At 63.4% G+C, this 109,785-nt stretch carries 118 protein-coding genes and 1 pseudogene (2 of these 119 running past the window's edge); 67 read left to right on the top strand and 52 right to left on the bottom strand.

The annotated features are described in order from the left end of the window. A protein-coding gene (locus tag LB554_RS17420) for a methylated-DNA--[protein]-cysteine S-methyltransferase (RefSeq protein WP_224585836.1) crosses the window boundary here: on the top strand, window positions 1–156 show its final stretch. The gene continues 414 nt to the left of window position 1, outside the view; the window shows 156 of its 570 coding nt (coding positions 415–570); its start codon lies off the left edge, out of view; its stop codon occupies window positions 154–156. Window positions 157–179: 23 nt separating this feature from the next. Here LB554_RS17420 and LB554_RS17415 read toward each other — a convergent pair whose 3' ends face one another. Continuing rightward, window positions 180–506: a hypothetical protein gene (locus LB554_RS17415; RefSeq protein ID WP_224585834.1), complete on the bottom strand. Its 327-nt coding sequence runs from the start codon at window positions 504–506 to the stop codon at window positions 180–182. 275 nt (window positions 507–781) lie between these two features. On the opposite strand from LB554_RS17415, the gene LB554_RS17410 reads away from it, so the two are divergent. Further along, window positions 782–994 carry a cold-shock protein gene (locus tag LB554_RS17410; RefSeq protein ID WP_015316174.1) on the top strand — a complete coding sequence of 71 codons (213 nt, stop codon included), beginning with the start codon at window positions 782–784 and terminating at the stop codon, window positions 992–994. Window positions 995–1,243: 249 nt separating this feature from the next. On the opposite strand, the gene LB554_RS17405 is transcribed toward LB554_RS17410, so the two are convergent. The 3 genes from LB554_RS17405 to LB554_RS17395 all read right to left on the bottom strand — a co-directional run bounded on the left by LB554_RS17405 (window position 1,244) and on the right by LB554_RS17395 (window position 3,683). Next, window positions 1,244–1,852, bottom strand: coding sequence for a glutathione S-transferase family protein (locus tag LB554_RS17405; protein ID WP_224585832.1), 609 nt, complete (start codon window positions 1,850–1,852; stop codon window positions 1,244–1,246). Window positions 1,853–1,935: 83 nt separating this feature from the next. Further along, window positions 1,936–2,790 (bottom strand): EAL domain-containing protein, encoded by an 855-nt coding sequence (locus LB554_RS17400; RefSeq protein ID WP_224585830.1) that lies wholly within the window; start codon window positions 2,788–2,790, stop codon window positions 1,936–1,938. Next, the gene (locus LB554_RS17395) at window positions 2,787–3,683 is read right to left on the bottom strand and encodes an EAL domain-containing protein (protein ID WP_224585828.1); all 897 of its coding nucleotides are present in this window, start codon (window positions 3,681–3,683) and stop codon (window positions 2,787–2,789) included. Before LB554_RS17395 ends, LB554_RS17400 begins: the two co-directional genes overlap by 4 nt. A gap of 216 nt (window positions 3,684–3,899) precedes the next feature. Here LB554_RS17395 and LB554_RS17390 point away from each other — a divergent pair, with 216 nt between their 5' ends. After that, window positions 3,900–5,102, top strand: coding sequence for a pyridoxal phosphate-dependent aminotransferase (locus LB554_RS17390; RefSeq protein WP_224529284.1), 1,203 nt, complete (start codon window positions 3,900–3,902; stop codon window positions 5,100–5,102). Between the two features lie 70 nt (window positions 5,103–5,172). On the opposite strand, the gene LB554_RS17385 is transcribed toward LB554_RS17390, so the two are convergent. After that, window positions 5,173–5,568, bottom strand: coding sequence for a cupin domain-containing protein (locus tag LB554_RS17385; protein ID WP_140617749.1), 396 nt, complete (start codon window positions 5,566–5,568; stop codon window positions 5,173–5,175). Between the two features lie 234 nt (window positions 5,569–5,802). On the opposite strand from LB554_RS17385, the gene LB554_RS17380 reads away from it, so the two are divergent. From LB554_RS17380 to LB554_RS17370, 3 genes are all read left to right on the top strand, one after another. Beyond that, window positions 5,803–7,332, top strand: coding sequence for a putative bifunctional diguanylate cyclase/phosphodiesterase (locus tag LB554_RS17380; protein ID WP_224585826.1), 1,530 nt, complete (start codon window positions 5,803–5,805; stop codon window positions 7,330–7,332). Window positions 7,333–7,522: 190 nt separating this feature from the next. Further along, complete coding sequence (locus LB554_RS17375) at window positions 7,523–9,574, top strand: elongation factor G (protein WP_015316167.1); 2,052 nt, start codon at window positions 7,523–7,525, stop codon at window positions 9,572–9,574. 742 nt (window positions 9,575–10,316) lie between these two features. Then, window positions 10,317–10,814, top strand: a complete 498-nt coding sequence (locus tag LB554_RS17370; protein ID WP_140664957.1) for a methyltransferase family protein — start codon at window positions 10,317–10,319, stop codon at window positions 10,812–10,814. A gap of 6 nt (window positions 10,815–10,820) precedes the next feature. Here the strand turns inward: LB554_RS17370 and LB554_RS17365 are convergent, their stop codons facing one another. Both LB554_RS17365 and trxB read right to left on the bottom strand, forming a co-directional pair. Next, window positions 10,821–11,717, bottom strand: a complete 897-nt coding sequence (locus LB554_RS17365) for a LysR family transcriptional regulator (RefSeq protein ID WP_023770205.1) — start codon at window positions 11,715–11,717, stop codon at window positions 10,821–10,823. Between the two features lie 89 nt (window positions 11,718–11,806). Then, the gene (gene trxB, locus LB554_RS17360) at window positions 11,807–12,781 is read right to left on the bottom strand and encodes a thioredoxin-disulfide reductase (protein WP_224585824.1); all 975 of its coding nucleotides are present in this window, start codon (window positions 12,779–12,781) and stop codon (window positions 11,807–11,809) included. Window positions 12,782–13,045: 264 nt separating this feature from the next. Here trxB and LB554_RS17355 point away from each other — a divergent pair, with 264 nt between their 5' ends. Next, window positions 13,046–13,525 carry an Lrp/AsnC family transcriptional regulator gene (locus LB554_RS17355; protein ID WP_023770207.1) on the top strand — a complete coding sequence of 160 codons (480 nt, stop codon included), beginning with the start codon at window positions 13,046–13,048 and terminating at the stop codon, window positions 13,523–13,525. A gap of 239 nt (window positions 13,526–13,764) precedes the next feature. Beyond that, a complete protein-coding gene (locus tag LB554_RS17350; RefSeq protein ID WP_015316162.1) occupies window positions 13,765–14,559 on the top strand; it encodes a glycosyltransferase family 2 protein in 795 nt (264 codons plus the stop codon). Between the two features lie 3 nt (window positions 14,560–14,562). Here LB554_RS17350 and gmhB read toward each other — a convergent pair whose 3' ends face one another. From gmhB to LB554_RS17320, 5 genes are all read right to left on the bottom strand, one after another. Next, window positions 14,563–15,201 carry a D-glycero-beta-D-manno-heptose 1,7-bisphosphate 7-phosphatase gene (gene gmhB, locus LB554_RS17345; protein WP_015316161.1) on the bottom strand — a complete coding sequence of 213 codons (639 nt, stop codon included), beginning with the start codon at window positions 15,199–15,201 and terminating at the stop codon, window positions 14,563–14,565. Next, on the bottom strand, window positions 15,194–15,766 hold the full coding sequence (locus LB554_RS17340; RefSeq protein ID WP_224585822.1) for an SIS domain-containing protein: 573 nt from the start codon (window positions 15,764–15,766) through the stop codon (window positions 15,194–15,196). Before LB554_RS17340 ends, gmhB begins: the two co-directional genes overlap by 8 nt. A gap of 8 nt (window positions 15,767–15,774) precedes the next feature. Continuing rightward, window positions 15,775–17,268 carry a D-glycero-beta-D-manno-heptose-7-phosphate kinase gene (gene rfaE1 / locus LB554_RS17335; protein ID WP_224585820.1) on the bottom strand — a complete coding sequence of 498 codons (1,494 nt, stop codon included), beginning with the start codon at window positions 17,266–17,268 and terminating at the stop codon, window positions 15,775–15,777. A gap of 136 nt (window positions 17,269–17,404) precedes the next feature. Then, complete coding sequence (locus LB554_RS17330) at window positions 17,405–18,037, bottom strand: LysE family translocator (RefSeq protein WP_224585818.1); 633 nt, start codon at window positions 18,035–18,037, stop codon at window positions 17,405–17,407. A gap of 447 nt (window positions 18,038–18,484) precedes the next feature. Beyond that, window positions 18,485–18,721 carry a type II toxin-antitoxin system Phd/YefM family antitoxin gene (locus tag LB554_RS17320; protein WP_224585816.1) on the bottom strand — a complete coding sequence of 79 codons (237 nt, stop codon included), beginning with the start codon at window positions 18,719–18,721 and terminating at the stop codon, window positions 18,485–18,487. A 143-nt stretch (window positions 18,722–18,864) separates the two neighbouring features. Between LB554_RS17320 and rfaD the strand changes: the two genes are divergently transcribed. Genes rfaD through waaC form a run of 3 tightly spaced genes read left to right on the top strand, consistent with a single transcriptional unit; the run spans window position 18,865 to window position 21,772 of the window. After that, on the top strand, window positions 18,865–19,815 hold the full coding sequence (gene rfaD / locus LB554_RS17315) for an ADP-glyceromanno-heptose 6-epimerase (RefSeq protein ID WP_224585814.1): 951 nt from the start codon (window positions 18,865–18,867) through the stop codon (window positions 19,813–19,815). Continuing rightward, complete coding sequence (waaF, locus tag LB554_RS17310) at window positions 19,788–20,795, top strand: lipopolysaccharide heptosyltransferase II (RefSeq protein ID WP_224585812.1); 1,008 nt, start codon at window positions 19,788–19,790, stop codon at window positions 20,793–20,795. The genes rfaD and waaF overlap by 28 nt, the downstream gene beginning before the upstream one ends. Further along, window positions 20,792–21,772, top strand: a complete 981-nt coding sequence (waaC, locus tag LB554_RS17305; RefSeq protein ID WP_224585810.1) for a lipopolysaccharide heptosyltransferase I — start codon at window positions 20,792–20,794, stop codon at window positions 21,770–21,772. Before waaF ends, waaC begins: the two co-directional genes overlap by 4 nt. A gap of 118 nt (window positions 21,773–21,890) precedes the next feature. Here the strand turns inward: waaC and greA are convergent, their stop codons facing one another. Together greA and LB554_RS17295 are read right to left on the bottom strand one after the other, a co-directional pair. Then, a complete protein-coding gene (gene greA, locus LB554_RS17300; protein ID WP_015316152.1) occupies window positions 21,891–22,364 on the bottom strand; it encodes a transcription elongation factor GreA in 474 nt (157 codons plus the stop codon). Between the two features lie 269 nt (window positions 22,365–22,633). Continuing rightward, entirely contained in the window at window positions 22,634–23,173 is a 540-nt protein-coding gene (locus LB554_RS17295) for a tetratricopeptide repeat protein (protein WP_224585809.1), read from the bottom strand. A gap of 141 nt (window positions 23,174–23,314) precedes the next feature. Here LB554_RS17295 and LB554_RS17290 point away from each other — a divergent pair, with 141 nt between their 5' ends. The 4 genes from LB554_RS17290 (at window position 23,315) to LB554_RS17275 (ending at window position 26,375) form a co-directional block, all read left to right on the top strand. Beyond that, the gene (locus LB554_RS17290; protein WP_140664934.1) at window positions 23,315–23,740 is read left to right on the top strand and encodes a DUF3775 domain-containing protein; all 426 of its coding nucleotides are present in this window, start codon (window positions 23,315–23,317) and stop codon (window positions 23,738–23,740) included. Between the two features lie 116 nt (window positions 23,741–23,856). Next, complete coding sequence (locus tag LB554_RS29620; RefSeq protein WP_411962634.1) at window positions 23,857–24,984, top strand: extensin family protein; 1,128 nt, start codon at window positions 23,857–23,859, stop codon at window positions 24,982–24,984. Window positions 24,985–25,158: 174 nt separating this feature from the next. Further along, window positions 25,159–25,410: a hypothetical protein gene (locus LB554_RS17280; protein ID WP_224585805.1), complete on the top strand. Its 252-nt coding sequence runs from the start codon at window positions 25,159–25,161 to the stop codon at window positions 25,408–25,410. 146 nt (window positions 25,411–25,556) lie between these two features. Then, a complete protein-coding gene (locus LB554_RS17275) occupies window positions 25,557–26,375 on the top strand; it encodes an extensin family protein (protein WP_224585803.1) in 819 nt (272 codons plus the stop codon). Between the two features lie 7 nt (window positions 26,376–26,382). Here the strand turns inward: LB554_RS17275 and LB554_RS17270 are convergent, their stop codons facing one another. Further along, a complete protein-coding gene (locus LB554_RS17270; protein WP_015316147.1) occupies window positions 26,383–27,093 on the bottom strand; it encodes a gamma-glutamylcyclotransferase in 711 nt (236 codons plus the stop codon). Window positions 27,094–27,245: 152 nt separating this feature from the next. On the opposite strand from LB554_RS17270, the gene LB554_RS17265 reads away from it, so the two are divergent. After that, window positions 27,246–27,911: an LssY C-terminal domain-containing protein gene (locus tag LB554_RS17265; RefSeq protein ID WP_224585801.1), complete on the top strand. Its 666-nt coding sequence runs from the start codon at window positions 27,246–27,248 to the stop codon at window positions 27,909–27,911. A gap of 7 nt (window positions 27,912–27,918) precedes the next feature. Here the strand turns inward: LB554_RS17265 and LB554_RS17260 are convergent, their stop codons facing one another. Further along, window positions 27,919–28,107 carry a zinc-binding dehydrogenase gene (locus LB554_RS17260; RefSeq protein WP_224585798.1) on the bottom strand — a complete coding sequence of 63 codons (189 nt, stop codon included), beginning with the start codon at window positions 28,105–28,107 and terminating at the stop codon, window positions 27,919–27,921. Window positions 28,108–28,166: 59 nt separating this feature from the next. Between LB554_RS17260 and LB554_RS17255 the strand changes: the two genes are divergently transcribed. Beyond that, window positions 28,167–29,477 carry a hemolysin family protein gene (locus tag LB554_RS17255; RefSeq protein ID WP_015316146.1) on the top strand — a complete coding sequence of 437 codons (1,311 nt, stop codon included), beginning with the start codon at window positions 28,167–28,169 and terminating at the stop codon, window positions 29,475–29,477. 65 nt (window positions 29,478–29,542) lie between these two features. On the opposite strand, the gene LB554_RS17250 is transcribed toward LB554_RS17255, so the two are convergent. From LB554_RS17250 to LB554_RS17230, 5 genes and pseudogenes are all read right to left on the bottom strand, one after another. Next, window positions 29,543–30,862: an HlyD family type I secretion periplasmic adaptor subunit gene (locus tag LB554_RS17250; protein WP_224585796.1), complete on the bottom strand. Its 1,320-nt coding sequence runs from the start codon at window positions 30,860–30,862 to the stop codon at window positions 29,543–29,545. A gap of 1 nt (window position 30,863) precedes the next feature. Beyond that, window positions 30,864–32,600 (bottom strand): type I secretion system permease/ATPase, encoded by a 1,737-nt coding sequence (locus LB554_RS17245; protein WP_140823240.1) that lies wholly within the window; start codon window positions 32,598–32,600, stop codon window positions 30,864–30,866. Window positions 32,601–32,634: 34 nt separating this feature from the next. Next, window positions 32,635–34,116 carry a family 16 glycosylhydrolase gene (locus tag LB554_RS17240; protein WP_224585794.1) on the bottom strand — a complete coding sequence of 494 codons (1,482 nt, stop codon included), beginning with the start codon at window positions 34,114–34,116 and terminating at the stop codon, window positions 32,635–32,637. A gap of 323 nt (window positions 34,117–34,439) precedes the next feature. Then, on the bottom strand, window positions 34,440–35,366 hold the full coding sequence (locus tag LB554_RS17235) for a DMT family transporter (RefSeq protein WP_140617724.1): 927 nt from the start codon (window positions 35,364–35,366) through the stop codon (window positions 34,440–34,442). 437 nt (window positions 35,367–35,803) lie between these two features. Then, window positions 35,804–35,969: pseudogene (locus tag LB554_RS17230) on the bottom strand (CadC-family transcriptional regulator); the annotation flags it as partial. Window positions 35,970–36,043: 74 nt separating this feature from the next. Between LB554_RS17230 and LB554_RS17225 the strand changes: the two are divergent. Next, window positions 36,044–36,565 (top strand): hypothetical protein, encoded by a 522-nt coding sequence (locus LB554_RS17225; RefSeq protein WP_224585791.1) that lies wholly within the window; start codon window positions 36,044–36,046, stop codon window positions 36,563–36,565. Between the two features lie 333 nt (window positions 36,566–36,898). Here LB554_RS17225 and LB554_RS17220 read toward each other — a convergent pair whose 3' ends face one another. Beyond that, window positions 36,899–37,504 carry an NADPH-dependent FMN reductase gene (locus LB554_RS17220; protein WP_140617723.1) on the bottom strand — a complete coding sequence of 202 codons (606 nt, stop codon included), beginning with the start codon at window positions 37,502–37,504 and terminating at the stop codon, window positions 36,899–36,901. A gap of 90 nt (window positions 37,505–37,594) precedes the next feature. Between LB554_RS17220 and LB554_RS17215 the strand changes: the two genes are divergently transcribed. Next, window positions 37,595–37,963, top strand: coding sequence for a winged helix-turn-helix transcriptional regulator (locus tag LB554_RS17215; protein ID WP_023770230.1), 369 nt, complete (start codon window positions 37,595–37,597; stop codon window positions 37,961–37,963). Between the two features lie 474 nt (window positions 37,964–38,437). On the opposite strand, the gene LB554_RS17210 is transcribed toward LB554_RS17215, so the two are convergent. After that, complete coding sequence (locus LB554_RS17210) at window positions 38,438–38,833, bottom strand: acyl-CoA thioesterase (protein WP_013893544.1); 396 nt, start codon at window positions 38,831–38,833, stop codon at window positions 38,438–38,440. A 202-nt stretch (window positions 38,834–39,035) separates the two neighbouring features. Then, window positions 39,036–39,977: a phosphoribosylaminoimidazolesuccinocarboxamide synthase gene (locus LB554_RS17205; RefSeq protein ID WP_140617722.1), complete on the bottom strand. Its 942-nt coding sequence runs from the start codon at window positions 39,975–39,977 to the stop codon at window positions 39,036–39,038. Window positions 39,978–40,234: 257 nt separating this feature from the next. Between LB554_RS17205 and LB554_RS17200 the strand changes: the two genes are divergently transcribed. Genes LB554_RS17200 through LB554_RS17190 form a run of 3 tightly spaced genes read left to right on the top strand, consistent with a single transcriptional unit; the run spans window position 40,235 to window position 43,976 of the window. Beyond that, window positions 40,235–41,851, top strand: coding sequence for a GMC family oxidoreductase (locus tag LB554_RS17200; RefSeq protein WP_224585903.1), 1,617 nt, complete (start codon window positions 40,235–40,237; stop codon window positions 41,849–41,851). Continuing rightward, window positions 41,848–43,062, top strand: coding sequence for a mandelate racemase/muconate lactonizing enzyme family protein (locus tag LB554_RS17195; protein WP_015316135.1), 1,215 nt, complete (start codon window positions 41,848–41,850; stop codon window positions 43,060–43,062). The genes LB554_RS17200 and LB554_RS17195 overlap by 4 nt, the downstream gene beginning before the upstream one ends. Then, window positions 43,059–43,976: an NAD(P)-dependent oxidoreductase gene (locus tag LB554_RS17190; protein ID WP_224585789.1), complete on the top strand. Its 918-nt coding sequence runs from the start codon at window positions 43,059–43,061 to the stop codon at window positions 43,974–43,976. The genes LB554_RS17195 and LB554_RS17190 overlap by 4 nt, the downstream gene beginning before the upstream one ends. A 343-nt stretch (window positions 43,977–44,319) precedes the next feature. Here the strand turns inward: LB554_RS17190 and LB554_RS17185 are convergent, their stop codons facing one another. Beyond that, window positions 44,320–45,258 (bottom strand): diacylglycerol/lipid kinase family protein, encoded by a 939-nt coding sequence (locus tag LB554_RS17185; protein WP_224585787.1) that lies wholly within the window; start codon window positions 45,256–45,258, stop codon window positions 44,320–44,322. A gap of 884 nt (window positions 45,259–46,142) precedes the next feature. Here LB554_RS17185 and LB554_RS17180 point away from each other — a divergent pair. The 3 genes from LB554_RS17180 (at window position 46,143) to LB554_RS17170 (ending at window position 48,398) form a co-directional block, all read left to right on the top strand. Beyond that, the gene (locus tag LB554_RS17180) at window positions 46,143–46,577 is read left to right on the top strand and encodes a hypothetical protein (RefSeq protein ID WP_224585785.1); all 435 of its coding nucleotides are present in this window, start codon (window positions 46,143–46,145) and stop codon (window positions 46,575–46,577) included. Window positions 46,578–46,583: 6 nt separating this feature from the next. Beyond that, window positions 46,584–47,714, top strand: coding sequence for a hypothetical protein (locus LB554_RS17175; protein ID WP_224585782.1), 1,131 nt, complete (start codon window positions 46,584–46,586; stop codon window positions 47,712–47,714). Window positions 47,715–47,876: 162 nt separating this feature from the next. Then, the gene (locus LB554_RS17170; RefSeq protein ID WP_224585780.1) at window positions 47,877–48,398 is read left to right on the top strand and encodes a hypothetical protein; all 522 of its coding nucleotides are present in this window, start codon (window positions 47,877–47,879) and stop codon (window positions 48,396–48,398) included. A gap of 21 nt (window positions 48,399–48,419) precedes the next feature. Here the strand turns inward: LB554_RS17170 and LB554_RS17165 are convergent, their stop codons facing one another. Both LB554_RS17165 and LB554_RS17160 read right to left on the bottom strand, forming a co-directional pair. After that, window positions 48,420–50,042: an FAD-binding oxidoreductase gene (locus LB554_RS17165; protein ID WP_224585778.1), complete on the bottom strand. Its 1,623-nt coding sequence runs from the start codon at window positions 50,040–50,042 to the stop codon at window positions 48,420–48,422. Window positions 50,043–50,222: 180 nt separating this feature from the next. Further along, window positions 50,223–50,465: a DUF1344 domain-containing protein gene (locus LB554_RS17160; protein WP_015316128.1), complete on the bottom strand. Its 243-nt coding sequence runs from the start codon at window positions 50,463–50,465 to the stop codon at window positions 50,223–50,225. A gap of 437 nt (window positions 50,466–50,902) precedes the next feature. On the opposite strand from LB554_RS17160, the gene LB554_RS17155 reads away from it, so the two are divergent. After that, complete coding sequence (locus LB554_RS17155; protein WP_015316127.1) at window positions 50,903–51,400, top strand: YegJ family protein; 498 nt, start codon at window positions 50,903–50,905, stop codon at window positions 51,398–51,400. Between the two features lie 17 nt (window positions 51,401–51,417). Here LB554_RS17155 and LB554_RS17150 read toward each other — a convergent pair whose 3' ends face one another. Both LB554_RS17150 and LB554_RS17145 read right to left on the bottom strand, forming a co-directional pair. Continuing rightward, on the bottom strand, window positions 51,418–52,377 hold the full coding sequence (locus LB554_RS17150; protein WP_140721749.1) for a DUF3137 domain-containing protein: 960 nt from the start codon (window positions 52,375–52,377) through the stop codon (window positions 51,418–51,420). A gap of 95 nt (window positions 52,378–52,472) precedes the next feature. Further along, a complete protein-coding gene (locus LB554_RS17145) occupies window positions 52,473–53,546 on the bottom strand; it encodes a CapA family protein (protein ID WP_224585776.1) in 1,074 nt (357 codons plus the stop codon). A 144-nt stretch (window positions 53,547–53,690) separates the two neighbouring features. On the opposite strand from LB554_RS17145, the gene LB554_RS17140 reads away from it, so the two are divergent. From LB554_RS17140 to LB554_RS17105, 8 genes are all read left to right on the top strand, one after another. Continuing rightward, window positions 53,691–54,947: a hypothetical protein gene (locus LB554_RS17140; protein WP_224585774.1), complete on the top strand. Its 1,257-nt coding sequence runs from the start codon at window positions 53,691–53,693 to the stop codon at window positions 54,945–54,947. Window positions 54,948–55,468: 521 nt separating this feature from the next. After that, window positions 55,469–57,067, top strand: a complete 1,599-nt coding sequence (locus LB554_RS17135) for a DUF2778 domain-containing protein (RefSeq protein WP_224585766.1) — start codon at window positions 55,469–55,471, stop codon at window positions 57,065–57,067. A gap of 117 nt (window positions 57,068–57,184) precedes the next feature. Continuing rightward, entirely contained in the window at window positions 57,185–60,349 is a 3,165-nt protein-coding gene (uvrB, locus tag LB554_RS17130) for an excinuclease ABC subunit UvrB (RefSeq protein WP_140721741.1), read from the top strand. A gap of 131 nt (window positions 60,350–60,480) precedes the next feature. Next, window positions 60,481–61,386 carry a DMT family transporter gene (locus LB554_RS17125; protein ID WP_224585764.1) on the top strand — a complete coding sequence of 302 codons (906 nt, stop codon included), beginning with the start codon at window positions 60,481–60,483 and terminating at the stop codon, window positions 61,384–61,386. A gap of 247 nt (window positions 61,387–61,633) precedes the next feature. Next, window positions 61,634–63,160, top strand: coding sequence for an ABC-F family ATP-binding cassette domain-containing protein (locus LB554_RS17120; RefSeq protein ID WP_140721738.1), 1,527 nt, complete (start codon window positions 61,634–61,636; stop codon window positions 63,158–63,160). A gap of 78 nt (window positions 63,161–63,238) precedes the next feature. Next, complete coding sequence (locus tag LB554_RS17115; RefSeq protein ID WP_140721735.1) at window positions 63,239–63,517, top strand: type II toxin-antitoxin system RelE/ParE family toxin; 279 nt, start codon at window positions 63,239–63,241, stop codon at window positions 63,515–63,517. Between the two features lie 27 nt (window positions 63,518–63,544). Then, entirely contained in the window at window positions 63,545–63,853 is a 309-nt protein-coding gene (locus tag LB554_RS17110) for a HigA family addiction module antitoxin (protein ID WP_015316118.1), read from the top strand. A 32-nt stretch (window positions 63,854–63,885) separates the two neighbouring features. Then, window positions 63,886–64,143: a hypothetical protein gene (locus LB554_RS17105; protein ID WP_015316117.1), complete on the top strand. Its 258-nt coding sequence runs from the start codon at window positions 63,886–63,888 to the stop codon at window positions 64,141–64,143. 28 nt (window positions 64,144–64,171) lie between these two features. Here LB554_RS17105 and LB554_RS17100 read toward each other — a convergent pair whose 3' ends face one another. Next, window positions 64,172–64,786 (bottom strand): glutathione S-transferase, encoded by a 615-nt coding sequence (locus tag LB554_RS17100; RefSeq protein WP_015316116.1) that lies wholly within the window; start codon window positions 64,784–64,786, stop codon window positions 64,172–64,174. A 220-nt stretch (window positions 64,787–65,006) separates the two neighbouring features. Between LB554_RS17100 and LB554_RS17095 the strand changes: the two genes are divergently transcribed. Both LB554_RS17095 and LB554_RS17090 read left to right on the top strand, forming a co-directional pair. Then, window positions 65,007–65,423: a VOC family protein gene (locus LB554_RS17095; protein WP_140823225.1), complete on the top strand. Its 417-nt coding sequence runs from the start codon at window positions 65,007–65,009 to the stop codon at window positions 65,421–65,423. Between the two features lie 98 nt (window positions 65,424–65,521). After that, window positions 65,522–65,875: a DUF1428 domain-containing protein gene (locus LB554_RS17090; RefSeq protein WP_140617709.1), complete on the top strand. Its 354-nt coding sequence runs from the start codon at window positions 65,522–65,524 to the stop codon at window positions 65,873–65,875. A 46-nt stretch (window positions 65,876–65,921) separates the two neighbouring features. Here the strand turns inward: LB554_RS17090 and LB554_RS17085 are convergent, their stop codons facing one another. Continuing rightward, a complete protein-coding gene (locus LB554_RS17085) occupies window positions 65,922–67,556 on the bottom strand; it encodes a tetratricopeptide repeat-containing sulfotransferase family protein (protein WP_411962633.1) in 1,635 nt (544 codons plus the stop codon). A gap of 213 nt (window positions 67,557–67,769) precedes the next feature. Between LB554_RS17085 and LB554_RS17080 the strand changes: the two genes are divergently transcribed. The 4 genes from LB554_RS17080 (at window position 67,770) to LB554_RS17065 (ending at window position 69,457) form a co-directional block, all read left to right on the top strand. Then, window positions 67,770–68,000 carry a hypothetical protein gene (locus LB554_RS17080; protein ID WP_224585759.1) on the top strand — a complete coding sequence of 77 codons (231 nt, stop codon included), beginning with the start codon at window positions 67,770–67,772 and terminating at the stop codon, window positions 67,998–68,000. A 245-nt stretch (window positions 68,001–68,245) separates the two neighbouring features. Further along, the gene (locus LB554_RS17075) at window positions 68,246–68,515 is read left to right on the top strand and encodes a hypothetical protein (protein ID WP_224585757.1); all 270 of its coding nucleotides are present in this window, start codon (window positions 68,246–68,248) and stop codon (window positions 68,513–68,515) included. Then, window positions 68,512–68,760, top strand: coding sequence for a hypothetical protein (locus tag LB554_RS17070; protein WP_015316110.1), 249 nt, complete (start codon window positions 68,512–68,514; stop codon window positions 68,758–68,760). The genes LB554_RS17075 and LB554_RS17070 overlap by 4 nt, the downstream gene beginning before the upstream one ends. 79 nt (window positions 68,761–68,839) lie before the next feature. After that, window positions 68,840–69,457 (top strand): flavodoxin family protein, encoded by a 618-nt coding sequence (locus LB554_RS17065; protein WP_140823223.1) that lies wholly within the window; start codon window positions 68,840–68,842, stop codon window positions 69,455–69,457. Between the two features lie 33 nt (window positions 69,458–69,490). On the opposite strand, the gene LB554_RS17060 is transcribed toward LB554_RS17065, so the two are convergent. After that, window positions 69,491–69,901 (bottom strand): Kazal-type serine protease inhibitor domain-containing protein, encoded by a 411-nt coding sequence (locus LB554_RS17060; protein WP_140793447.1) that lies wholly within the window; start codon window positions 69,899–69,901, stop codon window positions 69,491–69,493. A gap of 584 nt (window positions 69,902–70,485) precedes the next feature. Here LB554_RS17060 and LB554_RS17055 point away from each other — a divergent pair. The 3 genes from LB554_RS17055 to LB554_RS17045 all read left to right on the top strand — a co-directional run bounded on the left by LB554_RS17055 (window position 70,486) and on the right by LB554_RS17045 (window position 71,850). Further along, a complete protein-coding gene (locus tag LB554_RS17055; RefSeq protein ID WP_006202520.1) occupies window positions 70,486–70,698 on the top strand; it encodes a cold-shock protein in 213 nt (70 codons plus the stop codon). Window positions 70,699–71,016: 318 nt separating this feature from the next. Further along, entirely contained in the window at window positions 71,017–71,229 is a 213-nt protein-coding gene (locus LB554_RS17050) for a cold-shock protein (protein WP_008877668.1), read from the top strand. 186 nt (window positions 71,230–71,415) lie between these two features. Continuing rightward, window positions 71,416–71,850: a BA14K family protein gene (locus tag LB554_RS17045; RefSeq protein ID WP_224585755.1), complete on the top strand. Its 435-nt coding sequence runs from the start codon at window positions 71,416–71,418 to the stop codon at window positions 71,848–71,850. 94 nt (window positions 71,851–71,944) lie between these two features. Here LB554_RS17045 and LB554_RS17040 read toward each other — a convergent pair whose 3' ends face one another. From LB554_RS17040 to LB554_RS17030, 3 genes are all read right to left on the bottom strand, one after another. Next, window positions 71,945–72,583: an MBL fold metallo-hydrolase gene (locus LB554_RS17040; RefSeq protein WP_224585753.1), complete on the bottom strand. Its 639-nt coding sequence runs from the start codon at window positions 72,581–72,583 to the stop codon at window positions 71,945–71,947. Between the two features lie 136 nt (window positions 72,584–72,719). Beyond that, complete coding sequence (locus tag LB554_RS17035) at window positions 72,720–73,037, bottom strand: hypothetical protein (RefSeq protein WP_015316105.1); 318 nt, start codon at window positions 73,035–73,037, stop codon at window positions 72,720–72,722. A gap of 145 nt (window positions 73,038–73,182) precedes the next feature. Beyond that, on the bottom strand, window positions 73,183–74,076 hold the full coding sequence (locus LB554_RS17030; protein ID WP_140617704.1) for a branched-chain amino acid aminotransferase: 894 nt from the start codon (window positions 74,074–74,076) through the stop codon (window positions 73,183–73,185). Between the two features lie 259 nt (window positions 74,077–74,335). Here LB554_RS17030 and LB554_RS17025 point away from each other — a divergent pair, with 259 nt between their 5' ends. The 4 genes from LB554_RS17025 to LB554_RS17010 all read left to right on the top strand — a co-directional run bounded on the left by LB554_RS17025 (window position 74,336) and on the right by LB554_RS17010 (window position 78,410). Next, entirely contained in the window at window positions 74,336–74,869 is a 534-nt protein-coding gene (locus LB554_RS17025) for a MarR family winged helix-turn-helix transcriptional regulator (protein ID WP_015316103.1), read from the top strand. Next, window positions 74,856–75,575 carry a response regulator gene (locus LB554_RS17020; RefSeq protein WP_023770265.1) on the top strand — a complete coding sequence of 240 codons (720 nt, stop codon included), beginning with the start codon at window positions 74,856–74,858 and terminating at the stop codon, window positions 75,573–75,575. The genes LB554_RS17025 and LB554_RS17020 overlap by 14 nt, the downstream gene beginning before the upstream one ends. Before the next feature lie 146 nt (window positions 75,576–75,721). Beyond that, complete coding sequence (locus tag LB554_RS17015; RefSeq protein WP_224585751.1) at window positions 75,722–77,137, top strand: ATP-binding protein; 1,416 nt, start codon at window positions 75,722–75,724, stop codon at window positions 77,135–77,137. A gap of 250 nt (window positions 77,138–77,387) precedes the next feature. Then, window positions 77,388–78,410, top strand: a complete 1,023-nt coding sequence (locus LB554_RS17010; protein ID WP_224585749.1) for a glycosyltransferase family 4 protein — start codon at window positions 77,388–77,390, stop codon at window positions 78,408–78,410. Between the two features lie 60 nt (window positions 78,411–78,470). Here LB554_RS17010 and LB554_RS17005 read toward each other — a convergent pair whose 3' ends face one another. The 3 genes from LB554_RS17005 to LB554_RS16995 all read right to left on the bottom strand — a co-directional run bounded on the left by LB554_RS17005 (window position 78,471) and on the right by LB554_RS16995 (window position 79,968). Further along, complete coding sequence (locus LB554_RS17005; RefSeq protein WP_015316099.1) at window positions 78,471–78,830, bottom strand: tRNA-binding protein; 360 nt, start codon at window positions 78,828–78,830, stop codon at window positions 78,471–78,473. Between the two features lie 15 nt (window positions 78,831–78,845). Continuing rightward, window positions 78,846–79,346, bottom strand: a complete 501-nt coding sequence (locus LB554_RS17000; RefSeq protein WP_224585747.1) for a YbjN domain-containing protein — start codon at window positions 79,344–79,346, stop codon at window positions 78,846–78,848. Between the two features lie 319 nt (window positions 79,347–79,665). After that, window positions 79,666–79,968: an accessory factor UbiK family protein gene (locus tag LB554_RS16995; RefSeq protein WP_015316097.1), complete on the bottom strand. Its 303-nt coding sequence runs from the start codon at window positions 79,966–79,968 to the stop codon at window positions 79,666–79,668. A gap of 223 nt (window positions 79,969–80,191) precedes the next feature. On the opposite strand from LB554_RS16995, the gene LB554_RS16990 reads away from it, so the two are divergent. The 7 genes from LB554_RS16990 (at window position 80,192) to LB554_RS16960 (ending at window position 86,344) form a co-directional block, all read left to right on the top strand. Next, on the top strand, window positions 80,192–80,434 hold the full coding sequence (locus LB554_RS16990) for a BrnA antitoxin family protein (RefSeq protein WP_140617702.1): 243 nt from the start codon (window positions 80,192–80,194) through the stop codon (window positions 80,432–80,434). Window positions 80,435–80,579: 145 nt separating this feature from the next. Beyond that, complete coding sequence (gene lgt, locus LB554_RS16985; protein WP_140713642.1) at window positions 80,580–81,440, top strand: prolipoprotein diacylglyceryl transferase; 861 nt, start codon at window positions 80,580–80,582, stop codon at window positions 81,438–81,440. After that, window positions 81,437–82,525 carry a class I SAM-dependent methyltransferase gene (locus LB554_RS16980; protein WP_140713640.1) on the top strand — a complete coding sequence of 363 codons (1,089 nt, stop codon included), beginning with the start codon at window positions 81,437–81,439 and terminating at the stop codon, window positions 82,523–82,525. The genes lgt and LB554_RS16980 overlap by 4 nt, the downstream gene beginning before the upstream one ends. A 103-nt stretch (window positions 82,526–82,628) precedes the next feature. Then, complete coding sequence (gene pgeF / locus LB554_RS16975) at window positions 82,629–83,423, top strand: peptidoglycan editing factor PgeF (RefSeq protein ID WP_224585744.1); 795 nt, start codon at window positions 82,629–82,631, stop codon at window positions 83,421–83,423. Next, on the top strand, window positions 83,423–84,574 hold the full coding sequence (locus LB554_RS16970) for a M24 family metallopeptidase (protein ID WP_015316092.1): 1,152 nt from the start codon (window positions 83,423–83,425) through the stop codon (window positions 84,572–84,574). Before pgeF ends, LB554_RS16970 begins: the two co-directional genes overlap by 1 nt. Before the next feature lie 43 nt (window positions 84,575–84,617). Beyond that, on the top strand, window positions 84,618–85,253 hold the full coding sequence (locus LB554_RS16965) for a hypothetical protein (RefSeq protein ID WP_140617698.1): 636 nt from the start codon (window positions 84,618–84,620) through the stop codon (window positions 85,251–85,253). Between the two features lie 155 nt (window positions 85,254–85,408). After that, complete coding sequence (locus tag LB554_RS16960; protein ID WP_015316090.1) at window positions 85,409–86,344, top strand: ribose-phosphate pyrophosphokinase; 936 nt, start codon at window positions 85,409–85,411, stop codon at window positions 86,342–86,344. A gap of 79 nt (window positions 86,345–86,423) precedes the next feature. Here LB554_RS16960 and LB554_RS16955 read toward each other — a convergent pair whose 3' ends face one another. Next, window positions 86,424–87,320, bottom strand: coding sequence for an AraC family transcriptional regulator (locus tag LB554_RS16955; RefSeq protein ID WP_224585742.1), 897 nt, complete (start codon window positions 87,318–87,320; stop codon window positions 86,424–86,426). A gap of 139 nt (window positions 87,321–87,459) precedes the next feature. On the opposite strand from LB554_RS16955, the gene LB554_RS16950 reads away from it, so the two are divergent. Further along, window positions 87,460–88,701: an MFS transporter gene (locus LB554_RS16950; RefSeq protein ID WP_015316088.1), complete on the top strand. Its 1,242-nt coding sequence runs from the start codon at window positions 87,460–87,462 to the stop codon at window positions 88,699–88,701. Window positions 88,702–88,768: 67 nt separating this feature from the next. Here the strand turns inward: LB554_RS16950 and LB554_RS16945 are convergent, their stop codons facing one another. Beyond that, entirely contained in the window at window positions 88,769–89,626 is an 858-nt protein-coding gene (locus LB554_RS16945; RefSeq protein ID WP_224585740.1) for an alpha/beta fold hydrolase, read from the bottom strand. A 151-nt stretch (window positions 89,627–89,777) separates the two neighbouring features. Between LB554_RS16945 and LB554_RS16940 the strand changes: the two genes are divergently transcribed. The 6 genes from LB554_RS16940 to LB554_RS16915 all read left to right on the top strand — a co-directional run bounded on the left by LB554_RS16940 (window position 89,778) and on the right by LB554_RS16915 (window position 93,807). Further along, the gene (locus LB554_RS16940) at window positions 89,778–90,206 is read left to right on the top strand and encodes a MarR family winged helix-turn-helix transcriptional regulator (RefSeq protein WP_140617695.1); all 429 of its coding nucleotides are present in this window, start codon (window positions 89,778–89,780) and stop codon (window positions 90,204–90,206) included. A gap of 236 nt (window positions 90,207–90,442) precedes the next feature. Continuing rightward, window positions 90,443–91,084, top strand: coding sequence for a 50S ribosomal protein L25/general stress protein Ctc (locus tag LB554_RS16935; RefSeq protein WP_015316085.1), 642 nt, complete (start codon window positions 90,443–90,445; stop codon window positions 91,082–91,084). Between the two features lie 24 nt (window positions 91,085–91,108). Beyond that, window positions 91,109–91,849 carry an aminoacyl-tRNA hydrolase gene (gene pth / locus LB554_RS16930; protein ID WP_140617694.1) on the top strand — a complete coding sequence of 247 codons (741 nt, stop codon included), beginning with the start codon at window positions 91,109–91,111 and terminating at the stop codon, window positions 91,847–91,849. 96 nt (window positions 91,850–91,945) lie between these two features. Then, window positions 91,946–93,049, top strand: a complete 1,104-nt coding sequence (ychF, locus tag LB554_RS16925) for a redox-regulated ATPase YchF (RefSeq protein WP_015316083.1) — start codon at window positions 91,946–91,948, stop codon at window positions 93,047–93,049. A 172-nt stretch (window positions 93,050–93,221) separates the two neighbouring features. Then, complete coding sequence (locus LB554_RS16920; protein WP_141906198.1) at window positions 93,222–93,428, top strand: type II toxin-antitoxin system RelE family toxin; 207 nt, start codon at window positions 93,222–93,224, stop codon at window positions 93,426–93,428. A 4-nt stretch (window positions 93,429–93,432) separates the two neighbouring features. Then, entirely contained in the window at window positions 93,433–93,807 is a 375-nt protein-coding gene (locus tag LB554_RS16915; protein ID WP_141906199.1) for a helix-turn-helix domain-containing protein, read from the top strand. Window positions 93,808–93,922: 115 nt separating this feature from the next. Here LB554_RS16915 and guaD read toward each other — a convergent pair whose 3' ends face one another. Continuing rightward, window positions 93,923–95,290: a guanine deaminase gene (gene guaD / locus LB554_RS16910; RefSeq protein ID WP_224585738.1), complete on the bottom strand. Its 1,368-nt coding sequence runs from the start codon at window positions 95,288–95,290 to the stop codon at window positions 93,923–93,925. A gap of 136 nt (window positions 95,291–95,426) precedes the next feature. Between guaD and LB554_RS16905 the strand changes: the two genes are divergently transcribed. From LB554_RS16905 to LB554_RS16895, 3 genes are all read left to right on the top strand, one after another. Further along, window positions 95,427–96,761, top strand: a complete 1,335-nt coding sequence (locus tag LB554_RS16905) for a uracil-xanthine permease family protein (RefSeq protein WP_015316080.1) — start codon at window positions 95,427–95,429, stop codon at window positions 96,759–96,761. Window positions 96,762–96,913: 152 nt separating this feature from the next. Beyond that, the gene (locus LB554_RS16900) at window positions 96,914–97,381 is read left to right on the top strand and encodes a MaoC family dehydratase (RefSeq protein ID WP_140617690.1); all 468 of its coding nucleotides are present in this window, start codon (window positions 96,914–96,916) and stop codon (window positions 97,379–97,381) included. Continuing rightward, window positions 97,378–97,836 carry a MaoC family dehydratase gene (locus LB554_RS16895; RefSeq protein ID WP_015316078.1) on the top strand — a complete coding sequence of 153 codons (459 nt, stop codon included), beginning with the start codon at window positions 97,378–97,380 and terminating at the stop codon, window positions 97,834–97,836. Before LB554_RS16900 ends, LB554_RS16895 begins: the two co-directional genes overlap by 4 nt. Before the next feature lie 158 nt (window positions 97,837–97,994). Here LB554_RS16895 and LB554_RS16890 read toward each other — a convergent pair whose 3' ends face one another. From LB554_RS16890 to petA, 5 genes are all read right to left on the bottom strand, one after another. Continuing rightward, entirely contained in the window at window positions 97,995–98,540 is a 546-nt protein-coding gene (locus LB554_RS16890; protein ID WP_015316077.1) for an adenine phosphoribosyltransferase, read from the bottom strand. 230 nt (window positions 98,541–98,770) lie between these two features. Further along, window positions 98,771–99,466: an acid phosphatase gene (locus LB554_RS16885; protein WP_224585736.1), complete on the bottom strand. Its 696-nt coding sequence runs from the start codon at window positions 99,464–99,466 to the stop codon at window positions 98,771–98,773. Between the two features lie 283 nt (window positions 99,467–99,749). Next, complete coding sequence (locus LB554_RS16880) at window positions 99,750–100,622, bottom strand: cytochrome c1 (RefSeq protein WP_140617688.1); 873 nt, start codon at window positions 100,620–100,622, stop codon at window positions 99,750–99,752. 27 nt (window positions 100,623–100,649) lie between these two features. After that, the gene (locus tag LB554_RS16875) at window positions 100,650–101,951 is read right to left on the bottom strand and encodes a cytochrome b (protein WP_015316074.1); all 1,302 of its coding nucleotides are present in this window, start codon (window positions 101,949–101,951) and stop codon (window positions 100,650–100,652) included. A gap of 16 nt (window positions 101,952–101,967) precedes the next feature. Continuing rightward, window positions 101,968–102,528, bottom strand: a complete 561-nt coding sequence (petA, locus tag LB554_RS16870; RefSeq protein ID WP_015316073.1) for a ubiquinol-cytochrome c reductase iron-sulfur subunit — start codon at window positions 102,526–102,528, stop codon at window positions 101,968–101,970. A gap of 315 nt (window positions 102,529–102,843) precedes the next feature. Here petA and LB554_RS16865 point away from each other — a divergent pair, with 315 nt between their 5' ends. Then, window positions 102,844–103,188, top strand: coding sequence for a cupin domain-containing protein (locus LB554_RS16865; protein WP_224585734.1), 345 nt, complete (start codon window positions 102,844–102,846; stop codon window positions 103,186–103,188). Between the two features lie 17 nt (window positions 103,189–103,205). Here LB554_RS16865 and LB554_RS16860 read toward each other — a convergent pair whose 3' ends face one another. Genes LB554_RS16860 through LB554_RS16840 form a run of 5 tightly spaced genes read right to left on the bottom strand, consistent with a single transcriptional unit; the run spans window position 103,206 to window position 108,346 of the window. Continuing rightward, complete coding sequence (locus LB554_RS16860) at window positions 103,206–103,517, bottom strand: DUF6665 family protein (protein WP_015316071.1); 312 nt, start codon at window positions 103,515–103,517, stop codon at window positions 103,206–103,208. 1 nt (window position 103,518) lies between these two features. Beyond that, the gene (locus LB554_RS16855; RefSeq protein ID WP_224585732.1) at window positions 103,519–104,010 is read right to left on the bottom strand and encodes a GNAT family N-acetyltransferase; all 492 of its coding nucleotides are present in this window, start codon (window positions 104,008–104,010) and stop codon (window positions 103,519–103,521) included. Between the two features lie 4 nt (window positions 104,011–104,014). Beyond that, window positions 104,015–105,898 carry an ABC transporter ATP-binding protein gene (locus tag LB554_RS16850; protein WP_224585730.1) on the bottom strand — a complete coding sequence of 628 codons (1,884 nt, stop codon included), beginning with the start codon at window positions 105,896–105,898 and terminating at the stop codon, window positions 104,015–104,017. A gap of 10 nt (window positions 105,899–105,908) precedes the next feature. After that, window positions 105,909–107,795 carry an ABC transporter ATP-binding protein gene (locus tag LB554_RS16845; RefSeq protein WP_224585728.1) on the bottom strand — a complete coding sequence of 629 codons (1,887 nt, stop codon included), beginning with the start codon at window positions 107,793–107,795 and terminating at the stop codon, window positions 105,909–105,911. 29 nt (window positions 107,796–107,824) lie between these two features. Next, a complete protein-coding gene (locus tag LB554_RS16840; RefSeq protein ID WP_224585726.1) occupies window positions 107,825–108,346 on the bottom strand; it encodes a hypothetical protein in 522 nt (173 codons plus the stop codon). A gap of 284 nt (window positions 108,347–108,630) precedes the next feature. On the opposite strand from LB554_RS16840, the gene LB554_RS16835 reads away from it, so the two are divergent. Both LB554_RS16835 and soxR read left to right on the top strand, forming a co-directional pair. Further along, window positions 108,631–109,089: a tRNA (cytidine(34)-2'-O)-methyltransferase gene (locus LB554_RS16835; RefSeq protein ID WP_140713621.1), complete on the top strand. Its 459-nt coding sequence runs from the start codon at window positions 108,631–108,633 to the stop codon at window positions 109,087–109,089. Between the two features lie 130 nt (window positions 109,090–109,219). Then, a complete protein-coding gene (gene soxR, locus LB554_RS16830) occupies window positions 109,220–109,666 on the top strand; it encodes a redox-sensitive transcriptional activator SoxR (RefSeq protein WP_140617680.1) in 447 nt (148 codons plus the stop codon). On the opposite strand, the gene LB554_RS16825 is transcribed toward soxR, so the two are convergent. Continuing rightward, window positions 109,663–109,785 carry the end of a hypothetical protein gene (locus tag LB554_RS16825; protein WP_023770299.1) on the bottom strand. 135 nt of this gene lie beyond the right edge of the window, so only the last 123 of its 258 coding nucleotides appear in the window; its start codon lies beyond the right edge, outside the window — the gene reads right to left on this strand; the stop codon is at window positions 109,663–109,665. The genes soxR and LB554_RS16825 overlap by 4 nt on opposite strands.

The raw sequence follows: 109,785 nt of genomic DNA, 5'->3' as shown, positions 1-109,785 counted from the left end.
CCGCTGGTCATCCCGTGCCACCGCATCCTTGCCGCCGGCGGCAAGATCGGCGGCTTCTCGGCGCCCGGCGGCTCGACCACCAAGGAAAAGATGCTGGCCATGGAAGGCGTGCATGTCGGCCCGCCGCCGCCGGCGCAGGTGTCCTTCGGCTTTTGAGAGCAGTAAGCCGCTCCCGGGTGCTAATGGCGCCGGATGAATCGATGCCTGAAATGCTCATTGTCCGGCCGCTTGCAGTTGTACACCGGGCAGGACTTGGTGTCGGCGCTCGGCACATAGGCGCGTGTCCGCACCTCGCCCATGGTGCAGAACTGCTGGCTCTGCACATAGCGGTCATAGAGCGGCAGCCCCGGCACCCGGTTCGACTGATAGCGAAGGATAACCGCACCTTGGCGCGCGATCGTCGACTGGACCTTGCCGCAGCTCAGACGTGTGGGGTCGTAGCGCGAGATGGCCTGCGCCTGGGCGGCCAGCAGCGTGAGGCAGGCGGCAAGCAGGATGGTTTTCATGGTCGCTCTCCCCTCGATCCGCCGCCCGGGACGGCACGATCTTGCGCCACGGTTTCACCAGATTGGGGCGGTCGTTGGGCGGCCCCGGATCACGACGTTTTCACGCAGTCTTGTTTTTTGTGCGAAAGCAGCCTATATCAGCCCCATTGATATTTCGGCCGATCGATCCGGGCCTCGCGATCTTCGCGTTTGCTGACGTCTATCTCCAAAATCTCGATGCACACCGGCTGGACTTCGGTCCGGTCATACCAAAGCAAATGTGAAGGACTATTTTTATGGCAACTGGAACGGTCAAGTGGTTCAACGCCACCAAGGGTTTCGGCTTCATCCAGCCTGACAGCGGCGGCGCGGACGTTTTCGTCCACATCTCGGCTGTCGAGCGCGCTGGACTGTCGACCCTGGTCGAAGGCCAGAAGATCAACTTCGAGATCGAGCAGGACCGCCGCACCGGCAAGTCGTCCGCTGGTTCTCTGAGCAAGGCAGCCTGATTTTGAAAATGGCGCGCGCCGGACGAGAGTTCGGGGCGCGCGGCAAGTCACGGATGTACTGACGGTCGCGCGAGAAGCGCGCCGGAGCGGAAAGACCCGACAAGCTGGAACAGCAGATAGCTGCCAGCCCGGACCGGACGCTCCCAATCAGGCTACCGAAATGGGAAGGCGGGATTTATCCCGCCTTTTTATTTGTCTGGGGTTCAGAGATCACGCTGTGTTGCCGCTTTCGCCAATCACCTGCGTCGCCTACCCCACCCACTCGATCGGCACATGCCCCGGGTCCGCCTCCACGCGGCCGAGCCAGGCGACCACCGCCGGATAGGCGTCGAGCTGGAAGCCGCCCTGCTCCGCCGTGTGGGTATAGGCATAGAGCGCGATGTCGGCGATGCTGAATGTGCGGCCGGCGAAGAAGGCGTTGTTTTCGAGATATGTGTTCATGACGCCGAGCGCCTTGTTGCCGCGCTCCAGCGTCGCCGCCAGCCGCTCCGGCGTGGCATCCGCTGCGCGTTCCGGAAAGGTCAGCAGCGCCTTGCGCACGGCGATATAGGGCTCGTGGCTGTATTGTTCGAAGAACAGCCACTGATAAGCGAGCCCGCGCTCATATTTGTCCGCGGGCAGCAAGCGTGTGCCTTCGGCGAGATAGAGCAGGATGGCGTTGGATTCTGCCAGCCGCCGGCCGTCGTCCAGTTCCAGCAGTGGCACCATGGCGTTCGGGTTCTTGGCGACGAAATCGGCCTTGCGCGTATCGCCGGTATGCGAACTCACCTCGACGGTGGTGAAGGCCAGGCCGAGCTTGGCCATCAGCAAACGCGGCTTGTAGCAATTGCCGCTATCGATCATGCTGTAAAGTATCATCATGGTTCCCCGGAGCGCTGCTTCTGCGAGCGGATTATCGCAGCGGCGCCATCCTCAACCAATGATTTGTTTTGGCGCGACCATCAGCGCCGCTTATGCAATGGCACGACCTTGTTGTCGAAGCCCAGCAGCGCATCGACGGCAAGCGGCTCTTCGTTGAAGATGGTGCCGGCCAGCGCCGGACGCCCGAGAAGAAAGCCCTGCAGCAAATCGACCCCGCCTTCGAGCGCGACACGCAAATGGGTGGGCTGCTCGATGCCCTCGACCAGCACCTTGGCACCGCGATCGTGGAGGCTGGACACCAGCGGGCGGAAGAAGCGTTCCGCGGCGGCGTGGCGGCAGAATTCCGCGAACCAGCCGCCATCGATCTTGACGATGTCGGGCTGAAGCAGGCTCACCCGCTCCACGGTCGAGTGGCCGGTGCCGAAATCGTCAATGGCGATGCGGATGCCGTCGCGCCGCATTTCACGCACCAGTCTGGCCAGCAGCGCATAGTCCGCCGCCTGCTCGGTGATTTCACACACGAGCATTGCCGGAGCCAGGCCAAGTTCGTCGAGGTGCCGGCTCATCAGCCGGATCTCGGCCAGCGCCCGTCCAGCATGGTCGTTGACCAGGGGATTGTAATTGAAGAACAGGTCGAGCCCGTCGACCCCGATATTGTGGAAATTCCTCAGATGCAGCACCCGGCACATTGTTTCGACGTACAGCCGCTCCGGAGCCGCGACGCTGTCGAAGAACACCCGCGGCGACACCGGCCGGCCGGCGCGGTGCGGTTCGATCAGGCCCTCGACGGCCACGGGATGCAAGCTGCCGCCGCGCGGGGCGTAGATCGGCTGGTAGGCGCTGCGCAGGCGGAAGTCGCCATGGATGCCACATTCGATGCCGATCTCGTCGACGAAGATCGCATCGCCGACGGTGCGCCGCCGCTCGACGCTCATGGCGCCACCTTGCGCCCGAAAGCTTTTGCGGGCCTCCCGGCGCGCGGCGCGACGGTGGCGGGAGCGGACGCATGGCTCAGGGGAGGAACCGGCTCGGGACTGCCCTGGCCGAAAGCGCGGAAACTCGTCGGCGCCAGTTCTGGGCGGGCCAGCACATAGCCCTGGACCATCGAGGCGCCCGATCGTTCCGCCAGCTCCAGTTGCCAGCCTTCCTCGATACCTTCGAACACGGTGCGGATGCCCTGGTCCTCGAAGCTCCTCACCATGGATGTCAGCAGCGCGAAACCGGCGCCCGATTCCATCAGTTGCGTGATCCAGTGCGCATCGAACTTGACGATGTCGGGGCGCAATTCCTTGACGCGGGTGATGTCGGAATCGTCGGCGCCATAGTCGTCGACGGCAATCCGGAAGCCGTTGGCCCTGAGCGCGGCGACGAAGCCGTGCAGGGTTTCCTGCGATGCCGATCTCTGCTCCGTCACCTCGCAAACGACGCGGCCCGGATCGATGCCGGCTTCGTGCAGCACCAGCCGCATGTCACGCAAGGCACTGTCGGCGACAGCGCGCTCGGTGAACACCGACGGGTCGAAATTGATGAAGATCGACGCCTCTCGCGGCAGGCAGGCGCCGGCATTGAGCAGATGCAGCGTCCTGGTCAGCGCCTCGACATGCAGACGGTCGGCCGCCGGACAGGTCGAAAAAAAGCTCATCGGCGATTGCGGCTCGCCGTCGCGAAACGGACGGATCAGCCCTTCGAAGGCGGCAACCGAAAGCTTGCCCTCGTTGAAGGCAAAGATCGGCTGAAAAGCGCTTTGCAGCGTATAAATGCCCCAGACACCACTCGAGGTGCCGTCATCATGACGGGTGATATGGGCAAGTCCGATGCTGCGCGACAAAGGTTCCTCGCTCCGCGACCTGGCGGAATTGAACCGCGATCCTGCCATGCAAGCCTCTACCGCCCGTTAATGAACTTTCTTTTGCCGATCACGCCTCATTGACCGCGCTGCCCCACCTGGCCCAGCCGACAAGGCTTGCGCTGACGGGAATGTTGCGACATGAGAAGCGCCGCGGCCGCTCCTGGCCGCGCCGATCCTTTGGAGAGACAAAAGGTCATGGCCTTTCTTGCCGACACCCTTTCCCGCGTTAAGCCTTCCGCCACCATCGCGGTGACGCAGAAAGCGCGCGAGCTGAAAAATGCCGGCCGGGACATCATTGGCCTTGGCGCCGGCGAGCCCGATTTCGACACGCCCGACAACATCAAGAATGCGGCGATCGAGGCCATTCGCCGTGGCGAGACCAAATACCCGCCGGTTTCGGGCATCGTGCCGCTGCGCGAGGCGATCGCGAAAAAATTCAAGCGCGAGAACAATCTCGACTACAAGCCCGAGCAGACCATCGTCGGCACCGGCGGCAAGCAGATCCTGTTCAACGCCTTCATGGCGACGCTGAACCCCGGCGACGAGGTCATCATCCCCCGCCCCTACTGGGTCAGCTATCCCGAAATGGTGGCGATCTGCGGCGGCACGTCGGTGTTTGCCGACACCTCGATCGACAATGGCTTCAAGCTGACGCCGGCGGTGCTGGAAAAGGCAATCACGCCGAAGACCAAATGGCTGCTGATGAACTCGCCGTCGAACCCGTCGGGCGCGGCCTATAGCGAGGCCGAACTGCGGGCGCTCGCCGACGTGCTGCTGAAGCACCCGCAGGTCTGGACGCTGACCGACGACATGTACGAACACCTGACCTATGGCGACTTCGTCTTCAAGACCATCGCCGAGGTCGAGCCCAAGCTTTACGAGCGCACGCTGACCATGAACGGCGTCTCGAAAGCCTATGCCATGACCGGCTGGCGCATCGGCTACGCCGCCGGTCCCGTCCAGTTGATCAAGGCGATGGACATGATCCAGGGCCAGCAGACCTCCGGCGCCTGCACCATCGCGCAATGGGCTTCGGTCGAGGCGTTGAATGGCCCGCAGGATTTCATCGCCAAGAACAAGGCGATCTTTCAAGGCAGGCGGGACCTCGTCGTCTCGATGCTCAACCAGGCGCGCGGCATCACCTGCCCGTCGCCGGAAGGCGCCTTCTATGTCTATCCGTCCTGCGCCCAGCTGATCGGGAAGAAGACCAAGGCCGGCAAGATGATCGACAGCGACGAGGCCTTCTGCTCGGAACTGCTCGAGGCCGAGGGCGTCGCGGTGGTGTTCGGCTCGGCCTTCGGCCTTGGCCCCAACTTCCGCATCTCCTACGCCACCTCGGAGACGCTGCTGGAGGAAGCCTGCACGCGCATCCAGCGCTTCACGGCATCGCTGACCTGATCTGGTCGATCCGAAACAAACCCGGCGTCACCGCTGTCAGGCGTTACCGCCGGGTTTGTGGATACAGCAATCAGCCGCCATATTGCGCCGCGGTCACCTCTTCCAGCCAGTCGGCATGGACGCCGTCGAGCGCCTCCTGCATGGCGATGTGCGTCATTGCCGATTTCGGCGCCGCGCCATGCCAATGCTTCTCGCCAGGCGCGAAGGAGATGACGTCACCGGCCCTGATTTCCTGGATCGGCCCGTCCCATGTCTGGACCAGGCCGGCGCCTGCGGTGACATAAAGCGTCTGGCCAAGCGGATGCGTGTGCCAGTGGGTGCGCGCGCCGGGCTCGAAACTGACCAGCGTGGCCCTGAGCCGCGCTGGCGGCTCCTTCTCGATGATTGGCGTCTGCAGAACCCGGCCGGTGAAATATTTTTCCGGCGCTATAACGGTCGGCACGCTGCCGCAAGCAATGATCTTCATCGTCTGTTCCCTGGAACTGGTGGTTGCCGGTGAGATGCCGGCCCGCGAAGTGAGCCGCATTCTCGGTCTGGATCGGCTCTGATGCAACCGCCCTTGTCACCTCGCTTGGACGAAGGCCTGATTTCTTAACCATGACACTTGCCGGCACGGGACCGCCAAGCGAAATGCCCGGGAATTCAATGTCTTCTTAACGGCTGCGCACTAGCCGTTGGCCTGCATTGCGGGGGCTGGCGGATGAGCATACTGGCGACGATCAAGGACCATAGCGGCCGGATCTATCGCGGTATCCAGTCGCTGCTCGTGATCAGCACCGGCGCGGCGGTGCTTGGCGCTTTCGACGTCTCGCAAGACCTGTCCGCCGGCGGTGCCTTCGCCATCTCGATCCTGGCCACGAGCCTGGCCTTGCTGGCATTGATGTACATGCGCAGCAGCGTCGTCCATCGTCTCCAGTCGGCCGCCGCAGCGGAGGCCGAGAAACATCATTTCCTCACCAGGGATGCGATGACGGGCGCCATGACGAGACGTTATTTCCTCGAAGCGCTGCGCGAAGGCCTGGGCACCAGGCGCGACAGGCGCGAGGCAGCCTTGCTCTTGATCGACCTCGACCATTTCAAGCAGTTGAACGACACGTTCGGACACCAGTTCGGCGACCTCACCTTGGCGCATCTGGTCAAGACCGCGGAGCGCATCTTTGCAGGCGCCATGGTGGGGCGCCTCGGCGGCGACGAATTCGGTGTCATCATTCCGCATGGCGACCTGACGGCCATCAACAAGGATGTCAGACGATTGCTGGATGCCATGCGCGCCGGCAAATCGCATGAAGGCAAGACCATTCCGCTCTCCATCTCGATCGGCGTCGCCCTGGCGCCGGCCCATGCCTCGAACACGACGGAATTGATGCTGGTTGCCGATCTGGCGCTTTATGAAAGCAAGGCGGCGGGCCGTGGCCGCGTCACCGTCTTCGACGAGGAGATGCTGTCCGACAAGCGCTACCGGCGGCTGGTCGAACGGGAATTGCGCGCCGCGGTCTATCTGGGCGAACTCGAACTGCATTATCAGCCGATCGTCGGCCCGGACGGTTCCACCGAGGCGTTCGAGGGGCTGATCCGCTGGCGCCACCCGGTTCGCGGGCTGATCGCGCCGGCCGAGTTCATTGCGATCGCCGAGCGATCGACGTTGATCGACATGCTCGGCGAATGGGTGTTCAAGCGGGCTTGTGCCGACATCGGCCAGTTCGCCGGCCGCCGCATTTCCATCAACGTCTCCGGCGAGCAGCTCAAGCGTGACGAGATCGTGACCATGTGCGACCGCGTGCTGAAGGACACTGGCCGGTCGGCATCACAGTTCATCATCGAGATCACCGAGACGGTGGCGACCGCCGCCACGCCCGAGATCCTGCGGCGCCTCGAGGCATTGCGTGGCCTCGGCTTTCACATCGCCCTCGACGATTTCGGCACCGGCCATTGCGGCTTCAACTATCTGAAGACCTTGCCCGTCGATATCATCAAGATCGATCGCTCCTACATCCGCGCCCTCGCTCACGATCAGGTGGCACAGATATTCGTCTCGGCGCTGGCGCAGATCGCGCGCATCCAGGAGGTCACCATAGTGGCGGAAGGCGTGGAGACGGCAGAAGAATTCGCTCTCGCCAAGGCGGCCGGGTGCAATCGCTTCCAAGGTTATTTCTTCGGCAGGCCGGTGCCTCGCGGCAAGCTCGCGCTGCTTGACGGGCGCTCGGCCGAACCGCTCGCGCTCAGCGCCTGAGACGACCGGCCGTGCCTGCTCCCTATTTTTCTTGCCCTGCCGGCAAACAAGTGGGACGATAATCGCGGGCAGGTCGAAACAGACCGCCCGCGACGGTCGAACAGGCCGGCCGCCGCTCAGGACCGATTGACCCTGGCCTGAACCATGAATGCCAGTCGGTCCCCAGGAAACGCCTGAGTGGAGGTCAGTCATGGGTACTCGCGCCGGAGGACGACGCACGGGACCGAAATGCATTGCCATAGTCGGTCCCTTCGCAAGCGGTAAGACGACACTTCTCGAAGCCATATTGGCCCGTACCGGCGCCATTCCCCGCCAGAACCCGGTTTCCTCGGGCAATACCGTTTCAGATCATTCGCCCGAGGCCCGCGCCCACGCCATGAGCGTCGAGGCGTCGATCGCCACCACCGAGTTCATGGGCGAGCAGTTCACCTTCATCGACTGCCCCGGATCGATCGAGTTCTCCTTCGAGGCCGAACCGGTGCTGGCCGCCTGCGACGTCGCGGTGGTCGTGGCCGAGGCCGACGAAAAGAAAATCCCCGCCTTGCAGCTCATCATGCGCAAGCTCGACGATCTCGGCGTGCCGCGCATCCTGTTCCTCAACAAGGTCGACAAGGCGATCGCGGGCGTGCGCGATACGCTGAAGATGCTGCAGCCGACAAGCGCGGCGCCGCTGCTTCTGCGCCAGATCCCGCTGCGCAAGGACGGCGTCGTGATCGGCTCGATCGATCTGGCGCTGGAGCGCGCCTACATCTACCGCGAATATGCCGAAAGCGAGGTGGCCGAGATACCGGGCGACGACAAGGCGCGCGAACTGGAGGCGCGCTTCTCGATGCTGGAGACGCTGGCCGATCACGACGATGAGTTGATGGAGCAGCTGCTGGAAGAGATAGAGCCGCCGAAGGACGCGATCTTCGACGATCTCGCCGCCGATCTGCGCGAAGGCGCGGTGACGCCGGTGCTGATCGGCACCGCCGAGAAAGGCAATGGCGTGCTGCGCCTCTTGAAGACGATCCGCCACGATGCGCCCGACATCGAGGCGACCCGCAAGCGGCTCGGCGCCCCGGACGGCAATGCGACGGTGGTCCAGGTGATGAAGACCATCCACACGCCGCATGGCGGCAAGCTGTCGGTGTCTCGCATCCTGTCCGGCCAGGTCGCCGACGGCTCGGAACTGTGGCTGCCCGGCGGCGACACCGCCAAGGTTTCCGGAATCTACCGGATGCTGGGCAAGGATCAGGTCAAGCTGACCGCCGCCAGGACCGGCGACACCGTGGCGCTCGGCAAACTGGACGCGGTCAAGACCGGCCAGACGCTCACCTCGGCCAAGGGCGGTGCCAAACAGCTCTTCGATGTCGAGCCGCCGCAGCCGGTCTTCGCCTTCGCGCTGCGCCCCAGGGAGCGCAAGGACGAGGTCAAGATGTCGGCCGCCATCCAGCGCCTGGCAGAGGAGGATCCCTCGCTCAGCCTGCGCCACAACCAGGATTCGGCCGAGACCGTGCTGTCAGGGCATGGCGAGATGCATCTGCGCGTCGTGCGCGAGCGGTTGGAGGGCAAGAACCAGATACCGGTGGAAGGCCATGCGCCGGCGGTGCCCTATCGCGAGACGATCCGAAAGCCGGTGCAGCAGCGCGGCCGCCACAAGAAACAGTCGGGCGGCCATGGCCAGTTCGGCGATGTCGTCATCGAGATCAAGCCGCTGCCGCGCGGCTCCGGCTTCCAGTTCACCGACACCATCACCGGCGGCGTCGTGCCCAAGACCTACATCCAGTCGGTCGAGACAGGCATACGTGACTACCTGAAATCCGGCCCGCTCGGCTTCCCCGTGGTCGATGTCGCGGTCAACCTGTCGGACGGCTCGTACCATGCGGTCGATTCCTCCGACATGGCCTTCCAGATGGCGGCCAAGCTCGCCATGAAGGAAGGCATGGCCGCCTGCTCGCCGGTGCTTCTGGAACCGGTGATGAAGGTAGAGATCGTCACGCCGTCGGACGCGACATCGAAGATCATCGCGCTGATCCCGCAGCGGCGCGGCCAGATCCTCGGCTATGACGCGCGGCCCGACTGGCCGGGATGGGACGTCGTCGAGGCGACGATGCCGCAGGCCGAGATCGGCGATCTGATTATCGAGCTGCGCTCGGCCACCTCAGGCGTTGCCAGCTACCGCGCCGTTTTCGATCACATGGCCGAGCTGACTGGTCGTCTCGCCGACGAAGCGATGAACGCCAACGGCAAGGCTGCCTGATTTCGCCTGGTGCCCGATTTCGAATCATGTGGAGCCCCCCTCGAACGATCGAGGGGGCGAAAACCAAAAACGACGCCCGGGGGGCCGGACGTCGTTTTGTTTGCGGACCGTTTTCTCGGGAGGAAAAACGGCAGGTCCGCCGCATGTCGAGGTCGTCGCGCTTCGGCGCAAAAGGTTCGGACGCGGTAGCCGCCTGAGCCCGGGCCGTACGAGTGATGCCCCCATCTCCCGTCCGAACCACACCGCGTCCTATCATCCACTTAGCAGATGGAGGGTGTCCTTGTCATGTTACCAGAGGTTACATGACACTGTTACGCGGCAATTCCGGTGAATTTTTCAGCCATCCCAGTGGCATGCAGGCAACAAAAAAGCCGGATCAACGAAGATCCGGCTGAGTTTGATTGGAAGTGCCTGTTAAGGCTAACCTCCAGAGGGGAACACTCGAGGACGCTAATGGGAGGAGAACGCGTCCAGGAGATGATCTATATATGTGCTCTTCATGCCCAAGAAACAAGCATCTATTTTGCAACACACACATGCAAAAAGGCACAGGCTGTGGTCCAACCCATTCCAGAAGCCAATAGGACCAGCAGAATCGTGAAAATGAGGCGCGATTTCGGGTCATTGCCGTCTCGAAAACGCCGATCCCGACCGATTTTGCTCCCGAATGTCAAAAAACACTGATGATGTGGAATGAGGCAGCGGCGGTTCAATTCCAAGGCAGTCAAGCGAGGATCGACCATTGCGCAGGTTTTCGGCGCTCGTCGGCAGCGGCATTTTCCTGATTGCGGCTCCCGGCGTTGTCGCCGGGCTGGTTCCCTGGCTGCTTAGCGATCGCTGGGGCCTGCCATGGTCGCCCCTGCCCTTGTTTGCGCTCACCGGCGGCATGCTCGTCATTGCCGCGGCTGCGGTGCTGCTGCATGCCTTCGTCCGCTTCGCGCTGGAGGGGCTGGGCACGCCCGCCCCCGTCGCACCGACCGAAAGGCTGGTGATCGGCGGCATCTACCGCCACGTCCGCAATCCCATGTATGTCGCCGTGCTGTCGATCATTCTGGGCCAGGCGCTGCTGTTCTCGAGCTGGTCGATCGCTGCCTACGCGGCAATCGCGGCGGCTGCCATGGTCACCTTCGTCAAGCTCTACGAGGAGCCGACGCTCGCCGGCCGCTATGGCGCCGAATACGAGGCCTACCGCCGCAACGTACCGGGCTGGCTGCCGCGGATTACGCCTTGGAAAGGATAAGCTAGTCTAGAACGACCAGCTTCTGGCCTTGGCGATGATGAAGTCGCGAAACACGTGCAGCTTGGCCTGGTTCTTCATCGCGTCGGGGTAGGCGAAATAGGTGTCGAAGGACGGCACCTCGGTCTCCGGCAGCAGCTGCACCAGGCCGGAATCCTTGCTGATCACATAGTCCGGCAGCATGGCGATGCCGGCGCCGCCCTGCACGGCGCGCTTGATCGACAGGATGTCGTTGATCTGCAGCGACGGCACGCGCTGGCCGCTCTCGAAATCGCCGACCGTCTCCAGCCAGTTCAACTCCGACAGATGCGACGGCACGGGCAGGCCGAAGGTGACGATGCGATGGGTTCTCAGCTCCGCGACCGAGCTCGGCTTGCCGTGCTTTGCGACATAGGAGGGGGCTGCGTAAAGGTGGAAATGCACGGTGAACAGGCGGCGCTGGATCAGGTCCGGCTGTTGCGGCTGGCGCAGCCGGATGGCGCAATCCGCCTGGCGCATGGTGAGGTCGAGTTCCTCGTTGGCGAGGATCAGCTGCAGGCTGATTTCGGGATAGAGTTCGATGAACTCCTGCACCCGCTCGGTCAGCCAGCCGGCGCCGAGGCCAACGGTCGTCGTTACCCTGAGCACGCCGGACGGCCGGTCCTTGGTCTCGGTCAGCCGCGACTTGATGGTCTCGAGCTTCATCAGCACGTCATGCGCCGTGCGGAACAGCATCTCGCCCTGTTCGGTCAACACCAGGCCCCGCGCATGGCGGTTGAACAGCGGCACGCCGACATCATGTTCGAGCGCGCTGACCTGCCTCGAGATCGCCGATTGCGACAGATGCAGCGTCTCGGCCGCATGCGTGAACGACCCCGCTTCCGCCGCGGCGTGAAACACGCGTAGCTTGTCCCAGTCCAACGCCATGATTTCCCCTCGTTCCGGTTGGCGTCTGAATGAAAAATCAGGCTTTTACACGGCATTTCTAAGCCGTTTTATACAGTCTGCGGCGGCCCCTATTCCGCTGCTTCGCGATGCACCTCGATGCCGGCCAGATACTTTTCCGCTTCGAGCGCGGCCATGCAGCCCAGCCCCGCCGCCGTCACGGCCTGCCGATAGATATCGTCGGCCACGTCGCCGGCGGCGAACACGCCGGGCACGTCGGTGCGCGTCGAATCCGGCGCTGTCCACAGATAGCCGTTCGGCTTCTGCTTCAGCTTGCCCGCGAACAGCTCGACCGCGGGCGCATGGCCGATGGCCACGAAGACGCCGTCGATCTTGAGGTGGCTCTCGGCACCGGTCAAAGCATGCCTGAGCTTCAGCCCTTCGACCGAAGGCGGCAGCGGTGCCTTGCCGGGGCGGCCGGTGATCTCATCGACGATCGTGTCCCAGATGACGCGGACATTGTCCTTTTTCAACAACCGTTCGCGCAGGATGCGTTCGGCACGGAAATCCGAGCGCCTGTGGATGACGGTGACGCTCTTGGCGAGGTTGGACAGATAGAGCGCCTCCTCCACCGCCGAATTGCCGCCGCCGACCACCGCGACATCCTTGCCGCGATAGAAGAAGCCGTCGCAGGTGGCGCAGGCGGAAACGCCGAAGCCCATGAAGTCCTGCTCGGTCGGAATGCCCAGCCACTTGGCTTGCGCGCCGGTGGCGATGATCAGCGCATCGGCCGTGTAGGTCGTGCCGGAATCGCCCTTGGCGCGGAACGGCCGCACGTTGAGGTCAACCTCGGTGATAATGTCGTTGATGATGTCGGTGCCGACATGCTCGGCCTGCTTGAGCATCTGCTCCATCAGCCACGGCCCCTGGATCGGATCGGCGAAGCCGGGGTAGTTCTCGACATCCGTGGTGATCATCAATTGGCCGCCCTGCTGCAGACCGGCGACCAGCATAGGCTTCAGCATGGCGCGCGCGGCATAGACCGCCGCCGTATAGCCGGCCGGACCGGAACCGATGATGAGAACGGGCGCGTGCTTGGTGGTCATTTGGAGCCTCTGCGGGGGCGGACAGCGAGTGTGCCTTGGAAAAAGACGTGGAATATCGCGCTTAATGTAAGGGCTGCCAACCACGCCAGCAAGACGAACGGACCGTCGTCCCCGGAAAGCTTCGGCCTATTATGGGTATTCACGCGATGGCCGCTTTCGGTACCTGTCCACAATCGCGTCGACGAGGGCTGGCTTCGACGCAAAAGTCGTTTAATTACAAAATAGCGAAAGATTCTTGCGCCACACTGATCATCGAGAACCCTGATGCCCCTCAAGGCCGATCTTGACGCCATCGACTGGAAGATCCTGCGCGAGCTTCAGTCGGACGGGCGCATGACCAATGTCGAGCTCTCGAACCGCGTCGGCATTTCGGCACCGCCCTGCCTGCGCCGGGTCAAGCGGCTGGAAGAAGCCGGCATCATCCGCGGCTACCGCGCGCTGCTCAACGCCCCGGCGCTGGGCCTCGATGTCGTTGCCTTCTGCCTGGTCGGGCTGCATCACCAGGCCGATGCCGAACTGCGCATCTTCGCCGAGCGTACGCGCGGCTGGCCGATCGTGCGCGATGCCTGGATGGTATCGGGCGAATCCGACTTTCTCCTGCATTGCGTGGCGAGCGACCTCGGCGCCTTCCAGACCTTCGTCATCGAGGAACTGACCTCGACGCCGAACGTCGACACGGTGCGCACCGCGCTCACCATCCGCCGCGTCAAGGATGAGGGCCTGGTGTCGTTCGAGCGCTCCTGAGCCAGGCGAACGCCTGCGATGGGCAAATTCCCGACATTCGCCATACCGGTGCCGCGTTGGTATTCGAAAGACGCTGATGTACAAGGCTGGACGGCTCTGCCGGATTCGCCGCTCGACTGACGCTTCATTGGTTTCCCGAGCATTCCAGCATGTGTAACGGTTTTCCGCCCGGAATTGCTTGAGAACAGATGGCGCCAGCAGCGTATATTCCGGGAAGAATCCGCCATGGGAAGGGGACCATGACCCGTTTTGCAAGCCCGGTCTCGGCGCTGATCATCTGCGTGAACGAGGCCGATATGATCGGCCCGTGCCTGGAAAGCATCGATTTCTGTGCCGAGATCATCATCGTCGATTCCGGCTCGACGGACGGCACCGTCGAATGCGTTGAAAGCTATATCGCCAGGGGCTATCCGATAACGCTGCTGCACAATGACTGGCCGGGCTTCCCCCGCCAGCGGCAATTCGCGCTCGACCACGCCAACCAGCCTTGGTGCCTTTCGATCGACCCGGACGAGCGCGTCGACGACCGATTGCGGCAGTCGATCGTGGCCATCACCCAGGCGGCCGGCGGCAAGGCCAGCGGATGGTACATGCGCCGCCGCGACTGGCTGAAGGGCTACGGTTATGCCCATCGCTGGGTGCTGCACAACAGGCTGCTCAGGCTTTTCCGCAGGGAAGGCGCCAGCATGGATCTAACGGCGCGGGTGCATGAATCCGTTCACGTGCCGGGCGAGACCGACACGATCGAAGAGGGTCTCTTGCTGCATCGCCGTGAAATATCGGTCGAGGAGGATCTTGCCCGAGCCAACACCTATTCCAGCCTCAAGGCGGTGACGCTGGTCGAGAGAGGCAAGAAGCCCGGCCTGGTGCGGCTGGTGCTGTCGCCGTTCGGCAACTTCCTCAAATTCTACCTGGCCAAGCGCTACTTCCTGTGCGGCCGGCACGGCTTCGTCTACTCGATGTCGGTGATGATTTATTCCTTCGCCACCGAAGCCAAGCTCTACGAAGCCTCGCAGCAAAACGACCAGGCGTAGGCCCTACGATCCGAGCGCGTCGATGGCGGCGAGCAGGCCGCCGAGATCGTGGTCGTCATGCAAGCGCCTGATGGCGAAGCCAGGCTGAAGCGCCGCCTCACCGTCGACCAGCCAGCCCTGTGCCAGCCCTGCGCGTTGGGCCGCCTGCATGTCGGCCAGCTTGTCGCCGACCATCAGGGAGCGCTGGAGGTCAAGATCAAGGCGCCTGCCCGCCTCGATCAGCATGCCCGGATTGGGCTTGCGCATCGGATGGTCCGTTATGGCGAGCGGCCCGACGCCCGCCTCGTGATAGGCGCAGGCCAGCACCATGTCGACGAACGCGCCCTGCCTGTCCAGCAAATGGAGCACGCGGTCGTTTACCGCGGCAAAGACGCCCCAGTCGAAATAGCCCCGCGCGATGCCGGACTGATTGGTGACCACGACCACCGGAATGCCGATCCGGTTGGCGGCGGCGATCGCCGGCAGCATCTGCGGCCTGAGTTCTATCTCGTCCGGGTCGCTGGGATAGTCGGTGTCGACATTGATGGTTCCGTCCCGGTCGAGGAACAGAGCCGGCGAGCGCGCGGGGAAAACCCGCCCGCCGATCCGCTGGACCCACAGGCCCGGCTCGGCCAGCGGAAACGGCGCTGTCTCGTCAGCCATTCGACAGGCGCGCTTCGACCACCTCGCACAGATAGTGATAGAGGCACAGATGGCCCTGCTGGATGATCGGCGTCGAGGTCGAGGGGACGTTGAGCAGGATGTCGGTGAGCGGCTTGAGCTTGCCGCCGGTATCGCCGGTCAGGCTGATCACCGTCATGTCCATCATGCGCGCCTGTTCGGCCGCGGCGAGAATGCTCGGCGAATTGCCGCTGGTCGAGATCGCCAAAAGCACGCCGCCTGCGACGCCATGCGCTTCGACCTGGCGCGAAAACACCGTGTCGAAGCCGTAATCATTGCCCCAGGCGGTCAGCATCCCGGCGTTGGCCGGCAGCGCGATCACATTGTAGGCCTTGCGTTCCTTCAGGAAGCGGCCGACCAGTTCGGTGGCGATATGGATGGCGTCGCTGGCCGAGCCGCCATTGCCGCAGACCAGCAGGGCCTTTCCCTGGGAAAGCGCCGCCACGACAGCATTCACCGCACGGTCCATCTCGCCGGTCAGATCTCGCTCGACCGTGGCAGTGATGGCGGCCGCCGAGCGGACCAGATAGTCGTTCAATTCGGACATGAATTCCCTCAGTTGGTGGCGCCGCCGGCGCGCAGTTTGCCGATGGTGCCAGTGGTGCTCTTGCCGGCGACGAGATCGACCAGCACGACGCGCCCGCCCGCCTTTTGCACCACATCGGCGCCGACCACGGTGTCGATCGTGTAGTCCGCGCCCTTGACCAGTATGTCGGGCAGAAGCGCCTCGATCAGAGCCAGCGGCGTATCCTCATCGAAGACAATGACGGCATCGACCGAAGCGAGCGCGGCAAGCACGCAGGCGCGGTCATGCTGGTCGTTGACCGGGCGGCCCGGCCCTTTCAGCCGCCGCACCGAGGCATCGCTGTTGAGCCCGAGCACCAGCCGGTCGCACTGGCTGCGCGCTGCGTGCAGCAGGCTGACATGGCCGGCATGCAGGATATCGAAGCAGCCATTGGTGAAGCCGACGCTCAGGCCCTCCGCCTTCCATCCCGCCACCATGCGCGCGGCAGAAGTGGCGTCCAGGATAGCGTCCTTGTGCGCGGTCGGTCCGTGCGAGCGGAACAGCGCGCCGGTGAGTTCCTCGACGCTCAGCCGGGCGGTGCCGCGTTTTCCGACCACGACGCCGCCGGCGGCGTTGGCGATGGAGGCAGCGGCGACAGGATCGGCACCGGCGGCAAGCGCCAGCGCGAAGCTCGCGATCACCGTATCGCCAGCGCCCGAGACATCGAACACCTCACGTGCCTGGGTGGCGATGTGGCTCGCCTCGTCGGGACCGACCACGCTCATGCCCTTCTCGCTGCGCGTGGCGACGACGAAGTCGAAGCCATGCGCCGCAATCAGTTCCCGTGCCGCCGCAACGATCTCGTCATCGGCGAACACCGCATGGCCGACGGCCTCGCCAAGCTCCTTGCGGTTGGGGGTGACGGCGGTCGCACCGGCGTAGCGCGCGTAGTCGCGGCCCTTCGGGTCGACCAGCACCGGCTTGCCCGCCTCGCGGCAGATGGCGATCAATTCGGCGGCGACGCCGTCCAGCAATATGCCCTTGCCGTAGTCGGACAGGATAACGATGTCGGCCTGCTGCAATGCGTTCCGGAAACGGCGGATCAGTTCCGCCCGTTCCGCTTCGCCGAGCGGCTTGATCTCTTCCTCGTCGAAACGCAGCACCTGCTGGTTGAGCGCGCTGAAGCGGCTCTTTGACGAGGTCATGCGGCCGCGCTGCTGTGAAAGGCCCACTGTCTCGGCGCCAAGCTCGCCCAGCATCCGCACCAGACTGTCACCGGCGGGATCGGTGCCGATCACCGAGACCGGAATGGCGCGCGCGCCAAGCGAGACGATGTTGGCCACGACGTTGCCGGCGCCGCCCATGGCCGAGCTTTCGCCACGCCCATGCAGCACCGGGATCGGCGCTTCCGGCGAGATCCGCTCGATGACGCCATTGACGAAGCGGTCGAGGATGATATCGCCGACCACCAGCACGGCGACGTCGCCGAAGCGCGCAATGGCGCGGTGCAGGGGCTCGGGTGAAGGTGGATTGTGCTTGATCATGTCATCTGCCACGCGCGGGAAACGCCGATCTCGGATAAGTCGAAACACCAGATTTGCGAGGCCGGCCGGTCATGCCTGCCGATATACCGCAATTGGGCACCAGCGCAACGCCGGGGCGGAGGCAAACCCGGACAGGTCAGGCCTTCTGCAAGGCGACGTGGACGCCCAGCCCGACCAGCACCGCGCCGCCGGCCTTCTGCATCAGCCGCTGCGCACGGCTCGAACGCCGCAGCCGGCCAATCACGAGGCCGGCCAGGAACACGCACACGACATCTGCCGACGAGAACATCAGGTTGACGATGGTGCCCAGCACCACGAATTGCATCCAGACCGGCAACCCCGCCGAGGCATCGATGAACTGCGGCAGGAACGCCATGAAGAAGATCGCGGTCTTGGGATTGAGCACCTCGACCGTGATGCTCTCGAAAAACGCCCGGCGGGCCGATTTGCGGGTGATTGCCGGCAGCGCCACGTCGCCCTCCACGCGCTTGCGAAACAGCGAGATACCCAACCAGATCAGGTACAGCGCGCCGACCAGCTTGACGGCCATGTAGAGCGGCGGCACGGCGTGGAACAGCACTGACAAGCCGGCCGCGGCGGCAAAGACATGGACATAGCCGCCGAGATGAATGCCGAGTGCCGCCGTCAGCCCCGACCAGCGCCCCCGCGCCATCGTCTGCGCGGCGGCATAAAGCATGGCGGGGCCCGGAATGTAGGCGAAGATCGCCGTGGTGGCGAAAAACGCGATCAGCAGTTCGGTCGGCGGCATTTCTTGTCCCTCATGATCCTGCCCTGCCCGATTGCAGGCCTTTCAGTCAGCCCGTGGGATGGCTTTGGATTGGCCTGCGCGAACAGTTGCCATGAAAGCCGACATGACTTTTTTGTGGAATGACGGACTGAATGCGCCGATACGCGCACCCGGTTCAAAATAAGCCGACGATTCCAGAATATCGTGGTTGTACTCGTCGACTATGATCCAAAGCGGGATAGGGTCAAGGCCGGCGCGGCGCGTTCAATTTCCGGAACGCCAACCGCGACGCGATCACGGCCCGGCTGGGTGGAAGTGATTGCAAGGATGAAAAGGTTCGTGCCTCCGGCTTTTCCGGGAAGAACGGCGACGAAGGCGACAGGCCTCGCCTTGCGGCCTTCGGTCTCGCCGTCTCCATCTTGGCGATGCCACAGATATGGATATCGCCAGACGTCCGCGGCCACTGGTTTAATCACGGTCCAATTCCGCGGCGTACTCCTCCAGCATCTCGACATGTTGCAGCGGTGCATCCTCGGCCGCGTAGACGCGACAGCTATCGTTGCCGAAGCGCGCTTCGTAGGCCTCGATGCTCATCAGGACGTATCTCGGTTTGTTGTGGCGAGTGATGGAGACCGGCTGCTGGCTGGCAGCCGCGAGCACATCGCCGAGATTCTGTTTCAGATCAGTGGATGGATAGTGTTTCATTGGAAACTCCGTTTGCCCATAATAGACAAAATGGACAAAACAGACAAGCCTGAGCGGGCGAGCCCCGAGCGACCGCCTGCTTTGTCGACAGCCCGGCCAGCCTCCCTTATAAGGACCGGAATCGCACGCAACCAGAGGCCTTCATGATCATCGTCACGGGCGGCGCCGGCATGATCGGCTCCAACATCGTCGCCGCGCTCAATGCGGAAGGCCATGACGACATCCTGGTCGTCGACGACCTCACCGACGGCCACAAGATCGCCAACCTGGCCGATTTGACGATAGCCGACTATCTCGACAAGGATGATTTCCTGGCCGGCATGGAGGCCGGCTTGCTTGGCCGTGTCGAGGCCGTCTTCCATCAGGGGGCCTGCTCGACCACCACCGAGTGGAACGGCAAGTTCATGATGGAGGTGAATTACGCCTATTCGAAACGCCTGCTGCATGCCTGCCAGGCGCTGCGCGTGCCCTTCCTCTACGCCTCCTCCGCTTCGGTCTATGGCGGCGGCGCCGAATTTCGCGAGGAGCCGGCGCTGGAGCGGCCGCTCAACGTCTATGCCTATTCCAAGAAACTCTTCGACGATTATGTCAGGCGCACGGTGTTCGACAGCGATCATTCCCAGGTCGCCGGCTTGCGCTACTTCAATGTCTATGGCCCGCGCGAGGCGCATAAGGGGGCTATGGCCTCGGTCGCCTTCCATCTGTTCAACCAGGTCGAGCGCGGCGAGAATCCAAAGCTGTTCGGCGCTTACGATGGCTTCGGGCCGGGCGAACAGAGCCGCGACTTCATCCATGTCGGCGATGTCGCCGACGTCAATTTGTGGCTGTGGAAGCGCGGTGCCAGCGGCATCTTCAACTGCGGCACCGGCCGCGCGCAGCCGTTCCGTGCGATCGCCGAAACGGTCATCGACACGCTGGGCAAGGGCGAGATCGAGTTCATCCCCTTCCCCGACCACCTCAAGGGCAGCTACCAGAGTTTTACCCAGGCTGATATGTCCCGCTTGCGCGCGGCCGGCTATAACGGGCAATTCCGCACTGTAGAAACCGGCGTCAGAGACTATGTCGAATGGCTGAAAGCCCAACGATCCTCGTGATCGGTCCACGCTGGGTGGGCGATATGGTGATGGCGCAGTGCCTGTTCTCGGCGCTGAAGGAACTCCATCCCGATGCCGCGATCGATGTGCTGGCGCCCGCCTGGGCGGCACCTCTGGTCAAGCGCATGCCCGAAATCCGACAGCAGATCGACTTTCCGCTGAAGCCGGGCGCGCTGGAATTCAGCCATCGCCGCCGTTTCGGCCGTCTGCTGCGCGGCCGCTACGACATGGCCTATGTCCTGCCGGGCAGCTGGAAGTCGGCGCTGATCCCGTTCTTTGCCCGCATCCCGCGCCGTTTCGGCCATCTGCGCGAAATGCGCTACGGCCTGCTGACCGACATCGTGCCGCTGCCCGATGCCGTGAAACGACGCACCGCGCAGTCCTATTTCGGCCTCGCCCAGGGTGGCAGTTTCCGCGCCCCCCGGCTGACCGTGGACGTGAAAAACCAGGCCACCCTGCTCGATCGTTTCGGCCTCGCGCCGCGGAAATTCGTAGCCCTGATGCCCGGGGCCGAGTTCGGCCCGGCCAAGCGCTGGCCAAGCGAGAGCTATGCCGGCCTTGCCCGCGAATTCATGGCCAAGGGCCTGGAGGTCGCCCTGTTTGGTTCGAAGAACGACCGCGACGTGACGGCGGAGATCGCAGCCCTTGCGCCCGGCGTCGTCGACCTCGCCGGCCAGACGCGGCTGGAGGACGCCATCGACCTGATAGCGGCGGCAAGGCTCGCGGTCTCCAACGACAGCGGGCTGATGCATGTCGCGGCCGCCGTCGGTACATCCATCGTGGCCGTCTATGGCTCGACCTCGCCTGAAAACACGCCGCCGCTGGCGGAGCGTCGCGAACTGGTCTGGCTCGGCCTGTCCTGCTCGCCCTGCCACCGGAAAATCTGTCCGCTCGGTCATCTCAACTGTCTGAAGACATTGGAAGTCGCGCAGGTCGCCGCGGCAGCGGACCGCCTGCTGGAAGTGCCGGCTGCGGCATGAAGGTACTGATCGTCAAGACTTCGTCGATGGGCGATGTCATCCACACTTTTCCGGCACTTCAGGATGCCTGCCGCGCACGGCCCGATATCGCTTTCGACTGGTGCGTGGAGGAGGCGTTTGCCGGCATCCTCGCGCTGCATCCGGCGATCGGCACCATCCACACGGTGGCGATAAGGCGCTGGCGAAAGAACCTCTTCGACACGAACACCTGGCGCGAGGCGGCGGCCTTGCGCCGAACCTTGCGCAAATGCCGCTACGACCTCGTCATCGATGCGCAAGGCCTGCTGAAGTCGGCCCTGGTGGCACGCCAGGCGCGCGCGCCGATCGCCGGCTTCGACCGGTCGAGCGTGCGCGAGCCCTCGGCGACGCTGTTCTATGATATCACCTATGCGGTGCCGCGCGACCTGCACGCCATCGAGCGGACACGGCGGCTGTTCGGGCTGGCGCTCGGCTATCGGCCGGACCTTTTGACGCTCGACTCGGGCATCGTGGCGCCAGCGGGCATGATCGCCGGCGTCGACGGCAGGACCGCGTTCCTGCTGCACGGCACCAGCCGCGAGGACAAGAAATGGCCGGTCGAGGACTGGATCGGAACCGCCCGCCTGCTGGTCGAGCGCGGCATGATTCCGGTCACAACCTGGTCGAACGAACGGGAGAAGGTGGTGGCCGAAGCGATCGCCAAGGCCGTGCCAGCCACGGTCGTGATGCCAAAGTCGCCGCTGGACGCCATCGCCGCCATCCTCGGCCGCTCGACGCTGGTCATCGGCGCCGATACCGGGCTGACCCATCTCGCCAGCGCCTTCGGCCTGCCGACGGTCGCCGTGTTCCTGGCGACGGAGCCGGATTTGACCGGACCGCGCGGGCCGTATGCGTCGACGTTGCTGGCGCCTGGTGGCAGACGCGTGACGCCCTCGGACGTGATGGCGGAGGCTGAACGACTTTTAGAGCTTAGGCGGACAACTACCGGGAAAGACTGAATTTTCGATCGAACGATTGGCAGGGTTGGCGCTGCCCCTCATCTGCCTGCCGGCAGGGGCGGCGCCAACCTCGCGCGAATAGCACCTGTCAGCGCGGAGCTGCGCCCAGCCGACGCCCTCAGATGAACTGCACCTGGACGATCTCGTAACCCCTGGCGCCGCCCGGCGCATTCACCTCGATGGCGTCGCCGACTTCCTTGCCGATGAGCGCGCGCGCGATGGGCGAGGAGATCGAGATGCGGCCGGATTTCACGTCGGCTTCCTGGTCGCCGACGATCTGGTAGGTCTTCTTCTCCTCGGTGTCCTCGTCGACCAGCACCACGGTGGCGCCGAACTTGACCTTTTCGCCGCTAAGCTTGGTCACGTCGATCACTTCGGCGCGCGCGATATAATCCTCGAGCTCGTTGATGCGGCCTTCATTGAGGCTCTGCGCCTCTTTGGCGGCATGGTATTCGGCATTTTCGGACAGGTCGCCATGCGAGCGCGCCTCGGAGATCGCCTCGATGATGCGAGGCCGCTCTTCCTGCTGGCGCCAACGCAGTTCTTCCTTCAATGACGCGAACCCCTCGCCTGTCATCGGGACCTTGTTCATAGTGCCTGACCTTTCCTGCTGCCGCCCCCGCATTTCGGGGGAAGCCTTGTCGTTGGGGTACAAAAAGAAAACGGTCCGGCAGCCTCGGGCTAACGGAACCGTTTCACCGCAATTTCCTTGAATATAGCAATCTTTGCGGGCTTTTCACGCCCAAAAATCGGTTTTGTAAAAATCATCCCTTCTTTTGTAGCAGGGGCGGCCGTGGGACGGAGCCGAACAAAAACGGCCGCGATCGCTCGCAGCCGCTTTGAGACATCAGGAGGGCCCGATCAGCTCCTCATGAAATGGTCGATCTGCTCGGACAGCATGCCGTATTCGCGCGAACCCTTGCCGGTGCGCTTTTCGATTTCCATCAGCTGCTGCTGGGCGCCGGCCAGATCGCCGATCTGCAGATGCGCCTCGCCGAGATATTCGCGCACCAGCGTGTAATCGGGATCGATGCGCAGCGCTTCCTCGTAATAGCCGAGGCCGACGGTGACGCGGCCGGAATGGCGGTGCGAATAGCCGAGATAGTTGAGGATGCGCGGATCCTGCTTGTTGGCGGCAAGAACGAGAACCGAGATCGCCTCGTCATAGCGGCCGGCCATCGCCAGCGCATGGCCTGCATCGTAGATGCTGTCGTCGTCCAGCATGCCTTCCTTCGGCGGTACGCATTTCTGCTTCTTCTTGTCCCAGACCTCGCCTTTCTTGCACTGGGTGACAGTCTGGTCGCTACCACCACCACTGCTGCCGGCGGCGAACGCCGGAACGGCAAGGAACTGCAGAGCGATAAGCGCGCTCGCCGCCTGGATCAGCACTCTTTTATGCATGGAAACCTCCTGAGGGTGTGACAATGCAACACTAACGCCGAGCGGTCCGCGTTTCATCCCGGAAAAGATCGCCTGGAGAACATTAGGTGACGGATGCCGCAAATCCGGTATCATCCGGCAAACGACTGACGGAGAGGGCCCGTGCAGCGACGGCTCGAAAAGGACTGGGATCTCACGATCGGCCCCGATACCGTACGGCTGTTCATTCTCAAGGCCAAGGCGCTGAGCGCGGGCGTTAACGAGGACTATGCCGACGGCGCCGAACACGAGGTCGAGTTCGACGGCGACACGCATGACAACCACCACCATGACGGCCTTGCCGAGGAAAGCTCGGAGAATCTCACCGAGGAAGAGCTGCGCGAGCTGATCAACGACCTCAATATCGATGAGGCCGCCGAGCTGATCGCGCTGGCCTGGGTCGGCCGCGGCGACTACGACGCCTCGGAATGGGCCGACGCCGTAACCGCGGCACGCGAGCGCGCCAACAAGCGCACGGCAAAATACCTGCTCGGCATGCCGTTGCTCGCCGACTGGCTGGAAGAGGGACTGGAAGCGATCGGCGCGTAACGCGGAGGTAACCGATTGTGATCGGGTCTAAGCGCCTGTCCAGGCAACTTCAGCCGACCGGTGCCGTTTTGTGGATGATGGCAAAGCTGAGCTTTTCCCGAGGGTACAGGATTGCATTGGCCTTGGCCGTCACGGCTCTGCTGGTCATGCCGGCCCACGCCAGACATCGTCACAAACACCATAGGCCACTGAGCCCGCGCGTGGAGCAGCCGCTGACACAGCGGGCCGATCAGCCGCTGAAACCGCGAGGCAAGCGGCAGTCGAGAGCGCGAGCCAGGCAGCATCTCGCGCCCAATCCGGCACCGCCGGCAACGCAGGATGCTCGGCCGTCCGCCGATGTTCCGGTGCCCGAGCCACGCCCGGTGGACACTCAGAAAGTGGACACCCCAAAGTCGCAAGACCAGAACGCTGAAAATCCAAAGAGCGGCGCGGCGCCCAACCCGCCCAAGGACCCCGATCTACCCAGCGACGAAGAGTCCCATCAGAAAAGCCCGAAACCACCGGAACCACCAGCCGAAACCGAAAGCGAGCCGGAGCCGCCTGCCGTGGCGCCGACGCCGACGCCAAAGCCCGCCACCACGACGCCCGAACCTCAACCGCCGGCCGTCGCCCCGCAGCCAACGCCAAAGCCGGCGGAAGCAGGTGGCGAGGAGAAGATGCTGCCCGATCCACGCTCGGCCGATCTTCCCGCCGACAAGATGCCGGCTGAGGAAGTCGCCTGCCGCGAGCGCCTGAAGACACTCGGGGTCGAATTCGAGGAGCACAAGGCCGAAAGCAACCCCGAAATCGGCTGCTCGATCCCCTACCCCGTCGTGCTGAAGTCGCTTGGCAAATCGATCGCGATTGCTCCGGGCACCGAGCTCAACTGCCCGATGGCCGAGGCGGCGGCGCGTTTTGCCGCCGACGTCATCCAGCCGGCGGCTAAAGCCGAATTCGGCGCCGACCTGAAATCGATCGGCCAGGCGTCGGCCTTCGTCTGCCGGCCGCGCAATGGCACACGCAAACTGTCGGAACATGCTTTCGGCAACGCGCTCGACATTGCCAGCTTTACGCTGTCCGATGGCAGGACGATCGAGGTCGGGCCGGCGCCGCCGGAAAAAGACGGCAAATTCCTCGACGCCGTACGCAAGGCCGCCTGCGGACCTTTCAAGACCGTGCTCGGCCCAGGCGCCGACCCGGACCATTCCTTGCATTTCCATCTCGATCTCGAGCCGCGCCGGCATGGCGGAACGTTCTGCCAATAAAATCGCCGATCGCAAGCCGCAATGTGGCTCGAGTTCGATGCCTTGAATTATCGAACTCTTGGCCGTTCCATGCCTGTTCAAGAGCTGCAAGTTGATCTAACTATATTCGCTATGCAGGCTCCTCGGAGCCGGTCATTCCATTTGCCGCGTGAACAGGCCTCGAAGGGAAATAGCATGAAATATGCGGCGTTCATTTTCCTGTCTATGGCTGTGCTATTTGCACCAGGCATAACTTCAGCCTCGGCGCATTTCAAAAAATGCGTAGATCAGCACAGGCATGAGAAAATTCAACCCAGGCATGAGAAATCTGCAAAGCCGGCGAAGCCCATGCCCCTGTACCAGCAGATCCAGCATCGCCACTTCAAGGGAAAGGATTTGTGCTGGCGCATGTACAATGGCAACCTGATAGACATCTGCGTCGGATAATCTTGGGTCAAACCTCAGCAACTCGGCGCTTGCGTTGTGCTACACAGAGTTAGCCGCAATTCGGCCGCAGGCGTGAGCGCCGACGCTGAGCTTTCCTTTACCCTTGATCGTTAAAATCCCACCGATCAGGGATAGGAATTCCGCCCATGGCCGAGCTATTTCGCGCCGCCGAGACGGTCGCGCGCCAATCAAAATGCGCAGTGATGGCAAAATGTACAGCGATGGTGGCCGCTGGCCTTGCCCTCGTCGCCGTTTCCGCCTGCAACACTGGCAGCGTGCTGTCACTGCAGCCGGCTGTCGACGTCGGCTCCCAGACTGCAGCCGTGCCGCAATATGCTGGCATGCAGAAGCTCGTACCCTCAAATCCCTATCTGACCGCCGCCTATCCGCGCATGGACGAGCCGATGTCGCCGGTGGAGCAGATTCCAGCCAGCGAAACCGATTGCCGCCAGCAGCTGAAGCGCCTCGATGTCGCCTACACCGATCTGGCGCCGATCCATGAAGGCCAGTGCGGCATCGACTATCCGGTCAAGGTCACGGCTATCGGCAGCATCCAGATGAAACCCGCAGCGACCCTGACCTGCGACATGGCCGCCACCTTCGCCGCCTGGACCAAGAACGAACTCGTTCCCTCCGCCCGCTGGCGCTATTTCTCCGGCGTCAGGACCATCCACCAGGGCTCAAGCTACTCCTGCCGCAACATTGCCGGCGAAGGCGTGCTGTCGGAGCACGGCAAGGGCAACGCGCTCGATGTCATGAGCATCGAACTCAACAATGGCGACGACATCGACGTGCGCAAACCCGGCCTGTTCGCCTTCCGCACCCGCGGCTTCCTCAACAATGTGCGCGCCGACGGCTGCCAGTATTTCACCACCGTGCTCGGCCCCGGCTACAATTACGACCACCGCAACCATTTCCATTTCGACATCAAGAACCGCAGGAACGGTTACCGCGCCTGCCGGTAGGAAAAGATCATGCGTCACCGGTGGACGCGATAATTTGCCGAGCCACGAGATCCTGGATGCGCCAGAGATTCTTGTCGCGAATACCGCTTTCTTCCAGCTTGCTGACGGTCCGGAACAGATACTGCGCCGACGACCCCCAGTGTCCGGCGGCTCGCGCCAGCGTGTCCGCAACCTGCTCCAACGGCAACCGTCCGGCATAGGCCTTGCCACCCGGCGCGGCGACGAAAGCCAGAGCGCGCAGCGGACCCTCCTTGGTCTTGACCTTGATCCAGCAGGGCACGTTGGTTGGTGGGTTGGCATCGATTTCCCGGCGCATCAGCTGGCCGAGCTGCCCGAAATGATCTTCATCGGGCAGCCGGTAGACGATCCCGTTGCAGCTGCCGCCGCGGTCCAGCGCCAGCATCAGGGCAGGCAATTCGCGCGTCCCCCGCCAACGCGTCAGCTTCAGGCAGAACGAACGGTGCCATCCAGGCGCCGTCGCCGGGCGTTGCTCGACAGGAACGAATTCGGGATTCCAGATCAACGAACCATAGGCGAAGACCCATAGCATTTCGGGCCGATATTCGGCGAGCAGTCGAGCGACCAACTCATCGAACTCCGCGTTGGTGTGCTCGGCCGTTCCAGGCTCAGGCCCGGGATCCAGTTCGACGCGCTCGACCCGGGCGACAAGATCCGCGGTCAACGCCATCGTTCTCGGGCCCGTCGGCTTCCGTTTCATTCCCGCCCCCACGAAAAAATGATGGCTGACGATAAACCGTCTGCTCATCTCTGGCCATTGATTTCCAGGGAACCGTCAGGCAACAGATACCGCTCGGATCGAGCCGCCTTTATGAGCCAACGAAGCCTCCAGCGACGCATTGCGATCTGGTAGTGGCCGTGCTGGGCGGCTATCTGGCGCTCGCCTATGTCGCGGCGCCGGAATTCTGGACATTCCGTGATCGCGGCTTTCGCGATCGGCATTTCGAGATGGTCACCCACACGTCGCAAGGCATTCCCGGCGACCCCATCAATGTCGGCCTGATCGGCACGGAGAAGGAGCTGGTGCACGCTTTCGCCGTCGCCGGCTGGGACACCGCCGACGCCGTCACCTTGAGAACCGCCATCCACATCGGCGAAAGTGTCCTGTTTTCCCGCCCCTATCCCGACGCACCGATAAGCCGTCTGCTGTTCGAAGGCCGCGCCCAGGAACTCGCTTTCGAAAAGCCGGTCGGCGACAGTTCCGACCGGCGCCATCACGTCCGTTTTTGGCGAACGGATATGGTTGGCGACAATGGCAGGCCGCTCTGGCTGGGTGCCGCCAGCTTCGATCGCGGCGTCGGTCTGAGCCATGACACGGGCGCCATCACCCATCACATCGGTCCCGACCTCGATGCCGAGCGCGACTTTACGATCGGCGATCTCAATGCCGCCGGCCTGTTGGCCTCGACCAGCGGCCTGGCGGGCATCGGCCCCACCCGGAGCGGCCGCAATGGCGGCGGCGACCCTTATTTCACCGACGGCAAGGCGATCGTCGGCGTGCTGAAGCAGTTGCCGTGACGGCAGGTCAGGTCGTCGCGATGACGATCTTGCCGAACGGCCCCTTCTCCAGATGCTCGAAGGCCCGCAGCACCTCGTCGAAACCGAAGACCCTGTCGACGACCGGCTTGATCGCGAGCGCCTCGATCGCCTGGTTCATCCGCTCGAAGGCGCGCCGCTCTGGGATGCTGTCTGATCCACCCGCATCCGCTGTCATCTTTCTAAAATGGCCGCCGACTATTTTCGAAAGCCGTGCGGCAATGCTATTGAGCCCTCATGCTATACGTTGAAATCGCCACCGTGGTCGTCCTCATCTGCGTGAACGGCCTTCTGTCGATGTCCGAACTCGCCATCGTCTCATCGCGGCCGGCTCGCCTGAAGGCGATGATCGACCGCAACGTCAAAGGTGCCGGACGCGCTTTGGCGCTTGGCTCCAATCCCGGCAAATTCCTGTCCTCCGTGCAGATCGGCATCACGCTGGTCGGCGTGCTCTCGGGTGCCTTTTCCGGCGCCACGCTCGGCCAGAGGCTGGCGCAATATCTGGCTACGGCAGGCATCCGCGAGAACATAGCCGACCCGCTCGGCGTCGGCATCGTCGTGGCCATCATCACCTATGCCTCGCTGATTATCGGCGAACTCGTGCCCAAGCAGATCGCGTTGCGCGATCCCGAGCGGGTCGCGGCACGGGCGGCGCCGGCAATGACCATCCTGGCCACCATCTCGGCCCCTCTGGTCTTCCTGCTCGATATTTCGGGCCGTGCCGTGCTCTGGCTGCTCGGCCAGCGCGGCGAAAGCGAGGAAAAGGTCACTGACGAGGAGATCAAGATGCTGGTCGCCGAGGCCGAGCATCACGGCACCATCGAATCCGACGAGCGGCGCATGATCGCCGGCGTCATGCGGCTTGGCGACCGCGCCGTGCGCGCCGTCATGTCACCGCGCACCGATGTCGACTGGATCAACCTGCAGTCCGACGATGCCACGATCCGCAAGCTTCTGATGGACACCCAGCATTCGCGCCTGCCCGCCGGCGACGGCGGGGTGGACGCCATGATCGGCGTCATCCAGACGCGCGACGTGCTGGCCGCTCTGCTCGGCGGCCGCGCGCTCGACCCGCGCAAATATGTGCGCGCGGCACCGATCGTGCACGATCAGGCCGATGCGCTTGATGTGTTGCAGAAGCTGAAGGAGAGCGACGTGCCGATGGCGCTGGTGCATGACGAATACGGCCACTTCGAAGGCATCGTCACCCCCGCCGACATCCTAGAAGCCATCACCGGCGTCTTCCGCTCGGATCTCGAGGCCGGCGAGGAAGAAAACGCCGTCCAGCGCGACGACGGCTCATGGCTTCTCGCCGGCTACATGCAGGCCGACGAGATGGCCGAGGTGCTCGGCATCGACCTGCCGGAGAACCGCGACTACGAGACCGTCGCCGGCTATGTGCTGTCGCACATGCACCATCTGCCGGCGACTGGCGAATGTGTCGACGCGCAGGGCTGGCGTTTTGAGGTCGTCGACCTCGACGGCCGCCGCATCGACAAGCTGATCGCCACCCGCCTGCCCAGCGGCCACCGTGAGATGGTGCGCTGACGGCATATGCATGGTTCGGCCCGCGGCCCTCGACGGCGGCCAATATACTGCGCGGACCGCGAGCTCTACCGCTCGGTGAAGGCGCGGGCGAAGGAATCGAGCATCGGCCGTGCCAGATACTCCAGGAAAGTCCTATCACCGGTGTTGATGAACGCCTCGACTGGCGTTCCGGGATAAAGCTGATCGGGCTTTACGCCGGGCGGCAGGTCGGCCGCGATCCTCAGCTTGGCTCGGAAATAGGGCTCATGCGTTGCCTCGTCGACGAGCCGGTCCGCTGAGATTTGCGCCACCGTGGCTGAGACCTCGGGAGTGAGCCGCGCATTCAAGGCCGACAGCCGCAGCTTCGCCCGCTGGCCGACACGGACCTGATCGAGGTCTTTCGGCCGCAGCCTTGCATCGACGACGAGGCCCGATGCCGTGGGCAGGATCTCCATGATCTTTTCGCCGGGGGCGATCACGCTTCCCTTGGAATTATAGGCCGACGACACCACGATGCCTGCCGCCGGCGCCTTGATCGTCGTGCGGCGCAGCACCGCCTCCGCCGCCCTGGTCTGCTCCTCGACGTCGGCCAGATTGGAGCGAACGTCGTCCAGCTTCGTCAGCGCCTCCTCGACGCGTTGCGTGGTCTGGCGCTCGATCTGCTCCTGGGCTTCGACGATCTGGGTGTTGGCCGTCGCCAGATTGGCCTCCAGCGCCCCGGCCTGCCCGACGAGATCGGCCTCGCTGCGCAATAGCTGGGAGTACTCGGTACGGTTGGTGAGGCCCTTGTCCAGCAGGCCGGTCTTGATGCCGAGTTCGTTCTTCACGACGTCGGCTTGCTGCTGAATGGCCTGCTGCTGGGCCTGCAACCCCACCACCGACTGCCGATGCATGGCGACGCGTTGTGCCAGGATCGATTTTTCCGACCGGAACCGGGCCAGCCTGGCGGCGAATTCCTTTTGCTGCTCGCGAACCAGGATCTCGAAATCGTGCTGGAAAGGTGCCGGCGCCGCTTCGGTGATGGGGCCCATCCTGTCCAACCCATCGCGTTCCGCCTCCAGCCGCGCCGCACTTGCCCTGAGCGCGATCGACTGCCTCACCAGCCGGTTGAGCTCGGCCTGCGCGGCGGTTGGGTCCAGCACGACCAGGTCCTGGCCCTGTTGCACGCGATCGCCTTCATGGACCGGTAGTTCCCTGATGATACCGCCCTCGCGATGCTGGATGCGGATGTTTCCGCCGGTCGCCGAGATCGTGCCTTGCGTGATCACCGCTCCCGACAAGGGAGCGCTGACGGCCCAATAGCCGAAGCCGCCCGCCAGCACCGCTATGGCGACGTAGCCGGTCAGGGCCACGCGTCTTATGTCGGTGCGCGGCTGGCTGTCCCAGGCGAGGCTCTGTGTCGTCATCTCACGATCCGAAACTGCCACCCGCGCGGATTGTCGGGACGAATGACCCGGTCACCACCGTGCTCTGCTGGGGGGCCTTGCCGATGACCGAACGCCGCAGCACCTCGTCGCCAGGGCCGAAGGCTTCGACCATGCCGCCGCGCAAAAGCATCACGCGGGCGCAAGCGGCGGCGATCGAAGGGCGATGGGTGACCACGATGACCGTGACGCCCGCCGCTCGCGCGGCCGAAAGCACCGCCTCGAGCGCGGCCTCGCCGCTGCCGTCGAGATGGGAGCTGGGCTCGTCGAGTACCAGGAGCCGCGGATTTCCGTAGAAGGCGCGCGCCAGGCCGATTCGCTGGCGCTCGCCCCCCGACAGCGCCCTGTCCGACGGGCCGATCATGGTCTGGTAGCCGTCGCGCTGCGCCAGGATCAGCTCGTGCACCTGGGCGCGCCTTGCCGCCTCGACGATCGCGGCGTCGTCCGCTTGCGGGTCGAAGCGGGCGACGTTTTGCGCGATCGATCCAGGAAAGAGCTCAACCTCCTGCGCAAGGTAGCCGACATGCTTTCCAAGCTGGCTCTCGTCCCAGGTCCTGAGGTCGGCGCCGTCGATCCTGATTGAGCCGCCGGTCGGTTGGGCGGCCCCCACGAGCAACCGCGCCAGTGTCGATTTGCCGGCCCCGCTCGGGCCGACGACGGCCAGCGCTTCGCCCGCGCCGATCGCAAAGTTGAGCCGCTTGAGGATGGGTTCCGTGCCGGGTTGGGCGTTCGGCGCCATGAAGAAGACGTCCTGCACGGAAATCGCGCCGGCCGGATCGGGCAGGATCAGTTTTCGCGGCTCCGTCGGACGCATTGCGAGCGCTTTTTCCAGCCGCGTCCACGCCCGCCGCGCGTCGGCGATCTGCCGCCAGGCGCCGATCAGCTGGTCGAGCGGCTGCAGCGCGCGCGACGACACCAGCGAGGAGGCGAAGATCATGCCAGCCGTCATCTGCCCCTGCAGCACCAGCCATGCGCCGGCGCCGAGGATCGCCAGTTGCAGCATCATGCGCAGCGCCCGCGAGGCGCCGCTGAAGATCGCGTTGGCGCTCGAGGAACGGTCATGGAAAGTGAGCGCCGCCGCCACGTGCCGTCCCCAGACCAGCGAGGCATTCCGCACCATGCCCATGGCGCGCAGCGTCTCGGCATTGCGGGCAAAGGCCTGTTCCGCCTGGCTGGCCAACGCCGAACGCTCCGCGGACAAGGCATCGTTCCTGCCGATCGCAAGCTGGTTGGCCACGACGAGGAATAGCAGAAGCACCGCGCCGGCGACCGTCACCCAGAACAGCACCGGATGGATGAGATAGAGCAAGGCGAGGAAGACAGGGGCGAAAGGCAGGTCGAACAGCACCGCCACGCCGCGTGACCTGATGAAGGCGCAGACCGAAGCGAGATCGCGCAGCGGCGACAGGCCGCCGGCATATCTCGCGCCGAGCGAAACGGCGAAGGTGCTGGCACCCAGCTTGCGGTCGACGGTCGCCGCGACGCGCTGCGTGTAGACGGCGCGGATCGCGTCCAGCAGCCCGAGGAAGGCGAGCGCGAGCACCGCGATAGCTGACAGATAGACAAGCGTCTCGACGCTGGAGGACGGCAGCACGCGGTCATACACCTGCAGCAGGTAGAGCGGAATCACCAACAGCAGGATGTTGATCAGCAGCGAGAAGACGCCGACATCGGCGATAGCGCGCAGGAAGACCGGACGCAGGCCGGACGGTCCAGTCATTTCCGCATTTCCCGCCGCTGCATGATCCCGGCCCTTACGCGTGGCCCCCGAATTCGGAACCGCCGTGCAGCGTGCTGCTGGCGATGCTATGCGTGGCGGTGCTGGTGGTGGTGTGCAAAGCGCTCGCCGGCGCGTTGTCCAGCGTATAGGCGCGGATATAGTCGATCTTCATCTCGGCAGGCGTCGCCAGATGATCGGGAGGCGCGCCGGCAAGACCGCCGACCGCGAGATCGGCCAGCATGTACATGGGCTTGTGCATATCGGATGGCGTCGCCGCTTCCGCGACCTGGACACCGTCATAAGTCCAGACGAGCTTGTCCGGCGTCCACAGCAGCCCATAGGTGTGGAAGCCGGCGGTATCCATGGTGTTTACCGTCGACGTCACCTTGGTGTGGGTTCCCGTTTCATTCGAATGCGCCGTCATGATCAACGAGTTCGGGTCCTGCCCGCGCGTCTCGACCACATCCAGTTCCGGCGGCCACGAGCCGTCTGCCGGCAGCAGCCAGAAGGCGGGCCAGGCGCCGGCGTTCTCGGGCAGGTCGGCGCGCATTTCGAAATAGCCGTAGGTTTGTGAGAAGGTGCTGTGCGTATTGAGGATACCTGACGTGTATTCGTAGTTGTTGATCAGGGGCTTGATGTCGGCCGGTGCCTGCGCGGCGGTGATGGTGAGCACGCCGTTATTCACGCTGAACGGGTGGACGGAACTCGTCGGCCCGTAATTGGCGTCGATGTACCATTGCAGCTCGCCATTGCTGGTCAATGTGCTGCCGTTCGGCGCTCCCCATGAGAAGTTGGTATCCCACGTGCCGCCCTGAGCGTTGTGAAGATTGAGCGCGTTGAAATCGTCGCTGAAGGACAGCTTCATGCCGGACAAGTCGATCGGCAATTCGAACTGGTTGGGCTGCAGCTTGTCGATTGTCGTGTCCTTGAACTCGAGGATCTCGCCGGATCCGAGGTTCAGCAGCACGTTCGATCCCGCCTGGATCAGGTTCGAGTGAACGGCATCGAACGACGTGAAACCATAGCCGTTGAGGCGGACGGTGTCGGTGGCGGCGAAATTGGCGATCAGGTCGCTGCCGTTGCCTTTCGAGATGACGAACGTGTCGTAGCCACCGCCGCCATCGATCAGAACATCGTTTCCCGCGCCGCCGTCCAGCGTCTGGTGCCCAGCCTTGGCGGTGATGATGTTGTCCAAGCCGTTTCCGAAAGCGTAGTTGTTGGGGTTTGTGACGATGAGGTTCTCGACATTGGCGGGGAGCTTGTAGCTCATCCACGTGCTGATCGTGTCGATGCCTGCCCCGGCGCCCTCGGCCACCTTGTTGCCCGCCCCATAGAGGTAATAGATGTCATCGCCCGTGCCGCCATGCATGGTGACGTTGAGATTGCCCGCTCCGTAAAACGAGTCATTTCCCGCGCTGCCATACAAGTCGGGCCCGGCCCCAGGCGCCGAGAACCAGTGGTTGGACGTACCGCTATAGGGAAGAGGAACACCCACGGCATTGACGAAGAAGCTCATCGGATACATCCTCCTCGTGAGGCATGGCCGCCTCGAACCGTTCGCTTACGGACTTCCGGATGGCCACGTCGGATCAATGCTGAAAGGAACGATTTCGTTCCGGGGAATCATTACACAACCCACCATAACATCGATCTTTCGGAAGACATATACTTATTGTCCGGGAAAAGAGCGGCGCCTAAGCAAAGATATTTAGTAAAATGGTGTATAAACTAGAAATTGCAAAGGATCTACTTAGATGAATGATCTACTTAGATGACGGCTACCCCTCCGAGCCCATCAGCCTCCCTCCTCGGCGCATGGTGGGCGGGAAGCTTAGGCCATCAGAGAGCGGCTTCGATCGGCTCGGCAAGCCTGGGATTTGAGCGTGCCGCGATCAGGCAACTGGTGACGATGAGACCCGCTCCCGCCAGCGTGGTCCAGGTCACCGCCTCGTCGAAGAAGAGGAAGCCAAGTGCGATCGCCCAGATGAAGGCGGAGTATTCCGTCGGGATCAGATACTGCGCTTCCGCCCGCGCATAGGCCCAGCTCATCAGGAATTGGCCGGCGAGCGACAGCGCCGTCACGCCGGCGAGCGGAAGCCAGAGCTCGCGCGGCAGGGTAATGGCCAGCCAGGGTGACGCGAGACCAAGGAAGACCGCCACGCAAAGGTTCTGGAACAGCATGATCTCGATCGGCTTGGCCACCAGCGCCTGCTGCCGCGCAAGGATCAGATTGTAGGCATAGAACACCGTCGACACCAGCACCGCCGCCGTGCCGAGCAAGGCATCCCTGGCATGGCTTGTCTGCCCGAACTGTCCACCGACGATGATTGCGACGCCCGCAATGCCGGCCAGCGAAGCCCAGATCGCCTGACGCTGTATGCGTTCGCCGAGCAGCAACGCCGCCAGCAGCAGGGCGAACAGCGGCGCCACGAAACTGAGCCCGATCGCCTCCGCCAGCGGCAGCCGGGCAAGCCCCCAGAAGAAGGACAGCAGGACAAAGCCGACGACCGCGGCACGCAGCGCATGCAGCCTGAGCACGGAAGGCGTGGGCAGCGTGCGCGGTCCCGCCGACCAGCCGGCGCCGGCAACCACGGTCGCGAGCATGCTGCGCCACAGCACCGTGTTGTAGACGCCGACGGCAAGGACCAGGACCTTCATCGCCGCGTCCATCCCCGACAGCAGGAAGATGCCAAGCGCGCAGACAAGCACCGGGATCATGGGAGAAACGGCGCCTGCCAGGCTGGATGACTTCACGAGGCCTCTCATGTGACGGATCGCAGCCGGATATATCAGGGCGGACCGGCGGAGCCAGATGGCAGCCCCGCCGATATGGCGGTCCAACCATGGCGACTTGTGGAATGGCTGGGAAAGCTCGCAGCGAGCCCGCCAACCATTGCCGGCTTGTCTAGCGGCGCGTGACCGCGAAAGCGGATATCTGAGCATCGAGTTTCGGCCATGGCATGACGGACCGGCTTTTGCGCTATTCTGGCAAGTCCGCCTTCCGAAGGCCCTCGATATAGTTGTCGCGGTCTTCCACCCGTTGAAACGGGGCAGCACCTCCGCGAGGTCCGAAAGCCGCAATGTGGGATCGAGTTCGCGCAGGCGCGCATCTTCTCCGCTTCAGAAAGCTGTCCCGCCAAGGCATGACTTGCCATCGCGACACGCATCGCGCTCGCGTAGTTCGGCTGCGAGCGCAAAGATCTCGGTTTACGCTTGGCACCTTCGATTTCAGCCTCCTCGACCTTCGGCGTGATTGCGCCGACTACGTTTGAGGCGATCTGATCCTGGAGATCAAAGATCTCCGCCAGAGTGCCGTCAAAAACAGTCGGCCCATAAATGGAGGCCGGTGGAAGAGTCGAGGAGCTGTCCTGTACGGCCAACGTTTTGGCGGCAAGAGATTTGAGTTAGGATGACGCAGCACTGGCGCGCTATAGAGCACCCTTATGAACGAATCTGCCAATAGAGCAGACAGCAACACAGCAGTCGCGAGCGACCTTGCCGACGGCGATCCCCGCCTTGCCTTCATTTATCAGGAGGCGGTGAGAGGCCTCAATCACCAGCAGAACCTCGTCGAGAACATGAACGCCCGCGCCGGCAGCCTCATCTTCGCCACTGCGTTCGCCAACTCGCTGCTTGGCGGAAGGGCGCTTTCCGACGGGCTTGGGCTTTGGGACTGGATCGCGGTGGTTCTGCTGTTCGCCATCGGCGGGCTGATCGTCTTCTTGCTTTGGCCCTACCACAAATACACGTTCCGCTTCGACCCAGAAGAGCTGCTCCATCAATATGTCGACGGCGACAGGCCGGCAAACATGTCGGCCATGCAGCGCGCGCTCGCCCTTCGCATCAAGGCGGACATGGTCAGCAACTGGCGCATTATCCAGCGGCTTCGGGTGGCATTGCAGATTGCGCTGGTCCTTCTGTTGTTCGACATCCTGGCCTGGCTTTTCGCGATCGCGGGTATTTGAGCCGTTCGATATTCGGAGCCGACCCGACCTGGACCGACGACCGCCCTTTGAGGTGGCAGTCTGCCGACGAGCACCTTCGGGAACTGAGGCATCAGCACGACCTTGCCGGTCGAGCCGCCCTCTTCGGGCAAAGGACGAGCACGTGGCTCCCGGGACGGGCGCCTTCGCAAGAGCGCTGTGTCTGCGGCACCCTCACCTGCTTGCGAGGCGCTGAGGGGCGGCGCGGCGTTGCATGCAGATCTTTCGCGCAGCCGCAACTCCTTGCAGGAACGCGAAAAAAGGGCGACGCAAGCGCCGCCCCGTATCCCTTGGAGGACAATCCGATCCGGCGGATCAGGCCGCCTGGGCTTCTCCGGCGATGGCGTCGGCGGCGCGGGCGGCCTTCAGCACCTTGGCCCACCAGGCGACGTCGTTGACCAGCGCGGTGGCGGCCTGATTCAGGTGCTCGAGATCTTCGAGCTTCTTCTCGCCCTGGCGCACGGCCAGGAAATCGCCCCAGGCGATATGGACTGCGGACTTGACCGGCGCCATCTGCAATTCGACGGCGTGGAGACGAAGCTGTTCGACGGCGCGGGCGCCACCGACGCTGCCATAGCCGACAAAGCCGGCCGGCTTCTTGTTCCATTCGTTGGCGGCGTAGTCGATCGCATTCTTCAGCACGGCCGTCGGGCCGTGATTGTATTCGGCGGCGGTGAAGATGAAGCCGTCGAATCCGGCGACCTTCTTCTGCCAGCGCTGTGCGACTTCGTTCTGCGACGGCGCCCAGGCGGAGGAGGCGACCTCATCGAAGAAGGGCAGCGGAAAGTCGCGCAGATCGACAATTTCGACATCGATGTCGGCATGTGCCTTGGCGATCTTGGCGATCCACTGCGTCGGTACGTCGGCGAAGCGGGCGGCGCGCGTCGAACCGATGACAATGGCGATTTTGGGCTTGGACATAAGGGGCTCTCCTTGCGGGAATTTTTGGTATCGTTTGGATACCGGCGCTATATGTGATACTGACAATTTGATGCGCAAGGAGGCACGTTTTTGTTACTGAGGCACCCGCATAACACCGAGGACTGCCGCGCCGTGTCGGAAATCCTGCAGCGCGTCGGCGACAAATGGACCGTGCTCGTGGTCGGCAAGCTGGGCGGCGGACCGCTGCGTTTCAACGAATTGCGCGCCGCCGTCGGCGGCATCTCCCAGAAGATGCTGACCACCACCTTGCGCGGCCTGGAGCGCGACGGCTTCGTCACGCGCAAGGTGTTTCCGACCATTCCGCCGCGCGTCGATTACGAGCTGACGGAGCTTGGTCACGAGTTGCTGGTGCCGGTCGGCGCGCTCGGCGAATGGGCCCGCAAGAACACCCAGCGTGTCCAGTCGGCACGCGCCAGATTCGACGACATGCACGCCTGAAGCCCATGCGCGGCAAGGGATTCGGGACCTGCACTGAGCGGCTCTAGCTGCCCAGGCGAAGTCACGGTTCCCTGAAAGCGACTTGGAAATAGTCCATGGCGCTCGATGCCGGCCCGACGCGCCCGGCCCCCCTCTCGACGATAACCGCATTCCAACGGCAGCCAGTCAGGCTCTTCGCGCCAAGCAAGGCGTCTGGCTGCAGAGTATGCACGTCGCTGTTCGCTGCTTCGCATCCGTGGTGTGCAGGCAGGCAGTGCGCCCAAGGTCCTGTTTGACTTCGGCGTAAGCGGTTATGCCGAGCAGGCAGACCAAGGCCACGAGAGCCGCCGCAAGCCAGCCGTTCAACAGGTGTTGACGCATTGTCTTCCTCCGGTGCCCCGCAGCATTGCGCTTGGAAGGCAACGGCAGCATGTCGCTGAACGCATCGCTTCGCTCGGGCGATGTTACAAATGCCCGGGCTTGGCGGGTATCGAATCAGCTCTCGGCCGGAACCGCCTTCGGCTTGCCCTCGCCGTCGAGCGCCACCATGACGAAATCGGCGTGCGTCACCTTTTCCATCAGGTCGGAAAGATAGCGCTGCGCCCAGGCCTCGACCTTGAGCGTCATCGAGGTGCGGCCGACGCGTTCGACATGGGTGTAGATGCACAGCGTGTCGCCGATCTTCATCGGCTTGGCGAACGACATTTCCTTGACCGCCGCCGTCACCACGCGGCCTCTCGCGCGCTCGGCGGCGCGGATGCCGCAGGCAAGATCCATCTGCGCCATCACCCAGCCACCGAAAATGTCGCCTGCGGCATTGGCGTCCGAAGGCATGGCCAGGGTGCGCAGCGTCAGGTCTCCGATCGGCCGTCCGTCCGCGTACTGCACCATGGGCAGAATCCTTAAGCAGTGAGGTCATCGATCCCGTATCGCCGCTACGGGAATAGGTCAACGCGCGGCGGCTGCTGTTTCCTCGCCCCAAGGCCATAGGCTAACCCTGCATTCGCCCGATTGTGCCGGATTTTCAGCGGCTTCGGGTGTCAGGGAGGTCCTCCCAATCGCCGAGGAACGCGGTTCCTGGAGATCGCACCTCTCAAAAGTAACGTGCGAGGTTAGCGCGGATGCGGTCGAGAACCGTATGCCCGGAAATGTCTGGAACGAATGCCTTGCCGGTGATCGCCTCGTAAGCCTGGGCATACACCCCAGAGGCCTGTTCGACGATCTCGTCCGGAATGCTCGGGATCGGGTCCTTGTAGGGATCGCAGCGCGCGGTCACCCATGAGCGGATGAAATCCTTGTCGAAGCTCTCCGGCCGCGTGCCATCAGCCAGCGCCTGTTGGTAGCTCGCCGCGATCCAGTACCGGCTGCTGTCGGGCGTGTGGATTTCGTCGGCGAGAATGACCGCCCCGTCCTTGTCTGTGCCGAATTCGTATTTCGTGTCGGCCAGGATCAGGCCGCGTTCGGCTGCGCGCGCCTGGCCGCGGGCGAACAGCTTCAAGGCATAATCCGAAACCGTGTCCCACTGCTCCTGCGTGAGCAGGCCCTGCTCCAGGATCTCGGCCCTGGACAGCGGCTCGTCATGGCCGCCGTCGGCCGCCTTGCTGGTCGGCGTGATGACCGGCTCGGCCAGCCTCTCATTGTCGCGCAGGCCGTCTGGCAGGCGCATTCCATACATGTCCCGTTCGCCGCGTCGGTAGCGGGTCAGGATCGAGGTGCTGGTGGTCCCCGCCAGATAGCCGCGCACGACGATCTCGACCGGCAGTATGTCGAGCCTTGTGCCGACGACGACGTTGGGGTCGGGATATTCCAGCACATGGTTCGGGCAGATGTCGGCGGTTTCCTCGAACCAGTACCGCGCCGTCCGGGTGAGGATCTCTCCCTTGAACGGGATCGAGGTCAGGATGATGTCGAAGGCGCTGAGACGGTCGGTGGCGATGATGATACGCCTGCCGTCGGCCAGGTCGTAATTCTCGCGGACCTTGCCTTTGTAATAGCCCGGCAGTTCGGGAATGAAAGCATCCGACAGGACACGCATGGGTTCTCCTGCCTTTGCGCGGAGTGGCCAGGGGCATGATTCCGAAAAGTTGCAGACTTATCGGAAAAAATCATGCCGAAATGATGCTATCCGCATAGTCCGTCGACCCCATGCATATCAAGCGCGATTGTCGGCATTCCCCGAAAGCCGGCCGGTATACCAGTCGCTTTTTTCACAACCGATGCCGGAAGGCGCGGCGACGCGGCGAACCCATGGCGTCTAGGCTGCGCCAGATTTCCGGAGCCGCCATTTTCATCATGCAGACCTATGACTTCATCATCGTCGGCTCCGGCTCGGCCGGCTCGGTTCTGGCCGACAAACTGTCGGCTTCGGGCCGCTTCTCGGTGCTGGTGCTGGAAGCCGGCGGCAGCGACCGGCGCTTCTACGTGCAGATGCCGCTCGGCTACGGCAAGACCTTCTTCGATCCCACGGTGAACTGGAACTACAAGACCGAGCCGGATCCCGGCCTCGGCGGCAATGTCGACCACTGGCCGCGCGGCAAGCTGCTTGGCGGGTCAAGCTCGATCAACGCCATGGTCTGGATCAGAGGCGCGCGCGAAGACTTCGATGACTGGCGCGCCGCCGGCAATCCCGGCTGGGGCTATGACGATCTGTTGCCGGCCTTCAAGGCGCTCGAGGACAATGAAGCCGGCGCCGACGCATGGCGCGGCAGCGGCGGTCCCCTGCACATCAGCGACACCACCGATGCCGTCCACCCGCTGACGAAGCGCTATCTCACCGCAGGCCAGCAGGCCGGTCTGCCGCTCAATCCCGATTTCAATGGTGCTGCCCAGGAAGGCGTCGGCATCTACCAGATCTCGACCAAGAACGGCCGCCGCATGTCGGCCGCCCGTGCCTTCCTGCGCCCGGCGATGAAGCGCGCCAATGTGCGCGTGGAGACCAACGCGCTGGCAAGCCGCGTCTTGTTCGAAGGCAAGCGCGCCGTCGGCGTCGAGTATTTGCAGAACGGTCAGACCAGGACGGCCCGCGCCGGCCGCGAAATCATCCTGTCCGCGGGTTCGATCAACTCGCCGCAGCTCATGCAGCTCTCCGGGGTGGGTCCGGCGGCGCTGCTTGAAGGCTTGGGCATCCCGGTCGTGCATGCCAACGAGAATGTCGGCGCCAATCTGCAGGACCATGTCGGCATCAACTACACCTTCAAGGGCAAGCTGCCGACGCTCAACCAGATCCTGCGTCCCTGGTGGGGCAAGCTTTTGGTCGGCATGCAGTACATCCTGACCCGCTCCGGCCCGCTATCACTGTCGATGAATCATGGCGGCGGCTTCTTCCGCACCGATCCGGCCTTCTCCCGCCCCAACATGCAGCTCTATTTCCAGGCCTTCTCGACCCTCATCCCGAAGAACGGCGAGCGGCCGATCCTGACGCCGGATCCGTGGCCGGGCTTCTCCATCGGCCTGTCCAACTGCCGGCCATCGAGCCGCGGCGAGATCATGATCCGCTCCAGCAATCCGCTCGATTATCCCAAGATCGTCGCCAACGCCTATTCGACCAATGCCGATGTCGAGGAAATGCTGTCGGCGGTGAAATTCGTGCGCAAGATCGCCTCGATGCCCGCCATGGCCGAGATCATCGCCGAAGAGGTGCTGCCCGGTCCGTCGATCCGGTCCGACGCCGACTTGATCACCGATTTCAGGAAACGCTCCGGCACCGTCTATCACCCGGTCTCGACCTGCCGCATGGGACCCGATCCCTCGCGCTCCGTCGTCGATCCGCGCCTCACGGTGCACGGGCTCGAAGGCTTGCGCATCATCGACGCCTCGATCTTTCCCGACAACATCACCGGCAACACCAACGCCGCCTCGGTCATGACCGGGTGGAAGGGCGCCGAACTGCTTCTGGAGGACCAAGAATGAAGATCACCGACGTCAAGACCTGGGTTGTCGGCAACCCGCCACCCGGCATCGGCGGCAAGTATTTCATCTTCGTCAAGCTCACCACCGATGGCGGCGTGGTCGGCTATGGCGAGGCCTACAACGCCACCTTCTCCGCCCATGTCACGGCCAAGCTCGTCGAGGACATGGCCGAGCGCTATCTGATCGGCCACGATCCGCACGACATCGAGAACTTCTTCCGCCGCGCCTATTCCTCCGGCTTTACCCAGCGCCCCGACGTGACCGGCATGGGCTGTTTTTCCGCACTCGAAATGGCTTGTTGGGACATCGTCGGCAAGGAAGCCAACAAGCCGGTCTACAAGCTCCTTGGCGGCCAAGTTCACGAGACGCTGCGCTCCTACACCTATCTCTATCCGCACACCGGCAGCGTCCATTCCGAGGACGCGCCGGATGGCAGGAATGTCTACAACGACCCGGAGATGGCGGCGGCCTGCGCGCTCGAATATGTCGAGCAGGGGTTCAATGCCGTCAAGCTCGACCCGGCCGGCCCCTACACCGCCTTCGACGGCCACCAACCGCGCCTCGTGGACATCGATGTCTCGACCCGCATGATCAAGGCGATCCGCGAGGCGGTCGGCACCCGCGCCGATATCCTGTTCGGCACGCACGGCCAGTTCACGGCATCGGGCGCGCTGCGCATGGCGCGCGCCATCGAGCCTTATGATCCGCTGTGGTTCGAGGAGCCGGTGCCGCCCGACATGCCCGAAGTGATGGCGCAGGTCGCCCGCGCGACTTCGATCCCGATCGCCACCGGCGAGCGGCTGACGACCAAATCCGAATTCGCCCGTGTCATCGAGAACCGCGCCGCCACCATCCTGCAGCCGGACCTCGGCCGCTCCGGCGGCATTCTGGAAACCAAGAAGATCGCGGCCATGGCCGAGGCCTATCACATCCAGGTCGCGCCGCACTGCTATTGCGGGCCGATCGTCGGTGCCGCCAACATCCAGCTCGCGGTGACGCTGCCCAACTTCCTGATCCTGGAATCGCTGAAGCAGTGGGACGGTTTCCACGCCACGCTGTTGAAGAAGAAGATCGAATGGCAGGACGGCAACGTCATCCCGTCGAAGGAGCCGGGCCTCGGCGTCGAGCTGAACGAGGCGGTCTGCGACGCCCATCCCTACACCGGCAAGGACCTGCATCTGCAGATGATGCAGACGCCGCTGATGCCGTGAGCGAAAGCTACGCCTTCATCGGCCTTGGCCATCTCGGCGGCAATCTTGCCGCCAGCCTGATCCGCAACGGCTTTGACGTCACCGTCGTCGACCGCGACCCCGCCGCCGTCGAGCGCCTTGTCGCGCTCGGCGCGACGGCCGCCAATAGCCCGGCCGAAGCCGCGGCGCGGGCCGGCAATGCCATCACGTGCCTGCCTTCACCAAAAGTCAGCGAGGCGGTGCTGGGCGGCCCGGGCGGATTGCTGGAAGGGCTGCCCAGGGGCGGCACCTGGATCGAGATGTCGACCAACGGCCGCGACGAGATTTTGCGGCTGGCCGCCCTCGCCTCGGCCAAGGGGATCGGGACGCTGGAATGCCCGGTCACCGGCGGTGTGCATCTGGCGGCGGCCGGCAAGATCACCGCGCTGGTCGGCGGCGACGTCCCCCTCTACGAGCGTCACCGCCCGGCCATCGAAGCGATGTGCGCCAAGTCGTTCCTGATGGGCCCGATCGGCTCGGCGGCGGTGATCAAGGTTATCACCAACATGCTGGCCTTCATCCATCTGGTCGCCGCCGGCGAGGCGCTGATGCTGGCCAAGCAAGGCGGGCTCGACCTCGCGCAATCCTACCACGCCATCGTCGCGTCTTCAGGCAACAGCTTCGTCCACGAGACCGAAAGCCAGTTGGTGCTGAACGGCTCCTACGACATCGGCTTCACCATGGACCTTGCGCTGAAGGACCTTGGCTTTGCGCTGACCATGGCCGAACAATCCGGCGTGCCGCTCGATCTGGCGTCGCGCGTCAACGCGATCTTCGAGCAAGGCAAGGCGGCTTATGGCGGCGATGCCTGGTCGACCCAGATCGTCAAATTGCTTGAAGATACCGTCGGCACCGACCTGCGCGCGCCGGGCTTTCCGGCCAGGCTGGAAATATGAACTAGCAAATAAAATCAAGATGTTGGGCGAGCATCTAGAATCATAGCGGCAACAACTTGAATCAGAGCTGCAACATCTCGACCGGTTTCTCGGGCGAGAGTTTCGATCGGACTGCATGGCTCGGCGATTGGCGGGAGACACCCCTTCCTTTCGTCATCCTCGGGCTTGACCCGAGGATCCATCCCGTAACATCAAGGCGCTGCAACGGTGCTGATTTCGGCTCCGCCGCACTCTTCGGCCAATATCACGGCATGGATCCCAGTGTCTCCGCGACGGAGCTTCGCTCCTGCTTCGCCCTGGGATGACGACGTTGAGACGCTCCACCGCCGGGCTGTGCCTTGATTCAATATCTCACCAGCAACGCACCAGGCAGGATCTCGAAGGTGGCGGGTATGCGCCCCGGTGACTCGCCGTCTATGTCGACCAGCGCGCCATTCTTCTCGACGTCGCCGAGCGGTTCGACAACCACTTTCCTGCCGCGCAGGATGGTGATCGCTGGATGGTTGCGGTGCCGCCCACCATAGAGCAGGCGGATGTCCCAGATCAGCTTCAGCTTGCCCGCCGCGCGCAGGATGACGATGTCGAACTGTCCATCGGTCAGTTCCGCATCGGGCGCGATCATCATGCCGCCGCCGAAGAATTTGCCATTGGCCACCGCCACCAGCGCCATGCGCGCCTCGACCGCGTCACCGTCATCGACGGTGATCCGCACGTCCTGGAAGCGGTAGCGGATGAACTCGACCACGGTGCGCCACAGGAACAGCGCCTTGGCCGACATCCTGCCCTTGCGCTTGTCGGCATTGACGGCGCGATCAGTGGCGCCCGACAGGCCAAGGCTGGCGATGTTGATGAAGTGGCGGCTGGCCAGCGCGCCATGGTCGTCGATATAGCAGATGCGGCCGGCATCGACCGCCCTGGCCTTCGCCCCGGCAATCCGTTCCAGCGTCGCGCCGATCTCCTTCGGCAGGCCGAGCCCGCGCGCGAAGTCGATGCCGGTGCCGCACGGCAGCAGGCCAAGCTCGGTCGTCCTGCCGCCCTCCTCGCGGGCCTGCAGCAAGCCGTCGGCCACCTCGCTCGCCGTGCCGTCGCCGCCGGCCGCGATCACCAGGTCGAAGCCGTTTGCCGCGAGATCGAGCGCCAGCCGCTCGGCGTCGCCTTCGGCCTGCGTCTCGCGCAGTTCGAAATCGCCGAAGTGCTTTTTCAGCGCGGCGGCGACGTCAGGCCAATGCCGTTTCAGCCGGCCGCCGCCGGCAATCGGATTGAGCACCACCCCGACCTTCAAGTTTCGCCCTCCCCGACGCCGGACCTGGATGCCCGATCCTTTGCCGGCATTCAAACTCGTACCGGCCGGCGGAGCAAGGGCGCGTTCGGCCATGGACGCCAAAAAGCGCGGGGCAGGCTGTCTAAGGCCTTCGCGCTTGAACTTCCCTGGCTTCTGGCATTGGTCCCCGATAATCCCGCTATCCACAGGGGCGCGGCCATTCCCCAAACCCCTTACCCGGCGTAAGTTGAACCCATCTCAGGCGGCTACCGATCATCAAGCCGAAAGGCGAAGTGAAAGGCGGATTTCCTGAGGCCCGTACGGCCCGGAACGAGAGCAGGCTTGCTTGTTCAAGGGACGGAAGCCGAGACCTACGGGGCCGCGGAAAGCGTGCCAACGCCGACGGCGGACCGATGCTGCCATGAAGGACGGCAAAAACCTTCGATGGCACGCAGGGCAAAAGCCCGCAAGGGCCTAGACCGGCGTGGTCTGGAACGGATGCTGCTCTCGGGTGGCTTCTGGCAGGACCGTCAAAATCAAGGCCGGCATGGCGCGACGACTTTACGGAAGTTGCTGCCGCGACCGTGTCCTGATCTGACAGGGAGGCGCTGGGAGAAATCCCGGCGCCGACTGTCTTTAGGCTCTCCCACGCGATTTTTACGGTGTTTCCGGTTGGGGCTGCAACCAGCGGCAAAATCAGCTAACGTTCGACGTCGTCAGAGCCCGTTTGAAAACGCGCTCTGCCGAGTCGGATGGCGTGGTTTTCGAGAACCGAAGCACAGCGGACCTTTGGGTCCGTGAGCACAGTTCTACTGCGGTGCAGTAGAACGCGGAAGCGCAGAAAACCGCGTCAGGCGGCTGGCAGAGTAGCGTTTACAAATGGGCTCGTAGAAGGGGGATACTTCATGACGCTGATCCAGAAGCTTGCAGTCGCCTACGCGTTCTTGTTCTTCGGCGTCGTGGCCATCGGCTACATTCCGGCCTTCAACGATGCAGACGGCAATCTGTTCGGCCTGTTCTCATTGCAATGGTACGACGACCTGCTGCACGCCTTCTCCGGCGTCTGGGCGTTGGCTGCCGCCTTCATCTCGCATCGCCAGGCGGTGTTCTATTTCAAGCTGTTCGGCTCGATCTATCTGTTCGACGGCGTGCTCGGGCTGATCACCGGCTCCGGCTGCCTCGATGCCGGTATCTTCATCAACGGCTTCCGCTCCCTCAACGACATCGAATTCCCTGCCCGCTTCTTCGCCAACCTGCCGCACATCGTCATTGGCGGCATCGCCGTCTATATCGGCTTCTGGCTGTCGAAGCGCATCTACGACCACTTCGCCACGGCCTGACGGCCAATGTTCCTGTTCCGGTTGATAAAGCGCATCGTCAAGGCGATCCTCTGGCTGATCGTCATCGTCATCCTGATCCCGATCGCCGGGCTCGCCTATGGCTTCCTGACGACGCCGGCGCTCGACAGGACGCCGCTGCCAGGCATTGCCGACGGCGCGCCGCCCAAGGCACTGGCCGACAAGGTGCGCGCCGAAATCCCCGGCTACCAGCGGCCGGAGGAGTCGACCTTCCTCACCTATCCGGAATGGGCGATCGTCTACGCCGCGCGCGAATATGCCGGTTTCGTCGCCAAGGACCAGCCGAGCGGCTTTCCCTATTGGTCCTACGTCGGCCGCTTCTGGCAAGACTATGCCACGGTGATCCGCGCCAGTTCTCCCTACAAGTTCAACTACGCCAACCACCAGATGCTGGTCATCATCGGCACCAGCCATTCGATCGAGCATATCCTGCAATGGGCCTATGAGAACACGGTCGGTCGCATCACCGAGGCGACGTCAGCCAAGCGCACGGCGGCCGACATCTACCAGGCCAAGGTGGCTGCGGAGTATGCTTCTTTCCTCGATCAGGTGCCGTGGTACCAGTTCCCTTATGCCGAGAAGCGCGCCGGGCTGTTCGCGGTGCAGCCGGCGCCTGGTGACAGTTCCATCCGCACCAGCGAACGCAAGCTTGCCTTCGGTCTCGCCGACACCATCAAGCAAGGCTATGCCGACCTGATCACCAAGGCGCTTGCCGCGACCTCCGACCCAGCCTTCCTCGATGTCCATGTCTGGGCCAGGGGGCCGGTCGGCGAAGCCACCCGCAACGAGCCCGACACCTTGCTGGAACGCGATTACGGCGCGGACGGCACCGTCTTCGTCACCAGGCGCTACCAGGTGTTCACCGACATGATCCCGCGGCTGATCGACAAGGGTGTCTCCTTTGTCGAGATCGGCGGCAATGACGAGATCATGGTCACGGTGCTGTCGACCGATACGATCGCCATTCCCGAAGGCATGCGCATCCTGTTCAGCTATCCGCTGCCGGCGGACCCCTCGACGCGCCGCACCGGCATGGTCGTGGCCGTGCGCAAGCTGCATCTGGTGCTGCCGTCGCTGATCAAGGCCGGCGCCAGGCTCGAACACGTCTACGACTACTGAGGCTTTTCAGCCACGCCTGGTCAGGATCGGCGAGCCGTCATGCTCATTCCACAATCGCGGCAAAATCCCGCCTTGTTCGCGCGCAATGGAAGATCGCATGTCGGCCTGAAGGCGCGACATGCCTCACCGGGCTGCCGGGGGGCATCTCGAAGGGACGAGACCGTGATCAAGACCGCCCTTGTCGCCATGACCATTGTCGGCTGCGACTGCGACGCCAAGCTGTGCGAATATATCGGCGAGACGCCGGCCAAGTGGTCGACCATCGCCGATTGCGAAGCGGCGATGAAGAGCCAGATCCTGCACGAGCGCAATTTCAATTATCCGCTGGTGTCCGGCATCTGCCGCGCGAAAGGCTCGGCGTCCTCCCAGCACCTGGCCGCGATCGCGTCGGGCCCGGAACTGAAGCCCGCCAGCCGGACCGTCAGGACGGAAAGCCCGCTGCCGCCAGAACTCAGCCATCGGCCGAGCGTCCCGGTCGGATCGCCGACGACGGCCCTGGACGCGGCCGCTGCCCGGCCCGTCGCCTATGAACAGGTGGTCGACGGCGGAACCGGCGTGCTCTATCGCACGAAGAATGGCTACGCCGTGGTCAAGACCGATCTCGGCCGCGCCGCCTCGGCAACCGCCGACGCGGCAAAGCGCTCCGTGAACTGGCTGGCGGGGCTGATGCCCACGGGCCTGTAGGCCGGCCCGCGTGCCGCCCGTCTACACCGTCTCGCTCAGCGCCTTGATGGCACGGTAGAAGGTCGAGGAAAACAATTCCGTCGGGTCATAGTACCGCTTTGCCGTCATGAAGGCCGGAAGTTCGGGATAGGACGCCAGCAATTCCTTGGCCGTATAGTGCAGCTGGTAGGGCAGGAAGAAGCGCCCGCCATGCTTGATCGTCACGTCGATCAGCGCCCGCGTCAGCGCCCGCATCCTGGCGTTGCCATCGGCATCGGCCGGCTGGTTTATATAGAGCACCAGCGAATAGGCCGGCTCCGGCGCGTAGGTCAGCGCCACGTCCTCCTTGTGGACGATGCGCACCGAGGCGTTGAGCACCGGCAGATCCTGGTTGCGCAGGATTTCGCGCGCTTCCGCGATGAATGGATTATAGCTCGCGCGTGGAATAAAATATTCGTGCAGTATGTCGGTCTCGTTCATCAGGTCGTTGAACAGATACGGCACCGAATCGTGCATCGGGTTGTTGCGGGTGACGAGACAGGCCTCGCCCTGGGCAAGCGCCGAGCTACGCGGCACCGTACAACTCTCGAATTTCGGCTCCAGCGTCTTTTCGGTGAACCATTTCAGTTCCTGGAACGCGCTGCCCCATTTGGCCATGTTCATGATCACCCGCTTCAGGCCGACGCCATCGGGTTCGCCGAGCGCCGGCTGGTCGCCCGGCGGCTGCTCCGCCACCTTATCGTAGCGGTAGACGATCATGTCCTCTAGGAAATTGCCCGGCGCGGTCGACAGATGCCCGTAGAACAGGCCGATGTCCTTGTTCGGCTCCAGCACCTCGGCGAAGAATTTCGGGAAATCGTCGGATCTGATGACTTCGCGCGAGGTGCGGTAGACGGCATTGTCCACGATATCGAGCGTCGCCTCCAGCACCACGCCGAACAGACCGTAGCCGCCGACGACATGTCGGAACAGCTCGATGTTTTCGGTTGGCGAGCAGATGGTCACCGACCCGTCCGCCAGCATCACCCGCATCGAGCGGATGGAGCCGGCTACCGAGCCCGCCTGATGGTCCATGCCATGCGCGTTCACCGACAGCGAACCGCCGACTGAAAAGATGTCGGTCGACTGCATCGCCTTCACCGCGAAGCGCGGATGCAGCATGGTCTGGATGTCGTGCCAGCACGCGCCCGGCTGCAAGGTCATGGTCTTGGCCGCGGCGTCCACCGTAACCTTGTTGAACTTTCTCATATCCAGGACCAGCGCATTGTCGTCGAAAGCATGCCCGCCCATCGAATGGCGGATGGCCGCCAGCGACACTTTCAGCCCGTTGGCGCGCGCGAAGGCGAGCGCCTTGGCGATATGCTCTTCCTCGCTGACCTCGACGACGCCATAGACCGGCGTCCTCGACAGGCCGCTGGCATCGTTGATGTCGCCGCCCTTGACCAGCCAGGGCAGCGACGGATCGAAGGCGGGCGGGCTCGCGATCGGCTTCAGCGGCAGCGCGATGCCGTCTACATCGGCGATGCGTCCGGTGTTCTTCGGCCCTGACGGGCCTCGCGCCAGCCGCGCCATGGTCGTGCCGCCCCACAGCACCGCGCCGCCGACGACCGCAGCACCCAGCAGCAGCCGCCGCGACAGGCGAAATCCCTTTTGTTCCTCGGCCATGCGGATCCCCCGGCGGCCAAGGAATAGCGCGGCCTTTTGGCAAAAACCATAGCGTCGCTGCCGCAACGGCGTTCCGCCGCCGTCGTCGCCTGGCGGTGACGGTCCAAGCTAATGAAAATGGCCGGTTCCCCAAGGAACCGGCCAGATTGGAGCAGGGTCTCAAAGTCCGGTCGGCAGTCTCTATGAGGCCTTCTTGATCGACGTCACCATGCCGGTCTTGTCGTCGACGGTCACCGCCACCTTGGCGCCGACCTTCAGTTTCCCGACCGACGCATCGGGCGACAGCTGGTAGATCTTGCCGTCGTCGAGGGTGACCGACTTGGTTGTCGGATCGACGGCCTGGATGGTGCCCTGAACGGTCGCGGCATAGGCCGTGCCGAGGAAGGCGAGCAAAGCGGCGGTGGTTGCGAGGGTCTTCTTCATGGATATCACTCCGTGCTGTTTCGGTTTTCCGGTACCGCTTGGGAGAGGGCAGCACCGAACGGCCCGAAACTGGAACGAAACAGCTATCATCGGCAAATCACGTTGGGTGAATTTTCGCAAAGGATATCATAAGCTTAATTCCGACATATTGTCTGCGGCCGACATCATTCCGGGCCGCTTCGGTTCCCCCGGCGAGCGCATTTCCGTTCGCGAAAAGAGTCGTTTAGAGGGATTGTGGCGAGCGGTTGCGATCACGGCGAGGCCGCCGCAATCCGTCTCGAGCAGCATCACGAAACAGACCGCCGAGCGGTTATCGATACACATTTTGTGTCATGGATCAGTTCAGATCGCCAATTGAAATGGAGAAAACTCGCGCTCCGGTTGCAAATCTGGAACGGATGCCGGATGGTGCGCCGTTACCATGAGGGGGCCTTTCCATGAAGCTTGCAGTCCGGTCCATGATGTCCTTGATGATGTTGGCGTGTGCTCCGGGATCGGCCGGCGCGCAAGCCGCGATTCCGAACGATGACAAAGCGCTTATGTTTGCTACGGACGACCCCGAGATGGCGACGGCGACTGCAAAGGCTCTTGCCAGCCTGGATGAGTTCCTGGCCCTGGCCGGAACGCCGCCCTCTGGGACGGACAGGTTCAAATTGAAGGTCGAGGTGCGCGATGGGGATATCAGCGAGCACTTCTGGGTCATCCCGTTCCAGCGTACCGAAACGGGGTTCGTCGGCATATTGGCAAACGAACCGGCAGCTGTGCGCAATGTCGTCCTCGGCCAGGAGATAGAATTCACCAGGGACGATATTTCGGACTGGGGATATAGACACGACGGGCGGCAAGTAGGGAGCTTCACCGTGTGTGTGATGTTCAAGAGGATGTCGAAGGAAGAAGCGGACTACCTGCGCGACAAATCCGGTTACGATTGTTGATCGTTTGCCCAACCGGACTAGCTTGCGCCGATCTTGCGCACCAGTGCCGCGGTCGCCAGCATGGCACCCAGGTCCGAAATCATCGGTGCGACATGGCTGGCGTAGTCGAGCGGCACCGAAATATCAGGTAGCTCAAAAAAGTTCTTCGGTTGCGGCAGGAGCAGAAAGCCGTCGCTGCCGTTGAGCGCGACGCGCGCGGGCTCGTCCGGCCAGGTTTCGCCGAGCCATTTCAACGCTTGCGCCAGCCGGCCGGTCACCAGCGGCCGCGCCGCCTCGACATTGTTGGTGCGGAACTCGTAGGCGGCGTCGAGCTCCGGCACGCCGGACGGCAGTTCCTGCATCCTGGGCGCGAACATGCCGCGGAAAAAGCCGATCACGCCACTGGCACGTCGCGCCGCGACCAGTATACCTGGAAACGGCTCGATGGTTTCGAAGGCGACGACGACGCCCTTGAATGTGGTCGCCTTGTTCTTGGTGGCGCCCCCGTCCCATAGGTCGGCTTCGTACAGTTCGAACGCAAATCCGTCATAGCGTCCGGAGATGATATCGTCGAAGCGGCTCATGGTGAAACCGCCGACAGTCTCGCGCGGCAGTCGGTCAAAGGAATGCGGCGTCACGTCATGCTGGTAGCGCATATCCCCAATGAAGCCGAAGATGATCGGCATCAGCGTCTGGCGAAATGATTGCTGCAGCCTCGCCGCCGGCCTGATCGCCCGGAAATAGAGCACGATCGCCACCACGAAGCCGACCACGTACAGAAATACGTGCGGCGTTGAGAACCATTGCTCGTTGGGATCGGCGACCTTGTTGAACAGCCACGCAATGAGCGCCACGAAGACGACCACCAGGCCAACGAACAACGGTGCGCGCCACTTGGCCGCGCGTGCCACCGAGGCCCTTTTCGCTTCGTAGACCTCGATGTCTTTCTTAATGGCTGCGATAGCAGCCGCGCCCGGCATGAAATCCGCTGTCTCCATCGCCAATCCCCGCCGCCAGTGTTGCCGCATGATAGCCATTTTCGCGGGAAAGTCGCCAGCGCTTACCCCTCTCCTGTCGTGGACCTGTCACGCGGTCAGGGCGGCGCGTCCACAAGGGAAGCAGGAAAGATCGCGTCCAGGCGGCCCTCGATTTTTTGCCGCATGGGCTCGTCCAATGCCTCGACCGGCAGCAGCCGTTCGTGGTCTCCCGCACGCAAGCGCACAAAGGGATGAAACCAGTAGGACGCGACAGCGCCGCGCGTCTCCGCATCGGCGCTGACGTCCACCATGAAAATCCCGCCAATCCGCCCCGGCCACGGCTGGCGGGCAAAAGCGGTGCCGAGGAAATCCCCGAGTCCATAGGCAATCACCGTCCCGCCGATCCGCTCCACCGGCTGAACGACATGGGCGTGATGGCCGGCGATCAGACCGACGCCCTGCCCGGCCAGCCGCCGCGCCAGTGCCCGTGTTGCGGCGCGCGGAAAATGCCGGAATTCCCAATCCCAGTGCGGCACGGCACAGAGGAGATCGACCCCAGCACTCGCCTCGCGCGGCCAGCATGCCGGATCGCCTTCCATCGAGACGCGGTCGGCAAACAGTCTCTCATCGGCGTTGCGCCAGAGCGTGAAAGCGGCGAAGCCGAGAGCGAGCGGCCCGGCAGCGAAGCGTTCGACCGGCCCCTTGGCGGCAAGGCCGATGGTGCCGACACCGAGCCGCTTCAACGCCGCGACCGTCGCGTCGAAGCCGGCGACGCCCTGATCGAACACATGATTGTTGGCCAGCGACAGGACCAGTTTTTCGCGCCCGATGCCGACCGCCGCGAGTGTCTCGGCCAGAAAGCGTTCGCTCATCGCATGATGCGTACCGAGCTTTGTCCCCAGCACGGCGCTCGGCCTGTCGACGACAGGGCTTTCGCAATTGCCGATCACCAGGTCGGTCGTGCCCAGCAGCGCCTTGATCGCCGGATCGCAGTCCGGCGCGCTCCGGTTGGCTACCGCCGAGATGTCGCCGATGAAGGCCAGCCGCACCGTCTGTCTCGGTAGCGGGTCCATCAGCGTCCCCGATGCCGGCGCAAATCCAGTGGCGCCACCGCCGAGCGACGGTTTCAGGAACCGCGGCAGCCAGGACAGTTTGTAGGAGAGCGGATAGTTCGACACGGCACGCCTCATCGTTGGCCTTCTGTAGACCGTCCGCCGGACCGGTTGAAGCGTGCCCGGCGACAATCTTGCAACGATGTGGACGGCGTGCCGGCATCGACAGGCGCGGCGTCGTAAATCTGTGTATGGTCGCCGGCGACAAATGGGAGGGAAAAGATGACACGAATAGCAAGCCTGCTGGCATCGGCTTTCATTGTGCTCGTGCCGCTGTCGTCCGCATCGGCGGCCATGTCCGAAGCGGCAACCGCTTTGTTCGAGGCAAGGACCGTGGCCGCGCGCGACGGCGCGCTGTCGACCCTGGAAGCGGCCGCGCCGAAAGATCCAGCGTCAGCCTATGCCGCCGGCGCCGGCGAGTTCTTCACCGCGCTGGAACTGCTGGCCAGCGGCCTGCATCGCCATGGGTTCGAGAGCCCGCAATCCTTCATGCTGCCGCTGATGCAGCTGCCGGTACCGGCGAACCCCAATCCCGAGCCGCTGACCTACGAAGAGTTCCGCGCCATACTGGTGGCCTTCCGTGACCGGCTGGCAAAGTCCGCCACCACTCTTGGTTCGGTGCCGGCCGATGCCGATATCGGCATGGTCATCGACCTCACCCATGTCGGCATCGACCTCAACGAGGACGGCACCATCGCACCGGATGAAAGCATGGCGGCGATCATGGCGGCGCTGTCGCGCGGCGGCATCTCCCAGGGCGATACAGCCCCCGCGCTCACCTTCCGCTTCGACCGCGCCGACGGCTATTGGCTGCAAGGCTATGCCGAATTCCTGATGGCGCAGGCCGATTTCTGGCTGGCGCATGATTTCAAGGGCACGTTCGACGGCTCGTTCCACATGCTGTTTCCGCGCGCCAAGCTGCCGTTGCAGGACATCCTCGTGCCGCCGCCAAGCGAGATGGGCTCGAGCATCTTCTCCTCGGAATGGCGCATCGCCGACTTCATCTCGATGGTGCATCTCGTCAACTGGCCGGTTGTCGAACCGGAACGCCGCAAGGCGGCGCGCCAGGAGCTGCTCGAAATGATCCGGCTGTCGCGCGTGGACTGGAAGGCGATCCGCGCCGAGACCGACAATGACCGCGAATGGCTGCCCGGCCCGCAGCAAAAGGGCGAGAACCCGCTCACCGGCCTCGAAGTCGGCGAGGAGCAGGTGCAGGCCTGGCTCGCGACCCTGACGATGGCCGAGGACCTGCTCGAAGGCCGCGCGCTGCTGCCGCACTTCCGCATCACCGGCAAAGGGATCAACATGAAGCGCTTCTTCGACGAGCCTAAACCCTTCGACCTCGTACTCTCGATCACCGGTCCCGGCATCGCGCCTTATCTGGAGAGCGGCAAGATCCTGACCAGCGAGGATTTCGACCAGATCCAGCGCGAGTTTGCAGGTGGCGGGTTTTTGACGTTCGCGCTGTGGTTCAACTGAGCGGCGCGGACAGCCGAACTTCGACTGATCCAAAGTAGAGAATCACGGACAGCGCCTAGAAATAGCTCCCTGGCGACGGTGCTCGTGGCGGCCGCCTGCACCGACATCAGTGGTGCCCTGCCGCCATGAAGCCGTCGACAATAAGAACCGGCGTTGGGGCGGCTCGGCCGACAGGCATTTGGCGTGCCTCACTGTCCCGGAAGCGCCGAATCGCCTTTTGCGAGGATTAGCGAAGGCTGTTTCGCTTGACTCGCCCGGCAAAAACAGGCAGCAAAAAAGCCTTGGAAGGGCTGCAATACCGCGTGCATGGTCGTGGACGAGCCTTTTTCGGCACAAAGTCCACGTCTCTCGATTGGTTTTGAGAGGGATTGGTTAACCAACTTTGTCCATATTTTGAAGCAACCGGCAACTAACGACAGGCGCGGCAAACGCGTCGGGGACCACCTGGGATCACTCACAGAATGGTCGTCGCGGCTATCACAGCCGCGGACGTGGGAGCCGATTGGAGCAAGATTGGTTGCATGGCGTTGTTGAGTCGTAAAATTGTCGGGGACAGGCGTTGCAGCGGCGAGACCGCCTTCGAAGCGCCACGTGCCTCATCCTTCACCCCTGAACGGGTTGTCCGCTGGATCGCGGTGCCGGGCGTCAGCGCCGCCGTCGGCCTATGGCTGATCGGCACCATGGCCGGCCTTAGCTCTGTCGGCGCCTCGCTTTCGGTCACGTCAGCCGGCCTGCCGCAGACGCTGTCGATGCCGGGCACGCTCGCTCTCGCCGATCCGCTGAAGCAGCATTTCCTCAGCTCTTCGGCGCCCTTCATGACGGCCAATGCCCATGGCGGCGCGCAGGCGCTGCACGACCATGCCGTACAGTGCGCTGCCAGTTGCTTCAAGCTGGCCGCGATAACCTCCAAGGCGGAGAAATCCGGGCGCCTGGTGGCGCAGGCCAAGCCAACGCCGGCGAAGTCGAAATCGCAGCAGCGCTTCGAACTGATGGAAGCGTCGCTGTCGCCGACAAAGCTTGCCGCTGCCTTCGCCGGCGCGGGAAAGCCTGCGACCGCGGCCAGCACCCATCCAGTGATTTCCAGCGCCGCTCCACGGATCACCGAGGCGTCCCTGGTGCCGTCCGTCCAGGTCATGGCCAGCCTGTCCAACGACATGCCGGCTCCGGCGGCGGAACGCTTCGCCAGCGCCGAAACGGGTTCCGTCGTGCAGACCGCGCCGGCGCCGATGGGCTTTGCCCAGTCGGAAACGCCCGACAACGCGCAGCTGGCGCTTGCCCTCGTCGAGTCGATGCCGGTCGAGGACGAAGCTTTCGCCTCGCCGCTGCCGATGACCGAATCCTCCGCCGATGTCGCGGTGGCGCCTGTCGAGACCCAGCAGGAACAGCCGGGCGACGCCGCTTCGCTGCCGGATGCGCTCACCGACGACGTGCCGCTGCCGACCCGCCGCCCGCAATATGACGCGCCGCGGCAACCCCGGATCGTGGAAGAGGACAAGCCGGCCGCACAGCCCAGGACCTTGGAGCAGAAACCGGCGCCCCAGCCGAAGCCCGTCCAGCAAGCCAGGCAGCCGGCCCGGCAAGGCCGGACCCGTGATGGTGGCGACGTGCTGGCCTATGCCAAGCCGGACACGCCTTCGGGCGGCCTCGGCCAGGCGTTCAGGAACCTGTTCAACGGCCCGAGCGCTGGAAGCGGCGCCGGCCATGGCGTCGCCGTCTACGACATCAGTGCCAAGACCGTCTACATGCCCGACGGCCAGCGGCTCGAGGCGCATTCCGGCCTCGGCGCAATGGTCGACCAGCCGCGCTATGTCCACGTCAAGGACCGTGGCCCGACGCCGCCCAACACCTACAATCTGTCGCTGCGCGAATCCCGCTTCCACGGCGTCGAGGCGATCCGCCTGACCCCGACGAGCGGCGGCAACAAATACAACCGCAACGGCCTGCTCGCGCATACCTACATGCTGCGGGGCGGTCGCGCCGAATCCAATGGCTGCGTCGTCTTCAGGGACTATTCCCGCTTCCTCGCCGCCTTCAAGAAGGGCAAGGTCACCCGCCTCGTCGTGGTGGATCGCCTGAACGGATCGGCGACCCGGGTCGCGTCGAACGGAAGCGGCGCTTGAGATAAGGCGAAACCGTCCGCCACCTCCTGACAGCCTTCTGTCAGGAGCCTGACGCGACCGCCGGCCCGTCCTCATCGCGCTCTTTCCATTTTGGCCGAGAAATCCCATATTCGGGACATGGCCAAATCCCCCGATAAAAGAACGCCGCCGACGGCGAATGAGGACCGCGCCGCGCCGAAGCGGCGCAGCCCGCTGACCGATTTCCTCGACGCCTCGGAACCGCTGCACAAAGGCGGCTTCGCCGAGATGCCGCAGGCCGAATTGTCGGGCACGCCGCTGACCGGCTCGATCGCCGATTGGGCCGAGCAGATCGAGCAGGAGGCTGAACGGGAAGGACGCGCCGCGGGCAAAGGCGGCGGCGCCAAGTCGCCGAAGAAAATACCCGAGCGCTCCGCCGCGCCGGGCCGCACCGCGCGCGGCACCTCGATGGGCGGCGCCGCGTCGGCCCGCGAACGCACGGCGGCCGGCCTCAATCCGGTCGCCGGGCTCGACATCTCGCTGGAAGAAGCCGAGACGATGTCGTCCAGTGGCGTCACCGCCACGGTGGCCGCGCTCTCGGCGCTAATCGAATCCGGCAATCCGCTGCACAAGGACGGCGTGCTGTGGACGCCGCACCGCCCTGCCCGGCCGGAAAAATCCGAAGGCGGCATCGCCATCAAGATGGTGTCGGATTTCGAGCCCGCCGGCGACCAGCCGACCGCCATCAAGGATCTGGTCGAGGGCGTCGACAACAACGACCGCACCCAGGTGCTGCTCGGCGTCACCGGCTCCGGAAAAACCTTCACCATGGCCAAGGTGATCGAGGAGACGCAGCGCCCCGCTCTGATCCTGGCGCCCAACAAGACGCTGGCCGCGCAGCTCTATTCCGAGTTCAAGAAATTCTTCCCCGACAACGCGGTGGAGTATTTCGTCTCCTATTACGATTATTACCAGCCGGAAGCCTACGTTCCGCGCACCGACACCTTCATCGAGAAGGAATCCTCGATCAACGAGCAGATCGACCGCATGCGCCATTCGGCGACGCGTTCGCTGCTCGAGCGCGACGACGTCATCATCGTCGCCTCCGTATCCTGCATCTACGGTATCGGTTCGGTCGAGACCTACACGGCGATGACCTTCCAGATGCAGATCGGCGACCGGCTCGACCAGCGCGCTCTGCTCGCCGATCTCGTTGCCCAGCAGTACAAGCGCCAGGACATCAATTTCGTGCGCGGCTCGTTCCGCGTGCGCGGCGACACGATCGAGATCTTCCCGGCCCACCTTGAGGACCGCGCCTGGCGCATCTCGATGTTCGGCGACGAGATCGAGGCGATCACCGAGTTCGATCCGCTGACCGGCCAGAAGACCGGCGAGTTGAAGAGCGTCAAGATCTACGCCAACTCGCACTATGTGACGCCGCGCCCGACGCTCAACCAGGCGATCAAGTCGATCAAGGAAGAGCTCAAGCACCGGCTGGTGGAACTCGAGCGCGCCGGCCGTCTGCTCGAGGCGCAGCGGCTGGAGCAGCGCTGCCGCTTCGACCTCGAAATGCTGGAAGCCACCGGCTCCTGCGCCGGCATCGAGAACTATTCGCGTTACCTCACCGGCCGCCAGCCTGGCGATCCGCCGCCGACGCTGTTCGAGTACATTCCAGACAATGCGCTGGTCTTCATCGACGAGAGCCACGTCACCGTGCCGCAGATCGGCGGCATGTATCGCGGCGACTTCAGGCGCAAGGCGACGCTGGCCGAATATGGCTTCCGCCTGCCCTCCTGCATGGACAACCGACCGCTGCGCTTCGAGGAATGGGACGCAATGCGGCCGCTCTCGGTTGCCGTTTCGGCGACACCGGGCGGCTGGGAGATGGAACAGGCCGGCGGCGTCTTCGCCGAACAGGTTATCCGCCCGACCGGCCTGATCGATCCGCCGGTCGAGGTGCGCCCGGCCAAGAGCCAGGTCGACGACGTCGTCGGTGAGATCCGCGACACCACCAAGGCGGGATATCGCACACTGGTGACGGTGCTGACCAAGCGCATGGCGGAGGACCTGACCGAATACCTGCACGAGCAGGGCGTGCGCGTGCGTTACATGCACTCCGACATCGACACGCTGGAGCGCATCGAGATCCTGCGCGACCTGCGCCTCGGCGCCTTCGACGTGCTGGTCGGCATCAACCTTTTGCGCGAAGGCCTCGATATTCCCGAATGCGGCTTCGTCGCCATTCTCGACGCTGACAAGGAAGGTTTCCTGCGTTCGGAAACCTCGCTGATCCAGACCATCGGCCGTGCCGCCCGCAATGTCGACGGCAAGGTCATCCTCTACGCGGACCAGGTCACCGGTTCGATGGAGCGGGCGATGGCCGAGACCAACCGGCGCCGCGAGAAGCAGATGGAGTGGAACGCCGCCAACGGCATCACGCCGGAATCGGTCAAGTCGCGCATCTCCGATATTCTGGACTCGGTCTACGAGAAGGACCATGTTCGCGCCGACATCTCGCAGTTCACCGACAGCGCCGGCGCCATGATGGGCAACAATTTCAAGGCCCATCTCGACGCGCTGGACAAGCAGATGCGCGACGCCGCCGCCAATCTCGACTTCGAAAAGGCGGCCCGCATCCGCGACGAGATCAAGCGGCTGCACGAGATGGAATTGTCGATCTCCGACGATCCGCTGGCGCGCGAGGTGGAAGGCCAAAGTCCGGCCTCTGGCCGCGAAAAGGGCAAGCACAACAAGGGCGTGGCCAAGCATCGGACATTGGAGGAACAGGAACGGTTCCGCAAGCTCGATCAGGCACGCGCCGCCGAAGAGGCAGCCAAGGCCGCCAGGCCCAACCTCTTCCGCAAGCCCGATCTCGACGAGATGGGCGCCGACGGCGCCGTGCCGGTGAAGAAGCCACTGTTCGCCAAGCCGTCACTGGACGATATGGGACCTGGTACCGACATGCCGACGCCGTCAGGCGCGGTGTCGCGGTCGCTGTTCAAGAAGCAGTCGGCGGAAGAAGCGCATGGCTCCGACTTCGGCATCCCCGGCGATGCGACCAAGCCGCTGTTCAAGAAGAACTCGCTCGACGAGATGACGGTGCGTCGCACCGAAAAACCGGTAGAGGGAAAAGTCCCGGCGAAGCCACAGCCAATCTCCCCCGTGGAGGAGATGTCCGGCAGGACAGAGAGGGGCGCGAAGGATCGCGGCGATGCCGACAAGCCTATCGTCCGTCAACGCTCCGGCATCGGCTCCTACGAAGACCAAGGCGACGCCCGCCGCGAAAAGCGCCGGCCGGGCAAGACAGGCAGGCCCGGACGGTAGCAATTCTTCGCGCCCCCGCTGTCCCTCCAATATAGATCAGCTTTTCCTGCCACCTTGCCAGTGGTGGGACGAACCTATACGGGCCTTTCAATTCTGCTCTTCCGCTCCGAAAACCATCAGCCAACTCCCCCATGAAACCCAGAGACATCGCCGCCTACGTCTTCCTGGCTGTCACCTGGGGACTGTCGTTCCTGGTGCTGCTCAAGGTGGTGCATGCCTTTGGCTGGGTCGGCGCGGTCACCTTGCGGGCGCTGATCGCCGGCATCACGCTCTTTCTGCTTGCCGCCGCGACGCGGCGACGGCTGGATTTCAGCGCCGGCTGGCGGCATTTCGCCATGGTCGGCGCGACGACGGTGGCGGCGCAGCTGATCGGCCTGTCCTATGCCACGCCGCGCATCGGCACAGCGATGGCGGCCATCCTGGTTGCCGCCATCCCGCTGTTCTCGATGATCATCGGCCAGCTCTGGGGGCTTGAGCGCATCGCTGTTCGCGGCCTGGCCGGACTGCTGCTCGGCGCTGCCGGCATCATCGTCCTGGTCGGTTTCCCCGCCGTTCCGGTCACCGCATCCTTTGCGATCGGCTGTGCCGCCTCGCTGTTCAGTTCCTTCTCGGCGGCATTCGGCAGCAACTACGCCAATCGCCATTTGCGCTCGGCCGGCTCGCTGGAAATCACCAGCGCCGCCTTCCTGTTCGGCGGCCTGATGACGCTGCCGCTGCTGCTCGCCGTGCCGGTGCCGGCCATGCCGCGCCCTGTCGACTTCCTCTACCTGGCCATACTGGCCTGCGTGATGAGCGCATTGACCTATGTCGTGTATTTCCGGCTGGTGGCCAGCATCGGAGCGACCAGGACCATCAGCGTCGAATTCGCCGTGACCACGATCGCGGTGCTGGCCGGAACGATTGTGCTCGGCGAGTCGCTGACCCTGATCCAGGGCTTCGGCGCGGTGGCGATCATCGGCGGCTGCATACTGGTGCTGGACCCCTTCCCGCGCCGCTTGAAAGCGGCGGCCTTGCCATCAGCCTCGCCTTTGGTGTAGCCAGTCGTCACACTCGAACGTCTCGAAAGGAGGGCTCACGTGTTTACGTTCTATCGTCACCATCGTCAGCGTGGCCCGATTTGCGCCCTGCGAGCCAGCTTGCAGGGCTGACCAGGGACGGTCCGGGTTTTCTCCCGCTTCGATTTTTTGGTCTGCCCTTCGTGGTACGCAACGCCTGGCCTGATGGCCGGCACGCGCACCGTCAAAGTGCATGAGCCGGCATTCCGGCAAGACCAGAGAAATCAAAATGGCCCTGATCAGCCTCAAATCCCTCGGCGTCACCATGAGTGCGCCGCTCTTTTCCAATCTCGACCTCAGCATCGGCAACGGCGACCGGCTCGGCATCGTCGCCGCCAACGGCCGCGGCAAGTCGACCTTGCTCAAATGCCTGACCGGCGAACTGGAGCCGACGACAGGCGACATCACCCGCACGCGCGGTCTGCGTGTCGGCCATGTCGAGCAGTCTATTGCCTCTGCCCTGCTTGGCCGCACTTTCTACGAGGTTGTGGCTGACGCGCTACCGCCCGAACAGGCCGACAGCGAGATGTGGCGTGTCGACGTCGTTCTCGATTCGCTTGACGTGCCCGAGCCGATGCGCGGGCGAGAAATGCAGGCACTGAGCGGCGGCTGGCAGCGGCTGGCGCTGATCGCCCGCGTCTGGGTCACCGATCCCGACATGCTTTTGCTCGACGAGCCGACCAACCATCTCGACCTTGCGCGCATCAGCCAATTGGAAACCTGGCTCAACGCGCTGCCGCGCGAGGTGCCCGTCATCATCGCCAGCCATGACCGCGCCTTCCTAGACGCCACCACCAACCGGACGCTGTTCCTGCGCCCGGAACAGTCGCCGGTGTTCTCCCTCCCCTATTCCCGCGCCAGGGAGGCGCTGGACGAGGTTGACGCGTCGACCGAACGAAAGTTCCAGCGCGACATGAAGGTGGCGCAGCAATTGCGCCGGCAGGCGGCCAAGCTCAACAATATCGGCATCAATTCCGGCAGCGACCTGCTGACGGTCAAGACCAAGCAACTCAACCAGCGCGCGGAAAAATTGGAAGAGGCCGCCAATCCGGCGCATCGCGAGAAATCGGCGGGCGCGATTAAACTCGCCAATCGCGGTACCCACGCCAAGGTGCTGATCACGCTTGACGACGCGGCGGTCGAAACGCCCGACGGCACGCTGCTGTTCAGGACCGGCAAGCGCCACATCTGCCAGGGCGACCGGATCGTGCTGCTCGGCCGCAACGGCGTCGGCAAGTCGCGCTTCGTCACCATGATCCGCAACGCCATCCTCGAGCCGGACACGGTGCGGAATGTGAAGGTGACGCCGTCCACCGTGCTCGGCTACAGCGACCAGGCGCTGTCGGGCATCAGCGGCGACGACACGCCGCTGGCGATGGTCTCGCGCCGTTACGATGTCGGCGAACAGCGCGCCCGCTCGCTGCTTGCCGGCGCCGGCGTGGTCATCGAGATGCAGGAGAAAAAGATCGGTGTTCTGTCGGGCGGCCAGAAGGCACGGCTGATGATGCTGGCGCTCAGGCTCGCCAATCCCAATTTCTATCTGCTCGACGAGCCCACCAACCATCTCGACATAGACGGCCAGGAAGCGCTGGAGGAGGAGTTGCTGAAGCACCAGGCAAGCTGTCTGCTCGCCTCGCACGACCGCTCCTTCATCCGCGCCATCGGCAACCGCTTCTGGCTGATCGAGAAGCGGAAGCTGACCGAAGTCGAGGATCCGGAGAGCTTCTTCCGCGAGGTGGCTGAGGGAACCGGCTGAGCGGCGGGAGACCGGCATGCCTGTAAATTATTTGCTTACAGGTTCTTGATTTGTGTAAGCGATCTGTTTACATATGTCATGATCAAATCGTTCAAGAACAAGGCGCTGTCCGACCTTTTTCAAACCGGAAAAACCGGCAAGATCGATGCCAAGATGCACAAGCGCATCCTTGTTCGGCTTGACCGCCTGGAAGCATCGGAAAAGCCGGAGGAGATGAACCTTCCCGGCTTCGACTTCCATTCGCTGAAAGGCCTCGATCCCATCCGCTACACGGTCCACGTCAATGGTCCGTGGTGCATTAAATTTGAATTCGACGGTAACGACGCCGCCCGCGTCGATTTCGAGCAATATCACTGAGGCGGCCAGATTGGAGAAGTTCGACGTATGACCGTGCACGAGCCGACGCGTCCGATCGAGCGTTGCCCCTCCCACCCGGGAGCGCTGCTTGAGGACATTATCCCGGCAACTGGAAAGACCAAGGTGGAAATTGCAAATCTGCTCGGGATATCCCGGCAGCAGCTCTATGACATTATCCGCGAAAGGAAGCCGGTTTCGCCGGCGGTGGCCGCTCGCCTTGGGAAGCTGTTCGGCGACGGCGCCGCGATCTGGCTTCGGATGCAGGCGGCTTTCGATGCCTGGCACGCCGAGCGTGAGGTCGATGTTTCGGCTATTCCCACGCTCAAGGTCGCATAGGCTCTCCTCGGCGACGCCTGAACGAGATGTAAATGCTGACAAAAAATTTTCCGGGCAATCTGTCGGATCGCCCGTTGCGGCCCCGTCCTTGGGATGCCGACACGATGATGCCGGCGCCAAACCAGGGAGAATTCGTCATGTCCGTCCTGTCATCCATCGGCCGCATCGCAACCCGGTATGCCGCGGCGCGCGCCCGTCACCGCAGCGAACGCATCCTGCTGTCGCTGCCTGCCGCGCTGCGCAAGGATATCGGCTTTCCGGAAATCCTCGACACGCGGAACAACCGTTGACGCTCGCCGCCTCTCAGGCGAGCGCGAATCAATCATGTGTATCGCCCGAAAGCGGCGTCGCACGCATCGACGCACGCCTTTCGAAAGCCTCGAACCAGCGCGTCAGCCGCGCCCGCGAACCAAACGACGGAAGATGACGGAACGCCATCCAGGACAGCGTGGTGGCTAGCGCAATATGTCCAACATGGAGCGGCGCCTCGTCGTCAAGGGCGCCCTCGGCCCAGTCGTAGGTCGCCTCGATCTTCTGCCGATATCCTTCGGCAAGAGCATCATAGCGCAGCTGTTCGGGTCTCCTTTCCGTCTCCCAGCGCAAGGCGATGCCCGTCTGCGCAAGGCCTTGGGCGGCCGATTGCAGCCGCAACGCCTGCCAGCGTGCCTCGCCGACCTGCGGCAGCAACTTCCGGTCATCATGCAGCGTATCGAGATAGGCGCAGATGACGTCGGAATCGAAGATCGCCGGCGCACCCGGACGCAGCAGCACCGGCACTTGGCCTAGCGGGTTTTCGGCGTGGACACTGGCGTTGTGCAAGGTCGGGCTGGTTTCGTGATGAATGACCTGGAGCTGATCGGCGACGCCTGCCTCATGCGCGAAGACCAGCGCCTTGCGCGCGAAAGGTGAGTGGGTCTGATAATAGAGGATCATTGTCGTCTCCGGGCTGAGTAGGCGGCGCGCAATCCAACTCTTTTAGCTTGGGAGCCGAGAGAATTGCGCTCTGATTGGAAGCCGCCGACGCAAGTTCGTTGCACGCCTTCCCAACCCATCGGTTGTCGCCCGGCCAAAATTTTCGGCGTCCTGTAGGATTGCCGTCATCTCATCCGTCCTATGGTCCGCAAGGCCAAACCAACGTGAAGAGGAACATGCAATGACCGACCAGACCCCACCCCGGCCAAAAGTGCTTGGCGGATTGACCCCCTATATTCAGGTCGACGGTGCCATCAAGGCGGCCGAGTTCTACAAGAAGGCTTTCGGGGCCGAGGAAGTCTTTGCCTACCCGGCGGATGAAAAAGGCCGCACCATGCATATCCATCTCTATATCAACGGCTCGACACTGATGCTGGGCGACGCCTATCCGGAACACGGCCATCCGCACCAGGCGGCACAGGGCTATACGCTGCAGCTCCATCTCGGCAAGGATGACATCGACGCTTGGTGGAAGCGCGCCGTCGACGCCGGCTGCGAGGCCGTCACGCCGCTGCAGGTGATGTTCTGGGGCGACCGCTGGGGCCAGGTGAAGGACCCCTTCGGCGTCGCCTGGGCAATGAACGCACCGACGGAATAGGCTTTAGCGAGCGCGCCCCTCGCCGAGGGGATGCGCCCAATCGCGCCGGGTGTATCCCCGCCGACCCGGCGTTCGAATTCAGCAAAGAGGAGACCACCATGTCCTATGTCGATGGCTTCGTGCTTGCCGTGCCGAAGGCAAATCTCGATGACTATAAAAAGCTCGCCAACCTCGCAGGCCCCATATGGATGGAACATGGCGCGCTCGCCTATGTCGAATGCATCGGCGACGACGTGCCCTATGGCGAAATCACCTCGTTTCCGCGTGCCGTTCAGGCCAAGGATGATGAAATCGTCGTTTTCTCCTGGGCCGTATACAAATCCAGGCAGGATCGCGATGCGGTGATGGCCAAGGTGATGGCCGACCCTCGTCTGCAGCGCGATATGGCCACGATGCCGTTCGACGGCAAGCGCATGATCTTCGGCGGCTTCCAGCCCTTCATGGAACTTTGAGACAGCTCGACCGCCGTTCGCAGGCCGGCCTTACCGCGCTATCGGCCTATCCGAGCTTATCCAGCAGTGGTTTCAGCCTGTCGCCATAGCGCTTCCACAGATCGACCGAGCCCTGGTACATGGGCTGGCGCACCTGCGCGGCCGACGCCGTGCGCACCGGCCTGTCGGTCTCGTGGAACGACAGCACGGCATCGTCCCATGGCAGGCCGAGATAGTCGATCAGCGCCCGGCTCTGCCCATCCTGGTCGGCGACGAAATCCTCGTAGCGCACATCGTGCACGACGCCGGGCAGCACCTTGTGCCAATGCGCCATGATGTCGGTGTAGAGATTGTGGAAATCGGCGAGCTCACCGAGCTCATAGCCATAGCGGTGGCTGTCGCCGCGGAAATGCACCTTGTAGATCGACAGGCATGTCGCCGCCGCATCGCGGGCGCAATGGATGATCCTGGCCTTCGGCAGCATCATGTGGATGAAGCCGACAAGCAGGAAGTTGCCCGGCATCTTGTCGGTGACGTGGCGCATATGCGGATATCGGGCATGCAGCATGTCCAGATAGGCCTGCCCCGCCTCGGCGAAATCCCTATCGTCCGTGTCGGCCACGCCCCAGGGGAAGCCGCCTGGCATGTTCGACGGGAACTGCTTGCCGACCGCCGTCTTCAGGATGCTGAGCTCACCCGCGCCATAGACCTGGGGGTGACTGGCGATGATCTGTTCGACCAGCGTCGTACCCGAACGCGGCATGCCGACGACGAAGATCGGCGCGTCGTCGGCAATCGGGCTCGGTCTGTGCTTTTCGAAGAAAGCGGCATCGAACACCGTCTTCATTGCCTCGAATTCGGCGCGCGTCTTCACCGGGTCGTAGTCGATGCCCTTGCGGCGGATGGCATTGCCCTCGGCGAAATAGTCGAAGGCCCTGCCATAATCCTTGAGATCGTCATTGGCCTTGCCGAGGCCAAACGACAGCTGCATGCGTGCCAGGCTGTCCTGAGGCGCCTTGGCGTGCTGCGCCTCCATGCCAGCCATTTCGGCATCGCGCTCCTTCTGGCGCTTGACCTGCGTCAGCATCAGCCACGCGCGGGCCATGCCGGGCTGGATCGCCACCGCCTGCCGGAACAGGCCGGTCGCCTCGTCGAGCTTGCCCTTTTCCATCAGCCCGACGCCCAGTCCGTGCAGCAGGTCGGCATCCCTAGGCCGGATGGTCAGTGCCTCCTGGAAGACAGCCAGCGCCTCGTCGAGGCGTCCGGCTTCCTGCAGGGTTTCGGCAAGCCCGATACGGGCGCGCACGTGGAATGGATTGCGCTGCACCGTGCCGCGATAGATGTCCTCGGCCTCGTCGAACCGGCCGATCTGCTTAAGCGACGAGCCGAGATTGTCGCGCGCCGCGAGCTGCTCCGGCCGCAGGTCCACCGCGCCGCGGAAGAAATCGATCGCCGCCGCGACACGGCCCAGATCGCGCATCACCGTGCCGAGATTGTTGAGGAAGTCGGGATTGGTCGGCTGCAGCTGAACCGACTGTTCGAGGAAATCCATGCCTTCTTCGCTGCGCCCCGTCTGGTGCAGCAGCAACCCCAGGAAATGCGCCGCGGCCGCGTGTTTGGGCTGACGCGTCAGCACCTGGCGGTAGATCGCCTCGGCCTCCTGCCGGCGCCCGGCCTGGTGCAGTTGCAATGCCTGCTGCACATACTGGTCGAGGCCCAGCGGCGGCTGTCCTCCCCCGCCAGACTTGGCCGCGCCAGGCTTGGTCCCCGCACCCGCCGCTCTTCTCTGATCTCTGTTGATGGGACACCTACCGTGTTCGTGCGCCTGCCGCGATCTAGGCCATCGGCGTTACAGGTTCAAGGCTTTGCTTGATTCTGCGCCTCACGTCGCGGCGAAAGCGATCAAATCAGGCGATTGGTCTCTGCAACCTGCCTGGCCCGCCTCACAGTTCCATCGGTATCGGAGATCGTTCGCCTTGCCGCCTCGTCCCTTCTGATGGTCAGCCGCGCCGACTGGACGGCCATCGGCTTTCCGGCAGCGCCAATGGGGTACGTGGCGATTGACCTGACGATCGGATTGATCGCCATGCTCTTCCCTTTCGAAGTTCTGATTGAATCCATGGCTTTATCCCTTTTTGAAAAATAAAAACATAAGCGCCGAGGAAAAACTCGGAAGGTCTCCAAGAAATTTTCGAAGATATCCGCAGCCATAGCAGATTTATTCCAAAATTAATATCCGTCTATTTTTCAAATCGAAGCAAGGAATTCCGTTATTATTCTTGAATAGAGCGCCGATTTCCGTTATATATCACATATGGTTTGGGCCAGAATTGGCATCTCGCGGCGTCAGAGGTTCTCGACCCGCCAATCTCATCCCAAAAGGCCAGGACAATGCCCGACCGCACCACCCGTTCCATCGCCCATTTCACCGCGCCATTCATGCTCGGTGGCCTGGAAGGACAACTGCCGGCCGGCGACTACGACATCGATCACGACGAGGAGTTGATCGAGGGCATGTCGCGGCTTGCCTGGCGCCGCGTCGCCACCTTCATCCATCTGCCGGCAAAGGCGGTGAACAACCCGCTCACCGGCCAGCTCGTCGCCATCGACCACCTGGACCTCGAAACCGCGCTGGTGCGCGACCGGGAGAATGCAGCATGATCCGTTTTCAACAGAATGCGCGACCGCGCACCGACACCCCCTCGCATCTCTTCGCCATCGGCCAGACCGTGCGGATGAAAAGCCGGACCGGCTTGGTCAACAAGGCCGCGGAACTGTTCGAGATCAAGAGCAGGCTGCCGGTCAAGGACGGTTCCCCGCAATACCGCATCCGCAGCGACCAGGAGACCCACGAACGGGTCACCACGGAAGACAATCTCGAACTGGCCGACAATCCGGCCAGCTGAGCGGAGGCCAGCCGACACACCGCGCAACCGCAAACGCCTCGCGGCGTTGAGCCTGCACACCAGATGCAGGAGTTTTGCGATGTCCCTCACCGCCTTTGCCCTCAACTGTTCGCTGAAAGCATCCAGCGACAAGGAAAAATCGTCCACCGACAAGATCATCGCCGATCTGCTCGCGGCGCTCAAACCGCATGGCGTGGAAGGCGAGGTCGTGCGCACGCTTGATCATGACATCAAGCCTGGCGTGCTCTCCGACATGGGCAGGGGCGACGACTGGCCTGGCCTGCGCGAAAAGATCCTGGCCGCCGATATCTTCATTCTCGGCTTGCCGATCTGGTTGGGCCAGCCATCGAGCGTCGCCAAGCGCGTCATGGAGCGGATGGACGCCTTTCTCGAGGAGACCGACGACAAGGGCCGCATGCCGGCCGCCGGCAAGGTGGCCCTGGTGGCGATCGTCGGCAACGAGGACGGCGCGCATCATTGCCATGCGGAGTGCTTCCAGGCGCTGAACGATGTCGGCTTCACCATTCCCGCCAATGGCGGCGTCTACTGGGTCGGTGAAGCCATGCATGACGTCAATTACGTCGATCTGCCGAAAACCCCCGCCAAGGTTACCGAAGCCATCGAAATGGCGGCCTCAAACGCTGCTCATCTGGCCGGCCTGCTCAAGAGCAAAGCTTATGTTGGCGTGGACAAATAATGGCCTTCCCCTCATGCGGGAGACGGCAGAATCTCAGCACGGCCCCACGCCGACGATGCGGTAGTCCGAGGCCCGCGCCTCGCAGGCGTTGGGGAAGGTGCGCATCTCTCCATGCCGGCGGGCGCACACCGGCGCATATTCGCGGGTGCAGAACGTCTGCTCGCCACCGCCGCCACCGCCATCACCGCCGTGACAGGCGCCGTCACGCACGATGCGGTAACCCGCCCGATCGGCCAGACAGGCATTGGCGAAGGTCTGGCGATCTCCGCCGCGCCGGGCGCAGACCGGCTCGTATTGCTTGGTGCAGAATTGCGGTTCAGGGCGCGGCGGACGCGGTCGCGGCCCAGGTCCGTCATCGACGACGACCGTGCAGGCGGCAAGAATTGCCGACAGGAAAAGGACGGCAAAAACCTGCCGTGAAAAGATCGCCGCAAGAAACCTCATGATCGTCTCTCCCTCGATCCCCGTCCCGGTCCGTACCGCCCAAGACTGCGTGGCGGTTCGTTGATGATGATATCGATCAAAACAAGATTTGGATCAGTCACCCAATGGCGTGATCGTCGTCATTCCACCGCCAATTGCAACCCTTGTTTGCGGCTTCTGTAGGAGAACGACACCCGAACCGATGGGCCCCAGCCGCGTCCCCGGCAATCGTCGCTCCTGGCCCATCCATGACCGGTGCTGTGGGCCGATGACCCTTCCGCCAACGAAGCCTATTTGCGGCCGGTCGACGCTTTGATCGGTCGATTTTTGCGTCGGGATGCGCCAAGGGCGGCGGCCCGCGGCGCTATCTTGCAACCTTCACGTTTCCGTGCGATAAATTCTGTGTTCGGGCATTTGCGACCCGGAGAGCGGAACGTTTTGGACGACCTTTCCCCGATACTGTGAATCTCTGACGGCCCCGTTTTTCGGCGGGGGGTTTGACCATGCGCCAATGCATGACTGCCGAAAGCAACCACCAGGAACTGCCCTCGACGCCAGGTGGCGGGCAGGACCACCAAGACTGAACGGGTGAAGGAGTTTCCCCAATGGCCCAGACCGGCACCGTTAAATTCTTCAATGCGACCAAAGGCTTCGGTTTCATCACGCCCGACGGCGGCGCCAAGGACGTGTTCGTCCACATTTCAGCGATCGAGGCCTCGGGCCTGCGCACGCTCGTCGATGGCCAGAAGGTCACTTTCGACGTCGAGCCGGACCGCATGGGCAAGGGCCCGAAGGCGGTCAACCTGCGCGCAGCCTGAGCAATCGGCGCGCGCGCATCCCAGGCGGATGGGCGAACGAGGAGCTTGACCAGCACCTGGGCAGGCAGACGGATTTTTGAAAGGCGCGGCGGTTTTCGCCGCGCCTTTTTCATGTCCGCCGCGCAGCGCAGACTCATCTCATCCGGAAGTTCATCCCGGGTCCGGGCCAATGACGCGCATCAAAACAAGCACTTAAAGCGACGTGCTTTAAGTGCCAGCAAAACTTTCTCTTGCCGATAGCGCTAAAATAAAGGACAAATTTGCATTCGGGCATTTGCCGGCCCGAGACTGGAGTTTATGGGATCAAAGGAGCTTCCCATGCCGCAGACCGGCACCGTCAAATTCTTCAACCATGCCAAGGGCTTCGGCTTCATCACACCGGATGATGGCGCGAAGGATGTCTTCGTCCATATTTCGGCCGTGCAGGCGTCGGGTCTCCCCGGTCTCGAAGATGGGCAGAAAGTGACATTCGACACCGAGCCGGACAAGCGCGGCAAGGGACCCAAGGCCGTCAACCTGTCGGTCGGCTGAGCCGGCTTCGGACCGGCTCCGGCAGTTAGGTCCGCGCCGAAAGGTGCGGTTTTGAGGCGGTGAAAGAATGCGTGCGGCCAAATTTTCGTTCAGCCCCCGTTCAGCCACGGTCCCATATTAGTCATTCGTAAAGCCGGACTGCATCCCCTGCAAGAAACTGCACGGTCCGGTAAGAAGGAGACCAAGATGAACCGCATTTTCAAGACAGCCGTGCTGTCCGCAGCCGTGGTCGCCACCACGCTGGGGACCTTCTCGGCGGCCAATGCCGATGACTGGCGCCGTTGGCACCATCACGGCCATGGCCATGGCGATGCCGTGGCAGCCGGCGTTCTCGGCCTTGCCGCCGGCGCATTGATCGGTGGCGCATTGGCCAATGACCGGCCACCACCCGATTCCGACCGTTATTACGATGACGGTTACTACGATCGTGACGTGCGGGTGCGCCCTGCCCCGATCCGCCGCTACTACGCGGAACCGCAGGTGGTCTATGCCGACCGTTACGCCGAACCGTGGACGCGCGGCTGGTACGAGTACTGCTCGGACCGCTACCGCACCTTCAATTCCCGTACCGGCACCTTCACCGGCAGCGACGGTGAACAGCATTTCTGCACCGCCAACTGAGGCTTCCCTGCCCCAAACAAAAATGCGCTGACCGCAAGGCCAGCGCTTTTTTGTTGTCGGTTTGTTGGGCTTCCGGCGGCGGCCCTCATCTCATTCAGGTCAAAAACGGGTTGGTTCGCCGTTCCTCGCCAAAACGCCCGCCGGGGCCATGGCCGCAGATGAAGCCGATGTCGTCGCCGAGCGGCAACAGCTTGTCTTTGATCGAGGCGATGAGGGCCGCATGGTCGCCGCCGGGCAGGTCTGTGCGGCCGACCGAGCCGCGAAACAAAACGTCGCCGACATGGGCGAATTTGGCGGCGCGGTTATAATAGACGACATGGCCCGGTGCGTGGCCGGGGCAATGCAGCACCTCGAACACATGGCCGCCGAACGACACCGTCTCGCCTTCGGCGAGGAACCGATCGGGCACGCAGTTTCGCACACCGCCGATGCCGTAGCGCCTGCCCTGGTTTTCCAGATTGTCGAGCAGCATCTTGTCGGCTTCATGCGGGCCGATGATCTCGACGCCGAGTGCTTCCTTCAGTTCCATGGCGCCGCCGGCATGATCGATATGACCGTGGGTGATCCAGATCGCCTCGGCCGCGATCGCGTTGTCCTTCAACGTTGCCAGCACCTTGTCGATGTCGCCGCCCGGATCCACGACGACGCCATGCTTGTCGTCCATGTCGAACAGGATGGTGCAGTTCTGCTGGAACGGTGTGACCGGCACGATGCCGGCATTGAGCTGACCCATGATCGTCCTTTCGCTGTGTCAGCGATCATGTAGAGGCATCGCTCAAAACCGTCCACAGCCGGAAGGCCAAACAGTGCGTCTCCAAAGGAATGGGCGGCCGAAGCCGCCCATTCTGCGAAGCCCGAGATCGGCAGGCTTATTTCTTCATGGCGCCCATGACCGCGCCGAGAATGCCGGTCAGGATCGCGCCACCGCCGGCGCCACCGACGATGTTCTGCAGGTTGAGCGCGCTGCCCAGGCCGCTGGTCGCCGCCGCGGCCGCGTCAGGACTGATCGCACCGCCGCCAAGCAGGCTGCCGAGGATCGCCGCGCCGCCGACACCGCCGATGGCTCCGCCCAGGATTTTGGGAAGCTGACCCATTGCCGCCGTCTTGATCGCCGCGCCGACCGCCTGACCACCAATGATGCCTGTGATGATCTGAATGATGATCGGAAGAAGCGTGTTCATGTCCATATGATTAGTCCCTCCATAGCTGCCAGCCTCCCGGGCCGACACCATCATGAGACGCCGAATTGGAGGAAAGTCAAATGCAGAAACGCTGAAATAAAAGGGGCGGCCCGAAAACCGCCCCTGCTTGCGCGAAAAGCTGTGACTATCGTTATTCTGCGGCGATAGCATGCTTGGGTTGAACGGCGATAGAATAGTCGTTCATGAGATTCTTGGCGATCTCGCCGACTTCGAATCGGTAAGGCCCGATCTCCGAAACCGGGGTTACTTCCGCTGCCGTTCCGGTCAGGAAGCACTGCTCGAACCCTTCCAGTTCTTCCGGCAGGATGGCGCGTTCGATGATCTCCAGGCCGCGATCCCTGGCGAGTCCAATGACCGTGCGGCGGGTAATGCCGTCGAGGAAGCAATCGGGCTTGGGCGTGTGGATCTTGCCGTCCTTGACGAAGAAGATGTTGGCGCCCGTCGCTTCGGCGACCTGGCCCCGCCAGTCGAGCATCATGGCGTCGGCATAGCCCTTGGCCTCGGCGGCATGCTTGGACATGGTGCAGATCATGTAGAGGCCGGCGGCCTTCGACCGCGACGGCGCCGTGCGCGGATCGGGCCGGCGCCATTCCGCCACATCGAGACGGATGCCCTTCAGCTTCTGCGCCGGGTCGAAATAGCTCGGCCATTGCCAAATGGCGATGGCGACGTTGATGCGGTTGTTTTGCGCCGAAACACCCATCTGCTCGCTGCCGCGCCAGGCGATCGGCCTGACATAGGCGTCCTGGAAGCCCTGCTTCTTCAGGAGCGTGGTCGACGCGTCATTGAGCTCGGCCACCGAATAGGGAATCTTGAAGCCGAGCAGGCGTGCCGATTCATGCAGGCGTTCCGTATGCTCGTTGAGCTTGAAGATCTCGCCGCCATAGGCGCGCTCACCCTCGAAGACCGCGCTGGCGTAATGCAGGCCGTGGGTCAGCACATGAATCTTGGCGTCCCCCCACGGGACGAACGCGCCATTCATCCAGATGAAGCCGTCCAGTTGATCGAAGGGAACGGATGCCATGGTAACCTCCCGCGGGTCGCGACCCGCATATCCTAGTGTCGTTGCGTGTTCTTTTGGCAGCGCCATGTGGTTGGAGACGCCGGCCGGTGTCTGGAAGCGTAAGCGGATAATCGCGCCCTGGCAAACTCAGGAAGTTCCGGAAAAACCGGCTTGCCTCGCCTTTTCGTTCGCAATCCGCCCAAAAGCTTGTCAAAAATTACCATTGCAGGGAAATTACGTCAATAGTACTGACATAATCTCCTGTTCCCATGGAGAAATGATGACGGATAAAAGCCCAGCTGCCGGAAAACCGATCAGGACTGCGATCACCAGCGAGGACGGCATCGACTTCGCCATCATCGAACTCTTCTTCTTCGCGTATCGCGACTTCACCTCCGATCCCGATCAGATCCTGGCCGACTACGGCTTCGGCCGCGCCCATCACCGCGTGCTGCATTTCGTCAACCGCCGGCCGGGCCTGACCGTCGCCGAATTGCTCGACGTGCTGAAGATAACCAAGCAGAGCCTGGCGCGTGTGCTGAAGCAATTGATCGACACCGATCACGTCGTGCAGTTGCAGGGCCCGCGCGACCGTCGCCAGCGCGAACTCTATCCGACGGCCAAGGGCCGTGCGCTGGCGCTGGCGCTGGCGCGGCCACAGTCACGCCGCATCCGTGCTGCATTGGAAGATTCCGGCGCCACCGAACGGACCTTGGTGGAACGCTTCCTCGAAGCGATGGTCAATCCGGAACTGAGAGCTCAGATCGACGTTGGGTCCGCAAAAATGTCAGGGAAAAGCCATGGAGAGCACTGAGAGGGTCGACACCGCGGCCGCACCGGATGACGACGCACCACATCTGCTCGTGGTCGACGACGACACCCGCATTCGCAATCTTCTCAAGCAGTATCTGACTGAAAACGGCTTTCGCGTCACCGTCGCCGGTAATGCCGGCGAGGCCCGCCGCAAGCTCGCCGGCCTCGATTTCGACCTGCTCGTGCTCGACGTGATGATGCCGGGAGAAAGCGGCGTCGATCTCACCAAGGCGCTGCGTGCCGAGAAGAACGTGCCGATCCTGATGCTGACGGCCTTGTCGGAAACCGACAGCCGCATCTCGGGGCTCGAAGCCGGCGCCGACGATTACCTGCCAAAACCCTTCGACCCGCGCGAGCTGATCCTGCGCATCAACAACATCCTGCGCCGTGGCGGCCCGGCGGCGACGCCCAAGGTCGAGCAGCTGGTGTTCGGCCCCTACACCTTCCAGATCGCCAGGCGCGAACTGAAGCGCGGCGGCGAGGCGCTGAAGCTGACCGACCGCGAACAGGAGATCCTGGCGATCTTCGCCGCGCGCGCCGGCGAAACCATCCCCCGCCACGAACTCGTCGGCGACGATTCGGAAGTCGGCGAGCGCACCATCGACGTCCAGATCAACCGGCTGCGCCGCAAGATCGAGCGCGATCCGTCCAATCCGGTCTGGCTGCAGACCGTGCGCGGTATTGGGTATCGGCTCAGCGTGGAATAGAATGCCGGCGGCGGCCCAAGTGCATGGTCCCGAAAAGTGGGAACCGGTTTTCGGAAAAGATCATGCTCCAACAAAGAGTTGGATCAGGATGACGATTCAGCCAAACGTCATCCCGACCCAATACCGCCGACGGATGAAAAGAGCCAATGGCGACCACGGAACTGGAACAGCCGGACAATGACGGTTTGAGTGCACGCGCCACACGGTCGCTCAAGGCGGTGCCGCGCATCTGGAACCGGTTCTGGCGCCTGGTTTCGCTTTACATGCCCAAGCGCCTCTATGCGCGCTCGCTGATCATCGTCATCGCGCCGATGATCCTTTTGCAGTCGGTCGTCGCGTTCGATTTCATGGAACGCCACTGGGCAACCGTGACGCAACGCCTGTCGCAGGCCACCGTGCGCGACATCGCCGCCATCATCGACCTGATCGAGACTTATCCGCACGACGCCGACTACGCCAACATCATCCGCATCGCGCAGGATCGCATGCAGCTGAAGGTCGATCTCCTGCCGCCCGATCCGCTGCCGCCGCCCGGTCCAAAGCCGTTCTTCTCTATCCTCGACGATGTTCTCTCCGCCGAAATCACTCGGCAGATCAACCGCCCCTTCTGGATCGACACTGTCGGCAATTCCAACATCATCGAAGTGCGCGTCCAGCTCGAGAACAAGGTGCTGCGCGTCTTCGTGCGCCGCAGCCAGGCCTATGCCTCCAACACCCACATTTTCCTGATCTGGATGGTCGGCACCTCGCTGGTGCTCCTGATGATCGCCATCCCCTTCCTGCGCAACCAGATCCGGCCGATCCTGGCCCTTGCCGAGGCCGCCGAAAGCTTCGGCAAGGGCCGGCCGATGCCGCGCGATTTCCGTCCGCGCGGGGCCGAAGAGGTGCGCCGCGCCGGCTTTGCCTTCATCCAGATGCGCGAGCGCATCGAGCGCCAGATCGAGCAGCGCACGGCCATGCTGACCGGTGTCAGCCATGATCTCAGGACCATCCTTACTCGCTTCAAGCTGCAGCTGGCGTTGGCCGGCGGCAAGGCCGAGACCAAGGCGGCGCTCGACCAGGACATCGAGGACATGCAGTCGATGCTGGAAGGCTATCTCGCCTTTGCCAAGGGCGAGGCCTCGGAGGACCCGGGACGTTTCGATCTCGAGGCCTATTTCCAGAAGCTTGGCGAAGAAGCGAACTTGCGCAAATGCAGACTGTCGACGACGCTTTCCGGCGATCCGACCGTGCATGTCAGGCCGAATGCCTTCGCGCGGCTGCTGTCCAACGTCATCGGCAATGCCTTCCGCTATGCCCGCATCGTTGAGGTCACCGCCGACCACGGCCGCGGCTCGCTTCTCGTCACCGTCGACGATAATGGGCCAGGCATTCCGGCCGACAGGCGCGAAGACGTGTTCAAGCCCTTCGTGCGGCTCGACGAAGCCCGTAATCTCGACGCCAGCGGCACCGGGCTCGGCCTGTCGATCGCCCGCGACATCGCCCGCAGCCATGGCGGCGACATCACGCTCGACGACAGCCCGATGGGTGGCCTGCGCGCGGTGATCAAGGTTCCGGCCTGATTTCTATTTGGCATGATCTTGCCTGAAAACCGCTTTCGACTTTTCGGGATCACGGTCTGCTTCATCCGCCCGTCATGAAACCATGGTCAAGAGCGCGCATGAAGCGCGCGACCGCACTTGATTCGTCCTTGCCGCCTCACTTCGACCCCGTACCCGTCAGGGTGCGCTGGAGCGAAGCGAGGACGGCCGCATGGTCGCCGTTCCGGCATCGTTTCAAGGCAACCGCCGACCTCCGGAGCAAAGGGCCGCCATGCGCATAGTGATGGTCACCGACGCCTGGCGCCCGCAGGTCAACGGCGTCGTCCACACGCTGGAGCGGCTCACCGAGACCCTGAAATCCTTCGACGTCGCGGTCGAGTTCCTGACCCCGAACATCTTTCGCACCCTGCCCCTGCCGACCTACCCCGACATCCGCCTGGCGCTGACCACGCCCGGCCATGTCGCGCGCCTGATCGACGGCTACAAGGCCGACCACATTCACATCGTCACCGAGGGACCGCTGGGTATCATGGCGCGGCGCCATTGCCGCAATGCCGGCCGGCCGTTCACCACCAGCTACCACACCCGCTTTCCCGAATATCTCAGCGCCCGCCTGCCGGTGCCGGAGAGCTGGGCCTATCGCTGGCTGCGCGATTTCCACAATTCGGGCCAAGGCACGCTGGTCGCCACCCAGTCGCTCGCCGACGATCTCACGGCGCGCGGCTTCAACAAGCTGAGGCCCTGGACGCGTGGCGTCGACACCGAGCATTTCCAGCCCGACAAGCGCAAGAATCTCGGCTTCCCCGGACCGGTCTTCCTCTGTGTCGGCCGCGTCGCCATCGAAAAGAACCTGTCGGCCTTTCTCGACCTAGACCTGCCCGGCAGCAAGGTGATCGTCGGTGAAGGGCCCGAGCTTGCCAAGCTGAAGGCGAAATATCCGAAGGCGCATTTCCTCGGCCATCGCCCCAATGACGAACTGGCCGAAATCTACGCCTCCGCCGACGTCTTCGTCTTTCCCAGCCGCACCGACACTTTCGGTAACGTCATCATCGAGGCGCTGGCCAGCGGCACGCCGGTCGCCGCCTACCCGGTGACCGGGCCGATCGACATCGTTGGTGATGGTGTCGGCGGTGCTGTTTCCACCGATTTGCGCGAGGCCGCGCTGGCCGCGCTCGACGTCAGCCGCGACCAGGCCCGCGAGCGCGCCATGCGCTACAGTTGGAAGGCCTGCGCGGAAATGTTTCTCGACGCGGTCGGGGAAGCACTGGGAACGACGCGCAAGCTGGCGGCCTGATCCGACAGGCCGGCGGGGACGCCAAGGAACGAGGCGGTATTCTGTTTGACCTCGGAAAGCCTAGAACAGCCTGCCGCCATCCGGCACCCTGCGCTCGATGGCGCCCAACACCACGGCGCCCTCTTCATCGGGAAAGCCGAGCGTCAGCACTTCCGACATGAACGGGCCGATCTGGCGCGGCGGGAAATTGACCACCGCGAACACCTGTCGGCCGATCAAGGTCTCGGGCGAATAGTATTTGGTGATCTGCGCCGAGGACTTCTTCACTCCGATCCCAGGCCCGAAATCGATCTTCAGCCTGAAGGCCGGCTTGCGCGCCTCCGGAAACGGTTCGGCCTCGACGATCGTGCCGGCACGGATGTCGACACGATCGAAATCGGCAAAGCTGATTTCAGGCTTGCGCTCGTTGTTTGAACTCATGTCGAACGCTTCTGCTCAGGCGTTGCCGAAGGTCTCGAACAGCACGCCGGCCAGCGCGCCCTTGGCCGAGGTTCCCGACCAGACGACGAACTGGAAAGCCTGGAAATAGCATTCGCAGGCTTCCAGCGCCGAGGACAAAAGCACCTCGACCTGCTGGCTCGAGGGTTCGACCCCGCCAGCGAGCAGCAGCGACTGGCGGAACATGATCGCGCCTTCCTGCTCCCAGAGGTCGAAATGGCCGAACAGCATCTGTTCGTTGATCAGCGACAACAGCCGCATCACTTCCAGCGTGCGGGCTTCCGGCACCTTGATGTCGAAGGCGCAGGCAAGGTGCAGCGCCTCGAAATCCTCCATCCACGAGAAGGAGACGTGATAGTCGGTCCAGCTGCCGGCAACCGAGATCGAGATTTCGTCATCGCCGGCCCGTTCGAAGGACCAGTCATTGTTGTGGGCCACCTGCTCGATCACATCCACCGGATGGATTTCGCGGGAAAATTCGAGTTCGAGAAGTTCCATGGAATGCTTCCTGTGTTCAGGGGGAGCGCCACACGCTCCGCGGGGCACACACGACGAACAATCTTGTCTAGAACTCGGACGGCCGGGACTTATCAACGCAAAGACCCCAGACCGAACCCCACCGCCCGGTTGCATGACCCTGCTCCGAATCATGCAACAAATTCAGTCTATTGATCGGGAGTCGCGTGAACAGCCCAATTTTTCGCACTGCGTCATTCGCATGTGGAAAGGTGCCTGTCACAAAGAGTCACGCAATGCCGGTAAGCGATTCACGGCAAAGCGATTTTCAGGCTGGTGCTTTGTGGAAAAGTTTAACGAATTATTTTTTCGGCTTGGGCTTCGCCGGCGCCGCAGGTGTGGCCTGACCGGTCAGCTCGGCGATCCTGGCCTCGAGCGTCTCGATGCGCGAGGCGAGCCTGCCGTTTTCTTCCCTCGCCTTGGCGGCCATCTCGCGCGCGGCCTCGAACTCCTCGCGCTGCACGACATCCATGGAGTTGAGGATGCGTTCCGCCTGGCCCTTGAAGGCCGTCTCCACCTCGCGCCGCACGCCTTGAGCGGCACCGGCGGCATCGGTCATCAGCTTGGCGAATTCATCGAGAATGCGGTTCGGTCCGGTCGACATGGCAAATCCTCGCTTGCTTGATTTGAATTAGTGACGTGGCGCCAGGAATGCAAGAACGTTGGGACCCGATGCGGCCTCCGCGCTGCTATGGCGCACGTCCCGCATGATGGGCGCGGGTCCTGCAGGAGCCTCTCGAACGGCTCCGAAGCTGTACTTGATGGTGGCAAGTCGCCTATTGTAACGCCCTCGTCTCCCTTCACGCACGTTTCAATCAGGATAACCAATGGCAACGCCCCCGCGCAGACCGACAAATCCGATGGAAGCCGCCGAAGCTGTTTTCAAGCCGGTCAAGAAACCGGCAGCGGCCCCGCCTCGCGAACCCTCCACCGCCCCGAATGTCCGCGAGCTTGTCTCGATCAGGATCGACCGGGCCGTGCTCGATCATTTCCAGGAAGATGGTCCCGGCTGGCAGGACAGGATCAACGACGCCTTGCGCGAAGTGGTGGCCGCCAAGCCCAGGGGGTAAGCACGGCCACCCCGGCGACGGAGCTGGAAGCGAATCTGTTCCCGGACCCGAATCTGTTCCCGCAGCATTGACGCCCGTGACCTTGCCTTGACCCTGCCAAAACCCTGCCGCATGGTCCGCGCCGATCGCAACCGAGAGCTCCCCGTTGAACGAATATTTCCTGCTGCCGCTGGCTTCGCTGCCTTTTCCCAATATCAATCCGATCCTCGTCCAGATCGGGCCGCTGGCGGTGCACTGGTACGGCATCGGTTACATCGTCGGCATCCTGTTTGCCTGGTGGTATGCCAAGCGGCTCGCCGCCAATCCTAAACTCTGGCCCGACGGCGTCCTGCCGATGAAGCCTGAGGATCTCGACGATTTCATCGTCTGGGCGGCCATTGGCGTGGTTCTGGGCGGCCGCACCGGCTATGTCCTGTTCTACGACCTGGCGCGCTATATCGCCCATCCGCTCGACATCTTCGCTGTCTGGCAAGGCGGCATGTCCTTCCATGGCGGCCTGCTCGGCGTCATCCTCGCCATGACGCTGTTTTCCATGAAGCGCGGCATCCGCACCTGGTCGCTGTTCGATGTCGTGGCAGCTGGCGTGCCGGTCGGTCTCGGTCTCGTGCGCGTCGCCAACTTCATTAATTCCGAGCTCTGGGGGCGGCCCACCGATGTGCCCTGGGCGATCGAATTCCCCAACGGCGGTCCGTTCACCCGCCATCCGAGCCAGCTCTACGAGGCCTTGCTCGAAGGGCTGGTGCTATTTGTCGTGCTGCGCGTCCTTACCCATTCGCGCCTCAAGCTGAAGACACCGCGCTTTGTCGGCGGCGCCTTCATCTGCGGCTACGGCCTGTCACGAATTTTCGTGGAGTTCTTTCGCGAGCCCGACCAGCAGCTCGGCTATCTCCTCGGCACCAACTGGCTGACCATGGGCATGATCCTGTCGACGCCGATGGTGCTGGCCGGCATCTGGGCAATGGCGACGGCCAAGCCGGTGACGCAAGCGCAGCCGCAGGCGACATGACGCGGCTGAAGGCTCGTATCGTCGATCTGATCGAGGCGGTCGGTCCGATGCCCATCAACGAATACATGGCGCTGTGCCTGTTCGATCCGCGCGATGGTTATTACACCACACGCGAGCCGTTCGGCGCGGCCGGCGACTTCATCACCGCGCCGGAGATCAGCCAGATGTTCGGCGAACTCGTCGCCGTTTGGCTTTACCAGGCTTGGGCAGCGATCGGCCGGCCGATGCCGGTCACCGTCGCAGAGATCGGCCCCGGCCGTGGCACGCTGATGAAAGACATGCTGCGCACCTTGTCGCGGCTCGATCCGGCCTTGGCCAACGGCGCCGCCTTCGCCATGATCGAGACCAGTCCGCGCTTGGCCGAGATCCAGAAGCAGACGCTTGGAGCGACACCCTTCGCGATAGACTGGCATGAAGCGATCGAGACCCTGCCCCATCAACCGCTGTTGATCGTCGGCAACGAATTGTTCGATGCGGTGCCTATCCGCCAGTTCGTCCGTGCCGGCGCCGAGTGGCGCGAGCGCATGGTCGGCCTGGACGACGCCGACAATCTTTGCTTCTTCGCCGGCGCCGGCTCGGTCGACCCGATGCTGCTGCCCAGGGATGCGGCCGACGCGCCGCAAGGCGCGATCGTCGAAATCGCGCCCGCCCGCACCGCCTTGATGGCGGCGATCGCCGAGCGCATGGCGGCTCATGGCGGCGCCGGGCTATTCCTCGACTACGGCCATCTGCGGCCCGGCGTCGGCGACACGCTGCAGGCCTTGCGCCGGCACAATCACGAAGATGTGCTGGCCAATCCCGGCGAAGCAGACCTTACGTCCCATGTCGATTTCGCCGCTCTTGCAGCGATCGTGCGCGCGCATGGTCTCGATGCCCATCTGTCGACGCAGGGCAATTTCCTGCTCGGCATGGGCATTCTTGAGCGCGCCGGCCTGCTGGGCGCCGATGCCGGCCAGGCGGCACGCGACAACATATCGGATGCCGTCGAACGGCTCGCCGGGCCGCAAGCGATGGGCGAACTCTTCAAGGTCCTCGCCGTCGTTCCACGCGACGTCTCCGTCAGGCCATTCACCACGGCGGATTGACTTTTCGTTGCTACCCCTCCCAATCTCCCGTCCGGTAAAAGAGCCGCCGGACTGCCGGCCGCTTTTCCTTGACGAAACCGCCCACACGGACAACAACGCCCGCATGCTCAATCAGACCAAACCGGATCCCATTCGGTCGCCGCTGCTGGACAAGGCACAGGCACAAGGCATCCGCCACGGCTATTTCACCCGCATCGGCGGCGTCTCCACGGGCATCTACCAGGGCCTCAACATCGGCACCGGGTCGGATGACGACCAGGCGCTGGTGACCGAGAACCGCGCCCGTGTCGCCGCCTGGATGGGCGTGCCCGCAAATCATCTGCTGACCGCCTGGCAGGTCCATTCGCCCGACGTCATCGTCGCCAGGGAACCCTTTGCCGGCGAACGGCCAAAGGCCGACGCCATCGTCACCGACCGGCCGGGCATCGCCATCGGGGCCTCGACCGCCGATTGCGGCCCGGTTCTGTTCGCGGATGCCGGCGCGCGCATCATCGGCGCGGCGCATGCCGGCTGGAAAGGCGCTTTGTCAGGCGTGCTCGAAAACACCATTGCCGCCATGGAGAGCCTCGGCGCCCGGCGCGAAAACATCGTCGCCGTGCTTGGCCCTTCAATTGGCCCTGCAAATTATGAGGTCGGGCCCGAATTCGTCGCCCGCTTCGTCGAGGCCGACAGCGAAAATGCCCGGTATTTCGTGCCTTCGGCCCATGCCGGCCACGCTATGTTCGACCTCAACCGCTACACGATCGACCGGCTGGCCAAGGCTGGCGTGACGGTCGATGGCCTTGGCCGCTGCACCTATGCCGAGGAAGATCTGTTTTACTCCTACCGGCGCACCACGCACCGCAGGGAGCCCGATTATGGCCGGCAGGTTTCGGCAATCGTTTTGGAGAAGGTATAATGGCGCTGCATTTTGAACGATCCGAATTCGACGCGCGGCGCGACCGGCTGATGATCGAGATGGCCGAGAAGAAGCTCGACGCCATCCTGCTGTTCGCCCAGGAAAGCATGTACTGGCTCACCGGCTACGACACGTTCGGCTTCTGCTTCTTCCAATGCCTGGTGGTCAAGGCCGACGGCTCGATGGTGCTGCTGACCCGCTCGGCCGATCTGCGCCAGGCGCGCCAAACCTCGATCATCGACAACATCGTGCTGTGGACCGACCGCGACGGCGCCAATCCCGCGGTCGACCTGCGCAACCTGCTCAACGAACTCGACCTGCTCGGCGCCCGCATCGGCGTCGAATACGACACTCACGGCCTGACCGCCTACAATGGCCGCCGCCTGGACGAGCAGTTGCAGACCTTCGGCCAGATCGCCGACGCCTCCGGCATCGTCGGGCGGCTGCGCCTGTTCAAGAGCCCGGCCGAGGTCGCCAAGGCCGAAAAGGCAGCCAATCTCTCCGACGACGCGCTGGACGCGGCCCTGCCGCTGATCAAGCAGGGCGGCGACGAGGCGCTGATCCTGGCCGCCATGCAGGGCGCGATCTTCGCCGGCGGCGGCGACTATCCGGCCAACGAGTTCATCATCGGCTCCGGCGTCGATGCGCTGCTGTGCCGCTACAAGGCCGGCCGCCGCAAGCTCACCAAGAACGACCAGCTGACGCTCGAATGGGCCGGCGTCTTCCATCACTACCATGCGCCGATGATGCGCACGGTGCTGACCGGCAAGGTCTCCAAGCGCCATCAGGAGCTGTTCGACGCCGCACGCGCGGCACTTCTGGCCGTCGAAAAGGCGATGACGCCGGGCAACAGCTTCGGCGATGTGTTCGACGCCCATGCCCGCACCATGGAAGCGCACGGGCTGACCAAGCACCGGCTGAACGCCTGCGGCTATTCGGTCGGCGCCCGCTTCACGCCGTCCTGGATGGACATGCCGATGTTCTACCAGGGCAATCCCGAGCCGATCGCGCCGAACATGACGCTGTTTGCCCACATGATCATCATGGACTCCGAGACCGAGACGGCGATGACGCTTGGCCGCACCTACCTGACCACCGAATCCCAGCCGAAGCCGCTGTCCCGCCATGATCTCGACTTGATCGTGCAGTGAATCCATAATGGGAGGCGTTCTTCGCCAAGGAGTTAGAAGGCAAATGAGACGATCGCATGTGACGACCGTGTCATTGCTTGTGGCATTGGCTTTGACCGCCTGCACCAACGCAAAGGACGTCCTCGAACCTTCCGCCATCACCCCGCCGGCGGCCTCGGCGCAGCCCGCACCGGCCACGCAAGGCAGCGCTGCCGCCACCGTTCCCGCCCCGGCGCCATCCACGGCCGCGACGGCCACCACGACGGCGGGCGCGCCCGCGCCCATCACTTCGGCCCAGGCCGCCGCCATCCTGGCGAAGACCCGGCTGCAGATCGCGCCGATCGTCGGCGCTTCGGTGGAAGCCGCAACGCCGCTGACGGCGGAACTGCAGACACGCGCCAGGCAGCGCGGCATCACGCTGGCCGGCAGCCAGGACCAGACCGCGACCCATGTGCTCAAGGGCTACTTCTCGGCGATGACGGAGGGCAAGGACACCACGGTCATCTATGTCTGGGATGTCTACGACCCCTCTGGCAACCGGCTGCACCGTATCAACGGCCAGATGAAGGCGCCTTCCACCGGTTCCGGCGACAGCGCGGGCGCCGACAGCTGGAAGTCGGTCTCGCCAGCCACCATGCAGGCGATCGCCGACCAGACCATCGACCAGTTTGCGGCCTTTCTCAGCGGCAAGGCGAGCTGAGGTGTTGCCAGCCGGTGATGCCGAACAGCTTTCTTAGGCTTAGCCGGCGGATTCACGATCTCGGCGCTTGCAATAGCCGCGCGGGCCGCTAAAAGCCCGGTTAAAAGGTGCAGGAGAGTCCGCCAGGCTTCTCCGTCCTCCACCAGGAACGGTGCATGAAACTCTTCGCGGGCAATTCCAACAGGGTGCTGGCCGAAGCGGTCGCACGCTATCTCAACGTCCCGCTGGGCAAGGCCAGTGTCAGGCGCTTCGCCGACCAGGAAATCTTCGTCGAGATCCAGGAAAACGTGCGCGGCGAGGATGTCTTCATCCTGCAGTCGACCTCGTTTCCGACCAACGATCACCTGATGGAACTGCTCATCATGATCGACGCCTTCATGCGCTCGTCGGCCAAGCGCATCACGGCGGTTATTCCTTATTTCGGCTATGCCAGGCAGGATCGCCGCGCTTCCGGGCGCACGCCGATCTCTGCCAAGCTGGTCGCCAACATGATCACCCGTGCAGGTGTCGACCGGGTTTTGACGCTGGATCTCCATGCCGGCCAGATCCAGGGCTTTTTCGACATCCCCACCGACAATCTGTTCTCGGTGCCGGTGATGGCCCGTGACGTCAAGGCGAAGTACAAGCAACTCGGCAATGTCGTCGTCGTGTCGCCCGATATTGGCGGCGTGGTGCGTGCGCGTGCGCTTGCCAAGCGTTTCGACGCGCAACTTGCCATCGTCGATAAGCGCCGTGAGCGTCCCGGCGAATCGGAAGTCATGAACATCATCGGCGCGGTCGCCGGCAAGGATTGCCTTTTGATCGACGACATCGTCGATTCCGGCGGCACGCTGTGCAATGCCGCCGACGCACTGCTAGCCAACGGCGCCACCAGCGTCACCGCCTATATCACCCACGGCGTGCTGTCGGGCGGCGCGGTCGCTCGCATCAGCGGCTCGAAGCTGCAGGAACTGGTGATCACCGATTCCATCCAGCCGACGCAAGGCGTGCTCGACGCACCCAACATCCGCGTCATCTCGATCGCCGACCTGATGGGCGAAGCCATTTCGCGCACAGCGACCGAGGAATCGGTCTCGAGCCTGTTCGACTGAAAACCAGTTATCCCTGCGGCCCAAGTTACCCCTGCGGCCCAAATTGCTCATGCGGCCCAAGTTACCCCTGCGGCCCAAGTTATTCCTGCGGCGAGGCCGATGGCGTCGGCGCCTCCAACCGGGCCGGGGCTCGCCGCATGCCTTCGCCGGCATCACGCGCGCCGCGCATATAGCCGCGCGGCGAGGAGCCAAGCATGCGCTTGAACATGGTGATGAAGGCCGGCACGCTGTCATAGCCGAGATCGAGCGCCACCCGCGTGATCGGCTCGCCATCGGCGAGCCTCGGCAGCGCCGCGAACAGGCAGGCCTGCTGGCGCCATGTCGACAGCGACAGGCCGGTCTGCCGCTGGAAGGCGCGCGTGAAGGAGCGCCGGCTCATGCCGACGGTATCGGCCCATTCGTCGATGGTCGCGTGCGGTGAGGGTGCGGCGACGAAACGCCGGCAGAGCGCCGCCAGTTTGGGATCCGACGGGAACGGCAGGCCGAGCGGCCGCTCCGGCAATTGCGGGATCTCATGCAGCAGCAGGCTCATGATCAGGCCACCGCGCCCTTCCAGTTCGCCGCCTTGCGGCAGCTTCTCGGATTCCACGATAAGACTGTGCATCAGGTCGGTGACGCCGACGACGCGCATGCCCTCCGGCAGGCCTGGGATCGCCTGCGGTATGACATAGACCGAGCGCATCGAGACGTCGCCGAGCATCTCGACGGAATGTTCGATGCCGGCTGGAATCCACATCGCATGGTCCGGCGGCACCATCCAGCGCCCATGCCGCGTCGTCACCAGCACGACGCCGACCAGCGCATGCAGCAACTGGATGCGGCTGTGGTGGTGGTGCGGCACGTGGTAGCCATCCGGATATTCGGTCGGCAGCACCACCGCCGGCCCGACCGCCTGCTCGAGCCACTGCCAGCGCAGCCCGTGCAATTGCTCGAGGTCGGTGTGGCCGGCGCCGAAAATTTCCCTGGTTTTTGGCATTCGATATGGCCCACTTGCGAAACTATTGGACCAAACCACGAAAGAAGTCGCCTGGCAACCGGACTATAAGGCTGCCTGCGGGAAGCGCCCGCCACGTCGCCTGCGGTAACAACCCGCCAAAAAGACTACGGAGCCTATCTTGACCGATACGACCGCCACCAGCGTCGCGCCGCCTGCGACCGCCAGTCACGCGTCAGCCCAGGCTACGGCCTTCACCGTTATCCTGGCGGTGAGCCTCTGCCACTCCATCAACGACATCATGCAGTCGCTGTTATCGGCCATCTATCCGCTTCTGAAAGACAATTACGGCCTCGACTTCTGGCAGATCGGGCTGTTGACCTTCACCTTCCAGGTAACGGCATCCCTGCTGCAGCCGATCATCGGCGCGGTCACCGACAAGCGGCCGATGCCTTACTCGCTGCCCTGGGGCATGGCATCGTCGCTGATCGGCCTGGTCGTGCTGGCCTATGCCGGGCACTACTACCTGCTGCTGATCGGCGCCTCGCTGATCGGCATCGGTTCGGCGATCTTCCATCCGGAATCCTCGCGCATCGCCCGCTTCGCATCCGGCGGCCGGTTTGGCCTGGCGCAGTCGCTGTTCCAGGTCGGCGGCAATTTCGGCCAGTCCATGGGTCCCTTGCTGGCCGCCTTCATCGTCGTGCCTTTCGGCCAGACCAGCATCGCCTGGTTCGCCGTCGGCTCGCTGATCGGCATCGTCATCCTGTGGCAGGTCGGCGGCTGGTACAGCCGCCTGCGCGCAGCGCAAGGCAATCGCAAGGCGGCAAGCTTCGTGTCGCCCTTCCCGCGCCGCAAGGTGATGTGGGCCCTGGCGGTGCTGACCTTGCTGGTGCTGACCAAGAACGCCTACATCGCCAGCCTGGCCAGCTACTACACCTTCTATTCCATCCATAAGTTCGGCGTTTCGGTGCAGATGTCGCAGGTCATGCTGTTCCTCTTCCTCGGCTCTTCGGCGCTGGGCATCCTGCTCGGCGGTCCCTTCGGCGACCGCTATGGACAAAAGGCGATGATCTGGTTCTCGATCGTCGGTGTCCTGCCCTTCACCCTGGCGCTGCCCTACGCCAACATGGAATGGACGATGGTGCTGACCGTGCTGATCGGCCTCATCCTGTCGTCGGCCTTCTCCAACATCGTCGTCTTCGCGCAGGAGCTGGTGCCGGGCCGCGTCGGCACGATCGCCGGCATCTTCTTCGGCTTCGCCTTCGGCGTCGGCGGCATCGCGGCCGCGGTGCTTGGCGTCGTCGCCGACATGAAGGGCATCGACTTTGTCTTCCAGATCTGCTCCTACCTGCCGTTCCTGGGGCTGCTGACGGTGTTCCTGCCCAACATGAAGGAAGCCCGGAAGGCGCAAGCGGCCGCTTGAATCATCTGTTCCAGGCAAAAGGCACCCGCCATATGGCGGATGCCTTTTTCTGTTCAGGCGGAGGGCTTCAGGCCTTGAAGAAAGCCAGCAGGTCGGCGTTGATGACATCGGCGTGGGTGGTGGCCATGCCGTGCGGAAAGCCCTTGTAGACCTTGAGCTCGCCCTTCTTGAGCAGCTTGATGCTCAGCAGCGCCGAGTCGGCGATCGGCACGATCTGGTCGTCGTCGCCATGCATGACCAGCACCGGCACGTCGATCTTCTCGAGGTCTTCGGTGAAGTCGGTCTCCGAGAAGGCTTTGATGCAGTCGTAATGCGCCTTGGTGCCGCCCATCATGCCCTGGCGGTACCAGTTGTCGATAATGCCCTGCGAGACCACGGCGCCCGGACGGTTGAACCCGTAGAACGGGCCAGCGGGAACATCCACGTATAGCTGCGCGCGGTTGGCGGCGACGCCGGAGCGGAAGCCGTCGAAGACCTCGATCGGCAGGCCGCCGGGATTGGCTGGAGTCTTGAGCATGATCGGCGGTACCGCGCCGAGCAACGCTGCCTTGGCGACACGGCCACCCGCTCCATACTGGGCGACATAGCGCGCCACCTCGCCGCCACCCGTCGAATGGCCGACATGGATGGCGTCCTTGAGGTCGAGATGCGCGACAAGTTCAGCCACATCGGCGGCATAGGTGTCCATCTCGTTGCCGATATCCGTCTGCGTCGAACGGCCGTGGCCGCGGCGGTCGTGGGCGATGACCCGGTAGCCTTGGCCAAGGAAGAACAGCATCTGTGCATCCCAGTCGTCGCTGCTCAGCGGCCAGCCGTGATGGAACACGATGGGCTGACCGGTTCCCCAGTCCTTGTAATAGATCTGCGTGCCGTCCTTGGTGGTGATCGTGCCGCTGCCTGAGCCTGGTTTGGTCTGCGAGGTCATCTCAATCTCCGTTTGATTGCTGTCGCGATAAACAATATCACGATACCAATATCGCTAACCCAGCTCGAGGTTCTTGTCCATGGAAATATGTATCGCGATATCTTTTTCCGTGGTACATAATGCGTGCGCTTAATCGGCAAAGGAACCCACCGTGCCTCTCCCGCTGGACAATCAGCTCTGCTTCACGCTCTACGCCACCAGCATGGCGATCAATCGCACCTACAAGCCGATGTTGGACGAGATGGGGATCACCTATCCGCAATATCTCGTGCTCAACGCGCTGGGCGAGGCCGACGGCATGTCTGTCGGCACGATCGCGCACAGGCTCGCCCTGGAATCGAGCACGGTCACGCCGCTGGTGAAGCGGATGGAGCAGGCCGGCCTGGTTACCCGCCAGCGCAGCCAGACCGACGAGCGCCAGGTACAGGTCGACCTGACACCGGCCGGCCGCAAGCTGCTCGTCCAGTGCAACTGCCTGAACGCGACCCTGGTCGAACGCTCGGGCATGACGCTGGCCGAACTCGACACGCTGAACCGGCAGGTCCAGGCGTTGCGCGATGCGTTGAGCGGCGACCGGTAGCAACGGCCTTCCCACCGCCGCTTGCACGCCTGCCCGCCTTCCGCTATAGAGCCGCCACCCGCGTAGACACCCTTGGAGGCAACGCGGCGGAAGGCTGCCTTCCCCTTGTGATCCCGAACAAAGATCCGCTCGCTGCGGTTTCCGGCATTCGGACATCGAGGTCTGGCGGCTTTCGACGTTTACGGCCTGGTACATTGCCAACCGTAGGCGCTCCATAACACGCGAAAGGAAAAGCCATGAGCCACGATACTTACGAGCTCAAGGCCGAAGCGCGCGAACAGGTCGGTAAGGGGTCCGCCCGTGCAGTTCGCCGCAACGGTAAAGTGCCTGCAGTAATCTATGGTGACAGACAGCCTCCCCTGGCGATCGCGCTCACCTACAAGGACATCTACTACAAGATCCACGGCGGCGGGTTCCTGACCACGATCGCCACGATCGATGTCGACGGCAAGAAGATCCAGGTCCTGCCGAAGGACTTCCAGCTCGACCCGGTCAAGGATTTCCCTGTCCATGTCGACTTCCTGCGCATCGGCAAGGACACCGAAGTCAACGTCGATGTTCCCGTGCACTTCATCAATGAAGACAAGTCACCCGGCATCAAGCGGGGCGGCGTGCTCAACATCGTGCGTCACGAAGTCGAGTTCCACTGCCCGGCCAATGCGATCCCGGAATTCATCACCGTCGATCTCACCGGCGCCGACATTGGCGATTCGATCCACATCTCGTCGGTCAAGCTGCCGGCCGGCGTCAAGCCCGTCATCTCCGACCGCGACTTCACCATCGCGACCGTTGCCGGTTCGTCGGCGATGAAGCCGGAGACCGAAGAGACAGCTGAGGCCGCGGCTCCCGAAGCGGCTCCCGCCGCCGAAGAGAAGTAACTCTTTTCACGCCCGGAGGCGACGATGCCAGAAAAGACAGCGCTTGTCTTTGCCGGCCTCGGCAATCCGGGCGCGAAATACGCTGAAAACCGGCACAATGTCGGCTTCATGGCGGCGGACGCTATCGCCCGCCGCCATTCCTTTTCACCCTGGTCGAAGAAGTTCCAGGGCCTGATTTCCGAGGGCACGCTCGGCGGCGAAAAGATCATCCTGATCAAGCCGCAGACCTTCATGAACCTGTCCGGCCAGTCGGTCGGCGAAGCGCTGCGCTTCTACAAGCTCGACCTTTCCGCCCTCACCGTCTTCTATGACGAGATCGACCTTGCCGAAGGCAAGCTGCGCATCAAGACCGGCGGCGGCGCCGGCGGCCACAACGGCATCCGCTCGATCGACGGCCATGTCGGCAATGCGTACCGCCGTGTGCGCATCGGCGTCGGCCATCCCGGCGTCAAGGAAATGGTCCAGCATCATGTGCTCGGTGATTTCGCCAAGGCCGACCGCGACTGGCTCGACCCGCTGCTCGACGCGATCGCCGACAATGCGGCGATGATCGCCAAGGGCGACGAATCCGGTTTCATGAACAAGGTCGCCCTCGCCGTCCAGGGCAAGACCGGCGCCGAACCGGAAAACCCGGCGCGGAAGCAGTCGAGCCCGAAACAGCAAAGTCATGTCCGCCAGGCCCGCCCTCAGCAGCCGGTCGCCAAGCTGCCGGAAAGCGGCCCCATGGCCGCCATGCTGAAGAAACTGTTCGGCAACAAGGACTGAAGCGTAGGCGCATGCGGCGTCACGGGACTTGACGTTCCCAACCCCTATCGCCCATAGCCTCATCAAATTTCGCTTTTCCCGATAGGACCGGACAAAATGGGTTTCAAATGCGGCATCGTTGGCTTGCCCAATGTCGGCAAGTCGACGCTCTTCAACGCGCTGACGAGAACGGCCGCCGCGCAGGCCGCCAACTACCCGTTCTGCACCATCGAACCGAACACCGGCGAGGTGGCGGTGCCCGATCCGCGCCTGCAGAAGATCGCGGCGATCGGCAAGTCGAAGGAGATCATCCCGACCCGCATCTCCTTTGTCGACATCGCCGGCCTGGTGCGCGGCGCCTCCAAGGGCGAAGGCCTGGGCAACCAGTTCCTCGCCAACATCCGCGAGGTCGACGCCATCGTGCATGTGCTGCGCTGCTTCGAGGATGACGACATCACCCATGTCGAGGGCCGCATCGACCCCGTCGCCGACGCCGAGACGGTCGAGACCGAGCTGATGCTCGCCGACCTCGACAGCCTCGAGCGCCGCATCGTCCAGTTCCGCAAGCGCGCCGGCAGCAAGGACAAGGAAGCGACGACCGTGCTGCCGATGATGGAGGCCGCGCTCGAGCTGCTGCAGGCAGGCAAGCCGACCCGCATCCTGCTCGACGGCATCTCGGCGGAAGATCTGCACATTTTGCAGGGCTTGAACCTTCTGACCTCACATCCCGTGCTCTACGTCTGCAACGTCGCCGAGGCGGACGCGGCCACCGGCAACGAGCACACCAGGGCCGTGGAGCAGATGGCCGCAGCGCAGGGCGCCCGCACTGTCGTCATTTCGGCCGCGATCGAAGCCGAGGTTGCGCAGCTCTCCGACGAGGAAGAGATGGAATTCCTGTCCTCGCTCGGCCTCGACGAGCCCGGCCTGAACAAGGTGATCCGTGCCGGCTACGAATTGTTGCAGCTCATCACCTATTTCACCGTTGGGCCGAAGGAGACGCGCGCCTGGACCGTGCACAAGGGCGCCAAGGCGCCGCAGGCGGCCGGCGTCATCCACACCGATTTCGAGCGCGGCTTCATCCGCGCCCAGACCATCGCCTACAACGACTTCGTCACGCTGGGCGGCGAAGTGGCGGCCAAGGAAGCCGGCAAGGCACGCGACGAAGGCAAGGAGTACGTCGTCCAGGACGGCGACATCATGCTGTTCAAGTTCAATACCTGAGGAGGTCGCGGCGGAGCGACCCAACCGTCAGTCGGACAGCACCATCCCTGCCGCAGAGCTCTCGCGGGGGTATTGAAGACCATAAGTCGCCTTACCCCGATCAGCACCCGGTGGAGACCGATGAAAGCCATGTCCCATTATTTGCTAACGCAAATTTCTAGCTTGCGCGCGGATGCCCGCCAACACGGCTCGGCTGATCACTGCTAAAATCGGCCAATATGCAGCCGAACCGGCCAGCTTGGCGAAAAATGTCAAACGGCTGAAAGGCCGGCCAGGCTTCAGGCTTAGGGTCGGGGACTACCGTATTATCTTCGATCAGGAAGGCACGGTAATGGACATTCTGGAGATCGGACCGCGCGGTAGCATCTACGAGGGATGAGGACATGAACAAGCCCACCATCATTACCACGCCGAATGGCGACCGTATGGCTATTCTGCCACTCGCTGATTACGAGAGCCTTGTTGAAGCGGCGGAGGACGTGGCCGACATTCAAACCTACGATCAGATCAAGCAAAAGATCGCTGCCGGCGAGGAGGAGCTTATTCCGGCCGCCGTCGTCAACCGCATCCTGGACGGCGAGAATAAGATCCGCGTCTGGCGCGAGCATCGCGGGATTTCGGCTCGCGACCTCGCTGAAAAGACTGAGATCAGCGCAGGCTATCTCTCGCAGATCGAGACAGGCACCCGCGACGGTAGCTTCGACACGATCAAGCGCATCGCCGCCGCCCTCAATGTCTCGGTTGACGATCTCGTATAGCGCCCGTTGCGAAAGACGAAAACGGGCTGTCGTATTCCATGCTCGCAGGCGCTGCCGACGTCGGCACAGGGCCATGTTTATTCGCGCAGGCGAGGCCACTACAAGTGAGCGTAGCTTAGCTACAGCCGACCACCGCCCGGCCTCCGACCCAAACAGTGGCAATATTGGCCCGTGCCGCATTGAGCACGATCTTCTGAAAGACGTCGTCGAGCGTATCGTCGGCGCCGTTGACATGGATGTTCGAGGCGCTCGCTTTGGTGTCGATCAGCAGCGCGTCGAATTCGTGTCCGACGCGAAAACTCCCGGTCGGCAGGTCGAGCGCTTCCGCGCCTCCCGCGGTCGCCAGCCAGAACGCTTCCTGATGCGTGATCGGCTCGCCGGGCGCGCCGCGCTCCTTTGCCGGCAGGCCGGCATGCACGCCGCTCTGCAATGTTCTCGAGGCCGACAGCGCGTTCCGGCAACCGTCGAACAGCGATGGGCTGTAGCCGCCTGAAATATCGGTGCCGAGCCCGACATGCATGTGCCGGTCGAGCGCCTCGCGAAGCGGAAACACTGCATTGGCGAAGTAGACGTTGGACAGCGGGCAATGAGCGACGCCGGCGCCCTTCTCCTTGATCAGGTCCATGTCCTGCCCATCGATGAAGTTCGAATGCGCCAGGATCGTATGACGGGTGAGCAGGCCGAAACCATCGAGGCTTGCCGCATCCGTTTGGCCGAAGCGCGCTTCCACGAACTGCTTTGCCCAATCGCTTTCGGAGCAATGGGTCTGCACGTGGCAACCGAACTCTTCCGCGAGTTCGCCCAGCCCCTGCAAGGCCGCGTCGGTGCAGCTTGGAATGAAGCGCGGCGTGATCACCGGCTGGACAAGCGGCCTCTCGCCCGGATCCAATGACATGACGGCCTCGATGAAGCGCCTGGTATCCGAAACAGCGCTTGCCGCATCGGCATCGCGATAGAAGGGCGGACACTGTTCGGGGTCGTCCATCACCACCTTGCCGACCAGGGCACGCTGGCCTTTCTCAAGACATGTCTCGGCGCGCGCCACGCGCGCCTCGACATGGACGGTGGCGAAATAGAGCGCGGTGGTGGTGCCGTTGGCGAGCAGATTGTCGACCAGATCAGCATAGACCGCGCGAGCATAGTCCAAATCCGCATAGCGGGCCTCGAGCGGAAAAGTGTATTTCCGCAGCCAGACTTCGAGCGGCACGTCCAGCGCCTTGCCCATCTGCGGCCATTGCGGCGCATGAATGTGCAGGTCGACGAGCCCCGGCAGCAGGAACTGCCCCTCGCCAAGTTTCACCAGCCTGCCCGCCCGGCGGGCATCGCTTATCGTGGCCGTGTATTCCGGGTGGCCGGGCGCCAGGATCTCGGCGATGCGCCCCTGTGCATCGACGCAGAACAGGTGCTCCTCCAGCACCTCCAGCCTGCCGCGCTCAGGCGTATGGAAGGCGGTGCCGAGCAGCACGAAAGGATCTGCCGTCATATCGTCGCTCCGGTGCTGCTGGCGGGCGGGGCTGCCAATGCGTGGCCTAGAAGAAAACAGTTGGCAAACATTTCCGCCGCTGTCCTTTGCCGCCGACTGATCCCATGATCGGCCGGGGATTTCCAGAGGGGACATCATGGAACGCGTTGCGCCAGAAATCAGTTTGATCGCCCAGCCGGACGATCCGTTGCCCCTGGGCAAGGCCGCCCTGCTCGGCCTCCAGCACGTGCTGGCTATGGACGTCTATATCGTGCCGTTCATCATCGCGTCGGTGCTTGCCTTCAGCGTCGGCGACGCCGGCGCCTTCATCCAGTCGGCCTTCGTGGCGGCAGGCATCGCAACCCTGATCCAGTCGCAGTTGCTGATGCGGCTGCCCGTCGTCCAGGGACCGTCCTTCGTCCCGATCGGCGCGGTGCTGGCGATTGCCTTTGGCGCCGGCGGCGGCCTGCCGGGCCTGTCGGCCGTGATCGGCGCACTCATTCCGGGCGCCATACTGGTCATGCTTCTGGGATCGCCGACAAAGCTCTTCCACCGCCTCGTCAACCGCTTCGTGCCGTCCATCGTCGGCGGCGCCATCATCATCGTCGTCGGCGTCGCGCTGATGCCGGTGGCACTGAAGGAGAGCGTCTTCGCTGTCCACGGCACCGCCACCGTCGGCGGCAACATCGTCCTCGCCTTCGTCGCCGCGGCGGTGCTTGTCGGCTGCATGCTGATCGGCATGGCGCTTGGCGCGAAAGGCGCATGGCTGCGCCTGCTGTCCGTGATCATCGCGCTTGTGGCTGGCAGCGTGGCCGCCGCCTTCATGGGCCAGCTCGACATGACGGGCGTTTCCGCCGCGACCTGGTTTTCCATGCCGCGCATCGCCTTCCTCAATCTCGATGTCACCTTCTCCTGGTCGGCGACGCTGACCATGCTGATCGTCTACATCGTCGTCCTGGCCGAAACCACCGGCACCTGGTTCGCGGTCGGTGCCGTCATCGACAAGCCGCTCTCGGACGAGCAGCTCGACCGGGGCGCCACGGGCGAAGGCCTTGGCTGCCTGATCAGCGCGCTGCTGTGCAGCACGCCGGTCACCGGCTATTCGTCCAACGCCGGCATCATCGCCATCACCGGCATCGCCAGCCGTGCCGCCTTCGGGGCGGCCGGCATCTTCCTGGTGCTGTTCGGGCTGATCGGCAAGCTTTCGGCGGTCATCGCCTCAATCCCGGGGCCGGTCATCGGCGGCGTCTTCGGAGTGCTTTGCGTCGTCATCGCCATGAACGGTTTTCGGGTGGTGCGCGGGACGCCGCTGACCGAACGCAACATGCTGGTCATCGGCCTGCCCATCCTGATGGCGCTGTTCGCCACGCTGGTACCGCCGGATTTCGTCAAGACGCTGCCCGATATCGTGCAGTACATTCTGGGCTCATCCATCGCCTTCGGCGCCGTCTGGGCGATTGTCCTGCACCAGATCCTGCCGAACGCCCGCTAGGCGATCGGAGGCGCCGCGGCTGGCCCCTACTGCCGCCGCGGGCCCGATCGCGCCGGCTGGCTCACCAGAAAGGGCTTGACCAAATCGCCCGCGGCCTGCATCCGGGTTTGCCGATCCATACGGATCGCGCGTTCTGCAAGGGATGCCAGACCATGACCGGCAAGACATGGGCCTATGAGGACTTCGTCGAGGGGATCTCGTTCGATCTCGGCACCAAACAGGTGAGCGCGGCCGAAATCATCGAGTTCGCCAGCGAGTTCGATGCCCAGCCGATGCATCTCGACGAGGAGGCCGGCAAGGCGAGTATCCTGGGCGGCCTCTCGGCTTCAGGCTGGCACACCTGCGCCATGTTCATGCGCATGCTGTGCGATGCCTTCCTGCTGGACTCCACCTGCCAGGGCGCACCAGGAGTCGATCAGGTCAAATGGAAGAAGCCGGTGCTCGCCGGCGATACGCTGCGGGGCAGCCTGGTGGTTCTGGCCAGGCGCCTGTCGAAATCGAAGCCGCAACTCGGCTTCGTGACCATGCGCAGCGAACTGGTCAACCAGCGCGGCGAAAGCGTCTTCGAGCTCGAGAACTCCGTCATGTTCCTGACGCGCGACGCGGGGAATGCGGCATGACGCTCGACGAATTCTTCCGCATCGGCACCACGGTGACGCTGGGCTCGCACAGATTCGAGCCCGAGGCGATCAAGGCGTTCGCCCGCAAATACGACCCGCAGATCTTTCACATCGACGAAGAGGCCGCGAAGAAGAGCGTGCTCGGCGGCCTCTGCGCCTCCGGCTGGCATACCGCCGCCACCTGGATGAAGCTGAACCTGGAGAGCCGCCTGGACGCCGAAGGCTGGGACGGCCCGGTGCCCGAATTCGGCCCCTCGCCCGGATTCAAGAACCTGAAGTGGCTGAAGCCCGTCTTTGCCGGGCAAACCATCACCTTCACGCGCACGGCGCTGTCCCACCGCCCCATCGCGTCCCGCCCCGGCTGGCGGTTGCTGGCGCTGCTCTGCGAGGCCACTGATTCGACCGGCGGCAAGGTGCTGGAGTTCGAAAGCGCGGTGCTGGTGAAGGTGGAGTAGTCTCTTCCTTCGCCCCGTTTATGGCGTGGCCGAAGGCGGATGAGGGCGGCACCCGCGCTGGTTGTCGTGTTGCCTCCCTGCCCTTCGCTATCGCTCCGGGCGTTCGAGATCTTTGAAAGGTCCACTGGACCTTTCAATTTGCCTTCGGCAAACCGGTCTCAAACCCCCTCGAACCCGATCAGCGTTCGCACCGGCACGCCGAGCGCTTCGAGCTTGGCGCGCCCGCCTAAATCCGGCAGGTCGATGACGAAACAGGCGGCGAGAATGTCGGCGCCGATCTGGCGCAGCAGCTTGACCGCCGCTTCAGCCGTGCCGCCGGTGGCGATCAGATCGTCGACCAGGATCACCTTCTCGCCGGGCGCGACGCCGTCCTTGTGCATCTCCATCTCGTCCAGCCCGTATTCCAGGCTGTAGGCGACGCGCACGGTCTCATAAGGCAGCTTGCCCTTCTTGCGGATCGGCACGAAGCCGGCCGAGAGCTGGTGGGCAACGGCGCCGCCCAGGATGAAGCCGCGCGCTTCGATGCCGGCGATCTTGTCGATCTTCTGCCCGGCATAGGGATGCACCAGCTCGTCGATGGCGCGGCGGAAGGCGCGCGCATTGCCGAGCAGCGTGGTGATGTCGCGAAACAGGATGCCGGGCTTGGGATAGTCCGGGATGGTACGGATCGAGGCCAGCAGCGTGTCTTCGAGAGAAGGTTTCATGAAGCGGCTCCGAATGATCCGGCTGACAAAGTGAAACGGCGCGGGGCCGATCGTAACCCGGCGCGACCGACAACGGCTAGCGCGATGTGGCGACCGAGACAAGCGCATCCGGCAAAGGAATTGACTACGGGCTGGGAGCAACCACAGGCGATTTTCCTCCTGTTGGGCGCAGCCACGAAAAAGGGGCGCCCGAAGGCGCCCCGCTCGAACGGATGGCTATCGGCCAAATCCTACATGCCGAGATCGGAACGAAGCTCCGCCCTGGCCACATCGTACTCGGCCTTGAAGTCATCCCGGTTGAGCAGGACGGCGGCAATGACGCTGCCGGAAATCTTGCCCATCTCGACGTCGGACGGATAGTGGATGCCGCCGACGATGCGGTTGTGGGCGAACTCGGCCGCGCGCGCCATGATCTCAGCACGCCTTTCCGGAACCATGTCGGACAGGATGATGCCCATCATCGTGCCGACGGTCGCATGGCCGGACGGCCAGGAACCGGAGCTCGACAGCTTGACCACCGGCTTGACGAGATCGCTGAGCTGGTGCGGACGCAGGCGCTTCCAGACATCCTTGGCCGGATCGACGACGGCGCCTTCGGTCTCCACCACGCGATCGAAGAAGGCGCTGAATTTCGGCAGCTTGTCCTTGTTGAAATTCGGCCCCATGACATCGGCGAAACGCCAGACGTTTTCCTCGGCGTCGGCGATGGCGCGGGCTTCCATCTCGGGTGTGCGCGTGACCTGCATGGTCAGCACTTCGCCAAGCTCGGCCTTGGTCTCAGCCGAATCATTGGCCGGCGGCGGCGGCAGGATCATCGTCAGGTCGACATCCTTGTTGGTGATGAATGGTTTTGCGTCTTCGGCGCGGGCCGCGGAACCAACGACGAGCAGCAGCAGGCCTGCCGCAAGCGATGCGTATCTTTTCATGAGCGTGATCCTTTGATGAGAGCGCCGCAGGATCGCGATGTGTGGTGACGGCCATGTGACACCGCCGAGACGTGGAGGCGCAATCCACTCAAAAAGCAGAAAGGGCGCCTCGCGGCGCCCCATGTTGTGCACTGAACGACCCAAGGCCTTTTGAGATTCAGATCAGGCTGAATCGAAAACGATGGTTTCCGAGAACCGGAGCGGAGCGTACTTGAAGTACGTGAGCACCGGAAGCGCAGGAAGCCATCGTTTGCAGACCGGCCTCACCTGAAGATCAACAGGCCTAGTGCGCGACGGCTTCCCACACCTTGCGCTTGGTCAGGTAGACCAGGGCGCCGAACAGAAGCAGGAACACCAGCACGCGGAAGCCCATCTTCTTGCGGTCTTCCATGTGCGGCTCGGCAGCCCATGTCAGGAAGGCAGCCACGTCGCGGGAATACTGGTCGATGGTCTGCGGCGAACCGTCGTCATAGGTGACCTGGCCGTCGGAGAGCGGCTTGGGCATCTTCAGCGACACGCCGGACATGAAGTACGGGTTGTAGTGTGTGCCTTCGGGGATGACCATGCCGGCGGGCGGCGTCTGGTCGTAGCCGGTCAAGAGCGAATGGATGTAGTCGGGACCACCGGCATCATACTGGGTGAAGATATCGAAGACGAACTGCGGGAAGCCGCGCTCGACGCCGCGCGCCTTGGCCAGCAACGACATATCCGGCGGCGCCGCGCCGCCATTGGAGGCAGCGGCGGCTTCCTCATTGGCGAACGGTGCCGGGAAATGGTCGGACGGCTTGCCGGGACGGTCGAACATGTCGCCGGCATCGTTGGGACCGTCATGGATGGTGTATTCGGCTGACAGCGTCTTGATCTGCGCGTCGCTGTAGCCGAGGTCCGAAAGCGTGCGGAACGCCACCAGGTTCATCGAATGGCAGGCCGAGCAGACTTCCTTGTAGACCTTCAGGCCGCGCTGCAACTGCGCCTTGTCATAGGTGCCGAACGGGCCGGTGAAGCTCCAGCTCATTTCCTTCGGCTCGTTGATCGGGAAATGCGTCGGTGCCGCCGCGTTGTGCGCCTCTTCGGCCGCGAACGCGCAAGTGCCTGCAACTCCGGTGCCGGCGGCCACGAGGCCGACCAGCGCAAGCGAAGTGAGAATCTTTTTCATGCCAAATCCCCTTAGATTCTCTACCGCTCAGCCCTTGGTCTCAGGTGCTGCCGTGGCGCCCGCCGGATGTCCGCTGCCACCCTTGTTCTTTTCGAGCACCGCCTCGGTGATCGAGTTCGGCAGCCTGCGGGGTGTCTCGATCAAGCCGAGCACCGGCAGCGCGATCAGGAAGAAGGCGAAGTAGAACAGCGTCGCCATCTGCGCCATGAACACATAGCTGCCTTCCGCCGGCTGCGAGCCCAGCCAGCCCAGCAGGATGGCATCGGCCACGAACAGCCAGAAAAACAGCTTGTACCAGGGCCGGTAGACCGCCGAGCGCACCTTGGAGGTGTCGAGCCACGGCACCAGGAACAGCATGACGATGGCGCCGAACATGCACAGCACGCCGCCGAGCTTGGAATTGATCGGCCCGATGTTGAACGTGATGGCGCGCAGGATTGCGTAGAACGGCAGGAAGTACCATTCCGGGACGATATGGGCCGGCGTCTTAAGCGGGTTGGCGACCGTGTAGTTGTCCGGATGGCCGAGATAGTTCGGCAGGTAGAAGACGAAGTAGGCGAAGACGAACAGGAACACGATCATGCCGAACGCGTCCTTGATGGTCGCGTAGGGCGTGAAGGCCACGGTATCTGTCTTCGACTTGACCTCGATGCCGGTCGGGTTCGACTGGCCGACGACATGCAGCGCCCAGACATGCAGAACGACGACGCCGGCAATCATGAACGGCAGCAGGTAATGCAGGGCGAAGAAGCGGTTCAGCGTCGGATTGTCGACGGCGAAGCCGCCGAGCAGGAGCTGCTGGATCCAGTCGCCAACCAGCGGAATGGCGCTGAAGAAGCCGGTGATGACAGTGGCGCCCCAGAAGCTCATCTGCCCCCATGGCAGCACATAGCCCATGAAGCCGGTCGCCATCATCAGGAGGTAGATGATGCAGCCGAGGATCCACAGCAGCTCGCGCGGCGCCTTGTAGGAGCCGTAATAAAGACCGCGGAAGATATGCAGGTAGACAGCGATGAAGAAGAACGAGGCGCCGTTGGCGTGCATGTAGCGCAGCAGCCATCCGGAATTCACGTCGCGCATGATCTTTTCGACCGAACCGAAGGCGAGATTGGTGTCGGCCGTATAGTGCATGGCCAGCACGATGCCGGTCAGGATCTGCGCCACCAGCATGATCGCCAGGATGCCGCCGAAGGTCCACATATAGTTCAAGTTGCGCGGCACCGGATAGGCGATGAAGCTGTCATAGACCATCCTGGGCAGCGGCATGCGGGCGTCGAACCAGCGTTCGATACCGGTCTTCGGCGTGTAGGTCGAGTGTCCCTCGCTCATCGAAATATCCCCTGCCTCAACCGATAAGGAGTTTGGTGTCGGAAACGAATTTGAATACCGGAATCGCCATGTTCTCCGGCGCCGGGCCTTTGCGGATGCGGCCGGCCGTGTCGTATTGCGAACCGTGGCACGGGCAGAACCAGCCGCCGAAATCGCCTTCCTGGCCGAGCGGGATGCAGCCCAGATGGGTGCAGACCTGAACCATCACCATCCAGGCTTCCTTGCCTGGCGTGGTGCGGTTGGCGTCGGTCGCCGGCGCATCGGACGGCAAATTGGCGTTGCGGGCGATCGGATCCTTGAGATCGGAGAGGCTGACGGCCTCGCCGTCCTTCATTTCCTTCTCGGTCCGGTTGCGCACCACGACCGGCTTGCCGCGCCACTTGACGATCAGCGAGCTGCCAGGCGTCAGCGAGGAGACATCGACCTCGACCGACGCGAGCGCCAGCGTCGAGGCATCAGGGCGCATCTGGTCGATGAACGGCCAGGCCACGGCACCGGCGCCGACCACGGCGGCCATGCCGGTGGCGACGTAGAGAAAATCTCGACGATTGGGATCGTGGATGTCGGTTGCGCTCACGGGTGCCTGATCCTTTCGCCTCTTCCGCGCCGGTGGCCGAGCCTTGTTCCCCGCTCAATCACGCCAACCCGACAGCGCATGGCGAACAGGCTAGCGAATTCCTCCGGCATTTGGACTTCGGTTTATGCGTGAAGCCCGTTTTTGTCCAGACGGGTGAAGGCACAAGGGCAGATTGTCGCGGGGACAAAATCCCCTCGTGTCCGGCGGGACGGCGAATGGCTACAAAGGGCGGCTAAACAACCGGGAAATATCAGCAAAATCCAAGGCTCCGGCTTGCCTCGACACAGGGCGCCGGTGTGATCTATCCTCCTTCGCATGGCGCACGTCATCGATCGCGAGCAATGGGCTGTTCGTTCCCACCACTGGAAGGGCGAACTGCAGTGCGGTGCCTACGGCTCAAACTCCTGCCTGATCTTCAATCACCTGCCCGATGTCGGCGGCGGCCCGCGGCTGCACGCCCATCCCTATGCGGAGATCTTCATCATCCGCCAGGGAACCGGCCTCTTCACGGTCGGTGACCAGGAAATCGAGGCTTCGGCGGGGCAGATCCTGATCGTGCCGCCCAACACGCCGCACAAGTTCACCAATCTCGGTCCCGGTCCGCTGGAAACGACCGACATTCACGAAAACGGCAGCTTCATCACCGAATGGCTGGAGTGATTCCTAAAAAACTGATTTTACGCGGCGCCCAGCCTCACTAGAACCGCCCTGGGGATATTGTATTCGCGGATCACGGCGTCATGCTTGCGAAGGCCGCACAGTTCGCGCTGGATGAAATAGGCGTGAACGGCCACGGCAGCCTCCTTGAGCAGACGGGGGCGCAACTCATCGTCCCCGTTATCGCGCAACCGCGCCAAGGTTTCTTCCACGCGCTGGCCGGCCCGCCCGAGCGCCGCCGCCTTCTCTGCCAGGATTTCATGGCCAAGCGCGTCGAAGGCCGCATCGGCGGCCGACGTGCCGGCAAGATGGGATGGCGGACGCAAGGACATTTCAGTTCCCTTTCCTGAACACCATGCGATGGGTGACGAATTCTTCGCCCTCCACGGGCTGAAAACCAAGCCGTTCATAGAAAGCGAAGGCTTCTGGCGGCGCGCGGGTGTTCAACACGGTGAAATACTGGCGGGCTCGGTCGATCACGATCTCGACCAGCGTTCGGCCAAGGCCGGCGCGACGGTGACGCGCGCTGACGAACAGGTGGCGGACCCGGCCGTGGTCCCTGCCCTCGAAATAGGGATCGATGTTCAGCCCGCAGACACCGGCGAGTTCGGCGCCATGCCAGGCTCCGAACAGCGCCTCGCCCCGCTTCAGGAACTTGTTGCGGCCGCTTGCCCAGCCATCGCCCAGACGCACCAGCATCCAGTAGCCTTCCAGCCGGCTCTCTTCCTTCAGCATGTCGAAGGCCGCCACGGTTGGCCGCAAACGCTTGAGCGTGTAGCCGATCTCTGGGCCGATCTCCGGACTGAGCTCTGCCGATCCACCCACGCGCCTACTCCGCCGGCCGCGTCTCTTCCAGCACGCTTTCCTCGTGATAGAGGAACCCGCCGGACTGGCGCTTCCACAGCCGGGCATAAAGCCCGTCGAGCGCCACCAGTTCGTCATGTGTGCCTTGCTCGACGATGCGGCCGCCGTCGAGCACCACCAGGCGGTCAAGTGCCGCGATCGTCGACAGCCGGTGGGCAATCGCGATCACGGTCTTGTTCTCCATCAGCCGCGTCAGATTCTCCTGGATCGCCGCCTCGATGTCGGAATCGAGCGCCGACGTCGCCTCGTCGAGGATCAGGACCGGCGCGTCCTTGAGGAAGACGCGGGCGATCGCCACGCGCTGACGCTGACCGCCCGACAGCTTGACGCCGCGCTCGCCGACAAAGGCTTCGTAGCCCTGGCGGTCCCTGTTGTCGCGCAAAGTCAGGATGAATTCATGGGCCTCGGCTTTTTTCGCCGCCGCGATGACCTGCGCGTCGGTTGCGTCGGGCATGCCGAGCTTGATGTTGTCACGCAGCGAACGGTGGAACAGGGCCGTGTCCTGGCTGACGACGCCGATATTGGCGCGCAGCGAATCCTGCGTTACACCAGAGACGTCCTGGCCGTCGATGGTGATCTGGCCGCTTTCGAGATCGTAGAGGCGCAGGATAAGGTTCGCCAGCGTCGTCTTGCCGGCGCCCGAAGGCCCGACGAGCCCGACCTTCTCACCCGGCTTGACGATAAGGTTGATGCCGTTCAGAACCCCAAACCCCTTGCCGTAGTGGAACTCGACATTTTTTACGTCGATGCGCCCACCCGCCACGACCAGTTCCCCGGCGTCCGGTGCATCGGTCAGGCCGAGCGGCTGCGAGATCAGCGCCTTGGAGTTCTCCAGCACGCCGAGATTCCGCAAGATGCCGTTCATCTGCATCATCAACCGGCCGAGCAGCATGTTGAGCCGCAGCACCAGGCTGAGCGTGAAGGCGACCGCCCCGACCGTGATCGAGCCCTCGACCCAGAGATAAACGGCAAAGCAGCCGATCGCCGTGATCATGATGCCCGACAGCGTCGTCAGCGCCATGCGCACGCCGGTCAAGCGGCGGGTGAAGGGCCGCAATGCGTCGAGATAGATATCGAAGCCGTTCCTGATGTAGCGATCGTCGCCGTCGGCCGCGAACAGTTTCAGCGTCTGCACGTTGGAGTAGGAATCGACAATGCGGCCATTGATCATGGAGCCCGCCTCCGCCGTCGCTTCGGCGTGCTTGCGGATTGCCGGCAAATAGAGCTTCGCCAGAAAGCCGAAGGCGGTGATCCAGACCACCACGAGTGCCGCCAGCCTGAGGTCAAGCCCGGCGACCAGCGCCAGCGTCGTCACCGTATAGACGACCATGAACCAGACGACCTCGATGAAGCTTTCCATCAGGTCGCCCGTCGCCTGCCCGGCTTGCCAGACTTTCGTCGCGATGCGGCCAGCAAAATCGTTCTGGAAGAAGGCGTAGGACTGGCGCGAGACGTGCCGGTGCGCCTGCCAACGCACCAGATTGTAGAAGCCAGGCGTGATCGTCTGTTCGCCGACCAGCGCCGACAAGGCGACGACCACGGTGCGGATGATCAGCACCACCGCGACCATGAACACCAGTTCGGGGCCGGCGGCGGTCCACAGCGCGTGCCAGCTCCGTTCGCCGGGCAATTGGTCGAGAATATCGACCAGCCGTCCGACGAAATAGAACAGGCCGGCCTCGACCAGCGGCGCGATGCCGCCGATGACCAGCATGGCGAAGAAGGCGAACTTCGCTTGCCCGACATAGTGCCAGAGGAAGCCCGTGACGCTGGCCGGTGGCCGAAGATTCGCCGGCTCCCTGAACGGGTAGACCCAGGTCTCGAACCAGCGATAGACGGCTGTCATCATGCGGCGGCCATCATTCTGCGGCTTGCCCCTTTGCTATTGCGTCATTGGCGGCTTCGACGGGGACGTCATCGAGCAGGAACCCACCCGACTGGCGCTGCCAGAGCTGCGCGTAGAGCCCGCCTCTGGCGACCAGTTGCTCGTGCGAGCCCTCCTCGATCACGCGACCCTGGTCCATCACGACGAGCCTGTCCATCGCCGCGATGGTCGACAGCCGGTGCGCGATGGCGATGACGGTCTTGCCTTGCATGAGCTTGTAGAGGTTCTCCTGGATGGCGGCTTCCGCCTCGGAATCGAGCGCCGACGTCGCCTCGTCAAGGATAAGTATGGGCGCGTCCTTCAACATAACGCGAGCAATGGCGATGCGTTGCCGCTGACCGCCGGACAGTTTGACGCCGCGGTCGCCCACATAGGCGTCGAACCCCTTGCGTCCATGATGATCCGAAAGTGCTGATATGAAATCCATCGCCTCGGCCCGCCGCGCCGCCTCGAGCAGCATCTCGTCGGTGGCATCGGGCCGGCCATAGAGGATGTTCTCGCGCACCGAACGATGCAGCAGCGAGGTGTCCTGCGTGACCATCCCGATCTGGGCGCGCAGCGAATCCTGTTTCATGCCGGCGATCTCCTGGCCGTCGATCAGGATCCGGCCGCTTTCCAAGTCGTAGAAGCGCAAGAGGAGATTGACCAGCGTCGACTTGCCGGCGCCCGAGCGGCCGACAATGCCGACCTTCTCGCCCGGCTTCACCGCCAGCGACAGATTTTCGATGACGCCCTTCTGCTTGCCGTAATGGAAGCGGATATCCTCGAAGCGGATATCGCCTTTGGAAACGATGATCTCCTTGGCATCCGGCCTGTCCTCGACAAGGCGCGGCAACGAAATCGAGGCAATGCCGTCCTGCACCGTGCCGATATTCTCGAACAGGCTCGACATTTCCCACATGATCCACTGCGACATGCCCCACATCCGGAGCACCAGGCCGATGACCACCGCGACCGCACCGATCGTCACCACTTGCCCCATCCACAGCCACAGCGAGATGGCGGTGACCGAGAACAGCAGCAGCGCGTTCAGTATGTAGAGCGAGCCGAACAGCAGTGTCACCAGCCGCATCGACCGGTAGACCGTGTCGAGGAAGCCCATCATGCCTTCCCTGGCGAAGGCGGCCTCGCGGCGTGAATGGGAAAACAGCTTGACCGTCTGGATGTTGGTGTAGCTGTCGACGACGCGGCCGGTCATGGTCGAGCGCGCATTGGCCTGCTCCTCGCCGACCTTGCCCAGGCGCGGGATGAAGAAGCGCAGCAGCAGGATGTAGCCGACCATCCAGACGCCGAGCGGCGCGGCCAGCCGCCAGTCGGCCGAACCGACGATCAACAGCATGCCGAGGAAATAGACGACGACGTAGTTCAGGACGTCGATCACCTTGATGACGCATTCGCGCACGGCAAGCGCGGTCTGCATCAGCTTGGTGGCGATGCGGCCGGCGAACTCGTCCTGGTAGAAGCTCATCGATTGCTTGAGCAGGTAGCGGTGCACCTGCCAGCGGATGCGCATCGGGTAATTGCCCATCAGCGTCTGCTGGTTGAGCAGGGAACGCAGCCAGACCGTGCCGGGCAGCGCAAACAATACGATGAAGGCCATGCCGGCGAGCTTCCAGCCCTCCGTCTGCAGGAAGGTCTCGCGGTTCTGCCCCGACAGCCAGTCGACGATGCGGCCGAGGAAGCCGAACATCCACACTTCCGCGATGGCGATGGCCGCGACCAGCACCGCATCGACAAGAATATAGGGCCATGCCCCGCGCGTATAATGCAGGCAGAAGGCAACAAGCGTCTTGGGCGGCTCGACCGGTTCCGCGGCCGGGAACGGATCGAGCTTTCTTTCAAACCAGCTAAACAACAACATAGGTCACGCCTGTGAGATCTGTTTTCCGCTTACGCGGCTTGGCGGCGTACGAAGTCCTCGGACCGCATGGCATCGAGGGCCGACGCTCCGGAATCATCCGGAGCGTCGGCCCTGCTTCGCGCTATATAGGGGTTCGCCGGCTTTTCGCCGACAGCCACCTTTGTCGATCCTGACGACATGGCGCCACCAGTCCGGTTTTTCGCGCCTGGCCGGATCAGCCGGATGATCCGGCGCACCAGCGACGGACGGCTCGGATCGGGTACCGCGCGCGAGAAATCGACATCCGGCAGCATGCCGCGATGTGGACGCCGGCGTATTTCGGCATGAACCGCCGACGAATAGGTGTCGCCGATCAACAGCGCCCAAGCCACCACCTTCGGGTGTTGCAGGCTCCTCGAGCCCGGTATCCTGTAGGGATCGAACATCGGTCCGTCCTCCGTGTTGAAATAGAGATAAAAAGGATGATCGACATCGTGCCGCGGGATCGGCGGCGGATCAGTCGGAACGCGTTGGGACTGGGCCATCGGCCCATTCGGCAGCTTGAAAAACATCGCGGGTTTCCTTCGAAGACCAGGGTATGGTTTCGGCGGAAAATCGGTGCGGAAGTGTCTAAAAGATCAGGAGAAACGTCGTACCGAAACCGCCAGGGCGCAAATAAGCCCACAGGTGGGGCGCTGGATGTACATGGCCATCATGAATTACCCCTCCATCGGTTCGGGTTGACAATGCTGGTCGTATACCCGACTTCGAAAAAAATGGCCACCCGCAGGTCCAGGAATTTCCAAAACCAGGAAGCTGCTGTGGCCGATCTGCCACTTATTAGAAGGACGCGGAAGTGAACCCTGGTCTCCGCATCGCGCTCTACCAGCCTGACATTGCCGGCAATACCGGGACAATCCTGCGCTTCGCCGCTTGCCTCGGCCTCGGCGTCGACATCATCGAGCCGGCCGGCTTTCCCCTCTCCGACAAAGCGCTCAAGCGCGCCGGCATGGACTACCTCGAAATGGCTGCCCTCACCCGGCATGTCGACTGGGACGCCTTCGAGGAGTGGCGCAAGGCCCGCGCGGATCGCATGGTGCTGCTGTCGACCAAGGCTACGATCCCCTACACCGACTTCAGCTTCACCGACCGCGACATCCTCCTGTTCGGCCGCGAATCCGCGGGGGTGCCGGATCCAGTCCATCAGGCGGCGGATGCGCGGCTGACCATCCCGATGCAGCCCGGCGCGCGCAGCATCAACGTCGCCCTTTCCGTCGCCATGGTGGCGGGCGAAGCCGTCCGGCAACTCCGATAGGGGATCGTCGGCAGCGCCGTCAGCGGTGATTTTTGCCCAGGCGCACATCCGCCTTCTCCTTTGGTTTGCACAGTCAGGCTTTCTTGGCTACAAGCTCAACTTAACTTGAGGTCAAGCGGAAAGTGCGAAAATGGCGCCGGTAACGGAATTGACGGTCGGCCAGGTGGCCGCGCGCAGCGGGGTGGCTGTGTCGGCACTGCATTTCTACGAAGCCCGCGGTCTGATCAGCAGCCATCGCACGGCAGGCAACCAGCGGCGCTACGGCCGTGACGTGCTGCGCCGGGTGGCCATAATCCGGATTGCCCAGGAGGTCGGCATCTCGCTCGCGGAAATCGGTGCCGCGCTTGAATCATTACCTGAAGGCCGCACGCCGACGCGCGAGGATTGGAATCTGCTTTCAACGGCTTGGCGCGATAGCCTCGACCAGAAAATCAGCCAGCTAAGGAAGCTGCGCGACGGCTTGACCGACTGCATAGGCTGCGGCTGCATGTCGATCGACAAATGCCCGCTTCGCAATAAGGGGGATCGGCTGGCAAGGGAGGGAACGGGCGCGAGGCGCCTGCTGGCCGAGCGCTAATCCGCGGCCGGCAGCCGCCTTATCGTAAACTCGATAAGATCGCCCGGGCGTTCGAACCAGCTTTCGATCTCGGTCCAGTAGGCCTGCTTGGGGAAGCGCTCGAACCATTCCTTGGCCTT

The sequence above is a fragment of the Mesorhizobium sp. CO1-1-11 genome (assembly GCF_020164995.1).
Classification (GTDB): Bacteria; Pseudomonadota; Alphaproteobacteria; order Rhizobiales; family Rhizobiaceae; genus Mesorhizobium; species Mesorhizobium australicum.
Note: the sequence above shows the minus strand (reverse complement) of the source record. Positions and strands in the feature narration are given on the sequence as shown.

What these genes read in the sequence shown, in the direction of transcription:
- LB554_RS17415 (WP_224585834.1), bottom strand. Translation starts at nt 506, where the DNA reads ATGAAAACCATCCTGCTTGCCGCCTGCCTCACGCTGCTGGCCGCCCAG.
- LB554_RS17410 (WP_015316174.1), top strand. Translation starts at nt 782, where the DNA reads ATGGCAACTGGAACGGTCAAGTGGTTCAACGCCACCAAGGGTTTCGGC.
- LB554_RS17405 (WP_224585832.1), bottom strand. Translation starts at nt 1,852, where the DNA reads ATGATACTTTACAGCATGATCGATAGCGGCAATTGCTACAAGCCGCGT.
- LB554_RS17400 (WP_224585830.1), bottom strand. Translation starts at nt 2,790, where the DNA reads ATGAGCGTCGAGCGGCGGCGCACCGTCGGCGATGCGATCTTCGTCGAC.
- LB554_RS17390 (WP_224529284.1), top strand. Translation starts at nt 3,900, where the DNA reads ATGGCCTTTCTTGCCGACACCCTTTCCCGCGTTAAGCCTTCCGCCACC.
- LB554_RS17385 (WP_140617749.1), bottom strand. Translation starts at nt 5,568, where the DNA reads ATGAAGATCATTGCTTGCGGCAGCGTGCCGACCGTTATAGCGCCGGAA.
- LB554_RS17380 (WP_224585826.1), top strand. Translation starts at nt 5,803, where the DNA reads ATGAGCATACTGGCGACGATCAAGGACCATAGCGGCCGGATCTATCGC.
- LB554_RS17375 (WP_015316167.1), top strand. Translation starts at nt 7,523, where the DNA reads ATGGGTACTCGCGCCGGAGGACGACGCACGGGACCGAAATGCATTGCC.
- LB554_RS17365 (WP_023770205.1), bottom strand. Translation starts at nt 11,717, where the DNA reads ATGGCGTTGGACTGGGACAAGCTACGCGTGTTTCACGCCGCGGCGGAA.
- trxB (WP_224585824.1), bottom strand. Translation starts at nt 12,781, where the DNA reads ATGACCACCAAGCACGCGCCCGTTCTCATCATCGGTTCCGGTCCGGCC.
- LB554_RS17355 (WP_023770207.1), top strand. Translation starts at nt 13,046, where the DNA reads ATGCCCCTCAAGGCCGATCTTGACGCCATCGACTGGAAGATCCTGCGC.
- LB554_RS17350 (WP_015316162.1), top strand. Translation starts at nt 13,765, where the DNA reads ATGACCCGTTTTGCAAGCCCGGTCTCGGCGCTGATCATCTGCGTGAAC.
- gmhB (WP_015316161.1), bottom strand. Translation starts at nt 15,201, where the DNA reads ATGGCTGACGAGACAGCGCCGTTTCCGCTGGCCGAGCCGGGCCTGTGG.
- LB554_RS17340 (WP_224585822.1), bottom strand. Translation starts at nt 15,766, where the DNA reads ATGTCCGAATTGAACGACTATCTGGTCCGCTCGGCGGCCGCCATCACT.
- rfaE1 (WP_224585820.1), bottom strand. Translation starts at nt 17,268, where the DNA reads ATGATCAAGCACAATCCACCTTCACCCGAGCCCCTGCACCGCGCCATT.
- LB554_RS17330 (WP_224585818.1), bottom strand. Translation starts at nt 18,037, where the DNA reads ATGCCGCCGACCGAACTGCTGATCGCGTTTTTCGCCACCACGGCGATC.
- LB554_RS17320 (WP_224585816.1), bottom strand. Translation starts at nt 18,721, where the DNA reads ATGAAACACTATCCATCCACTGATCTGAAACAGAATCTCGGCGATGTG.
- rfaD (WP_224585814.1), top strand. Translation starts at nt 18,865, where the DNA reads ATGATCATCGTCACGGGCGGCGCCGGCATGATCGGCTCCAACATCGTC.
- waaF (WP_224585812.1), top strand. Translation starts at nt 19,788, where the DNA reads ATGGCTGAAAGCCCAACGATCCTCGTGATCGGTCCACGCTGGGTGGGC.
- waaC (WP_224585810.1), top strand. Translation starts at nt 20,792, where the DNA reads ATGAAGGTACTGATCGTCAAGACTTCGTCGATGGGCGATGTCATCCAC.
- greA (WP_015316152.1), bottom strand. Translation starts at nt 22,364, where the DNA reads ATGAACAAGGTCCCGATGACAGGCGAGGGGTTCGCGTCATTGAAGGAA.
- LB554_RS17295 (WP_224585809.1), bottom strand. Translation starts at nt 23,173, where the DNA reads ATGCATAAAAGAGTGCTGATCCAGGCGGCGAGCGCGCTTATCGCTCTG.
- LB554_RS17280 (WP_224585805.1), top strand. Translation starts at nt 25,159, where the DNA reads ATGAAATATGCGGCGTTCATTTTCCTGTCTATGGCTGTGCTATTTGCA.
- LB554_RS17275 (WP_224585803.1), top strand. Translation starts at nt 25,557, where the DNA reads ATGGCCGAGCTATTTCGCGCCGCCGAGACGGTCGCGCGCCAATCAAAA.
- LB554_RS17270 (WP_015316147.1), bottom strand. Translation starts at nt 27,093, where the DNA reads ATGAAACGGAAGCCGACGGGCCCGAGAACGATGGCGTTGACCGCGGAT.
- LB554_RS17260 (WP_224585798.1), bottom strand. Translation starts at nt 28,107, where the DNA reads ATGACAGCGGATGCGGGTGGATCAGACAGCATCCCAGAGCGGCGCGCC.
- LB554_RS17255 (WP_015316146.1), top strand. Translation starts at nt 28,167, where the DNA reads ATGCTATACGTTGAAATCGCCACCGTGGTCGTCCTCATCTGCGTGAAC.
- LB554_RS17250 (WP_224585796.1), bottom strand. Translation starts at nt 30,862, where the DNA reads ATGACGACACAGAGCCTCGCCTGGGACAGCCAGCCGCGCACCGACATA.
- LB554_RS17245 (WP_140823240.1), bottom strand. Translation starts at nt 32,600, where the DNA reads ATGACTGGACCGTCCGGCCTGCGTCCGGTCTTCCTGCGCGCTATCGCC.
- LB554_RS17240 (WP_224585794.1), bottom strand. Translation starts at nt 34,116, where the DNA reads ATGAGCTTCTTCGTCAATGCCGTGGGTGTTCCTCTTCCCTATAGCGGT.
- LB554_RS17235 (WP_140617724.1), bottom strand. Translation starts at nt 35,366, where the DNA reads ATGAGAGGCCTCGTGAAGTCATCCAGCCTGGCAGGCGCCGTTTCTCCC.
- LB554_RS17225 (WP_224585791.1), top strand. Translation starts at nt 36,044, where the DNA reads ATGAACGAATCTGCCAATAGAGCAGACAGCAACACAGCAGTCGCGAGC.
- LB554_RS17220 (WP_140617723.1), bottom strand. Translation starts at nt 37,504, where the DNA reads ATGTCCAAGCCCAAAATCGCCATTGTCATCGGTTCGACGCGCGCCGCC.
- LB554_RS17210 (WP_013893544.1), bottom strand. Translation starts at nt 38,833, where the DNA reads ATGGTGCAGTACGCGGACGGACGGCCGATCGGAGACCTGACGCTGCGC.
- LB554_RS17205 (WP_140617722.1), bottom strand. Translation starts at nt 39,977, where the DNA reads ATGCGTGTCCTGTCGGATGCTTTCATTCCCGAACTGCCGGGCTATTAC.
- LB554_RS17200 (WP_224585903.1), top strand. Translation starts at nt 40,235, where the DNA reads ATGCAGACCTATGACTTCATCATCGTCGGCTCCGGCTCGGCCGGCTCG.
- LB554_RS17195 (WP_015316135.1), top strand. Translation starts at nt 41,848, where the DNA reads ATGAAGATCACCGACGTCAAGACCTGGGTTGTCGGCAACCCGCCACCC.
- LB554_RS17180 (WP_224585785.1), top strand. Translation starts at nt 46,143, where the DNA reads ATGACGCTGATCCAGAAGCTTGCAGTCGCCTACGCGTTCTTGTTCTTC.
- LB554_RS17175 (WP_224585782.1), top strand. Translation starts at nt 46,584, where the DNA reads ATGTTCCTGTTCCGGTTGATAAAGCGCATCGTCAAGGCGATCCTCTGG.
- LB554_RS17165 (WP_224585778.1), bottom strand. Translation starts at nt 50,042, where the DNA reads ATGGCCGAGGAACAAAAGGGATTTCGCCTGTCGCGGCGGCTGCTGCTG.
- LB554_RS17160 (WP_015316128.1), bottom strand. Translation starts at nt 50,465, where the DNA reads ATGAAGAAGACCCTCGCAACCACCGCCGCTTTGCTCGCCTTCCTCGGC.
- LB554_RS17155 (WP_015316127.1), top strand. Translation starts at nt 50,903, where the DNA reads ATGAAGCTTGCAGTCCGGTCCATGATGTCCTTGATGATGTTGGCGTGT.
- LB554_RS17150 (WP_140721749.1), bottom strand. Translation starts at nt 52,377, where the DNA reads ATGGAGACAGCGGATTTCATGCCGGGCGCGGCTGCTATCGCAGCCATT.
- LB554_RS17145 (WP_224585776.1), bottom strand. Translation starts at nt 53,546, where the DNA reads ATGAGGCGTGCCGTGTCGAACTATCCGCTCTCCTACAAACTGTCCTGG.
- LB554_RS17140 (WP_224585774.1), top strand. Translation starts at nt 53,691, where the DNA reads ATGACACGAATAGCAAGCCTGCTGGCATCGGCTTTCATTGTGCTCGTG.
- LB554_RS17135 (WP_224585766.1), top strand. Translation starts at nt 55,469, where the DNA reads ATGGCGTTGTTGAGTCGTAAAATTGTCGGGGACAGGCGTTGCAGCGGC.
- uvrB (WP_140721741.1), top strand. Translation starts at nt 57,185, where the DNA reads ATGGCCAAATCCCCCGATAAAAGAACGCCGCCGACGGCGAATGAGGAC.
- LB554_RS17125 (WP_224585764.1), top strand. Translation starts at nt 60,481, where the DNA reads ATGAAACCCAGAGACATCGCCGCCTACGTCTTCCTGGCTGTCACCTGG.
- LB554_RS17120 (WP_140721738.1), top strand. Translation starts at nt 61,634, where the DNA reads ATGGCCCTGATCAGCCTCAAATCCCTCGGCGTCACCATGAGTGCGCCG.
- LB554_RS17115 (WP_140721735.1), top strand. Translation starts at nt 63,239, where the DNA reads ATGATCAAATCGTTCAAGAACAAGGCGCTGTCCGACCTTTTTCAAACC.
- LB554_RS17110 (WP_015316118.1), top strand. Translation starts at nt 63,545, where the DNA reads ATGACCGTGCACGAGCCGACGCGTCCGATCGAGCGTTGCCCCTCCCAC.
- LB554_RS17105 (WP_015316117.1), top strand. Translation starts at nt 63,886, where the DNA reads ATGCTGACAAAAAATTTTCCGGGCAATCTGTCGGATCGCCCGTTGCGG.
- LB554_RS17100 (WP_015316116.1), bottom strand. Translation starts at nt 64,786, where the DNA reads ATGATCCTCTATTATCAGACCCACTCACCTTTCGCGCGCAAGGCGCTG.
- LB554_RS17095 (WP_140823225.1), top strand. Translation starts at nt 65,007, where the DNA reads ATGACCGACCAGACCCCACCCCGGCCAAAAGTGCTTGGCGGATTGACC.
- LB554_RS17090 (WP_140617709.1), top strand. Translation starts at nt 65,522, where the DNA reads ATGTCCTATGTCGATGGCTTCGTGCTTGCCGTGCCGAAGGCAAATCTC.
- LB554_RS17075 (WP_224585757.1), top strand. Translation starts at nt 68,246, where the DNA reads ATGCCCGACCGCACCACCCGTTCCATCGCCCATTTCACCGCGCCATTC.
- LB554_RS17070 (WP_015316110.1), top strand. Translation starts at nt 68,512, where the DNA reads ATGATCCGTTTTCAACAGAATGCGCGACCGCGCACCGACACCCCCTCG.
- LB554_RS17065 (WP_140823223.1), top strand. Translation starts at nt 68,840, where the DNA reads ATGTCCCTCACCGCCTTTGCCCTCAACTGTTCGCTGAAAGCATCCAGC.
- LB554_RS17060 (WP_140793447.1), bottom strand. Translation starts at nt 69,901, where the DNA reads ATGAGGTTTCTTGCGGCGATCTTTTCACGGCAGGTTTTTGCCGTCCTT.
- LB554_RS17055 (WP_006202520.1), top strand. Translation starts at nt 70,486, where the DNA reads ATGGCCCAGACCGGCACCGTTAAATTCTTCAATGCGACCAAAGGCTTC.
- LB554_RS17050 (WP_008877668.1), top strand. Translation starts at nt 71,017, where the DNA reads ATGCCGCAGACCGGCACCGTCAAATTCTTCAACCATGCCAAGGGCTTC.
- LB554_RS17045 (WP_224585755.1), top strand. Translation starts at nt 71,416, where the DNA reads ATGAACCGCATTTTCAAGACAGCCGTGCTGTCCGCAGCCGTGGTCGCC.
- LB554_RS17040 (WP_224585753.1), bottom strand. Translation starts at nt 72,583, where the DNA reads ATGGGTCAGCTCAATGCCGGCATCGTGCCGGTCACACCGTTCCAGCAG.
- LB554_RS17035 (WP_015316105.1), bottom strand. Translation starts at nt 73,037, where the DNA reads ATGGACATGAACACGCTTCTTCCGATCATCATTCAGATCATCACAGGC.
- LB554_RS17030 (WP_140617704.1), bottom strand. Translation starts at nt 74,076, where the DNA reads ATGGCATCCGTTCCCTTCGATCAACTGGACGGCTTCATCTGGATGAAT.
- LB554_RS17025 (WP_015316103.1), top strand. Translation starts at nt 74,336, where the DNA reads ATGACGGATAAAAGCCCAGCTGCCGGAAAACCGATCAGGACTGCGATC.
- LB554_RS17020 (WP_023770265.1), top strand. Translation starts at nt 74,856, where the DNA reads ATGGAGAGCACTGAGAGGGTCGACACCGCGGCCGCACCGGATGACGAC.
- LB554_RS17015 (WP_224585751.1), top strand. Translation starts at nt 75,722, where the DNA reads ATGGCGACCACGGAACTGGAACAGCCGGACAATGACGGTTTGAGTGCA.
- LB554_RS17010 (WP_224585749.1), top strand. Translation starts at nt 77,388, where the DNA reads ATGCGCATAGTGATGGTCACCGACGCCTGGCGCCCGCAGGTCAACGGC.
- LB554_RS17005 (WP_015316099.1), bottom strand. Translation starts at nt 78,830, where the DNA reads ATGAGTTCAAACAACGAGCGCAAGCCTGAAATCAGCTTTGCCGATTTC.
- LB554_RS17000 (WP_224585747.1), bottom strand. Translation starts at nt 79,346, where the DNA reads ATGGAACTTCTCGAACTCGAATTTTCCCGCGAAATCCATCCGGTGGAT.
- LB554_RS16995 (WP_015316097.1), bottom strand. Translation starts at nt 79,968, where the DNA reads ATGTCGACCGGACCGAACCGCATTCTCGATGAATTCGCCAAGCTGATG.
- LB554_RS16990 (WP_140617702.1), top strand. Translation starts at nt 80,192, where the DNA reads ATGGCAACGCCCCCGCGCAGACCGACAAATCCGATGGAAGCCGCCGAA.
- LB554_RS16980 (WP_140713640.1), top strand. Translation starts at nt 81,437, where the DNA reads ATGACGCGGCTGAAGGCTCGTATCGTCGATCTGATCGAGGCGGTCGGT.
- pgeF (WP_224585744.1), top strand. Translation starts at nt 82,629, where the DNA reads ATGCTCAATCAGACCAAACCGGATCCCATTCGGTCGCCGCTGCTGGAC.
- LB554_RS16970 (WP_015316092.1), top strand. Translation starts at nt 83,423, where the DNA reads ATGGCGCTGCATTTTGAACGATCCGAATTCGACGCGCGGCGCGACCGG.
- LB554_RS16965 (WP_140617698.1), top strand. Translation starts at nt 84,618, where the DNA reads ATGAGACGATCGCATGTGACGACCGTGTCATTGCTTGTGGCATTGGCT.
- LB554_RS16960 (WP_015316090.1), top strand. Translation starts at nt 85,409, where the DNA reads ATGAAACTCTTCGCGGGCAATTCCAACAGGGTGCTGGCCGAAGCGGTC.
- LB554_RS16955 (WP_224585742.1), bottom strand. Translation starts at nt 87,320, where the DNA reads ATGCCAAAAACCAGGGAAATTTTCGGCGCCGGCCACACCGACCTCGAG.
- LB554_RS16945 (WP_224585740.1), bottom strand. Translation starts at nt 89,626, where the DNA reads ATGACCTCGCAGACCAAACCAGGCTCAGGCAGCGGCACGATCACCACC.
- LB554_RS16935 (WP_015316085.1), top strand. Translation starts at nt 90,443, where the DNA reads ATGAGCCACGATACTTACGAGCTCAAGGCCGAAGCGCGCGAACAGGTC.
- pth (WP_140617694.1), top strand. Translation starts at nt 91,109, where the DNA reads ATGCCAGAAAAGACAGCGCTTGTCTTTGCCGGCCTCGGCAATCCGGGC.
- ychF (WP_015316083.1), top strand. Translation starts at nt 91,946, where the DNA reads ATGGGTTTCAAATGCGGCATCGTTGGCTTGCCCAATGTCGGCAAGTCG.
- LB554_RS16920 (WP_141906198.1), top strand. Translation starts at nt 93,222, where the DNA reads ATGCCCGCCAACACGGCTCGGCTGATCACTGCTAAAATCGGCCAATAT.
- LB554_RS16915 (WP_141906199.1), top strand. Translation starts at nt 93,433, where the DNA reads ATGAACAAGCCCACCATCATTACCACGCCGAATGGCGACCGTATGGCT.
- guaD (WP_224585738.1), bottom strand. Translation starts at nt 95,290, where the DNA reads ATGACGGCAGATCCTTTCGTGCTGCTCGGCACCGCCTTCCATACGCCT.
- LB554_RS16905 (WP_015316080.1), top strand. Translation starts at nt 95,427, where the DNA reads ATGGAACGCGTTGCGCCAGAAATCAGTTTGATCGCCCAGCCGGACGAT.
- LB554_RS16900 (WP_140617690.1), top strand. Translation starts at nt 96,914, where the DNA reads ATGACCGGCAAGACATGGGCCTATGAGGACTTCGTCGAGGGGATCTCG.
- LB554_RS16895 (WP_015316078.1), top strand. Translation starts at nt 97,378, where the DNA reads ATGACGCTCGACGAATTCTTCCGCATCGGCACCACGGTGACGCTGGGC.
- LB554_RS16890 (WP_015316077.1), bottom strand. Translation starts at nt 98,540, where the DNA reads ATGAAACCTTCTCTCGAAGACACGCTGCTGGCCTCGATCCGTACCATC.
- LB554_RS16885 (WP_224585736.1), bottom strand. Translation starts at nt 99,466, where the DNA reads ATGAAAAGATACGCATCGCTTGCGGCAGGCCTGCTGCTGCTCGTCGTT.
- LB554_RS16880 (WP_140617688.1), bottom strand. Translation starts at nt 100,622, where the DNA reads ATGAAAAAGATTCTCACTTCGCTTGCGCTGGTCGGCCTCGTGGCCGCC.
- LB554_RS16875 (WP_015316074.1), bottom strand. Translation starts at nt 101,951, where the DNA reads ATGAGCGAGGGACACTCGACCTACACGCCGAAGACCGGTATCGAACGC.
- LB554_RS16865 (WP_224585734.1), top strand. Translation starts at nt 102,844, where the DNA reads ATGGCGCACGTCATCGATCGCGAGCAATGGGCTGTTCGTTCCCACCAC.
- LB554_RS16860 (WP_015316071.1), bottom strand. Translation starts at nt 103,517, where the DNA reads ATGTCCTTGCGTCCGCCATCCCATCTTGCCGGCACGTCGGCCGCCGAT.
- LB554_RS16850 (WP_224585730.1), bottom strand. Translation starts at nt 105,898, where the DNA reads ATGATGACAGCCGTCTATCGCTGGTTCGAGACCTGGGTCTACCCGTTC.
- LB554_RS16845 (WP_224585728.1), bottom strand. Translation starts at nt 107,795, where the DNA reads ATGTTGTTGTTTAGCTGGTTTGAAAGAAAGCTCGATCCGTTCCCGGCC.
- LB554_RS16840 (WP_224585726.1), bottom strand. Translation starts at nt 108,346, where the DNA reads ATGTTTTTCAAGCTGCCGAATGGGCCGATGGCCCAGTCCCAACGCGTT.
- soxR (WP_140617680.1), top strand. Translation starts at nt 109,220, where the DNA reads ATGGCGCCGGTAACGGAATTGACGGTCGGCCAGGTGGCCGCGCGCAGC.